This is a genomic window from Paraburkholderia caribensis (genome assembly GCF_002902945.1).
Classification (GTDB): Bacteria; Pseudomonadota; Gammaproteobacteria; order Burkholderiales; family Burkholderiaceae; genus Paraburkholderia; species Paraburkholderia caribensis.
This window is the reverse complement of record NZ_CP026103.1, coordinates 1-115,343: the sequence shown is the minus strand read 5'-3', so window position 1 is coordinate 115,343 and position 115,343 is coordinate 1. Positions and strand designations below refer to the sequence as shown.

Here is a 115,343-nt window from a genome sequence, read left to right as displayed (position 1 = left end):
TAATGAAATTCGCTTTGATTGTTGAATACTATTCCAATTCGAACTACAGTTCACCAAAAGTTCGGGGCGTCGAGAGTTTGCGAACGAATACGGAGAGGAGCGGAGAGACATGAAGGACGAACACACACAACCCATGAATCACGAAGCGCAGAGTGCGCCCGACAGCGCGGGCATGACGCGGCGCGCGTGGCTCGCCGCCGCGGGCAAGACGCTCGCGAGCGGCGCGGCCGTGCTGGCTGCGCCCGCGATCGTGCGCGCGCAAGGCGAGCAGCCGCTCAAGCTGGGGCTGCTGATGGCCAAGCAAGGCGTGTGGACCGAGCAGGGCGAAGTGATCGCGAACGGCGTGAAGATGGCGCTCGACGATGCGAACAACCAGGCACGCGGCCGCCGCGTCGATCTGGTCTGGTACGACGAGCCGAATCCGCAGTCGGCGCAGCAGAACATGCAGAAGCTGATCGAGCAGGACAAGGTCATCGCCGTGATCGGCGGCACGAATAGCGGCACGTCGCTGGCGATGTCTTCCGTCGCGAACCGCACCAAGACGCCCTATATCGCGCCGAACGCCGCCGCGCGCGAGCTGACGGGCAGCAGCTGCAATCCGTACACGTTTCGCGTGCTCAGTCCGACGCCCGTCACATGCCGCGCGCTTGCGCCGTCGCTGCTGGCGATCGGCAAGAAGTGGCACTTCCTCGTCGCGAACTACGCGTATGGGCAGGATATCCAGCGTTCCATGTCCGAGTTGCTGAAGCAGTCGGGCGGCACGATCGCGGGTGCGGATGTGACGCCGCTCAACACCACCGACTTCAGCTCGTTCATTCTGAAGATCCGCCAGTCGAAGCCCGATGTCGTGCTGCTCGGCCTGCCGGGCGGCGATCTCTCGACCTTCCTCAAGCAGTACGCGGAAATGGGCATGAAGGACAAGATTCCCGTTGCCTGTCCCATCATCGGCGATTCGGACCTGTGGTCGATCAACGTCGATGCGGCAACCGGCTACTACGGCAAGCCCTGGCACTACAGTTCGCCGGGGCATTCGCCCGAAGAGCTCGCGTTCATCAGGAAGTACACGGCGAAGTACGGCAAGCCGCCTGCCGACAAGGCGTGGATCGGCTGGTTCACGACGCGCGCCCTGCTCGCCGGCGTCAATCAGGCGAAGAGCACGTCCGGGCCGGACATCGTGCAGAGCCTCGAGACCGTGCAGTTCGGCGACAGCAGCGGGCCTGCCTATTTCCGCCCGTGGGATCACCAGATGCTGCGCCGCTGGACGGTCTTCAAGGTGAAGGACCACATCACCGACAAGTGGGACTGGCTCAACCAGGTGTCGGCCGTGCCGCAGAACCCCGCGGAGCTCGACAGCCTTTACGGCACGAAGCAGGAAATCGGTTGCACGATGGCTGCGCGATAACGCGCGGCGAACTTTGCTGCGGCATCGGCGGGCCGTTGCGTGAGCCTCATGCAGCGGCCCGATCCGTTCCGCAATGTCCTGCGGTTATCTGCATTCAGCTGGAGTACAGGCATGGCAGAAATGGTGTTGTCCCAGATCGCCAACGGGTTGGTGCTGGGCTTTCTCTACGTGTTGCTCGCGATCGGTCTGTCGATCATCTGCGGGCTGCTGGGCATCGTCAACTTTGCGCACGGCGCGCTGTTCGCGCTCGGCGCGTATTTCGCGATCGCCCTGTCGACGCAGTTCGGCTGGGCCGCCGTGATCGTCGCGCCCGTCCTCGTCGCGCTCGCGGGGGTGCTGATCGAAGTGATCTTCATCCGGCGGCTGTACGGCAAGGAGCCTCTGCTCGGACTGATCGTGACGTTCGCCCTGTCGCTGCTGCTGACGGCGCTGATCCGCCTCGTGTGGGGCGCGGGCGGCCTGCCGTTCAGTCCGCCTGCCGCGCTCAGCGGCTTCCTCGTCTACGGGCCGCTGCTGATCACGAAGTATCGTCTGTTCGTGCTTGCCGCGACGGTCGCGATTCTGCTCGCGTTGTGGTGGTTCATGAAGTTCACGCCCTATGGGCGCATCTTGCGCGCGGGCAGCCGCGACCCCGAGATGGTCGGCCTGCTCGGCATCAATCTGCCGCGCGTGCTGACGGGCGCGTTCGGTCTCGGCGCGTTGCTCGCGGGCGCGGCGGGCGTGCTCGCCGCACCGCTGCTGACCGTCACGCCCAGCATGGCGACGGCAGCCGTCATGCCCGCCTTCGTGATCGTGACGATCGGCGGTCTGGGCTCGTTTGCGGGCGCCGTCGTCGCGGGCCTGCTGGTCGGCGTGGTGACGGCGCTCGCCGTGCAGTTCTTTCCGGAAGGGTCGTCGGTGGCGATGTATGTCCTGATGGCACTCGTTCTGCTCGTGCGTCCGCGCGGGCTGTTCGGCGAACGCTGGGAGCGCTTCGAATGAATGTCAAACTGTTGACCCGGCACCCCGTCGCGCTGCTGACCACGTGCCTCCTCATCGTCTCGATCGCATTGACCGCAAGCGGCACGCCGCTGGAACGCGCGACACAGATCGCCATCTACACGCTCTACGGCATGGGCGTGAATCTTCTGGTCGCTTATGCGGGTCTGGTGCCGTTCGGCGCCTCGGTGTTCTTCGGCACCTCGACGTATCTGGTTGCGATCTCGCTGCAACGTCTGATCGGCAACGAACTCGTTGCGCTGGCCGCGAGCGTGGCCGTCACGGCCGTCATGGCCGCATTGATCGGCGCGATCGTGCTCAAGCGGCGCGGGCTGTATTTCTCGCTGCTCACGCTCGCCTGCTCGCAGATCGCATTCGAAATCGCGTTCAAATGGACCGACGTGACGGGCGGCGAGAACGGCCTGCAAAACGTGCCGCGCCCGACCTTCGCGACCACCACGGGCTTTCATGTGTTCGCGTGCGTCACGGTGATCGCCGTCGCATATGGCCTGTGGCGCCTCGTCCACGCGCCATTCGGGCGCGCGTTGCAGGCGCTGCGCGACAACGAGCAGCGCGCCGCGAGCCTCGGCTATGACACCTACCGCCTGAAGCTGTATGCGTTCGTGATCTCGGCCTCGGTGATCGGTTACGCGGGCGGGTTACTGTGCCTGATGCTGCAGGGCGCGTATGCAAACAACCTTAGCTGGGAACACGCAGGCGACAGTCTGCTGATGACAGTGCTGGGCGGCGTGCACCAGTTTCTCGGGCCGCTGTGGGGCGCGATTGCGTTCATCCTGCTCGAAGACAAGCTGAGCAGCCTTACCGAACACTGGTGGCTGATGTTCGCGCCGATCATCATTGCGTTCGCGTTCTTCTCCCCCGAAGGCATTCAGGGTCTCGCGCAGCGCCTGCTGCGCCGGCCGCGCTGGACGCTCGTGCGCGACACCATTCCCGCCCGTCCCGAAGTGATCGCGCCGTACCGCGCGAGCCGCATCGACATGAATCCGGACGCGCCGATTCTCAGCGTGCGCGGGCTGTCGAAGCAATTCGGCTCGCTGGTGACGGCCGACAAGATCGACCTCGACGTCTTTCCGTATCGGCTGCACAGTTTCATCGGGCCGAACGGCGCGGGCAAGACGACCTTCTTCAACATGCTGACGGGCGTGCTGCCGCCATCGTCGGGCACGATCACGTTCGACGGCAAGGACGTGACGAGACTGGCGATGTTCCGCCGCGTGCGGCTCGGCATGAGCCGCTCGTTCCAGATTCTCAGCGTGTTTCGCAACCTCACCGTGTTCGAGAACGTGCGCGTCGCCGTGCAGGCCGCGCAGCGCGAACGGCTCGGCTTGTGGCGCGACGCGCATACGCTCGACACGCAGAACGCGCGCGCCTGGTCGCTGCTCGCAGCCGTCGGTCTCGTCGAGCGAGCGGCGGCGTCGTGCGAGAGTCTCTCGCATGGGGAACAGCGTCTGCTCGAAATCGCGTTGTCGCTCGCGACGCAAGCCCGTCTGCTGCTGCTCGACGAACCGCTCGCGGGCCTTGCGGAAGCGGATCGCGCCAATGTCGCGCGTATCATTCGCGAACTCGCGAATCATCACGCGGTGCTGCTGATCGAACATGACATCGACCGCGTGCTGACCATCTCCGACCGCGTCAGCGTGCTGCATCGCGGCCATCTGATCGCCGACGGCTCGCCTGCCAAAGTCGCGGCGCATCCTGAAGTGATCGAAGCGTACATGGGTCACGCAAAGGGCCAGCGTCCCGTCGATGCGCGTCTCGCCGACCGTGTCGCGCACATACGCGACACCCCGGCCAACCGGCGCGTGCTTCTGCAATTGCAAAACGTGAAGGCGGGCTATGCGGGCAACACGATTCTCGACGGCATCGATCTCACGCTGCACGAAGGCGAAGTGATCGCGGTCCTCGGGCGCAACGGCGTCGGCAAGACGACCGCGCTGCGCGCGGCAACGGGTGTCGCGCAGATCAGCGCCGGTACCATCACGTTCGACGGACACGACATCACGTCGCGGCCCATGCACGAGATCAACCGGCTCGGTCTCGCGATGGTCCCCGAAGGCCGCCGCCTGTTTCCGAATCTGACCGTCTACGAAAACTTGCGGCTCGCCGCACGCAAGGGCGGCGCGAGCGTCGACGAGATTTACGCGCTTTTTCCTCGGCTCGCGAACCGCAAGGACGTACGCGCCGAACATCTGTCGGGCGGCGAACGGCAGATGGTGGCCATCGCGCGTGCGTTGATGGCGCCCGCCAAAGCGATCCTGCTCGATGAGCCGTTCGAAGGTCTTGCGCCTGCCGTCGTGCAGGAAGTGCTCGATGCCGTCGTCAAGCTGCGCGAGCGTGCAAGTGTCGTTATCGTCGAACATCAGGCCGATATGGTGTTGCCGATCGCCGACCGCGTGTATGTGCTCGTCAACGGCCGCGTCGCGTACGAAAACACGGCTGACGCGCTCGCGCAGGACAGCGCGACTCAGGCCAAACTGCTCGGCATCGTGCATGACGATGCCCGTTCTACTCCGGAGGTGAAAACAGCATGACCCAAACGACTGCAACGAACGTCGCCGTATCGCTCGACGAGGGACTCAGCGGCGCGACGCGCGTGTATTTCATTGTCGGCGATCCCATTGCGCAGGTGCGCTCGCCCAAAGGCGTGACGGCGGCAATGCGCGAAGCGGGACGCGACGCGCTGGTGGTCCCCGCGCACGTCGCGCCGGACGATCTCGCGGCATTCTTCGCTGGCGTCGCGCCAATGCGCAATGTCGACGGCGTGATCATCACCGTGCCGCACAAGTTCAGCGCCGCCGGGTTCTGCTCGAGTCTGTCCGATGAGGCCGCGTTTCTCGGCGCGGTGAACACGCTGCGGCGCACGGCCGATGGCGGCTGGCATGGCGGTATGTTCGACGGCACGGGCTTCGTCGCCGCGCTCGAAGATGCCGGCTGCGATCTGCGCGGCAAACGCGCGCTGCTGATCGGCGCGGGCGGCGCGGGCTCGGCCATCGGTCAAGCGCTCGTGAGCGCGGGCGTCGCCGCCCTCGGCGTGCGCGACAACGATACGGCGCGCACGGCTTCGCTCGTCACACGGCTCGCCGCGATGCAACGCGGCGCCGTGCACGTGGCGGCGGCCGATGTCGAAGCCGGATCGTTCGACGTAATCGTCAACGCGTCGCCGATGGGCATGCGCGCCGACGATCCGCTGCCTATCGACGTGTCGCGCCTGCCTGCCTCCACGTTTGTCGGCGACGTCGTCACGAAGCCGCCGCTCACGCCGTTCATCGAAGCGGCACGGGCGCGAGGCTGCAAGACCGTGACAGGCACGCAGATGTTCGCGCGCGTATGCGATCGCATGGTCGAGTTTCTGCTCGACGCAAAAGCATGAGCGGCATGAGCGCGGCGCAGCGAGTCGCCGTCGTCACGGGCGGCGCGGGCGGGATCGGCCGGGCAATTGCGGCGCGGCTGCAACGCGACGGCATGCGCGTCGCGCTGTGGGACCTCGATGCGCGTGCGGCGCGCGAAGCCGCCGACACGCTGTGCGCTGACGAAAACAGCGGCACGAACGGCGCAGCCATCGGCGTGCATGTGGACGTGACAAACGAAGCCTCCGTCGCCGCCGCGCTCCACACCACTCTCGAACGCTTCGGCGCGCTGCATGTGCTGATGAATGGCGCGGGCACGACGGGCCCGATCTCGACCGTCGCCGACAGCGCGCTGGACGCATGGCAGCGCTGTATCGACGTCAATCTCCGCAGCGTGTTCCTGTGCTCGCGCGCCGCCGTCCAACCCATGCTCGACGCGGGCTTTGGCCGCATCGTCAATCTCGCGTCGATTGCGGGCAAGGAAGGCAATCCGTCGATGTCCGCGTATTCGGCGGCCAAAGCGGGCGTGATTGCGTTCACGAAGTCGATGGGCAAGGAACTGGCGCTGACGCCGGTGCGCGTGAACTGCATCGCGCCTGCCGTGATCGAGACACCCTTGCTGCAGCAGATGACCCCCGACGCGCTCGCCGCAAGTCTGGCGAAGATTCCGATGCAACGCGCCGGCACGGCCGGCGAAGTCGCAAGCCTGGCCGCGTGGCTGGCATCGGATGAATGCTCGTTTTCGACGGGCGCCACCTTCGATCTGTCCGGCGGACGCGCGACTTACTGACGTCCGCTTCAAACACCATCCAGCAAGCACGGAAACGGCAGCAAGGCATCAGAGGAGACAGTGAACATGAATTCAGGCAGCAGCATCCAATGGGACGAAGAAGTCGATGTGCTCGTGTTCGGCGCGGGCGCGGCGGGCATGACGGCTGCGTTGATCGCGCATCACGAGGGCCTCGACGTTCTCCTGTGCGAAAAGACGGAGGCCGTCGGCGGCATCACATCGACGTCGGGCGGCACGACGTGGGTGCCGGGCACGCAATTGAGCGTCGATGCGGGCGTGCCCGACAGCGTCGACGACGCGCGCCGGTTCTTGCAATCGGTGGTCGGCGAGCGCGGCGGCGACGAAGCACGCGAGGCCTTCCTGCAAAGCGGCCCGCTCGCCATCGACGAATTGCAGCGCATCAGCGACGTCAAATTCGTCGCGGCGGCCGCGCATCCCGACTATGTGACGGGGCCGGGCGCGGCATTCGGCGGCCGCGCGCTCGCGCCCTTGCCTTTCGATGCCCGCGTGCTGGACAAGGACTTCTCGCGCGTGCGCCCGCCGCGCAAGGAATTCATGGGCCTGGGCGGGATGATGGTCAATCGCAGCGACCTCGGCGCGCTGCTCAGTCCGTTCGGATCGTTCGGCAATTTCAGGCGCACCGTCGAAGTGGTCGGCCGCTATGTCGTCGACCGCGTGCGTTTTGCGCGCGGCACGCAACTCGTCATGGGCAATGCGCTCGCCGCCCGGCTCTTCTACAGCTTGCGCAAGCGCGGCGTGGCAATACGCTTCGAAACGCCGCTCGTCGAACTGGTTCGCGAGCAAGGCCGCGTGACGGGCGCCGTGATCGGTTCGCGTGACGGCGAGCAACGGCGCATCGGCGCGCGTCGCGGTGTCGTGCTCGCCACGGGCGGCGTCGCGCGGCATCCGGCGCTGCGCAAACAGTTGTTTCCGGCTGCCGCACAACGGCTGTCGCTTGCTCCCGACACTCACACGGGCGACGGCGTGGGCAGCGCGCTCGCCGTCGATGCGCGACTCGAAAACGGCGGCGACAGCCCGGGCCTCTGGATGCCCTGCTCGATCCGCCGTTCGTCCGGCGGCGGCGATAGCGTGTGGCCGCATATCATCCTCGATCGCGCGAAGCCGGGACTCATTGCCGTGAATAGCCGAGGCGAGCGGTTCGTCAACGAATCCGGCTCCTATCACGACTTCGTGATGGGCATGCTGCGCGACGACGGCCATGGCCCGAGCGTGCCGGCGCATCTGATCGTCGACGCAGACTTTATCCGCGCCTATGGTCTGGGCCTGCTGATGCCGGGGCGAAGCCGCGCGCGCATTGCCGAATTCGAGCGCGCCGGGTATCTGGTCAAAGGCGACACGCTGGCCGCACTGGCGGCGAAACTGAACGTGGATGCGACAGGGCTCGCGCACACTGTCGAAACCTACAACCGCGATGCCGCATCGGGCAGCGACCCCGCCTTCGGCCGCGGCTCCAGCCCGATGAGCCGCTTCAACGGCGACGCCGCGCAGAAGCCCAATCCGTGCATCCGTGCGTTGGGCAAAGGCCCGTACTACGCCGTGACCGTGTGGCCAGCCGACCTCGCGTGCAGCGCGGGTCTGAGCGGAAATGCGAACGGCGAACTGCTCGATGTGAACGGCAACGTGATACCGGGACTCTTCGCGTGCGGCAACGATCTGGCTTCGATATTTCGCGGCACGTATCCCGGGCCCGGCACGACGTTGGGGCCGGCCATCGTGTTCGGCTGGCGCGTCGCGAAGTACATCGCGGGCAAGCTGGGTGACGGCGCTTCGAATCGACGGACTCGTGTGGATGCCTGCATGAACGAATCGCCTTAAGCCGTATCGGGACGCGGGCATCGACTGCTTCCCGAGCGTGCACCGCCGTTCGACGCTAGCCCGGCCGCGTCGATTCCGCGAGCACGGCGCGCACCATCCGGGACAGCGTTTCGGGAAGATATGGCTTGCGCAGGAGCTTGACGTCGGGCGCGAGAATATTATTTTTCGAGATGATGTCGCGCGTATGGCCAGAGGTAAAAAGCACAGGAACGGGCGGCGTTCTGCTACGCGCCCAGGCGGCGAGGTCCGCGCTCTTCACCGCGCCCGGCATCACGACATCCGTCAGCACCAGGTCGACCTTGACGCCGCTTTGCAACAGCGCCAATGCCGCGTCCCCGTTGACGGCCTCGACGACTTCATAGCCCAGTTCCCGCAGCAGTTCCGCAGAGGTCGCCCGAACGCTGGCGTCGTCTTCCACCACCAGAATGATCTCGTTGCCACCGACATGCGAGACAAGGCTGAATTCCGATAGCGTGCCCTCTGCCACGGCACTCCGAGGAAAATGCATCTGTACGGACGTGCCTCGACCGACTTCGCTGAGGATGGTCAGATGGCCGCCGCTTTGCCGCACAAAGCCGAACACCATGCTCAAACCCAGCCCGGTTCCCTGGCCTTCCCCTTTGGTGGTGAAGAACGGCTCACACGCACGTTCGAGAACCTCGGGTGACATTCCTACCCCCTCGTCCCGAACCGTAATGCGCAGATACTCTCCTGCCGCGATCTCGGCACCGGTCACGTCGCTCGCGGTCAACACCACGTTTTCTCCGATCACGCTAATCTGGCCCTCTCCGTCCAGCGCGTCGCGCGCATTGATGGCCAGATTGAGCACCGCATTTTCCAGCTGGTTCCGGTCGGCCTGTATGAACCATGGATGGGCCGACAGCGACATCTGAACAGAAATGCTCTCGCCCAAAGCCCGTTGGAGCAGGTCGCCAAGCGTATCGAAAATGCGGCCTGGATTGATGACGGTGGGCGACAAGGGCTGGCGGCGAGCGAAAGCAAGCAGTTGGGATGACAGTTTCCCGCCGCGCTCCACAGCGGATGCCGCAGCGGTGACGCGTTTCTGGACATTTTCGTTACCCTTTTCCTGCAGCGCGAGCACTTGCAGATTGCCCGAGATGGCTTGCAAGACGTTGTTGAAATCGTGCGCGACACCCCCTGTCAGTGCGCCGATCGCCTCCATTTTCTGTGACTGCCGAAGTTGCTCTTCGAGTTCTACCCGGGCCGTCACCGCATCCGCCACCCGTTGCTCCAGGTTGCGCGTCAGCTTGAGCAGCGCAGCTTCAGCCTCCTGTTGCCGCCGCTCGGCGATGACGCGCTCGGACGTCTCGATGACGACGGCGATGACGCCAGCGGGCGCGCCGTCATCCTCGACCACGGGGCTGTAGTAAAGATCCATCCAGACGTCTTCGGCGGCGCCGTTGCGGAACAGAACGAGTTCCTTGTCCTTGTAGGACAACGTGCCGCCCGCGAGGCAAGTGTCGACGACGTTGCGATTGAAATCGGCAATCTCTGGCCAGCCCTCCTCGACGGGAGACCCGAGCAGAAACGGATGGCGGCCGCCTGCGAAAACCGCATAGGCGTCGTTGTAGACCATATGTCCAGCGTGCCCCCACAACATCACGAGCGGTACGGGAGACGCGAGCACTAACTGAACAGCCGCTCGCAGACTCGATGACCAATCGTCGATGAGGCCGAGCGACGTCCTCGACCAATCGAAGTCACGGATTCGCAGGGCCATTTCGCCGCGCCATCCCGCGCATCCATGGTCTTTTCCTGACCGCAACATTCGACACCGCCTTCTGCCGGACCATGCCGGCAATCTGCGAAAACAACCAGGATCGCGCGAATTCGACGCGATGCGGACGACTGAACGTGACTATGTGAGCAAAAAACAGGCCCGGACCTAACGATCACCCAACAGGCCCGCGATTCCTCACCTGTCCGACGCGACGGCTGAATCACCGCGCCGGAAAAAGCCATCCATCGAGATCACACGGAGCCTGTCGGGCGATGCGCATTTCAGCGGCCTGTCAAAGGTAATCTCGCCGCCAGGCGATTTTCTCGCGCCCCCCGTTCCCTGCAATCGCGCTCACCGTCTCCGCCTCCAACTCTTATATAAGACATAAGACATTTGACCGCATAGGGTATTGCAATTAAAATCGGGATTAAAGCAGTGCCCGAAGCAGTTTCGACGTGCCTGAAAAGTCCTCCCCTGAAACGCAATACCAGCAGGTCTCCCATGCTTGAAAACTTTCGTGCTCATGTAGCCGCGCGCGCCGCGCTCGGCATTCCTCCGCTGCCGCTGACGGCTCAGCAGACCGCCGAGCTGGTGGAACTGCTGACCAACCCGCCCGCTGGCGAAGAGCAGACCCTGCTCGACCTGATCACCAACCGCGTGCCCGCTGGCGTGGACGAAGCCGCGCGCGTGAAGGCGGGCTTCCTGGCCGCCGTGGCCAAAGGCGAGACCGCCTGCGCGCTGATCTCGCGCACCCGCGCCGCCGAGCTGCTCGGCACGATGCTAGGCGGCTACAACATCCAGCCGCTGATCGAACTGCTGTCCGACGCCGAAGTCGGCACCGTCGCCGCTGAAGCGCTGAAGAAAACCCTGCTGATGTTCGACCAGTTCCACGACGTCAAGGAACTGGCGGACAAGGGCAACGCCAACGCCCGCGCCGTGATGCAAAGCTGGGCCGACGCCGAATGGTTCACCAGCCGTCCGGAAGTGCCGCAAAGCCTGACCATCACCGTGTTCAAGGTGACGGGCGAAACCAACACCGACGACCTGTCGCCGGCCCCGGACGCCACCACCCGCCCGGACATCCCCCTGCACGCGCTGGCAATGCTGAAGAACGCCCGCCCCGGCATCACGCCGGAAGAGGACGGCAAGCGTGGTCCCGTCAAGTTCATCGAGTCGCTGAAGGAAAAGGGCCACCTGGTCGCGTACGTGGGCGACGTGGTCGGCACCGGCTCCTCGCGCAAGTCGGCCACCAACTCGGTGCTGTGGTTCACGGGCGAAGACATCCCCTTCATCCCGAACAAGCGTTTCGGCGGCGTGTGCCTGGGCAGCAAGATCGCCCCGATCTTCTACAACACGATGGAAGATGCCGGCGCACTGCCCATCGAACTCGACGTGTCGAAGATGGAAATGGGCGACGTGGTCGAACTGCGCCCGTACGAAGGCAAGGCGCTGAAGAACGGCGAAGTGATCGCCGAGTTTCAGGTCAAGTCAGACGTGCTGTTCGACGAAGTGCGCGCCGGCGGCCGCATTCCGCTGATCATCGGTCGCGGTTTGACCGCCAAGGCGCGTGAAGCGCTGGGTCTGGCTCCGTCCACGCTGTTCCGCCTGCCGCAGCAGCCGGCCGACAGCGGCAAGGGCTTTTCGCTGGCGCAGAAGATGGTTGGCCGCGCCTGCGGCCTGCCGGAAGGCCAAGGCGTTCGCCCGGGCGCGTACTGCGAACCGCGCATGACTTCGGTCGGCTCGCAGGACACCACCGGCCCGATGACGCGCGACGAGCTGAAGGACCTGGCGTGCCTGGGCTTCTCGGCTGATCTCGTCATGCAGTCGTTCTGCCATACGGCCGCTTATCCGAAGCCGGTCGACGTGAAGACCCACCAGACGCTGCCGAACTTCATCAGCAACCGTGGCGGCATCGCGCTGCGTCCGGGCGACGGCGTGATCCACTCGTGGCTGAACCGCATGCTGCTGCCCGACACCGTGGGCACGGGCGGCGACTCGCACACCCGCTTCCCGATCGGCATCAGCTTCCCGGCCGGTTCTGGCCTGGTCGCGTTCGCCGCCGCTACGGGCACGATGCCGCTGGACATGCCGGAATCGGTGCTGGTCCGCTTCAAGGGCAAGATGCAGCCGGGCGTGACCTTGCGCGATCTCGTCAACGCCATTCCGCTCTACGCCATCAAGCAAGGCATGCTGACGGTTGCCAAGCAAGGCAAGAAGAACATCTTCTCGGGCCGCATTCTCGAAATCGAAGGCCTGCCCGATCTGAAGGTCGAGCAAGCGTTCGAATTGTCGGATGCCTCCGCCGAGCGCTCGGCCGCCGGTTGCTCGGTGCGTCTGAACAAGGAACCGATCATCGAATACCTCAACAGCAACATCACGCTGCTGAAGTGGATGATCGCCGAAGGCTATCAGGACCCGCGCAGCCTGCAGCGCCGTATCAAGGCGATGGAGCAGTGGCTGGCCGACCCGCAACTGCTGTCGCCGGACGCCGACGCTGAGTATGCAGCCGTCATCGAAATCGATCTGGCCGACATCCACGAGCCGATCGTGGCCTGCCCGAACGATCCGGACGACGTGAAGACGCTGTCGGACGTGGCCGGCGCCAAGATCGACGAAGTGTTCATCGGCTCGTGCATGACCAACATCGGCCACTTCCGTGCCGCGTCGAAGCTGCTGGAAGGCAAGCGCGACATCCCCGTCAAGCTGTGGGTCGCGCCGCCGACCAAGATGGACCAGAAGCAGCTGACGGAAGAAGGCCACTACGGCGTGTTCGGCACGGCTGGCGCGCGTACCGAAATGCCGGGCTGCTCGCTGTGCATGGGCAACCAGGCACAGGTGCGTGAAGGCGCGACGGTCATGTCGACCTCGACCCGTAACTTCCCGAACCGCCTGGGCAAGAACACGAACGTGTACCTTGGCTCGGCGGAACTGGCGGCGATCTGCTCGCGTCTGGGCAAGATCCCGACCAAGGAAGAGTACATGGCCGACATGGGCGTGCTCAACGCCAATGGCGACAAGATCTATCAGTACATGAACTTCGACCAGATCGAGGACTTCAAGCAAGTGGCCGACACCGTGGAGATGTAAGCGTGCTGTCGGGCTACGGCGTGTCGTTCTCGTCGTAGCACCACGCAATGGCGCCGCGGGCTGAATGCCCGCGGCGCTTTTTTTTGGGGGAACGGGTTCCGGAGTGACACGATTTCGCAGCCGCTAGCCAAGGAACCTCGCTGAATCGCTTCCCGCGCACGACGAGCCGACCAGCCGGCCTCGATGCCCGGCCGTCGAATCACCGCACCCTACGCATAGCGCAACCGGGCCCCCTCGAACGGTTCAGCCGCATCCCGCTCGCCTTCGTCAGCAAGCCCCTTCACGAGTTCCTCCACGCGCGCCGCCGCCGACATCACACGGTCGATCTTCCCGACGCCCTGCCCCGCATACAACGACAACTTCTGCGCCATTCTCGGTTTGTCGATCGCCCGCGCGCCGCCGCCGATATGCCGCAACAGGTTCCACTTGTCGCGATTCGGAATGACCCGGTGCGGCGTGCCGTATTTCCAGCCGAACGAATAGCCGGTGCGGTATTCGGTGTCATCGACCGTCGCATCGACGATCTTCTGCTTGTAAAGCGGATGAGCATTCGACTCGTCACACGCAACGAAAGCCGTGCCGCAGAGCACGCCGCCCGCGCCCATGTTCATCACCGTGCGGACGTCGTCGCGATTCGTGATCCCGCCTGCCGCGAGCACAGGACGCCCGCCCGCCGCAGCGATGAGCGACGGCAGCAGCGAAAGCAATCCAATCGTGCCGCGGTTCAGATGCCCGCCGCTTTCGCTGCCCTGCGCAGTGATGATATCGGCGCCCTGCGCGATAGCCTTGCGCGCGAGCTCCACGGAACCGACCTGCACCATCACCACCATTCCCGCGTCCTTTGCGCGCGAGATCATATGCGGATAGTTCTCCGCATAGAACAGCGACAGCATTTTGGGCTTTTCCTGCAACACGACCTGAAACTGCGCCTCGAATACATCCGGGCCGCCGAACGAAGGGACGAGATTGACGCCGAACGGCTTGTCAGTCAGTTCTTTCGTTTCACGGATCCATCGCCGCAGCGCGAGCGGCGGCAGACGCAAACCGCCCACCGTTCCCATCCCGCCCGCATTGGCGACGGCGGCAACGAGCTTCGGACCGGAGATCGCGGCCATGCCGGCGAGGAAGATCGGATATCTGACGCCACAGAGCTTCGTGACGGCGTTTCCACCCAACTCAAAACCTGTTGTGCTCATGATTCAAAGCTCCACGCGTTTGCCAAGCATGCGTTTCAACGCATCGTTCTTCAACACGAAATGATTCTTGCAGGCACCGAAGATATGCAGCGCCAGGCCCAGCACGAACGGCGTTGCGCCGATCCTGAAGAGCACCTCGAAGACCTGCGCGGCCTGCGGATTCGGCTGCATCGGCGATGGAATGATCCATCCGCCGGGCAATTCGACCAGCTGGCCAGCCGCCGATTTAGCCAGCCACGCGGCGACGGGGAGCAGCACCATCGCCAGCGCCAGCGCAGTCGCAACCGACCGGCTCACGATCACCTCGACCGGATTCGGCGTGCCGAGCGGCAACGGATGCCACGACGTCAGGCGCGCCCAGAACCGATAGACCGAGACCGGAAACAGAATCGCGCCGAGCAGATTCAGAACCCTCGCTAGCTCGGCATTCGGCGCCGCGACAAGCGCGATCTCGATGCCGATGATCGCGAGCACCAGCGCCGCGACGATCCAGTGCAGCGCGATCGTGACGGGCGAAAAACCCAAGCCCGTATCGCGCCACTGAAAGCGGCCGTGTACATGCGTGCTGCGCACTTGAGCATCGCGTGTGGATGACGTAGGCGAGTTCGACATTTTTTGTTCCCTATCGATTGCAGCGTTCACTAGTGACTGGCGGCGCGCGACGAACCGATGCCCGTCTGGGCGCGGACAAACTGCTCGTCGAATTGCTCGCGTTCGTTTGCCGCTCTCGCGCCCTGATCGGTGACCGATCCGATCCAGGTGAAGAAGAAAGCGATCGACATCGAAATGATCGCGGGGTAGTCGTATGGGAAGACGGGCGTCGCGTGTCCGAGCACCTTGACCCACACAGCGGGCGACAGCACGACCAGACCCACTGCGCTGACGAGCCCTGCAATGCCGCCCATCAGCGCGCCGCGTGTCGTCAGGCCTTTCCAGTAGATCGCGAGCGTGAGGATCGGAAAATTGACCGACGCGGCCACGCTGAAGGTCAGCGCCACGAGGAACGCGACGTTCTGATCCTTGAACACGATGCCGAGCACGATGGCCACGCCCGCGATCGCAATCGACGCGATTCTCGACACACGCTTTTCCTTCGCGTGGTCGGCGCGATTGCGCTTGATGACCATCGCGTACAGATCGTGCGAGATGGCCGATGTGCCTGCCATCGTCAGTCCCGCCACGACAGCGAGGATGGTTGCAAAGGCGACGGCAGACAGGAAGCCCAGCACGAGATCGCCGCCCATTGCCTTCGCCAGATGCATGACGGGCATGTTGCCGCCGCCGATCAGCTTGCCGCCGGGCACGCCGCCCTCGTAGAACGCCGGATTGCGGCCGACGATCACGATCGCGGCCGTGCCGAGCACCATGACGATCAGAAAGAAGTACCCGATAAAGCCCGTCGCGACGAACACGGACTTGCGCGCCGCCTTGGCATCCGGCACCGTGAAGAAGCGCATCAGGATATGCGGCAAGCCCGACGTGCCGAACACCAGTCCCACCGACAGCGACAGCATCGCAAACGGATCGGCGACGAGCTTGCTCGGCAGCATGATGCCGGCGCCGCTCTTATGTGTGGCGATCGCTAGCGCGAACATGTCGTCGATCGAGAAACCGAACTTGCTCAACGCGAGAACCGCAAGCAGGGTCGCGCCGAACAGCATGAGTACGGCCTTGATGATCTGCACCCAGGTTGTCGCAACCATGCCGCCGAAGGTCACGTACACCGCCATCAACGCGCCGACCACGACGACGGCATAGTTGTATTGAAGCCCGAACAGCAACTGGATCAGTTGACCCGCGCCCACCATCTGCACGACGAGATAGAAGCACACCACCGTCAGCGAGCCGAATGCCATGAGCGTGCGTATTCTTTGCTGGTCGAGTCTGAACGATGCAATGTCGGCGATCGTGACCTGCCCCAGATTTCTGATGCGCTCGGCAAACAGGAACATCAGCAACGGCCACGCGACGAAGAAGCTCACCGCGTAGAGCATGCCGTCGTAGCCGTTGAAGAAGATCATGCTCGTCACGCCGAGCAGCGCCGCCGCCGACATATAGTCGCCCGCCAGCGCGAGACCGTTCTGAAAACCGGAAATGCCACCGCCGGCGTTGTAGAAGTCCTTCATCGACCGGGTCTTCGACGCCGCCCAATACGTGATGCCGAGCGTCGCGACGACGAACGCGAGGAACATGACGATGGCCGTCGTGTTGAGCGGCTGCTTCTGTGCTTTTTCGAGCACCTCCGCTGCGGCCATTGCGTCGCAGGCGATGCAGGCGGCCAGCACGCCGCCGATGAGTTCGAAGCATCGTTTCATTGCGCGTCTCCCGCGAGGACCTGAGCGGTCAACTCGTCGAACTCGCCGTTTGCGCGGTGAATATAGATGCCCGTCAGTATCCACGTGCCGACGATCAGCGCGACGCCCAACGGCCAGCCGATCGTCATGACACTGCCGGGAAACAGCTTCAACGCGAGCACTTGCGGCGCGAAGCCTGCTGTCAGCACGAATGCGTAGTAAGGCAGCAAGGTGCCGAGCGTGAGCAATACGACGAGCCTGCGCCGCCGCGCGACGAGTCGTACGAAAGCCGGCGACAACCGGACGTTGTGAAGTGCAGTCGTTTGGACCACGATGTCTCCTGTATTTCGTTTCGAAGTGGGCGCATTTCGGGGGCTACCCGACACGCTCTTCTGCTTTCCTCAACGATAGGAGCGGCGATCGATCAAGTAAAATGATGATTGATGATGCATGACATCATCGTGAGTGAGACGTGCGGTTTTGGGTTGTTGGGTTTTGGGTTGTTGGGCTTTGCGCTGGCATCCGCGATGCGTTAGCTCACTTCACGCGTCGCCCCTGTGCGGGGCGGCACCTACTTTTCTTTGCCGCCGCAAAGAAAAGTAGGCAAAAGAAAGCGGCTCACACCGCCAATCCTTGACGTTTACCCACGGGCCCTCAACGTCCCCACACTTCGCACGGCAACGCCCTTGTTCGTGTGCGTTGCCAACGCATCGAACTGGCGCCTCACCCGCTTCAGACTCCCGTACAAAGGCCAGCGGCAGCGAATGGTATGTGCCGCCCAGGTGGCAAACTGTGTGTAGGTTGTCGCGTCGTATAGGGTGGCGCTCTTACAGGGTGGGACGCGTGCGAAATCGGTCCGGAGTGATGCGTGTGAGGTACCAGGGCCTACACACAGTTTGCCACCTGGGCGGCGGTGGGCTGTCTGGCACGGCATGCTCAAACGCAGGTGCGTGAAGCGGGTGAGGCGCTCATTCAGAGCGTTGGCAACGAACGTGGGTCACGTGATTGCCGTGTGAAGCGTAAGAACCTTTGGGGGCCCTCAGGCAAGAACTAGAATTGGCGGTGTGAGCCGCTTTCTTTTGCCTACTTTTCTTTGCGGCGGCAAAGAAAAGTAGGTGCCGCCCCGCACAGGGGCGACGTGTGAAGCGAGCTAACGCATCGCGGATGCCAGCGCAAAGCCCAACAACTCAAAACCGCAACTGCCAGCCCAAAGGCAAAAACCCTGCCCGCCCACACCCACCGCAACGACAAAAAACCAACCCGCGTCGCAGACAGCAAAAACCCATTTATTCCTCGCAATCACAACAGTTTGTCCAACCCGGGTGTTCGCAACGCCGCCGAGGAAGCCTAGATTTACGACCTAACGGCACTGTCAATTCCGACACAAGCCGAACAACAGTTCGAGGTCCATCATGAGCAATTCGGAAAAAGTAGCAATCGTCACGGGTGCATCGCAAGGCATTGGCGCCGAGATCGTCAAGGGCTTCCGCGAGCATGGTTATCGCGTCGTCGCTGTTGCGCGTTCGATCAAGCCGTCGGACGATCCGAACGTCGTGGCGATCGCTGGCGACATCGGCGACCGCGCAGTCGCGCAACGTGCCGTGTCGGAAGCGATTGCACGCTTCGGCCGTGTCGACACGCTGATCAACAACGCAGGTATTTTCATCGCCAAGCCGTTCACGCAATACACGGCCGAAGACTACGCCGCCGTGCTCAATGTGAATGTGAACGGCTTCTTCCATATCACGCAGCTCGCCATCGCCGAGATGGAAAAGAACAAGAGCGGCCACGTCCTGCAAATCTCGACGAGCCTCGTCGATCACGCAATCTCAGGCGTGCCGTCGGTTCTCGCATCGTTGACCAAGGGCGGCCTGAACGCCGCAACCAGGTCGCTCGCCATCGAATACGCGAAGTCGGGCATCCGCGCGAACGCCGTTTCGCCCGGCATCATCAAGTCGCCGATGCACGCGCCGGAAACCCACGAAGCACTGGGTGCGCTGCATCCCGTCGGCCACATGGGCGAGATGAGCGACATCGTCAATGCCGTGCTGTATCTCGATTCCGCGTCGTTCGTCACGGGCGAGATCCTGCACGTCGACGGCGGCCAGAGCGCAGGCCACTAAGCACCTCAACAAGCACGGCGAGGCGCCGGCAGCGGCGCCGGCCTCACACGACACTACGGAGATTCTGATGCCTATCGTGACTATTCAGGTTACACGCGAGGGAAACACACCCGGCACGAACGCAGTGACACCGGAAGAGAAGGCGCAACTCATCAAGGGAACGAGCGAACTGCTGCTGAAGGTGCTGAACAAGCCGCTGGAAGCGACCTTCGTCGTTATTCAGGAAGTCGAGAAGGAAAACTGGGGATGGGGTGGGTTGCCGGTTGATGAGTATCGTCGGCTGAAAGCCGAGGGGAAGGTCTGAGAGGTGAGTGGGGGTCTTCGGGTTGGGGGCCTTGGCGGCGCGGGCGTTGTTTTTGGTTTTTGGTTTTTGGTTTTTTGCGCTGGCATCCGCGATTCGTTAGCTCGCTTCAAGCGTCGCCCCTGTGCGGGGCGGCACCTACTTTTCTTTGCCGCCGCAAAGAAAAGTAGGCAAAAGAAAGCGGCTCACACCGCCAATTCTTGACGTTTACCCACGGGCCCCCAACGTCCCCACACTTCACACGCCAGCGCCCCGGTTGCTGCCCGTTGCCAACGCTTCGAATGTACGCCTCACCCGCTTCAATTACCCGCACTCGTGCAAGCGCCAGCGAATGGTATGGGCCGCCCAGGTGGCAAACTGTGTGTAGGTTGTCGCGTTGTATAGGGTGGCGCTCTTACCGGGTGGGACGCGTGCGCTATCGGTTCGGAGTGGTGCGCGTATGGCGCGAAAGCCGACACACAGTTTGCCACCTGGGCGGCCGCGGACTGTCTGGTGAGGCATGCTGAAACGCGGGGATATGAAGCGGGTGAGGCGCTCATTCAGAGCGTTGGCAACGGACGTGGGTCACGTGGTTGCCGTGTGAAGCGTAAGAACCTGTGGGGGCCCTCAGGCAAGAACTAGCGCTGGCGGTGTGAGCCGCTTTCTTTTGCCTACTTTTCTTTGCGGCGGCAAAGAAAAGTAGGTGCCGCCCCGCACAGGGGCGACGCTTGAAGCGAGCTAACAATTCGCGGATGCCAACGAAAGCGAAAGCGAAAGCGAAAGCAAAAGCAAAAGCAAAACGCAAAGGCCAGCGCAAAGGCCCGAACAACCAAACCCTTTACGGCTCCCTCCGAGCCTTCCCGCGCCGCAACTCGAGAATCCCGCTCACCGACTCCTCCCTACGCCCCGGCACGACAACAATCCGTGCACCAGCCTGAATAAACCCCGTCTGCAAGACGCTCAGATACACACCAGCAAACCCACTCAGATACATATGCTTAACAGCCTTCCTGTACCCCATCGCGGCATTGAGCTTGAAACAGGGACTGCGCGGCGCCTCCACCCGTAACCTGACCTGATCGATCACGAGCGTATCGCCAACCCAAAGGTCCGACTCCAGCAAACCCTGCGTGGTCAAATTCTCGCCCAGCATGCCGAATGCCAATGGTTCCTCCGCATCGGGCAGATCCGCTTCGATGCGCCGCTGCCGCCACCACGCGTAGTGTTCGAACGGATAGAGATAAATAGCCTTGTCGAGGCCCCCGTGAACACTAAGGTCCGCCTGCTCGTCGCCCACCAGTCCAAGCTTCTTCACTTCGACCACCGCGCCTTCGCTCACGCTGCTCACCGAACGCTTGCGGATCGCCGACTCGACGCTCAGACCGTCGGCAGCCAGTCCGACGTCGAGCGGCTCGCACACGCCAATGTTGATCGAAAGCAGCTGCGCGCTGCTGCCTGTTTCGGTATGCCTTGTCGGTTCATTCATCGGTTGGACGTTGCCTGTCTCTATGTATCAGTGCGTGTACCGCTGCAATCTGCGGATCGCTTCGACGAGTTCCGCATCGAGCCGCGCCACAAGTTCGGCAGCAGGCAGCGAACGCGCCAACGCAGCCGCCTGGCCAGCCCATTGCGCGCCGAAACCAAACTCGCCCTGCGCTTTCGCGGCGGCATGCAGCGCCTTGCCTGCATCGTAGGTGACGGGGTAATCCGGCGTCGCGGGGCGATCGGCGGCGCGGCCCAGTTCCGTGAAGCGGTTGACCATGCTGCGAGCCTGACGGCCCGAAATCGCCGACGTCATCGTCGTGTGAAGCGCAGCATCGCCGAGAATCGCGCGACGGTAGCCCTCGTCGATCGACGTCTCCGGGCACGGCACGAATGCCGTTCCAAGCTGCGCCGCCTGCGCGCCGAGCGCGAGCGCCGCGGCAATGCCCGCGCCGTCCATGATGCCGCCCGCCGCGATGACGGGCAGATCGAATTTCTCCACCAGAAGACGAGTGAGCGCGAAGGTGCCGAGGCCTTCATCGAACGCCTGCGTGTCGAACACGCCGCGATGGCCGCCCGCTTCGACGCCCTGCGCAACGATCGCATCGACGCCCGCATCGACCACCTGCCGCGCCTCGTCCAGGTTCGTCGCCGACGCCAGCAACGTGATGCCCGCGTCCTTCAGCGCCTGGATGACTTCCTTCGACGGCAGCCCGAAATGAAAGCTGACGACGGCAGGCTTTTCCTCGACGAACACGTCGAGCATCGCCTTGTCTTCGACAAAGCTCGTGTAGATCTCGGCAAGTTTTTCCGGCGCGCTCGCGCCGTACTTCGCGAACTGCGGCGCAAGCCACGTCAGCCATTCCCGCTCGACTTTCGCATTCGCCGTTGCTGGCGCGTGGCAGAAAACATTGATGTTGAACGGCGCGCTCGTCAACGCCCGCGTGTCGCGGATCGTCTTGCGCGCCGCGTCGGCTTTCATCGCGCCCACGCCCAGCGAGCCGAGGCCGCCCGCATTGGATACGGCCGCCGCCAGCGCCGGCGTGCTGACGCCCGCCATCGGCGCCTGAATGATCGGCTTGCTGATGCCCAGCAAACTCAACAGCGGCTCGCCTTCGGAACGAGTGCTCATGTCATGTCCTCATGAAAACGGTTGGCGCATGGGCGGCCCGCAACCGGAGAAAGGACAAGCGATCAAAACGCCTCGCCCCAATTGCAAACGCTCTCGCCATGCTATCTGTACCTCAGATCATCTTTTTCAGCGGACGATGGGTCAACCATCAAGCGGGCAATTCACTCTTGAGTGCCGGGAACAGGTGAAAGGCGCGGCACCCCGCCGCGTCCGTCCCGCGCATCAGCCGGGAAGCGGCTCGCTGGCGAACGCGTTCAGTTCGCGCACGAGGCTCGACGCCGCCAGCCGCACCAGTTCGCCGCCCTTTTCCGGCGACGCCTGAGCCGGGTCCGAGCCCATGCGGCCATCGGGATAGCGCGCGCGGAAATCCAGCGCTTCCCGGATCGGGCCGGACGGCGCGATCTTCGGCGAATAATCGGCGGATTTGATCGCGTCCGGGAAAGCCCACTGCGTGATCGCGATTTCGGACGGCGTAGCGTGAACGCCATGCCCTTCGGGGAACTGCTTGCGCGCGAGTTCGCCGACCCCTTCCAGATCCCACCAGTTAGCCAGCTTCATCGCAAAACCTGCGCGGCGCTTCGCGAAGCTCGCTTCGACATAGACCTCCGAAAACGCCGCCTCGATCGATGCGATGTTTCCGCCGTGGCCATTCAGAAACAGGATCTTCTCGAAGCCATGCGCCGCCAGCGAGCGAATCCAGTCGCCAATGGCAGCGATGAACGTGGACGGCCGCAGCGAAATCGTCCCCGGAAAGCCGAGATGATGCTGCGCCATGCCGATGTTGAAGGTCGGCGCGACGAGGATATCGGCCGACTTTTCCGCTTCACGCGCGATGATCTCCGGGCACAGCCAGTCGGTGCCGAGCAGGCCCGTCGGACCGTGCTGCTCGTTCGAACCGATAGGCACGACGATCGCGCGGCTTCGCTTCAGGTATTGCTCGATCTCGGTCCAGGTCGAAAGATGTAAAAGCATTGAAACTCCTGTTGTATCTGCCTTGCGCCGCACGCGGCGCAGCGCGTTGATCGTGGGGACATCCGGGACCGTTGCCGCAGACGCGAACGGCTGACCCTGATCCCACAAGCGTACAGGCAAATCGGCGCCCTCACCAACAGCAACCAGGTTCACGACTCGTTGTCCGCAAAGCAACGCGAAGGCGCGGAGGTCGGCGATGCCGTCGCGCTGCAGATCCAGCGCATGCGCGTGACGTCGCATGACACGTCGTCCGGCGTGATGCGTCGAAGGGCGCTATCACGGCGATCCGTTCGTCGCCAGGTTCTGCGCGTCGTGCGGCACCGAGCACCCGGCCAGCCAGGTGCAAGGCATCGGCCCCGGGGCGATCCGCTTCGACCATTGCGGCGCCGAGGTCAGCGCGTTCCAGTTCAAACACGGCTGAGCGCCGATCAGCGCAAGAAGGTCGCCGAACTCGGCGCGCGCTGGGGCCAGCATGACATCGAAGAAAACGGGCCCGTGACGTTTATTGGCAGCGGCGTCAACCTCCATGCCGGAATCGGCATCGGGCATCTCGTCCGGGAGAAGTATCAGTTGGCTTGAGACCTGCTATCCTCTGCGGACACGCGGCGCAGCGCCCTGCGCCGCTTCGCTTCGTGCGTCTCGACAGCGCCCGGCGCAAACCACATCCGCCGTTCACGGAAAGGACATGCAGCGTCAATTCGAAGACCTACTGCTGGGCAGCATCGAGCTGTTCTGTCTCGCCGCCGAACTGGAAAGCTTCACGGTCGCGGCGACGGCCGCGAGCGTGACGCCTGCGGCCGTGAGCCGGTCGGTTGCGCGCCTGGAGGAACGGCTCGGCGTGCGGCTTTTCGTACGCACGACACGGCAGATCAGGCTCACCGACGCGGGCCGCCGTTACTTCGAGCAATGCCGTCAGGCGCTCGCCCAACTCGCCGATGCCGAGCGCGAAGCGACGGGACAGCAGAGCACGCCGTCGGGCGTGCTGCGCATCAGCATGCCGACGCCGTACAGCCACTATCGCGTGCTGCCGCTGCTCGCGGAATTTCGCAAGCTCTATCCCGACGTCACGGTCGAAACGCACCTGAGCAACCGCAACATCGACTTCGCCGACGAAGGCTTCGACCTCGCCATCCGGGGCCGCGCGCCGGACGACTCCGGCCTGATCGCGCGCAAGCTCGAAGACGCCGAACTGGTGGTCGTCGCTTCGCCCGCCTACCTGAAGTCGGCAGCCAGGCTGGACACACCCGACGATCTTGTTCACCACGAATGCATCCAGTTCGCGCTGCCGAGCACGGGGCGCAACATTCCGTGGCTGTTCCAGCATGAAGGCGAAGAGAGCGAAATGATGACGCGCGGCGGCAACAGCACGTCGGGCGATGTGCTCGCAGGGGCCACGCTCGCGCGACACGACGCGGGGCTGTTCCAAACGTATCGGTTCGTCGTCGAAAGAGACCTGAAGGACGGCACCTTGCGCGAAGTGCTCAGGCCGTACGGCGGCCGCACGAGGCCATTCGTGCTGTTGTATCCGCATGCGCGGCATCTGTCGTCGCGCGTGCGCGCCTTCGTCGACTTCCTCGTCGACAAGCTCAGAGCCTGAGACGCTCACGCCTCACCTCCTCTCTTCCTCCCTCATGCTGCCGAACGTCGATTCGATTGCTCGCCGATCTCGCGAAGAGCGGCTGGATCGTCGATCCGGGCATCATGCCGCTGCGCGGGCTGTTCGAGCGCGAATTCAAGGAAGCGGGACTCGCCGTGCCGCCGCATCCCATTGAAACGGCATCGACGATCGCCACCGTGCTGATGTTGCAGCGACCCGACACACTTGTTTCGCTGATGCCGCGCGACATGGCGGCGCGGCTCCGTGCTTTCGCCCGCCGCGCGGCAGTTGATCGACGAACTGACGTAGCGCGCGCCGGCGGCCCGCCTTGCGTTGCCGTCGTTGCGTGACTAATATCAATTCATGGCGCGAAACCGCGCATCGTGCGCGATTGACACGCCGAGATCAGCCCGGCAGCCCGTCGCAGATGAAATCTTACGTCGTACTGCTCGCAGTATGGATGGCCGCGTTCGGCACAGCCGGGGTCTACTCGGCCTACGCGGACGGCCCGGTCATCATCGCGCTCGCCAATCCGTCTTCCAACTTCGACTCGCCCGCGTTCGAAGCCGATCATCACGACCGGCACCGCTCGGGCACGCCTTCGCCCGCCATCATCCACGGTCCGTCCTATCTTTCCGCGTTGCGCGAATACGATGTGCGTTCGCTGACGCGCAGGTTCTCATATGGCTCGCCGGTGGATTTCAAGCTGAATATCCACGGCGATTGAGCCGCGCGCTTCGTCAGCGCACCACGGGCGTTTGCCCGTCGACCTGCTGCAACGACACGCCGACGACATGCTCGTGCCAGACACCGCATTGCGCGATCACGGGCATCCACGACTGCCGGTTACGAAGGCGTGCGAACGCGCGCATCGACACGGTCGATTCGACCTGCTGCGAACCGTTGTTGCCGGAGAATAAGCCGCCGTCTTCGTTGACTTTGGCCTTCAGCACGCGACGGTCCGGTGCGAGGAACATGTCATAACGTGAGGTAGTCCGAATCCAGCGGTCGAACTCCGCGATGCAGTTGATGACGGCAGGACGGACGTGAAGACGCGTGAGATATGCGTAGTCGTCGGGCACGTCGGCCTGGGATTGCGAAAACGCGCTCGTGCAGAACCACACGAGACTGAAGACGCCCAATAGGGCAGTAATGCTTTTCATCAGGAAGCGGTGCCCGGAAGTGCAGATGTATTGCAAACGTTCAAGGCGCGAGAGTATACCCGCTTCGCCGGACGGATACCGTTTGGGTCGTCTGTGGGCTTTGCGCAGCGCTTCGCCAACGCGGCGCGATCAGAATTCGACGAGCGCGAAATCTTCCTTGCCGACATCGCACAGCGGACAACGCCAGTCTTCCGGCACATCGGCCCAGCGCGTGCCGGCCGCGATGCCTTCTTCGGGCAAACCGGCTGCTTCGTCGTAGACCCAGCCGCAGATCACGCAGACCCATTGCTTGAAGTCGTCGGCGGATGTCTGTGTCTGCGTGGCGGCATTCGAGCCGGTTGATTCAGCAACGCCCGCGCGCTTGTCCTTGTCGAGCGAGACGACGAGCGGCGCAGGCCGCCCGGCGGCCGGCGTGTCGAGATAGCGTTGCAGCGCCTGATGAAGCTCGACGGCTTCGTTGTGGTTCAGATCGATCCAGAACGGATCGCCCGCGCCATCGTTGAGGCGGTCGGGTGAAAACTGGAGTTCGACGGCAGTGGCTTTCGTGTACATGTGATGTGATAGCTGGACGAGTGCATGCGACCACTCGCCGCACAGCGGACGTATCGGCCGCCGCGCTCAGAAAAAGTGACGCAGCAGCGCGCTGCACAGCGCGGCGGCGATACCGACCAGACCGAGGGTTTCGAGAAGCGTCAGCGAACGGCGAGCGTTGGCACGATTAGGTGTCGACATGGGCTTGAACGGAAAAAATTGACCGATGGACGGAAGCGTTGCATCCGGTCCGAAAAATACGCGAGCCCGGATTTTAAACGCTCATTCGCCCGGTAGCTTTCTTTTCGCTGTCGGCTTGCGCGGATCGAGGTGTTGCATGCGGGAAGATTGACTTGTGTTGCGAGCCTGAATTATCGCTGCGTTATCGCTCGCGCGAAGGCCGTCATTCACTCTTCGTGGTTGATAGAGTCTTTCGCCGTCGGCGGGGATGGATGTCGGCGATCGACCGGGCGTTTGCATGCACTGTCCGATGACGAGAGCCTACGACGCGCCGGGCACCTGCATGGCCCACGGCGCGCTGTGCAAATCGACGGTCGATCCGCGGCAGTTGTAAGAGCGGCGCAGCCGCCGCTTCACCGATCGACAGGCGCGCAGTCGCCGCGGCTTTGGCAATTGCTTTGGCGCTTTGCTTCCTGCGGATCGTTGCCCGTATCGTGCACGCGGTAGTCGGCACGATAGTAGTCGGCGTTCTGATCGATCTTCGCGAACGAGGCCACGGGGGCGGCCAGCCCCGCCAAACCCGCGACAGCAAGAACAAACGCAAGGGTCTTCATTGTTCAACTCCTTGTTTGATCGTTGCGACAACAATCGACGGCGAGCGAGGCGCGATGGTTTGCAAACGTCGATGACGCGGGCGCGATACGATTCGTCAGTCGTTTGCGTGCGACGCACTATGCGGCCTCATCAAAAAGCATAGTCGCTGCTTCGTCCCGTTGTTAGTGTTGGTGAGGCATTGCGAACATTTACGGTGACTTCGTTTTTGCGGTGGGCGTCAACACCTGCACGAGCCCGTCCGTGTCCTTGACGATCAACGCCATCACGAGTTCGATGCCCGGCGCGAGCGTCGCGTTTGCGCCGTCCACACGCGCGTTGATCCGCTTGAGCAACGGGTCGAGCGTCGCGCGCGCGTCCTGCAACTTCGGCTTGTTCAACGGAATCGCGCCGACGGCATCGGCGAGTTGCGACAATGCGCGCGGCACCGCCGACCACGCCTGATCGAGATGCGGCGCTTCGTCGCCCGCGCATGTGTGCGCAAGCGCCTGGCCGAACACCAGCACGTCCCGATGCAAGCGGCTCAGAAACGGCGGCACCTTGTCGATCGCGTCGGAACTGCCGCGCAGGATCGGCACGAACACATGCTCGCGCCCCGCCTCTTGCAATGCGTCCGCAAGCGCCGTCTGCGCGGCGAGACTGCGTTGCTCGAGCCGCGCCATCTGCGCATCGTCCCGGGAGAACGCGAGCTTGTGCTCGATCATCTGTGCAAGCGTTTCCAGACAGTCGCGCGCGTTCCGATGCGCGCCCTTCAGCGCGCGGTTCGGCCACAGCACCGTCGCGACGAACGCAGCCGCCGCGCCGATCAGAATTTCCGCCACGCGATGCAGTGGCCGCACGAACGCCGAGCCGCCGTCGCCAGGCACGAGCACCACGATCACCAGCGTCACGCACGCGAGCCGCAAACCGGGCCGCGCGGCAGCCAGCGCCGCCAACGGCAGCAGCGCCACGGAGAACACCGTGAGCGGCTCGATGCCGCGATCCATCACGACCAGCCCGATGCCGCCCACGATCCCGCCGATACACGCGCCGATAATCTGGTCCCGTGCGATCGTAATGGCCTGCGTTAGACTGGGTTGCGTCACGACGATCATCGTCGTGATCAAGGCCCAGTAGCCTTCAGGCAACCCCGCCAGCGTCGCGGCGCCGTAGCTGAGCACGCAGCCCGTCAGCGTGCGTCCGAAGCGGCGCGCTTCGGGGGCGCGTATCAGATTCGTGAACCAGTCTTGCTGTTGAACGGTCATTCAGGTGTTTCCATCAAAACGCATGAAACGCGGGTTGGGCGAGTGCAATTTCCGCTCATTGGGGAACATGCGTTGCTGCCGTGACTCCCTTGTAATCGAAAGCCCTTACTCAGGAGCGTCATGTCGATTCAGCAAAGCCATGCCCGCCGCATTCTCTCGACTACCCTCTGTGCCGCCGCGCTGCTCGTCGTTCACATGCCGCCTGGCGCCGCGCAAACACCAGCGGCCAATCAGGCCGGCCTTGTCAGCAACGCATCGCCCGTCGTGCCCGTGCCGCCGTCCGAGCTATACGGCGCGCTGTATCGCGATGTCGAACTCGCACATCTGTACCCGGACAGCAAGACTTTCGCCGACATGGTGCCGAACGCACCGCCGCAACAGATCGTCGCCGATTATGCCAGGCAGAAGGACAACGCGCAGTTCGCACTGAAGTCGTTCGTCGCGCAGCGCTTCACACTGCCTGCACGCGAAACGAAGAACTACGTGTCCGACCCGAACCAGAGCATCACGGCGCACATCGACACGCTCTGGTCCGTGCTCAGGCGCGACCCCGATGCCAGCGCGAGCCCGTGGTCGTCGCTGCTGCCGCTGCCGTATCCATACATCGTGCCCGGCGACCGCTTCGACGAGATTTACTACTGGGACTCGTACTTCATCATGCTCGGACTGAGGCAAAGCGGCCGCGAACACCTGCTGAAGAACGAACTCGACAACTTCGCGATCTTGATCGACCGCTATGGACATATTCCGAACGGCAATCGCACGTACTATCTGAGCCGCTCGCAGCCGCCGTTCTTCGCGCAGATGGTGCGTCTCGCCGCCGATCGAGAAGGCGATCAGGTCTATCTGCGCTATCTGCCGCAGTTGCGCAAAGAATACGCGTACTGGATGGACGGCCACGACAAGGTCGCGCCTGGCACCGCCTACCGGCATCTCGTGCGCCTGCCTGACGGCACGCTGCTGAACCGCTATTGGGACGAGCGCGCCACGCCGCGCGACGAATCGTATCGGGAGGACGTCGCCACCGCGCAAGCGACGCCGCAGCGCAACGCCGAAGACCTGTGGCGCAATCTGCGCGCGGGCGGCGAAACGGGCTGGGACTTCAGTTCGCGCTGGTTCGCCGACGGCAAGACGCTTGCGACCATCGAAGTCACGTCGCTGATTCCCGTCGATCTGAACTGCCTGCTCGTCGATCTCGAAGGCACGCTGGCGAAGGCGTATCGCGTGCAGGGCGACGCTTCGCACGCGGAGAATCTCGAACAGCGCGCCGCCGCGCGCGCCGATGCGATCCGCCGCGTGCTGTGGGACCCGCAACTCAATGCATTCGGCGATTACGACTTCATCGCGCATCGGCTCACGCATCGGCTGAGCGCGGCGACGGTCTATCCGCTGTACGCGGGCGTCGCAACGAAAACGCAAGCGGCCGAGGTGGCGGCGACCATCCGCGCTCGCCTGTTGCGCCCCGGCGGCCTCGCGACCACAACGGTCGACACAGGCCAGCAATGGGACGAGCCGAACGGCTGGGCGCCGCTGCAATATCTCGCCGTGACGGGCTTGCGGCGCTATGGTCATGCCGACCTCGCGCAGCAGATCGCCACGCGCTGGATCGGCACCAACGTCGCGTATTACCAGCACACGGGCAAGCTGGTCGAGAAGTACGACGTCGATGCCAGGGCAGGGACGACGGCGGCGGGCGGCGGCGAATATCCGTTGCAGGACGGTTTCGGCTGGACCAATGGCGTGCTGCGCACCTTGATGGCGATGTATCCCGGCGCGGCAGGCCCGTCGACGCGCCCCGTCGATGTGCCCGCGGGTGCGGCGGGCGTATCGGAAGCGGCCTCGGCTGCTGCAGCCGCGCCGAAAACCACGCACCGCCTGCGCGCGACGCCTGCGCCTTCCTCTTCACCCGCGCCGTGAAGCGCCGTCTAACTGCTTGTTACGAAACTCGCACACATGTTGCACCTTCGGCATGGGCCGCCACGTACACTGCGCTCACAGTATCCAGCGCGCTCCGATACACGACGCTATTGAAATCGGGCGCACTGGCGCAACATCGGTTCGATCAAAACAAACGGGGTATCAGCATGACCGCTTTCGGGAAAGCCACACTCGCCGCCGCAACGCTGTTTCTCGCCATCAGCGGGACAGCACATGCGGCGGGTTGCATCAAGGGCGGCGTGGTCGGCGGCGTCGCGGGACACTACGCGGGCCATCACGCTGTGGTCGGCGCGGTCGGCGGTTGCATCGTCGGGCGGCATCTTGCGAAAAAGCACGCCGACGAACAGGCCGCGCAGCGCCAGGCCATTCACGCCCAGTATCAGTAATGCCGGCGAGCGTGCCTGCGTCGCTCGAAACGAGCCTTCGCGATTTAAGTCTGTCTTAATTGTCACGGCTCATTATTCGTTCGCAGGCTTGTCGTCGGAACCCTGCCAACGGGAGTTGCGCCTCGGCGCCGACTTCCGGCCCATGTAACACCAGTCATCCCCTGTAGTGCCGCCAGAGCATCGGCGGCACCTTTTTCCTGGCGACACAAGGCCCCCGCCTGCACAGGAAACGAAGAAAAGAGGTACATCACCATGTCGAACAAGTCGAGAAGCCGCAAGCAGACCCGTCACGCTCCCGCCATGTCGCCGCTGCTGCGCGCGCTGACTTTCAGCCGCGCCGCACACGAGCCGATCACGCGGGCCATGCTGTTGCAAGCCTATGCAAGTCTCGACGCGTTCCGACGCGGGCAAGGCTCGCGCGAACTGTTCACGACGCTCGGCCGGCAACTGCTCATCGCCGAAGAACTGAGCCGCATTGGCCACCTGCCGGAAGCGATCGACGATATCGCCGAAGCGCAGATCGCGATGACCGACATCGACAGCGCCAAGACGGCGCGCGGCGAGTGGACGGTGGAAGGCGACAACTACGCGTGGCTGACCATCGCGCTCGATGCGTTCGACCGCCAGCTCGCCGCTGCCTCGCTGGAAGATATCGCCAAGGCCGAAGCGCGGATGATCGAAGGGCTGATGCGCACCGAACAGGAACTCGCGCACCCCGTCGCCGCCTGAGCGCGGCGGACGCTGCTAGCGCTAGAGTTTGAGCAGCTCGGCCTGCATCCAGTCGTGCACCTGATGGCTGAGTTCCTGCGGCGAGCGCTCGGCAGGCGACAGCGTCGGACCAATCACGACGCGAATATCTCCCGCGCCCACCGGCCAGCCTTTCGCGGGCCACACCTTGCCGGCGTTGTGCACCACGGGCACGATCAGCGCGCCCGTCGCGCAGGCCAGACGCACGCCGCCTGAGGTCAGCTTGACAGGCGCGCCGTGCGGCACGCGCGTGCCTTCCGGAAAGATCACGACCATATCACCCTTCGCGAGGCGCTCGGCTGCTTCACGCGTCACGGCGACATGTGCCTGGCGCGGCGAGCCGCGGTCCAGGCTGACCATGTCGAGCCCCCTCAGCACCCAGCCGAAGAACGGAATACGCAGCAAGTCCTGCTTGAACACAAAGCTGATCCGGCGCGGAAAGAGCGCGAGAAACGCGAGCGTTTCCCACGTCGATTCGTGGCGGCACAGGACGATCGACGGTTCCTTCGGCAGATGTTCGAGACCTTCTATCGAGCAGCGGATACCGAACGCCGCGCGCATCACCGCGACGAGCGCCCGGCACCATAGCGCCGCGAGCCGGTAGCGCGCCGACCGGTTGATGAACGGATACAGCAGCAGCATCACCGTGGACCAGATCGTTCCGCTTCCCAGCAGATAGACGATGAACAGCCATTTTTTGAGCACAGCGAGCATGTTGTGTGGCATCGACGGAAAGTGAGCAGGCGCAAGCCAAACCCAGATACTACCGGCGATGAAAAAATCGCACGCAGCAAAGCTGCAGCCCGGCAGCCCGAGCGCACTGCGCGCACAAAAGAAAACGCCGGCCAAGGCCGGCGTTCATGCTGTAGTTTTGAAGGCCACGGTCGCCTGACGGCGCCGGAGGGCTAGACATTCGGCAAAGACTCGCGCCTGCGGCGCTCACACTTTGCCGACCGTTCAACCCTTCGCCATTTCTGGTTTTTCGCGTTACGCGCAAACTTCCCCCGTGCGCAAGCAGAGTATCGCCGACGGGCGCGTGCCGCTATGTGGTCAATCGAACGTTCAGACGAAACACGTTGCGCAGCCGCCTGCGTCACGACAAGCTCGGCTGCGTGCATTCTCGCGACAAGGCGTGCAGGTCCGCAGCCGGAACCGGCCGTCCGAGCAGAAAGCCTTGCAGCGAATTGCAGCCGAGCCGCGTCAGGAACTCCTTTTGCGTCGCCGTCTCGACCCCTTCCGCGACGATGTCGATACCCAACGTCTGCCCAAGCGCGACCACGGACGACACAATCGCCGCATCCTCCGCGTCATGCGCCAGCTCGCGCACGAAGCCCCGGTCGATCTTCAGCTCGCTCGCAGGCAAACGCTTCAGATACATCAGGCTCGAATAGCCGGTGCCGAAATCGTCGATGGAAATGCGCACGCCCATCTCATGCAGGCTTTGCAGAATCCGCAGGCTCGCCTCGACATCGCGCATCGCCGCCGACTCGGTCACTTCGATCGTCAGACGGCGCGGATCGACGCGATGCCGCGCCAGCGTGTCGCGCACCAGCGACGTCAGTTGCGGGTGGCCGAACTGCATGGGCGACAGGTTGACGGCGACGTTCCAGTCGCACGCGCCCGAATCGAGCCACTCGCCGATCTGGCGGCACGCTTCGTCGAGCACCCATTCGCCGATCGGCACGATCAGCCCCGTCTTCTCGGCAAGCGGGATGAATTCGTCGGGTCCGATCAGGCCGCGCTTCGGATGCGCCCAGCGCACCAGCGCCTCGACGCCCGTAATCGGCCCATCGGGCGCGGCGAATTGCGGCTGATAGTGCAGCACCAGTTGCCCGCGCTCGACGGCCGCGCGCAACTCCTGCGTCAGCTGCAACTGGCCTTGCATGTTCTCGTTCATCGACGCGTCGAAGAACGAATACGCGTTCCGGCCCAGCGACTTCGCGTGATACATCGCGGCGTCGGCGTGCGTCAGCGCCTCGTGGCCGAGCGCGCCGTCGGCGGGACACATCGCGATGCCGATGCTGGTCGAGATGCCCAGTTCGTGGCCGTCGATCTCGAACGGCGCGCCGATCACGGCCAGCAGCCGGCTGGCGATGGCCATCGCGCCCGCCTGGTCCTCGCCGGGCAGCAGCAGCACGAATTCGTCGCCGCCCACGCGCGCCACGGTGTCCCTTGCGCGAACGGCCGACGCGAGCCGCTCGGCGACCTGCTCCAGCAGCCGGTCGCCGACCTGGTGGCCGTATGCGTCGTTGACGATCTTGAAGCCGTCGAGGTCCATGAACATCAACGCGAACCGGCTGCCGTCCACACGCGATTTCGCCAGCGCTTCTTCGAGCCGCGCTTCGAGCAGCACGCGGTTCGGCAGCTTGGTCAACGCGTCATGCCAGGCGAGATAGCCGAGTTCCTGGTTGGCTTGCGCCAGCGAACGCGTGAGCGCCGCGTTCTCCGCTTCGAGCCGCAGTTCGTCGAGCACGGAAAGCGACAATGCGACGCCCGTCACCGCGAGCGTCACGATGATGATGACGACGGCGACCCATGTGGTGTTCACGCCGTCGGTTGCCGCGACGCACAGGCTGCCTGCCGGAAAGGCCGCTGCCGACATGCCCGTGTAGTGCATGCCGACGATCGCGAATCCCATCACGACGGCGGCGCCCGCGCGCAGCGGGCGCATGCGGCGCGAGTTGTGCCGCAGGCTGAACGCCGTCTTCAACGCAACGCCCGAGGCAGCGACGGCGATCACGATCGACAGCGCGAAAAGCCCGGCGTCGTACACGATGCCAGGCTCCATCTGCATGGCTACCATGCCCGTGTAGTGCATGCCCGCGACGCCGAGGCCCATCAGCAGCGCGCCGCCCGCAAGCCGCCCGGCGGGCAATGCGTCCTGGCAGACCAGCCACAGCGCGAACGCCGACGACGCAACCGCGATCGACAGCGACAGCACCGTGACGACGGGATCGTAGCCGAGCGGGATCGGCAGGCTGAACGCGAGCATGCCGATGAAGTGCATCGACCAGATGCCGAGCCCCATCGCAAACGCGCCGCCCGTGAGCCACCAACGTGCGGTCCGGCCGGTCGCCGTCGTGATGCGGCCCGCCATTTCAAGCGACGTGTACGCGGCCAGCACCGCGACAAGGAGCGAGAACAGCACGAGAAGACTGTTGTAGCTGCCCTGTAACATGAGAGCCCCCAGAATGTGCCCCTCGGCCGCTCGCAGGACTTTGCTGAATGAAGCAGTCCCTTATCCGCGAAAAGAGGCGTATGAAGTACGGTTTATCGACATCCGGCAGCAAAATGTTAAGTGTGAAATGTCAAATTCCGAGGCTCTGCTCGGTTTTACGATTGCGTTCGTAGGTGTCCCACTGGCCTGGTGGCGGAAATCGGTGTAGTGCGCTAGCCGGCCATCACGAGTATCCGCACCTTGCTCGTCAGCGACGGCATGACGAAATCCGATACCCGGCCAGCGCGCACGTCGAACATCAGTTGCTCGAGTCTTTCGAGCAACGACGGACCTTGACTGAGCGCGAACGCACCCGCGCTCGCGCCCTCGATCTCTTTCATCAACGCCCGCCGCGCCAGCACGATGCGCTCGACGGCACTCGCTCTCGATACGAAAAACTCTTCCACGTAGGCCGGATCCTTTTCGGCGCGTCCAGTGTATTGACAGCGCTTGCGCCGCATAGCCGCAAATAGTGACAGAGCCGAATGCCCGATGGTCCGACGTGAAAGAAGCGGTGAGGAAGCGGTGTTCGCTACGGCCCGCGCCTTCAATCCTGCCAGCATCGATCGTCCTTCTGATTGCCGGCGCGCCAACTTCACGCTTCGGCAAGGGCGAAATCTGGCTTTGGAACTTCCGGATTGTGACGGCCAGGCGGTGGACGCACGCTCCACTCACCCATCCGCGTCGATCGCCCTCGCATCAGAAAGGAGACACCATGCTTTCCGCTTTGGTAGAAACAGTGGGAGCGCTCGGCATTCTGGCGAGCGTCGCAGCGAAGATCGCCGAACTGCGCAAGGAGTACAGGCGCTGCAAAAAAGCGTGCGCCAATAAAAAAACCCCTCCGGAGAGGGGTCGATGAATCGCCCGCGACCGTGCCTTCCGTCCAGCCCCAAGCGTCATCAAATTCCCCGCGATGAGACCGTGAGGATCGCCGCAAGCGTTGCCGTCAAGCCAGCTTGATCGAGGTCGGGTCCGCCGTCAGATAGCCGACCGCCGCGCCGAAGCGATCCTTGTAGTTAGCGCGCACGAGCGGATCGAGCGCGGTCTGCACTTTCGCGTGCAAGCTGCTCCAGTCGCCCGCGTGCTGGAAGTTGCTCATGATGTAGGTCCAGCCGTTGATTTCATCGACGGCATGCAGGCCCGTCGACTCGGCGCCCGCCGGGCACGACAGGATGCGCGACAGCGTCTTCGTGTCGACGTGGTACGCCCACAGGAAGTTGTTGACGTGCATGCCGCTGTCTTCGCCGATGAAGAGCGTGCGCAGCTTCTCCGAGAACTTGAGGTTGTCGGGATTCGCGATCTTTTCCGGGTTCGCGGTATTGCCGAGGCTGTCCGCCGTCGCGAGGTCTTCGCCGACGAGCGCGGCGGGCGCGCTCATGTCGACGGGCACCCATTCGCTGTCGATCGCCGCGCCGCCCAGGTCACGCTGTCCGCCCTTCATGTTCAGCGCGTAGACCACGCCCGACGAGATGCCCTTGTCCAGTGCGATATCCGTCGAATGCGCGTTGCCGCGCACCATCGACGCCGTGATCTGCGACATCGCCGAGTACAGGATCTTGTCCTTCGCGTTGACCGTCGTGCCTTCGAGCTTCGTGAAGCCCATGCTCGCGCCGCGCAGCGCGGCGTAGCGATGCGTCTCCAGAAACGCGGCCGCCTTCTCCATGCCCGGCTTGATGCGAATCCAGTTGAATTTGCCGCCAAAGTGAATCTTCGTGTACGTCGGATCGCTGGGCGGGGTGGCCTCGTTGCTGACGATGTCCATGATGTCGGCGTTCGTCAGCGTGTTGGCGAGCGCTTCGATTTCGTCGCTGGTCGCGTGGCCGAGATTGAGCCACGTGAGGGTCGCCGCGCCCGCGCCCGCCGACGATGTTTGCGCCCACTTCGCCACATACAGCGTACCTGCCGACAGGTCCGCTTCCTTGTCGGCGATGAACATGAAGAGGCCGCCGTTGGTCGCGTCGTCGCCCATCAGCACGGTGCGCCTGTCGGGCATCACCTGGATCAACTCGTGCGAAATGCGCCCGAGGCAGTAGTGCTTCTTGACCGTGCCCGTGCCGTCGGGATTCACGGTGACTTCGGGCAAGTGTCCGTAGTGATAGGGCCGCGCCTTCGTCGTGTTGCCGTACAGGTTCTGGCTGTACGCCTGGAACTGCGTGTTCGTGGCGATCGTCGCGGCGTCCGGCTCGTATTCTTCGCTCGACAAATGCGTGTTCCACGGCGACAGGCTCGCGCCGCACGTGATCCACAAACCGTGCGCGCCCGACGTATCGACATTCGAATAGCTCACGAGCGCGAGCTTGCCCGTCGCCGGGTCCTGGTCGAGCGTGAGCACGGCGATGGGCGACGGCAGCTTGCCGTACATGTCGCCGGCGGCCGTTTGCGTCTGGTCGCGCGTCGCGTATTCGAACTGCACGACGGCGAACACCGGGTTGCCCTTCACGCCCTTCACCGTCGGCTTGTCGAGGCGGATCAGCGACGTGCCATCCGGACAATCGGAGAAGAACTGGCGCTCCTTGCCGGGAACCGAACGGTCGATGATCGGCTGATTGTTGATGTCGACATACCCGCCCGCGACGATCGTGCCGCCTGTCGTGTTCTGCACCGTGTCGCCCGTGATGAAGAACGGCTGATACGCGAGCTTGTAGCTGCGGCGGCTGCCGTCGGCGAACTGCGCGGTCATCGTCGATGCGACCGTGGTCGTCGCCATCGCGACGGGATCGGCGAGCGACGGCGCGGCCATGCCGCCGAACGACGCCGCCGTGAAGGCGGACGTCGAAGGCGACGGCGTGGCGCTCGCCGCGTGGTCGTTACCGCTGCCGCATGCCGCGAGCAGCGAGGCGGCGGCCGCGCTGCCGAGCGGCAGCATCGGTGCGCCGGCAATGATCTTGAGCGCCTTGCGGCGTGAGTAGTCGAGTGGCTGCGCCATGTTGTCGTGATCCGTTGGTGGGGATGGGTGGTTGGCTCAACAATCAGCCCACGCCGCAGATCAGTCGTCCATGGCGCGCCTTGATGACGCGCTAATTTAATGAATGATTATGAAATATCTTTGACAGTATTCTGTAATGTTTGAATTCAACCGGCGTCACACTCGCCCTGCGACGGGAATCAGCGCGCCTGTCACGCACTGCGCTTCCTTCGACAGCAGGAACGCGATCACGCCGCCAATCTGCTCCGGCGTCACCCAGCGCGTGAAATCGGCATCGGGCATGTCGGCGCGATTCTGCGGTGTGTCGATGATGCTCGGCAAAATCGCGTTGACGGTCGCGCCCTTGTCCTTGAGTTCTTCGGCAAGCGCTTCCGTCAGCCGCATCACGCCCGCCTTCGACGCCGCGTAGGCGCCCATCCCCATGCCCGCCTTCAACCCCGCCATCGCGCCGATGTTGACGATGCGCCCGCCTGTACGCTTCGTCAGATGATGAAGCGCCGCTTTCGTGGCATTGACCGTCGTCTTCACGTTCACGTCGAACATACGTTCCCACGTGTCCGCGCTGCCGTCCGCGACCGTCTCCCAGCTAAATCCACCCGCGACATTCACGAGCGCATTCAGCCCGCCGAGCTGGCTCGCGATCGAATCGACCGCGCGTTGCGCCGCGTCCCGTTCTGCGAGATCGACACCGCCCGCGACATACGCCTGCGCCAGCGACGCGGGCAGATTCGCCGGCGCCTTCCCTCTGCCGATCAACGCGACCTTCGCGCCGCGCTCGGTCAGTACTTGCGCCGTCACAAGACCGAGATTGCCGAAGGCGCCCGTAATGGCGACGATGGTTCCATCCAGACTGTTCATGAAGTACGCGCTCCCAACGCAGATCGATGCCCGACGAACGAACGCCCTGTCACGCGTTCATTCGCGGCACAGGGCGCACTCGAACACAGTGTTGTCGCAAGGTTCGTTCGCGTCAATCGAAGGAATCGCGAGGTACTCGCCGATACCCGCAGGACGCCCGGCAAAACGCGCCGGACGCGCGGCAAAGCCCGCACCACGAGCACAGCAAAAACGGACGATCGGACAAAGAGGCGCGACGCGAGGGCAAAGGTCTTTGCAACACCTTGCTTCATAGTGAATCCCGAGACGGCATCGAGCACCATGCATCATCTTTTGCAGCAAGCGCGTTCAAGTTCAACGACGTCAGGCAGCAAGGTCTTGTGAAGTCAGGTGTCCAGCCTTTTCCATCGCCGTGGTCGCGCGCTGCGTGACGACTATCGGCCACGAGAATCCGCGACCCTTTCCTCACAGGAGGCCTTGTCATGCGTCACCTGCCGGACTTGCAGCGAAGCCGCATCAGCGACGTTTCACAGGCTCAATTGCTCGCGCTCTTGCACAACGACGTGCTGACGCGCGAGAGCCTCGCGCTCTTGCCGCCCGTATTGCTGATCGCGGTGCTGCATCTTCATACGCATGTCGGCTGGGATGCGTGCTTCGCGATCGTGCGGCAGTTGAACAACGACCACGGCAGGCATATGCGCGAACTCAGCACTGCGCTATCGCTGTTGAGATCGCTACGCGGCACGCGGATACTCGATCCGCTCGCATGGCAAGCCGCAGCGCGCCGCATCCTGCACGCGATGGCAAACGAGCATCGGGCTCTCCATTCGATGCCAAGGCGAGCGGCCTTATTCCGTGTCGTGCGCGGCGGCTTGCCCAGGCGCAATCGCGTGACGTTCACGCTGCGGCCTGCCGGTCAGCTGCTGGAGTTGTCGCATTACTGGCTCGGCGCCAGAGCGTCGGTTCCGTTGACATGGTTATGACGCTTACGCCACGTAGCGGGCGGCTGGCCGAACTCGCGCCGGAACGCGCGGTGGAACGCCGATTCCGATTCGTAACCGACTTCCTCGGCGATCGCCGCAATCGCCTTGCTGCTGTACGACAGTTCCTGCGCCGCGACGATCAGACGCCAGCGAGCGAGGTATTGCATCGGCGGTTGGCCTAGCAGTTCGCTGAATCGCGCAGCAAATGCAGACCGCGACAGGCCGACTTTTCGCGCGAGTTCGTCGACGGTCCAGTTGTAGGCAGGCTGCGCATGCAGGATCGACAGCGCGCGGCCGACGAACCGGTCCTTCACGCCCGCGAGCCAGTTCTTGCGGTCAGCCGGCAGGTCGTCGATGCAGCGCCGCACGGCCCACACGAACAGCAGTTCGGACAAACGCGACAGCACGATAGCGCTGCCTGCGCGCCGTTGCGCCGCCTCGGTCGCGGCATAGCGCAGCGACGCCTCGATCCATGCCGAGTGCGCATCGTTGCGAACATCGACTTTGAAGAGGCGCGGCAGCGAGCCGAGCACGGGGTTGGTCAGCGCATCGTCGCAGGCGAGAAAGCCGCATAGCAGGCTGGTCCGGGCGCCGCCTCCACCGTACGAGAGATTCAATACTTCGCCCGGCATGGCAGCCAGTTGCGATTCGATGAGCGGTCCGGCGGGGACAGGCGTGAGATCGACTGCGCTACCCATGATGTGCGCCTCGCCTTGCGGCACGACGAGCAGTTCGCCGGCGCCGACGCAAATGGGGGGCTCGCTGCAGTCGGGCAGTCGCGCCCAGCACGTGCCTTCCGTGATCAGATGATAGGAGACCACACGGTCCGACTTCGGCAGATAGGCTGTGCACAACGACTGATCCGCGCGACCGATCATGCACCACGGCGCCGTCAATTCGGCATGAAGATAAACCGCGCCGCCCAGGCGCACAACGCGCAGCACGTCGGAAACAGCATCCATGAAGCACCGTCCTTCATTTTCGGCATTTTGCTGAAAGACGGCACATGTGCCGTCTTTTGCAAGTTCACCGAAAGGATACTCCGTTCGCTGCGTGCAAGTGCGCAGCGCGCATTGCGTGCATTGCACGCCCCTAAGCGTGACATAAGCTTCGACCGGTACGATCGGGCGACCGTTTGCTACCCGGGTTTCCATCCCGACGCGCCCACAGCATGAATACACTTGAAGCCTTCAATCAGGCGCTCTTTCTCACGATCAACGCAACCACCTCGACGCCACACTGGCAAATCGACATCGCGTCATTCATCGCCGACTATGTGATCTATGTCATTCCGCTGGTGCTCGCCGCACTCTGGCTCTCCGGCATCCGGAACAATCGCGCGACGGCGCTGCGCGTATGCAGCGTCGTGCTGCTCGCGCTCGGGTTCAATCAGATCATCGGTCATGTCTGGCTGCATCCGCGGCCGTTTATGATCGGGCTTGGGCATACGTTCATCGAGCATGCCCCGGATTCATCGTTTCCAAGCGATCACGGCACGGTGTTCGCCTGCGTCGCGCTGACCTTGCTGTTGGCGGGCACGCGTTGGTACGGCGAGCTAACGCTCGCTGCGGGGTTGGCCGTCGCGTGGGCGCGCGTGTTCGTCGGCGTGCACTATCCCCTCGATATGGCGGGTGCCGTTGCGATTGCGTGCGTGGCGTATGGCGTCGTCACGCCGCTTTGGTCGCTGGTGGGTGAGGCGGTGACGGACGGGATGATTGCGCTGTATCGGAAGCTGCTGGCGTGGCCGATTGCGCGCGGATGGCTTGTTCAATGAAGCCGGAACGCGCTGCCGGTCAACGACGTCGAAACGCCAGTCAAAAGACAAACCGCGACAGGCGGTCCGTCATATGACGGCGCAGGTCGCGGCGGACTCAGTCAAGCAGTTGCGCTGGCTATCGCGCCAGCGCTTTACGCATTAGTGGTGTTCGAACACAGGCACCGAGTAAGCGCTCGGGGAGAACGACGCACGTTGGCCACCTTGCGACGAACCATCTGCAACGCCGCCGACACCGCTGTTTTGCACGCCGTTGGCAGCGTCGACCTTTGCTTCTGCGGCCTGAATGTTGGCCGGGTATTGCGTGTCGCTGCTATTCGACGGGACATAACCCGCTTTTTCCAGTTGCACCAGCTCGGCGCGGACTTGGGCACGGGTCACGGGCTGGCTGGATTGAGCGAATGACACGACCGGAACAGCGAGGACAGCAGCAACTGCAAGAGCCTTGATGAGCGATTTCATGATCATTACCTCCAGATTCGTTTTCGGATGCTTCGAACTGTTTTGTTCGTCGCGTTGAAAACAGTGTAGGAGTATCGGCTCTGCAGATAAACATCTGATCAACCAACTCACAGTTTCAGGAAACGTTATAAACCGCCCGAAACTGGTGCGCGATGCAGTCGGGATCACGTCAATCGGCTGCTCGATGCAGCAGTTCGAGTTCGAAGCTCAGGCCGTGCAACTCGATCCAGCGTCGCGCCCACGTCAGCGCGCATTGCATCGCCTCGTCCGGCATGTCGAACTTCGGGCCCACCAGCCCTGAGCGCGCGACGCGCCTGCCGTCCCGCGTGATCTCGGCCCAGCCGCGAAACATCGCGTCCGGCGCTGGATCGGCCGCTATGTAGACGACATAACCTCTCTCGTCGGCCACGCGCGCGCCCTTCGCAGCGAGTCCCATCCAGAATGCGCGGCCTGGGTTGTCGGGACGCAACTCGTGCGCGGATTCCTGTTGTGCCGGCGATGCCTGCCACGACGCCTGGCTTTTCCAGATCACGCGCGGTATGCCGCGCTCTTCCATCTGGCCATCGTCGCGTTTCGGCACGGCCTTTTTGCTCACGCATGGCGCGTCGGGCACGTACGAAAAATTGCGTCCCACCTTGCTCAGGACGCGGATCATCTCGGCGATCTTGCCTTTGAGCCGCCACTCTTCGAAACGGCAGCGGCAAGTCGGTTGCGACGGATAGTGCGCGGGCAGCTTCGACCACGATTGCCCCGTGGTCAACACCCATAGCACCGCATTGGCGACGACGCGCGTCCTGATGCGCGGACGCCCACGCTTGAGGACGCCTGCATGCGGCTGCGCGCTGAGAATCGGTGCGACCAGCGACCACTCTTCGTTGGAAAGCTCCTCGAAATGCATTGCCTTCTCCAGACCTGTCTGCGCGTCCCGTCCAGCCCAAGCGAAAGTCCGATGTGTGCTATCAGCAAGCGACACACGCACGCGCGTTGACATTGACCCACGCCGCAATGTTTGATGCAGTCAGGATTGGCAACGGGTTCGACGTCGCGCCCGCTGAATCTCGCGTCAGGAAATCCCTAACGCAAAGCGAACGGGAGATGAGATGGACCAGCAACCAACCGCGCCGCGCTTCTCATCCGTCGATGCGCAAGCGCTGCCCTGGACACCGTCGGCATGTGCCAGCGGCGTACAGATCAAGAATCTCGGCAAAGCCAACGGGCGCGCGATGCAGCTCGTCCGCTTCGACGCGGGAACGGTGTTCCCGATGCACCTGCATACGGGACCGGAGTTCGTCTACATGCTCGAAGGCGAGGCCATTCAGAACGGCCAGCGTCTGTTGCCGGGATGGGTGGGCATCGCCGAAGCAGGAACGGTCGAAGATCGCTTTAGAAGCGATACGGGTTGCGTGTTTCTGTTGATCTACGATCTCGCGCAGCGCTTTTGCTGAGCGTGCATGGCGTGTCGAAACACTCGCTACAAATGCTTACAAAGCCGTTGCGGCGTTACGTGCACCGCGCCCGTTCGAGCGGCGTTATTGCAGGCACACACCAACCGTGGAGCCCACGATGAGCGCCGACGTCACAAACAGCAACAGCATTGCGCAACGCAGCCGTATTCATCCCTTGATCGCGGGCGCGGCTGTGTCCGTGATTCTCGCCAGCGTCACCGGTGTTGCAGCGATGACGGGCATTCTGCCCGTGTCCCACGCAACACCCCCGGCCAACGAGCAGGTCGCGACCAACGCGGCGCAAGCGGCAAGCATGCCGCTCGCCGCTGCCCAGCAAACGGGCGCGGTGCAGCAAACGAATGCCGTGCAACCCGCCGCGCAACCCGCCGTGCAGCCGGCCACGCAGCAAGCGGAGACTCCCGCGCCCAAGCCTGTTCATCACACGCACAAGCCGCGCGTCGCACCGGCTCCGCAATATGCGAATGGCGACTACTCGCAAGCGTCTGCGCAATCGGCAGGGACAAGGCAAGTCGCGGCAGATCCGTATGCGGGCGAAGTCGTGGCTATCAACGCTGTGCAATCGTCCGAGCCGACGACGGGTCTCGGCGCGGTCGGCGGCGCCGTTGCGGGCGGACTGATCGGCAATCAGTTCGGCGGCGGGCGCGGGCGTATTCTCGCCACCGTGGCGGGCGCTGTCGGCGGGGGAGTCGCGGGCAACGGCATCGAACACGCCGTGCGCAAGCAGACGAGCTACCAGGTGCAGGTCCGCATGCAGGACGGCAGCTATCGCAACTTCACTTACCCGACGCAGCCGCAAGTGCAGGTTGGACAACGCGTGCATGTGTCGGGCGACTCGCTCACGGCTTCCTGATGATTGCGTGACACCGCCCGCAAATGGCGGGCGGTGACGTGCGCCGGTTGTCCGGCGCCCGTTACCTGGCGTTACACACGCAACAGGGCGGAAGCAACATGAGAACGACTGCATTTCTACAATGCCGTTCACTCGCCATTGAATGGCATCCATCTGCAGACGCCCCGAACGGAGCACCACGTTGAAACACCTGACACTCATCTGCGCGGCCGGACTCTTCGGCGCATGCGCGTCCACGGCTGCATTCGCTCACGTCGATGTCGGCGTCACGTTCGGCGTGCCGGCGCCCATCTATGTCGAGCCGGCGCCTGCCGTTGTCTACGCACCGCCGCCGCCCGCCGTCTACGCGCCGGCGCCCGTCTATTACGGCGACGGCTACGGATACGGATACGGCTATCGCGACGACCGCAGGTGGCACGATCACGGCCACCATCGCGGCTGGCATCGTCATCACGACGATGACGACGATTAAGGCACGCTGATTCACCGCTATTTCCAATAAAGCATTGCCATGCGACCAGGCGCCGTGGTAGAAGCACGGCGCAAAGTTATGTCGACAGGAGCATGCGGTGAAAAGAACCGCCGATAAAAGGCTACAAGTGGTTGCGGTACGAGTGGACCCGGCGATCGAACGGAGACTGAGGCTACTGGCCGAAGTCACGGGACGCCGGCAGTCGTTTTTTCTGCAGCAGATGATCGAGAGCGGCATCGCCGCGATGGAAGAGACGTGGCTGCCGCCCGCCGTACTCGCGCAGGTCCGCGATGGCACGCTGCCGTCCATGGAGCCGGAACGTGTTCCCGCGCCGGATCTTTTTGACGATCTGTTCGCCGATCAGGACAGCTAGCGCGATCGCTTCAACACGCGCCGAACGTGTTGCGGATCGCCGCAACGAGAGCTTCCGCGAGACGCGGGTCCGATGCCAGATGACCCGCGTCGACCAACCTGCCATGTACGGCAGGCACAGCGCGCATCAGGCGGCGCAGATTATCGGGTGGACAAACGGGATCGCGAGATCCATGCACCGCGTGCACCGCGACACCCGATGCGACCGCCTGCCTGGCGAGCGCGATCAGCCGACGTTCGCCGAGCCAGCAACCGTGGGCGAGGTAGTAGGCTTGAATGCGGTACTTCGCTGTCGTCGCATCATCGTGCTTCGAGGATGTTCGCTTGTGAGCCGCAGTCTTGTGCATTAACACCGCGTTTTCATATGTGCGCCATGCGGCAGCCACGGCATCGGCACGCCCGCGCGATTGCGATCGCATCGACCGTATGCAGGCCGATGGCAGCGCAGGCGCGCGCCCGCAGCACGCTGCTCGCATCAACGCTTGCCACGCACGCGGCGCACGAAACCGCGACCTCACGAACAGGCGACGCACTTCACGTTCCGACGTGAGAAACAGCCCGCGCAACACGACGCCGCTAACGGACGCGGGATATGTTCCCGCGTATGCCAGCGCAAGCGCCGCGCCCCACGACCCGCCGACGACGCCCCAGCGCGCGATGCCCAATTGCGCGCGTATCGCTTCGAGATCGCGGATCAGATGCCGCGTGTCGTTATGGCGAAGGCTGCCACGCGGCGTCGATGCACCTGTGCCTCGCTGGTCCACCATCACGACGCGAAAACGCGTGAGGTCGAACAGACGCAACACGCCAGGCTGACTGCCGCTTCCCGGTCCGCCGTGCAGCACGACGACCGGCGCACCGTGTGGACCGCCGTGCACGGTATAGGCGATCGCGTGACCATCGCGATTGATCGTTCGATGCATCGTGTCGTGTGAACTCATGTGCGTTCCCGGCGCTGAACGCGTGTTCTGAAGGATGAATCTTCGCATGCCCGATTCCCGCCGACCGCCTCGCCAGCAACCGATCCTTTCGTCCGGCTAACAGCGTCAATAATGGCGCGCGTCTTGCTTTTCACTCCCGCGATGCCCGCACGACGACAGGCACGATACAGGAGGAGACAATGCGCGACGATGCGAAGACCACCGGATCGCTGACCAGCCGGGAAAGCGGCTGGCTCACCCCGTCGATCCAGAAAGCGCACGAGCGGTCGGAAACGTTCGGGCTGAATGCGGCGATGCGTCCCGACTACGACGTGCTGACGCACGGCGAATTGCGCATGAAGCTCGAACAGAATCTCGTGCTGTGCGCACACGCCACGCCAGTGATGGAAACGCTGCGCGAGCAGATCGCGAACACGCAAAGCATGATCGTGCTCACTGATGCGCAAGGGCTGATTCTGCATTCGATCGGCGACGACGATTTTCTGCAGCGCGCCGAGAAGGTCGCGCTCAAGGCGGGCGCCAACTGGGCCGAGGAACGGCAAGGCACGAATGCGATCGGCACGGCCATCGCCGAGCGCACGGCCACCGTCGTGCACGGCGATCAGCACTATCTCGCCGCTAACCGCTTCCTGACCTGTTCCAGCGTGCCGATCCTCGATCCGTACGGCGATCTGGTCGGCGTGCTCGACGTGACGGGCGACCATCGCAGCTACCATCAGCACACCATGGCACTCGCGAAGATGTCTGTGCAGATGATCGAAAACCATCTGTTCGCGAACACCTTCCGCAACACGCTGCAAATCGCGTTTCATGGCCGCCCCGAGTTTCTCGGCACGCTGATGGAAGGCATCATGGCCTTCACGTGCGACGGGCGCTTTCTGTCCGCGAATCGCAGCGCGCAGTTCCAGGTCGGGCTGCCGCTCGCGGCGATGCGCGCGCACACGCTGTCGTCGCTGTTCGGGCTCACCACGCCGGAGTTGATCGACCGCCTGCGCGCGAGCCACGGTCATCACATCACGCTCGATCTGAACAATGGCACGGTTGTGTGCGCGAACGTCGAGTTTCGCCGCCCGACGCTCGGCAGCGAGACCACATGGCCCGCCGACGCTGCCGCCAGCGCGCGGCCCGCCGCTGCGCGCGCGCCGCAGACCAAAGCCGCCTCGCCCGCCAACGCGCCGTCGCGGCTCGACTCGCTCGACACGGGCGATCCGCAGGTTCGCGCCGTCGTCGCGAAGGTGCGCAAGGTGCTGGGCAAGGACATTCCCATCCTGATCACGGGCGAAACGGGCACCGGCAAGGAACTGCTCGCCCAGGCCATCCATAACGATTCACCGCGCCGCGCGGGCCCGTTCGTCGCCGTCAATTGCGCATCGATACCCGAAAACCTGATCGAGTCGGAGCTGTTCGGCTACGAGGACGGCGCATTCACGGGCGCGCGGCGCAAAGGCGCGGTCGGCAAGCTGCTGCAGGCCAACGGCGGCACGCTGTTTCTCGACGAGATCGGCGACATGCCGTATCCGTTGCAAGTGCGTTTGCTGCGCGTGCTGCAGGAACGCGTCGTCGATCCGCTCGGCTCCAGCAAGTCGATTCCCGTCGACATCGCGATCATCTGCGCGACGCACCGCAATCTGCGCGAAATGATCGTGCAGAACCGGTTCCGCGAGGACCTGTACTACCGTTTGAACGGTCTCGTCGTCAGACTGCCGCCATTGCGCGAACGCACCGATCTCGCCATCGTCATCGAGCGGATGCTGCAATCGGTGCCGTCCGATGAAATCGCAGGCGCGCCGCTCAGCGTCGCGGACGACGTGAAGACGCTGTTCGAGAAATGCGCATGGCCGGGCAATTTCCGCCAACTCGGCAATCTGCTGCGCACGGCAGCCGCGATGGTCGAGGACGACGGGCAAATCCGCCGCGAACATCTGCCCGACGATTTCTTCGACGATCTGCGCGGCAGTTCGGCACTGGCGGCGCGTGCGGCAGACTATCCGTTGCCGCTGCACGACGCCCGCATGCAGGACGTGCAGGCCTGCGCGATAGCCGCGGCTGTCGCGCGGCATAACGGCAACGTCTCAGCGGCGGCGCGCGCGCTCGGCATTTCGCGCAACACGGTGTATCGCAAGATGCCGTCCCTGTGCGCCGCCGATCCGCCAAACAGCGGCGCGAGCGAAAACTAGCACGGTCGTCCGCTGTTGCAGGCTGTTGATTTTTGCAACACCTGTGCTCCGAATATGGACAGCGTGTTCACTGAGAATTTCTCGCACATCGCGCGAATGCCCTTCGGCATGGAGCTTGCGTTCAACAGCCCCGACCGCGGCTCAACCACGGTTCTTCGTCAAACCCATCCAGGAGACAGCCATGCAATGGACTACGCCCGCCTACACGGATCTGCGTTTCGGCTTTGAGATCACGATGTATATCGCCAACCGCTGACGTCGCGCCGATGCGCCGCCGCGCATCGCGTGCGGCGCTTCGCCTGCCTTCGCGAACGCTTCAGCCTGCTTTGTGACCGGCGCCCGACGCCATTGATCAAGACCCGACGCCATGATGCCGATGCCTGCGAACACCGGTGCGAGCGAGCGCCCAAGGCTCCGTGAAGTTTTCCGACTGCAATGGGAGCCGGTCCAGGACGCATATGTCCTGCTGTATCCCGAAGGCCTCGTGAAACTCAATCCGAGTGCGGGCGAAATTCTCTCGCGCTGCGACGGTACGCGCGATCTCGATGGCATCATCGGCGAGCTCGAAGCGCTCTTCAATGCCTCCGGTCTGGCGACGGACGTGTATCAGTTCATCGATCATGCGCGGCAACGCGGCTGGCTCGATTGACATGCGCGCGCAACCACGGATGAACCCGAGGGCAGCGTCATGTCCGATCTGATGATGTTTCTGATCGTCGGTGGTTCGCTCGGCGTGCTGGCGTTGCTGTCGGCCGTCATCTGGATACTGATCCTGCACAAGTCGCACACGGAATGGCGGCTTGCCGCCGACAACTATCGCTTTACGTCGTCGGCGTGGAACGGGACATCCGCGGATACCCCATCACAACCGGCGCGCTAGCAGGCGGAAACACACGCCACATGCCGTCGCGATGTCGAAAGAAATGAATCGCGACATCGCCTTCAGGACGATGCACGTAGACACGCACATGACAGCGCCGCCCGCTGCTGTCGCATCCGAATCTGGCAAAGCTGACTGTGGACGGCGGCATGTGCGCAAGCCATCGCTCGACCATCGCCCGCAAACTGTTCATGACATGGCACCCGCTGTTTGACGATACGACGCAGCGGCCCGATACCTCAACTCCGCTCATCGTCGCACATGCAGTGTGCGAGAAGCATGCCATCAGGCACGCGGCATTCGTCGCGAACAGCGGGCATACGGCGCACGTGTGCTGTCACATACGGCAACAGGTGAACTGTCCGCTGCTCCACGATGCAACACACCGCGCGCCACTTCCCCATGCGCGATAACCAGACGCGCACGCGTATCGATACACCACGCGCCAATTCTCAAGGATAGCCAACCAATGGCATGCGACTTGCCTTTACGACCTCGCAGCCGCCACGCAAGCCAACAATGCTTTGCTGACAGGCGTCGCACGATAACTCACCCACAACGATGTTGGATAGGAGACAACGATGAAGACAAGTACGGCTTCGGCCACACGGCTCGCGATGCTCGTCACGGGCATCGTGGCGGCAATCAGTATGAGGCCCGCAACAGCAGCCGCGGACGACTATCCCGCCGTGACCTACGAGCGGCTCACGTCGGCGCAAAGCGATCCCGGCTGGCTCACGTACTACCGCACCTATAACGGCCAGGCGCATTCGCCGCTCAAGCAGATCGACACGTCGAACGTGAAGAACCTGAAGCAGACGTGGGCCTACAAGTTTCCTGCGGAGCTTCAGCAAGGCTTCGAAGCGACGCCCATCATCAACGGCCGCTACCTGTTCGTGACGACGCCCAAGGACAACGTCTACGCATTCGATGCCGCCACCGGCAAGCAGTTGTGGAAGTACGAACCGAAGCTCGGCGCGGAAGCGTTCAAGAACGCGTGTTGCGATGTCGTGAACCGGGGCGTCGCGCTGTACGGCAAGAACGTGTACGTCGCGATGCTCAACGGCGAAGTAGTCGCGCTCGATGCGCAAAGCGGCGCGCTGGTCTGGAAGAAGCAGATGTTCGAGCCGGCCACCGGCTATGCATTCTCGCTCGCGCCGCTGGCGCTCGACGGCTCGGTCGTGGTGGGGAGTTCGGGCGGCGAGTATGGCGCGCGCGGGTTCATTGCGGCGCTCGATCCCGGCAACGGCAACGTGCAATGGAAGCGCTACACCGTGCCCGGCGCGAAGGAGCCGGGCGGCAACACGTGGCCAGACGGCACACAGGAGCATGGCGGCGCGCCCGCGTGGCTGACGGGCACGTTCGATCCCGCCAGCAAGACGCTCTATTGGGGCGTCGGCAATCCGGGGCCGTGGCTCGCGGATCTTCGCCCGGGCGACAACCTCTATTCGGACTCGCTGCTCGCGCTCGATCCGAAAACGGGGAACCTCAAATGGCATTACCAGTACACGCGTCATGACACGTGGGACTACGACGGCGTCAACACCCCCGTGCTCGCCGACATCAAATACGAAGGCAAGGACTATGACGCGATCATCCATGCCGACCGCAACGGCTTCTTCCATGCGATAGACCGCAGCAACGGCAAGCTGATCTACGCGCGCCCGTTCGTGAAGGCGACCTCGGTCACCGGCTACACCGCCGACGGCAAACCTGTGCAGGACGAGTCGAAGTATCCGAAAGCGGGCACGACGATCGAAACCTGCCCGAGCTTCCTCGGCGGCAAGAACTGGTGGTCGGTTTCCTACGACGCCGACAAGCACATCGCGATCATTCCGGCGCTGCATGCGTGCATGTCGCTGTCCGGCAAGTCGGTGACGTACATGGAGGGCTTGCCGTACCTCGGCGAAGGCTTCGAGATCAAGCCCGAGCCTGGCAGCAAGGGATACGGCGAGTTGCAGGCCATCGACGTGAATACGGGCAAGAAGCTCTGGAGCCACTGGAGCAAGCTGCCCTGGAACGGCGGCGTGGCCACCACGGCAAGCGGCCTCGCGTTCAGCGGCTCGCTAGACGGACACCTCTACGCGTTCGACGTCACGAACGGCAAAGTGCTGTGGCAAAGCCCGAAGCTCGCGAGCGGCATCATCGCGCAGCCGTCCGTGTTCGAGATCGACGGCAAGGAGTATGTCGCGGTGCTGGCGGGCTACGGCGGCGCCAATCCGATCTGGGGCGGCCCGATGGCCAAGGCCGCCGACAAGGTGCCGCGCGGCGGAACGCTGTACGTGTTCGCGCTCAACCACTCGTGATCTTTCCGGAAGTCCAGACATGAACCGTTCTCTCAATCGTATTCCGGCAGCGAGCGTGCTCGCTGCCTGTCTCGCCCTCACGTCGATTCACTCGATGGCGGCGGTGAAGGTTTGCACGTTTCCCGGCAGTCCGTCGGCGGCGCTGGACGAAGCCGTGGCGCGCAATGCCTTTGCGCAGGCTGGCATCGCGGCGACCCTCGTCAGGCACGGCATCGGCGAAGGCGACGACGACGGTGTCTCGCTTCGCGAACTCGACAAGACGCTTGCTCGCGGCTGTGACGTGATCGCAGGCTTTCCTCGCTCGGATGTGGCCGATGCTTCGAGCAGCAAGCTGCAGTTCTCGCACGGCTACCTGCGCGCGGGCTATGTCAGCATCGAAGCACCCGACGCCAATCCGCAAGGCGCGGCGAAGAACACGGTCGCGGCGACGTATGCGAGTCCCGCGCAACTGATCGCCGTGCAACAGCCGAGCGTCACGCTCGATCTGGAGAACACGTCGGCATTGACCGTCGAAGCCGTGGCGAAAGGACAGGCCCAACGCGCGATCGTATGGTATCCGGCTGTCGTCGCGTACCGGCTTGCGCATCCGCAACGGCGCTTCACGGTCGCCGCCGCCCGCTCGCCCTATGCGGACTGGCAACTGGTGTTCGCATTCGGGCCGCGCACGGCGGCGCTGCGCGAGCGGATCGATGCGGCGCTCGACAGGATGTCGGGCAATGGACAGCTCGCCGGCTTGACGCACGACTGGACGATGCCCGCGCACGCGCTCGACGCCACCGCGCTCGACGACGAGGCGCGCTTTCGCGACGGTCCGTCTGCGTCGCGTGCGTCCGCGCGACGCGCGCTGCTGGCGTCGGCGAATGCGGACAGCGCGGGCCGCTTCGTCAAGATCGCCGCCGACGCGGCGGGCGCAACACCCGCGTTCGACCAGGCGCAAGCGACACACGGCAAGATGCTCTATTCGGCGGCGTGCGCGAAATGCCACGGCGCGCAGTTGCAGGGCGTGACAGCGCCCGCGCTGCAAGGGCCGGCGTTCGCACCGGCGTCGAATTCGCATCTGACGATTGGCGGCGTGTTCACCTACATGTCGACCAACATGCCCGCTGACAAGCCCGGCAAGATGAAGGATCAGGATTACGCGGACATCATGGCGTTCCTGCTCTATTCGAACGGTTATCGGGCCAGCGGTGCAAAAATGACGGCCGACAATGCGCGCGCGCTGGCGACGCCGCTCAATGCCGGAGCCGGAAAGTGAGGCTGTGGTGATTGCCTGATGCTAACGCGTGGGCTTGGGGCGTGACGATCTTCGTCGTCACGCATCTCGTCCGCGCCTCGCCACGAGCATTACGCAACCGCTTCTTAACATCGCGTCTGTTGCTTCGACGATGCGCATGTTGGCGGCAGACACGCCGACGATTTGCCTCAGGGCACGCAGGGATGTCCTAACATCATATTGAGTCGGCGCCACGTAGCAAGAATAGTCGTTTCCCGTTTTCCGTCATCACGACAGGCGCCATCGATTCGCAACCCTGTCATCCCGATGAGACGGTCAGCTTTTCTCCTCGCACCCATCGCTGGGTTGACGGCCGCGACGCTGGTCAGCGCGGCGATCCGTCACGACCCGGATTCCGCGCCGCCGCTTGTCGCGCCAGGCTCGGCCGCGACTGCGAGCCTCGCAGAACCCGGACACCGCGACCTCGATCAGCTGTTGCGCAGCCACGGCATCGATCCCGCTTCGAACAAGGCGCGCATCATCCTCGCGTGGGTGGAGAAGATCCAGCACGACCCCGTCATCGCGTCGGATGCTCGCGGCGGCGCACGGCACGTCGGGCAGATCTTCCTCGACTCCAGAACGCGCGAGGAATTCATGTCGAACGGGCTTGCGCACCTCACGCCCTCGGATCGTCTTCAGTACGTGAAGCTGTTGACCAAATTCCTCGACGAGCTGGTTCCCGTCAACTGCTTCGGCCTCGACGATATGCGCGCGGTGATGAACCGCGTCTCGCTGCGCGACATGCCGGATACGGACGTCGATCAGTATTTCAGCCTGCTTTTCAAGGTGCTGATCAACGACGCTTCGAATGCGCCCTTGCCTGCGCCGACGCCGCAGCAGTATGCGGCGGCGGAGCGTCAACTCACGCGGACACTGATCGCCGAGTTGCACGGCGATCAGGTGAATATCGAGCGCTTCGCGTTCTATGCGTCCAACCCGACGCTCGCAACACCGTCCGACGTGTGCTGGACGACGCGCGTGACCTTGCACGCGATCATCGCGATGCCCGAACCGGAGCGCGATGTCGTGCTGCTTCGGACGATGGCGCCGCGCAAGCGGCAAGACCCGTCGCCGCCAGGACGCCTCGGCACACCGGCGACGGCGTTTCCGCCGCCGGCATCGTCGGCGCCTGGCGGTGTCCCCGCGCCATAGCGACACTCGAAGCACGCGTTGCCTCTCGTGCGGAAAGCGGCCATTTGGTATCTTTGCGAATGCCACCAACCGTCGAGCGTTGTATGAAGCCAGTGAAACCGTCCGAGGCGCAGCGATGCGCGTAGGCAAACCCGTCAAGGCGCTGCCGCAGCCGCTGTGTGATTACTGCGGCGCGAAAGCCGTGCTCGCGCGCGCGGGCGAGGAAAGCTATCCGTATCGCGACGATCACGGTCCCGTCTGGGTCTGCACGCCATGTCAGGCGTGGATCGGCATTCATGCGCGCAGCACGCGGCATGTGCCGCTCGGACGCCTCGCCGACGCCGCATTGCGCGACGCCAAAAGCCGCTTGCACGACGCGCTCGAACCGCTCGTCGCCGGCAAGGTGCGGCGCGACGGCGTCAATGCGTTCGAAGCGCGCGCGAAAGCGATTCGCTGGGTTTCGACCGAGCTGGGTTTCGATCCGCTGCCCAATTCGATTCACACGCTTTCGCCCGATCAGTGCGAACAGGCGCTGCGCTATGTCGAGGCGTTCATGGCTGCGCGGCGCGCTAGCTGAGCCCCGCCGCAATCGGCGCGTCGATCACTCGCGCGGCCAGACGCCCGACGTGCCACGTCGATGACTATCGACGAGATGCGTGTCCACGATGCCCGTCGCTTCCATCAGCGCATGCATGGTCGTCGGTCCGACGAATACGAAGCCGCGCTTGCGCAACGCCTTGCTCAACGCGAGGGATTCGGCCGAGGTGGTCGGAATCTCGGCGATCGTTCGCGGCGCGGGTGTCGCGTGCGGCTGGAACGACCAGATCAGCGCGGCGAGACCGCCCGCATCGCGCAAGCGGATCGTCGCGGCAGCGTTGGTGATCGTCGCGAGGATCTTTGCCCGGTTGCGTACGATGCGCTCATCGTTCATCAGGCGTTCGATGTCCTTTTCGCCGAACCGTGCGACCACGTCGGGATCGAAGTTGGCGAATGCTTCGCGGAACGCATCGCGCTTGCGCAGGATGGTCGCCCACGACAGTCCCGACTGAAACGCCTCCAGGCTCAACCGTTCGAACAGGCCCCGCTCGTCGCGCACGGGCATGCCCCATTCGGTATCGTAGTAATGCTTGAGCAGCGGATCGACGGATGCCCAGGGCGGACGCGCGAGACCATCGGCGCCAATGACCGCGTCGAGCGGTTGCGGCTTTTTCGGACGCGCCGCTTTCCTTGCAGCGGCGTGCGCCTTTTTTGCGGCGGGCTTCGGGGGGGAAGTTGTTTTCTTCATCGTCGGTGCCCATATGGGGCGTAGAGTCGGCGGCATGGTTCCTGAAGCGCGCCTATTGTCGTCTTGCTCGCCGCTCATTCGCAAGCGTCGGCGAATCATTCAGCAAATACATCAATCGCAGCGCACGCACCCGCGGCCCACCTGGCGCGCGCCATGCAAGCTGCGGGACATTTGCGTATGCTTGTGCGTATCCACAGTGCCCATATATAGGAGTGCCCGTCGCCGGCAACGCTGGAAACGGGCCGTCAGACTCGTGTGGCAAGCGTCAGCGCTGGCCGCGCCTATCAAGGAGAGATTCACACATGCCCGCGTACGAAAAAACACCGGAAGCAGTCGCCCGACTCACCGCCGAACAGCGTCGCGTGACGCAGGAAAGCGGGACGGAACGCCCTTTCTACAACGAGTTCTGGGACAGTAAGGATGCCGGCTTGTATGTCGACGTCGTTTCCGGCGAGCCGCTTTTCACGTCGATGGACAAGTTCGACAGCGGCTGCGGCTGGCCGAGCTTCACCAAGCCCCTCGAAGACGAGCATGTCGTCGAACTGCGCGACATGAGCCACGGCATGATCCGAACCGAAGTGCGCTCGAAACATGGCGACAGTCATCTCGGTCACGTGTTTCCCGACGGGCCGCGCGAAACAGGCGGGCTGCGGTATTGCATCAATTCGGCGTCGCTGCGCTTCATTCCCGTGTCGCGGCTGGAAGAAGAAGGTTACGGGCAATACCGGAACCTCTTCGAAGTCGCGAAGAAATAGGCCGATGCGCGACGTACATTGGCGTATTGCGCCTTAGCACGTCGCGTCTGGCGAGATCGGACGCGCTAGCTCACAACGGGCAGCGCTTCGATCACGTCGCCGAGTCCGATCGTGCCGCCTTTCACGACGCGTGCCGTAATGCCGCCGAAGCCACGCACTGCGTTGTAGCCGCCCACGCCCAGCACTTCTTCCATACGCGAACACGGGTGGCATTCGCCCGTCGTTTGCAGCACGGCATCGCCGATGCGAAATTGCCGGTCTTTCAACGCCATCAGATTGATGCCTTGCGTCACGATGTTGCGTCGCACGTCGATTGCGGCAACGTCGCTGCGTCCCAGATGACTGGCGATACTGCGCAGGCTTTCAGCCTGAATCAGCGTCACCTGGCGTGCGCCCGCGCGGCTCGCGTAGTGATCGCCGACAAGTCCCGCGTCAACGTCGATCTGCGCCGTCTCGACCGCCGACATCGCGACTTTTCGCCGCGGCCGCAAGCCTATCCAGACCACCTTGCCGGGATGGATCGGACCGTTGATCAAGCGCGCGAGCGGCGACGAGGGGTTGAGCGGCATAGACGTCCTGCAGTTGGGTTTGCGGTGGATTGAGCGCCTGGGCTGGGTGGCAGCGGCGCCCGTCTTTATACTATCGCCCATCTGACAACAGGAACCGGAAATGAAACGAGCAGTAGCCGCGGCGGCGCTCGCCGTCTGCCTCGCGCAACCGTCGACGCCGACGTTCGCGCAGACGGTCGCCGACCAGTGTTTCGCGATCGGCGATATCGCGGGCCAGGTCGCCTCCTGGCGCCGTCACAAGAAAACGAAGCAGCAGGCGTTGACGCAGGCGCAGACGTATTACAAGGATGCTTCGGACCGTCAGGCGATCACGGCCGTCATCGACAGGATTTACAGCGGCGAAGCCATGACGCCGGACCAGGCGAGCATGCTTTTCACGCAGGAATGCGCCCAGCAAAAAAAACCGGCGGCTACGCAATAAGTGTGTCTGCGCTCGCGCCGCGCTACCAGAGGTGAACGCGCACGAGCGCGAAAATCTGCGAGCTTGCATAAAGCAGCAGACCGATACATCCGCCGACCAACGTTCCGTTGATGCGGATGTATTGCAGGTCTTTGCCGATGTTCAACTCGATCTGCCGCGACATGTCGCGCGAATCCCAGTTCTTGACCGTGTCGCTGATGTGGCGCGTCAGATAGCCTGCAAAATCCGGCGCCATCGCGCGCGCCGCTTCTTCCATATGAGCGTTCAACGAGCGGCGCAGCGATTCGTCCCGCGCCAGTTCGCGTCCGACCCACTGCCCCATGGCGGCCACCTTCGCGTGCAGCACGGAATCGTCGCGCTCGAGATCGCGCCGCAACCAGTCGCGCAACTGGCTCCACAGATCTTTCACGTATAGCGCGAGATTCTCACTTTCCTTCACGTAGCGTTTGATCTCTTCTCCCTTCTGCAGAAATGCGGGATCGGACTTCAGCTTGACGACGAGACGCGCGACCGCTTCGTCGAACTTGTGGCGCAGCTTGTGATCGCGGTCCTCGCTCACGCGCAACAGCATGTTGTTCACCGCGTCCGCGACGACGTTTGCGCCGCTCTCGCCAAGCCATTCGGACGGCATCAGTTTCTGCAGCGTCGGATATTCGCGCTTGAGCCAGTCGACAATCTGCTCGGCAATGAATTCGCGGACGCCCGGTTCGCGCAGCAACGCCATCAGATGCTCGATCCCTTCGTCGAGCAGTTGCTGGTGACGGCCGTCGTGCGTCAACGTGTCGAGGATCGCGCCCGTCGCTTTCGACAGGTCGATCTTGTCGAGCATTGCGTCAAGCGCATCCTTGATGAAGGCCTGAATACGCGCGTCGTCGAGCAATTCGAGGATGCCGCCCGTCAGCTTGACCACATAGCCGCCCAGCCGCTGTGTATTCTCTTCGACGCACAGCCAGTTCGTGATGCTTTGCGCGGGATCGTGCTTGCGGATCAGGCCGACTATCGACGTATCGTCGAGGAACTTCTCGCGCACGAACAGCGCGAGATTGTCGGCGATCTTGTCCTTGTTATGCGGAATGATCGCGGTGTGCGCGGCGACGCCGGGAATCGGCACGCGGCGAAACAGCGCGACGACAGCGAACCAGTCGGCGAGCGCGCCGACCATCGCAGCTTCCGCAACGGCCTTGATCCCGTCGATCCACAGGCTGCGGTGCATGAAGGCCGTCGCGATGAAAATGCCGGTGGCGATCAGCAGCAGGAGCGTCGCGCGACGCTTGGCGCGTTTGAGTTCGAGTTCCTTGTTCATTGAGCAGGTTCGTGTCGGGTTGGAGCGGTTCGGCTCGTTCGGCTCGTTCGATCCGTTCGATCCGTTCGATTCGCGTTCGGGATGCACGGCGTGTTGCTGCGATGCTTTTGGCTCGCATGCGGTCAGTCGTACCGTGAATCGCGCCATGTCCAGTTCAAGCGAACGATACGGGTGCGGTTTTCAGCGAGCAACCGGTTGTCGTATGCGGGTGTGCAGAAGCGGAGTCTGCCGCCTTGACGCTGAAATGGCCACCATGTACTACTCGTTCATCTTGAATTGGGTCGACGGCCCTGCCAACCTGCCCGCCACGGGTGACCCGTCGACCCTCTCCGCAGCCGGAGGGTTTTTTGTTTTCCGAATCGCAGATTCCTCGCGCGACGATCCAGGCTTATCTGGAAACGCACTATCACGTTCACGGTTTCTCGCCGACCTTGCTGAAGATCGGCGAAGGCAATGCGACGCTCGCTGCGATTCACCGTTCGAACGGCGTGGAGGCCAGCGCGTTCGTGACGGCGTGCAATCCATTCAGCGAACCGCTCGACGATGCCGCGAACGCTGAAAGGCAGAAGATACTCGCTGTCGAACTGGCACAGCGTGGGTTGACGTTCATCGAGGGCGTCGGCCAGCACCCTTCGAATGATTGGGCGGGTGAAGCCAGTTTTCTGGTGCTGGGGGTGTCGGTTGAAGAGGCTAAGGAGCTTGGCGCGCGGTTTGGGCAGAATGCGATCGTTTGGGCTGGAAGCGATGCGGTGCCGAAATTGGTGCTTTTGCGTTAGCGCTATTTCGGGTTTTGATGCCTGACTGTCGGCCGAGCGGGGTTTTGCTGTATTGAATGCAACAGAGTATGTATTGGATGTTACGGTTTGAGCGTTTTCGTTTTTCGACTCCACGTGGACCAGGCACCCGAGGTCTTCAATGCGTTCTAACGCTCGGGCGCGCTTGTATTCGGCGGCGGTCACGTCGTGCCACCGCTTCTTCAGCAGCAAGCCGTTGAGGCCGGCCCGGTCTCGTCGAACGTTTTTCTCACAGGCTACGGCGCTGCACAGGCCGTCCCGGGCCCCTTGCTACTGCGCGGGCACCGGCACAATCGACGCAATGCGCCAGCCGTCGACGGTTCGCACCGCTGTTTCATACACGAGAAACGACGCGGTTTTCGCCGTGGCCTCCGAAGCGCCAGCCGTGACCCGAGTGGGTGCGTACAGTTGCGCGACGTCGGCACTCAGCGGAACAACGCGGATCCTCGCGACGTCGGGCTCGAACTTCCACACGCCCTTGAAGGTTTCCTTGAAATGCTCGATCAGCGCCGGCTTGCCCCAGAACTGATACGAACGGGCGAGGAGTACGATCGGGTCGGGTTCGCCGGCCGGCGCCGAGGCGAGTACGCCGGCGAACGCATCGATGTCGTGCGCGGTCGCAGCCTCCGCCTGCCGGATGAAAACTGCTTCGACCGCTTGCCGGTCTTCATCGGTAAAGCGATGCGGCGCTTCAGCATGCGCGGCGCTCATCACCGCGACCGCGGCGCAGCAGGCCAGCAAGGTTTGAATGCTCATGTGCGTCTCCCTTTATTGCGCCGGCACGGGAATCACCGCTGCAACCTTCCAGCCGGACGGGCTGCGGATCATAAACTCGTTGATCAGAAACGTCGCAGTCTTCTCAGGTTGCCCCGGCGCGCCGATGGTCACCCTGGTTGGCGCGTACACCTGTACCGTATCCTGGTTCAGCGGAATGATGCGCAGCGCACTCTGATCCGGCTCGACCCGCCATGTCCCGGCGAAGGTCTGCCTGAAATGCTCGAGCACCTCGTTCCTGCCCCAAAAACGATATGCGCGAGCCACGAACGACACGGGATCCGGCTGTCCCGGTGCGGTAGAAGCGAACATGCCGCTTAGCGCGTCGAGATCATGTGCTGTCTCGGCGGCCGTCTGCTGTAGAAACAGCGCGCGAATCGTCTGAGTATCGGCGGGCGTAACATCGGCTGCTTGCGCGAGGCCTGCGCCCGTCAGCAAGGAAAGCAACACAAGAACCGGCAGGCTGCGCCGCACACTCAATGATCGATTAGTCATGGTTCGTCTCGTAAGGCCGTATTTGCGCTGGAGAACGGCAAGACGACGGGAACCTCCAGCCGTTGCAACCCGACTGCAAACCGCCGCATTCTCACCGCCAGAGCGCACTCCGGCGTGAACGCTGATACGTGTCACTGGAAGAGGGTGATGTTTTCGCGCAGCCACTCCGACAATGAACGCGGAGGTTTGCCCGTCAATTTCTCGAAAGTCGTCGTGGTCTCCGCGAGTGCAGATTCACGAAAAAGCCTGTCCAGGCCAAGAAGCAGGTCAACGACCAGCGGCGGCTGGCCACTCGCGAGCAAGGCCTCGCGATGCTCCGTGGGCGACCGGTCGTTGTAGACGACACGGCGTCCGAGCAGTCGGGACAACTCCTCAGCAACCTGCTGCATCGTCCAGTTCCGCGGCCCGCTCAGGTGATACGCCCGCTGCGATCCGTCGGAAACCTCTTCGAGCAAAGCAATACGCGCCGCTTCAGCAACATCTCGCGTATCGATGAAGTTGACGGCTCCATGTCCCGCTGCACCGGCCCAATTGCCCGCTGCAACCGGCGCGCCGGCGCGCTTGAGCACGTCGGCGAAGGTCGTCGGTCTGAGCGCGGTCGAGGCCACCGGCTGGCGAGCCAGATGTGCTTCGATCTTCATGTGCCAGGCGAATGGGTTGAGATGCGTTGCGGGTCCCATGGCGGACAGCTTGACGATGTGGCGTACGCCCGCAGCGACGGCAGCATCAATGAGCGCTATTTCATTCTCCACCTGCGTGGCGGATGTGCCGTGCGCCACGAAGACCTTGTCGACCCCGGCAAGTGCGCCGGTGAGCGTGGCAGGTTGGTCGAAGTCCACCGTCGCGACGGTGACGTTCGGCGCAAACTGCGCGGTAGTGCTTTGTCGAGTGAGGGCGACGACATCGACGGGATCGGTGCCCAATCGGTCGATCAGCGTATTGCCGACGCGGCCGGTCGCGCCTGCCACGGCTATGCGCATAGGGCGCGATGAATGGGCTGTCTGATTGAGCATGTCGACTCCTCGATGTATGATGGAACGATCAGTCCAAGAATGATGGAACAATCGTTCCAGCTTGTCAACGGGAAGATTTATGAGTGGGAAACCCCAATACGACGAGGCCGCCGTCATCGCTGCAGCAATCGACGTTTTCTGGCGTCACGGCTATGCGACGGCGTCCATCAATGACCTCACGGAAGCCACCGGCCTGTCGCGCTCCAGCCTGTACCAGCGGTTCGGCGACAAGGACGGCCTGTTCCGCGATGCGCTGGCCGTCTACACCGAGCGCGTGCTACGGCGGATGAGCGCAGCCCGCGCGGACTCAGCGCGGGGAAGCGTGGCAGCCATACTGAGGGAATTCTTGCCAACGCCGGCAGCGTCGCGACGGCCGGCCGGCTGCCTGTTGTCGCGAAGCACTGCCGAACTGCTGGATCTTGCAGCGGCAGGAAAGACGACAACACTTGCTGGCGTCGCGCGGCAGCGCGAGATCTTCGCGGATCTCCTGCGGGCAGGCGTGGCGAACGGCGAGGTTGCACCGGAGACCGATGTGGACGCCTTTGCCTGGTACTATCTCGGCGTCTTGCAGGCCGTTTTGAATCTTCCACAGGCGGGCGCATCGGGCGAAGCGCTTGGCAGCATCATCGACATTGCCATGTCCGCGTGGCCAGCGCGGACAGACGCGGATCGCGCGACAATGGAAATGCGGAAATGCTCGGACGGTGAACTGTCCAGCGAGAACTAGTCATTCGGCTAAGTCTCAGCGACTGCCTATCGCCGAGCCTGCGATGAAACCGCGATGCCTGGAGTGGATCTTGATGAACGCTGCAATCACTCATCCCTCCATCATTGATACGCAGTGCAGCCATTCACGTGCAATAACTGCCCGTTATCACGGCATCACGCTCGCGACGACAGGTCATCGGACCGGTGCCGACCCCGAAGTCGACGATGGACCCGGCAGCGCATATCCGGCAGTTTCCAAACTGCAGCGGCCGCGCGGGTCATCGGCGAAAGTGGCCGCGGCCGAACTGGCCGCGAGTTGCGGCTGACATCCGCTCCTAACCCGCAATCATCGATGCTCGCCCGAAAGGAGAACAACCGATGAGCCGGCCGGATTTCATCAAACATTGAACTGAACTCGAAGAGCCGGATGCGCCTTCCTATCACGCGGATACCGAGCCAATGGGCGCTAGCGTCCAGATGCAAAACGGCGCAGCGTGCATCACCTTCACGCTGCTCCTCGTCTCGAAGGTCGAACCGTGGCTTGACCTAGGTCAGCAAGCCGCCGTCGACCGTCAGTATTGTGCCAGTGACATGCCGTGCCGCCGGGCTTGCAAGGAACGTGACGGCTGCGGCGATGTCTGCCTTGATCGCCGCAGCTCGGCGGCCGAGGTTCCTGATCGAAGCGACCACCGCCTGCGCCCGATCGGCTGAATGTTGAAAAGTGAGCGCAACGTCCGCACCATTTTCCGCGAGCGCGAGTGCGATAGCAGCGCCGATGCCCCTTGAGCCTCCCGTGACCAATGCGCGTTTTCCCAGCCCGCTCGATCCACGAATGCTGCTTATTCCTTGATGATGCACCAGGAACAATCGGACACCGGACAAAAGACTGAGCCAGCTCGCTGGTGAACTCGCCATCGCGTCTATGCATGACGTTCATTAGGCATCCGATCGGCCGCTGGTATGGCCGCGGTACCGCTGAAAACAAGGGGCAGCATACGATCAATCTCGCCGCACTCGCGCAGGTGCTACGCGCGCGGATTCGATCGTCGGATCGAGCGAGCGCCCGTTTCCGAAGCAGCGATGTTCCCGCATGGAGCGCCGGACCACGTACATCATCCCCGCAGTGGTGCATGGCTGGCGTGACAAGGAGACAACACAGATTTTATTGAAGTTTCGTTCGATGATGTCGATAACAGATTCAGCGTTTCCACACTTTTGCCGGCATCCGTATGCCAACATCCAGCGCCTGGAGGAGCAAGCGTGAATGCACCAGCTGAACTACCCATCCAGCAATCCAGACGAGGCGGGATGGCTGAACTGATGCAGTCGGTCCGCAGGATCTCAGGCGACAAGATCGCAGACATCGATCTCATCAACCGCGAGGCCACCTACCTCGCGATCAACGCGCTGATCGAGGCGGCCCGCGCCGGCGAAGCCGGCCGCGGCTTCGCGGTCGTCGCAAAGCAGGTGAAGGATGTGTCGGGCCGGATCAGCGCGCTGACGGGCGAACTCGGCAAGGAATTGGCCGCCATCAGCCAACGGATGGTCACCGAGTTCGAGCGGCAAAGGGGACAGCGACTGGCCGATCTGGCGCTCAACATGATCGACGTGATCGATCGCAACCTCTACGAGCGCTCGTGCGACGTCCGGTGGTGGGCAACCGACGCGGCGGTTGTCGACTGCGCCGCGACGCCTTCGGCGGAAAGCGCCGGTTACGCGGCACAGCGCCTCGCCGTGATTCTTGCAAGCTACACCGTCTACCTCGACATCTGGGTGCTCGACACGGCCGGGAACATCCTCGCGAACGGCCGTTCCGGCACCTACCAGGTTGCCGGCTCGTCCGATGCCGCGAATGCCGGCTGGTTTCGGGCGGCGATGGCCACGCGCTCCGGCGAGGAGTATGTGACCGCAGACGTCGCCGTCTCCGGACAGCTTGCCGGCGCTGAAGTCGCGACCTATGCGACAGCGATTCGCGAAGCCGGGCGCTCCGACGGACGGGTGGTGGGCGTGCTCGCCGTGTTCTTCGACTGGGCCCGGCAGGCGGGCACGGTCGTCCGGAACGTGCGGCTTACCGACGATGAACGAAGCCGCACGCGGTGCATGATCGTCGACGCAAACGGGCGCGTGCTGGCCGATTCGTCCGGCGACAGCCGCAAGGACGGCCACTTCGCGCTTCCGCAGGATCGACATGCGACGGGCACGTTCAAGAGCACGGGCGGCGCGCTCGTGGGCTACGCATTGACGCCCGGCTACGAGAGCTATGAGGGAATGGGCTGGTATGGCGTGATCGAGCAACAGGCCGTCGCCGGACACGACCGTTGAACAAGTCGACATACGTCGCCTTGGACGTATCGCTACTCGACAACGAATTCTGAACAGCGTGATCGAGCAGGACCATCGTCACATCCAAGCAAGGGCAGTTCGATATCTCGAAGCTCGGCCTCGAGGGTGCGGCTGCGCCCGCCGTATGGAATACCGTCCAGTCTTATCGATAAGGTTAGACGGCGTGACGCCACACTGCGTTCGGATTTTTCGAACAAGTTTGCAACTTTGAGTTAGCCACAAGCAGGCCGGGTAGCGGCACACTCCTGCTACACCCGTCGGACTGCGAGGTAGCCGCCGGTCCTGCGACGCCTCCCTTGTTCCGCAACTCCTTTATCAGTTGCAGCGAAACCCTCCAGTGACTACACCACATCCATCACGAAACACGTTCGATACTGTCATGGCCCCCGTCTATGCGCCTGCACCGTTGATACCCGTGCGCGCGCAAGGCTCTCTCGTCTGGGACGAAGAGGGCCGGGACTACGTCGACCTGACGAGCGGCATCGCCGTTTGCGCTCTCGGTCATGCGCATCCGACGCTGGTCGAAACGCTAACCAGACAGGCTGAACAGCTATGGCATGTGAGCAACGTCTTCACGAACATCCCCGCGCTCAAACTTGCATTGCGTCTGACCGAGGCGACTTTCGCGGAAAACGCCTTCTTCGCGAATTCCGGTGCAGAAGCAAACGAGGCTGCGCTCAAGCTTGCCCGACGCGTGGCAATCGACCGGTTTGGAACGGAGGCGAGGAAGACCAGGATTATTTCCTTCGAGCAATCGTTCCACGGGCGCACGCTATTTACCGTCAGCGTCGGCGGCCAGCCGAAATACTCGGACGGATTCGGCCCGCTGCCCGGCGACATCTCGCATATCCGATTTAACGATATCGACGCAGCGCTGGTTGCAATTGACGATCGGACCTGCGCGGTGATCGTGGAGCCGGTCCAGGGCGAAGGCGGCGTCATTCCGGCGACGCCCGACTTCCTGCGATGCCTGCGCGATGCCTGCACCAGGCACAACGCGCTTCTCATCTTCGATGAAGTGCAGACGGGCATTGGACGCACCGGCTCGCTCTTCGCGTATATGGACGCCGGTGTGACGCCGGATATCCTCACGGCAGCCAAAGCCCTCGGCAACGGTTTCCCGATCGGCGCGGTGCTCACCACCTCGGAGATCGGCAAGCACTTCTCCGTGGGAACGCACGGCTCGACGTATGGCGGAAATCCTTTGGCTACCGCCGTTGCGGACCGTGTTGTCGAACTCATCAACACCCCACAGGTTCTCGACGGCGTGTGCCAACGTAGCGCTCACATCTTTGCGAGCCTGCGCTCGATCAATTCCCGCACCGGCGTGTTCCGCGAGCTTCGAGGCGCCGGATTACTGATCGGCGCGGAATTGAGCGACGCGTATCAGGGACGCTCGAAAGACATCATGACAGCCGCGCTCGAACACGGCGTCATGATTCTGAATGCGGGTCCGAACGTCTTGCGATTCGCGCCGGCGCTCAACATTCCGTACGAATGTCTTGACGAAGGGTTGGCACGTTTGGAGCGCGCAATCGACTCGTTCAGTTCCGAGTGACTTGCAACAGACTTTGCGAGGCTAGGCTCTGCGTTCAGAGCCCTTATCGCCTGCTATGGCACTGGCTCACGCGCGTTTCAAAAACCTCTCCACGAGTCGCACGAAGTAAGTCGACCCCACGGGAAGCAACCGGTCGTTGAAGTCATAACTCGCGTTGTGTAACAGGCACGGCCCTGCTCCATGCCCCACGCTGCGATGGTCGCCGACGCCATTTCCGATAAACGCGTAGCAACCCGGCTTTGCACGCAGCATGAACGAGAAGTCTTCGGCAGCCATCGTGGGTTGAATCGCCGCGTCGACGGCCTCATCACCGACGACTTCACGCATGACTTCGACTGCCAGCGCGGTTTGTTCAGGATCGTTGACGGTCGGCGGGTAGTTCCGGTTGAATTCGATCTCACTGCGACAGCCAAGACCAGACGCAATCGCCGCGACGATGGCCCGCATGCGGCTCTCGATGAGGTCAAGCGTCTCTTCCGAAAACGTGCGCACCGTGCCGCCCAGCCACGCGTCGGTCGGCACAACGTTCTGCGCTTCACCCGCGTGAATCTGCGTCACCGACAAGGCTGCCGCATCGACAGGATTCTTGTTGCGAGTCAGGATGCTCTGCAATGCGCTGACAATCTGCGCCACCGCAAACACCGGGTCTTCACCAAGATGTGGCATCGCGCCGTGGCATCCCGCGCCCGTCACCGTAATCCTGAAGAGACTCGTCGATGCCATGATCGCACCAGGGCGCACACCGAAGTGTCCCTCCGGAATGCCCGGCCAGTTGTGCACGCCGAAAACGGCATCGACAGGAAAGCGCTCGAACAGACCGTCGTCGATCATCGCCTGCGCGCCTGCGCCTTCTTCCTCGGCAGGCTGAAAAATGAAATGCACGGTGCCGTCGAAATCGACCGACTTCGCGAGATATCTTGCGGCGCCAAGCAGCATGGTCGTGTGACCGTCGTGCCCGCATGCATGCATTGCGCCCTGCACGGTGGAGCGATGCGCGAACTCGTTGGTTTCCTGCATGGGCAGCGCGTCCATGTCCGCGCGAAGTCCGATTGCGCGAGTGCTGTTCCCACGCTTCAGCGTCGCAACGAGGCCCGTTTTGCCAACTCCGCGAACAACAGGCAAGCCCCACTCTTCCAGCTTGCTGGCGACGAGATCCGCCGTCCGGTTCACGTTGTATCCCAGTTCCGGGTGCGCATGGATGTCACGACGGACGGCAGTCATCTCCTCCGAGAATGCCTGGATTTCGGCAATAGCGTTCATAGTCACTTGATAGGAGTTTCTTGCTGGCAATCGACGCCGCCGTCAGATTGCACAGCTCATAGCGCGCGTTGCACCGCTGCGTTTGCGCAGGCGGTGCCGGTCGCCTAGATGTGGAATAGTTGCGCGACGACGGTCGCACCGAGGAACGTGCCTGCATTGGCAACGAACGAAACAAGGACGATGCGCCACCCCAACCGGCGGAAAGCGGGCAAGTCTTTTGCAATCGAGAGACCCGCGAAGGCCAGCATCGGCGTGGTCACGCCAAGAAAATCGTTCCGCGCGCTCAGCTCAGCCAACTGTGCGCCCCAAGGGCACCAGGGAGACGTCGCGTACATCGCCGCAAACGAGACCCAGCACACCGCAGGGATCTTGCGGCCAGTCAGCGTGGAAAGCGCGTCGCCCACGACGACAGCCAGCAGCATGAGCAACATCCCGGGCAGCCCCGCCAGCGGCGTCGTACCGTGCGCCATCCAGTCGCATACCAGTGCAAACACGGCGGTGACGACCCATGCCAGCACTTTGCCGCCATAGCTGAGATGCGGCGCTTCCGTTTGCACATCGCCCAGTTTCGGTCCGCTGGCTTCTGCCGCTTCGGGCGCGTTCGAGGCACTGGTCGTGCGGCCAATCAGCGGCTCGAGAATGCGGTAGCCGAACAATGCCATCGGCAGCGAAATGAATAACGTGAAGTACGTGCCCACCGTCGTCGTAATCAGATTGCTCGCAGCCGCAAACGTCAGCACCGATTTGGCGACCTCAGGCGTCTGCTGCGCAGCGATAGCGCCCGATGCCGCTGCCATCATGCTGCCCGAGCCGACGCCCGAACCCATCGCGAGTGCAAGCGGGTCGAAAATATTCAGACTCGCGACGAAGCCCGCAAATATGGCGATAAAGACCGCGCCGAAGATGGTTCCAGTGAGGTATTCCGCCAGCACGCCACGCCCTTCGGCCGAGTCCATCCCGTACTTCTCGCCGATGATGGCGAGACTAGGCTCACGGCCGACCGAGAAGGTGGCGCCGATGGCTTCGCGCTTGATACCGAGCAGAAGTGCGAGCGGCAAGCCAAGCAGGATCGTGCCGACAAAATGCCCCAGCTCCTGGAAGGCGAGCGCCCAACCCGCAGACGCCAGCTTGGGTAGCGCGCTCCCAATCATCAACCCCAGTTTCGCAATGAACAGCAGCAACGCAGGCTGCAGGATGGCCGCGGCGTAAAACTGCGTTTTCACGTCGAGGCGCGCGGCACTGTTCGATCGCGCACTGGCCACGCCGATTGCCGCACCGAGCAGAAGCGCCCAGATCATCGGCAAGAGGACCACCTTGCCCGGGCCGATCTTGAACGTGAAAGATCCGATCAGCTCGGCAAGCAGAATCACGCCCGCAGCGAAGACAAGTAGCTTGGCCGTGCGCATGCCTTGGCCGTCGGATGAGTGCATTGCTATGCTATTCATTTGGTCAGGTCTCCCCAGAGTGACGATCCTCCCCGAAAGAACGGGGAGGATACCTTGCCGATTAAAGGTAGCCGAAGGCCGTGGGCGGTTCCTTCGCGGTTTCGACCCAGACGCTCTTCGTCTGCGTGTATTCGTAGAGCGCTTCGACGCCGCTCGAACGACCGTAACCACTCAAACCGAAGCCGCCGAACGGCGACGCCACGTTGATGGTCTTGTAGCCATTCACCCAGAAAGTGCCGGCATTGACTTGCGCCGCCACGCGATGCGAGCGCGCGACGTCGGTGGTCCACACTGCGCCGGCCAGGCCGAACTCGGTATCGTTGGCAATCGCGATGGCTTCGTCTTCCGTGTCGAACGGAATCGCTGCCACCACCGGCCCGAAGATTTCTTCACGGGCAACGGCCATATCGTTGGTGACGTTCGACAGCACCGTCGGCGAAACAAAGTAGCCCGCGTTCGAGCGCTCCTGCGAACCCGACGCGAGCGTCGCGCCTGCCGCCACGCCCTTGTCGATCATCGACATGACATGCTCGTACTGCCTGCGGTTATTGATCGGGCCCACCTCGGTGCTGTCGTCGAGCGGCTGGCCCACTTTGATTTTCCTGGCGCCCGTGGCGACCATCGCGACGAAGTCGTCGTAGACGCTACGTTGCACCAGCAGACGCGAGCCCGCCACGCAGCTTTGACCAGCACCGGCGAAGATGGCTGCCTGCGCGGTCAGTGCCGCGCGCTTCAGGTCCGCGTCGCCGAAGATGATGTTGGCCGACTTGCCGCCCAGTTCGAGCACGCACGGCAGCACACGCTTCGCGGCCGCCTCGGCGATCCGTGCGCCCGTCGCCGGCGAGCCGACGAACACCACTTTCTTGATCGCCTTGTGCGCGATAGCCGACTGCGCGACCGTCTGTCCGAGACCTGCGAGCACGTTCACGAGGCCCTTCGGCGCACCCGCGCGCTCGCACAGCAGGCCGATGACGATAGAGCTGGTCGGCGTGAGTTCGGACGGCTTGAGCAGCACCGCGTTACCCATCGAAATGGCGGGTGCGACCTGCCAGCCGCACGTGAACACGGGCGCATTCCACGGCGTGATCTGCAGCACGGTGCCAGCCGGCTCGCGGCGCGTGTAGTTCAGATGCGAGGTCGGCACGGGAATCACTTCGCCGTAGAACTTGTCGGCCCAGCCGCCGTAGTACTCGAACATCTCGGCGACTTTCGCGACTTCGCCGCGGCAATCGCGGATCGGCTTGCCCGAACCGAGTGACTCGAGCCGCGCGAGGGCTTCCGCTTCCGCGCGCACCTGGCGGGCGATCTCGAACATCACGCGGCCGCGCGCCGCATGCGTCAGCGCCCACCACTGTTTCTGCGCGCGCACGGCTGCGGCGGCAGCCTGTTCGACCACGGCCGCGCCGCCATCTTTGTAGGCGATGCTCTTCTCGCCTGTCGCGGCATCGAAGAGTTGAATCGTCTCACCCGCGCCTTCCACCAGCTCGCCACCGACATACGAACCGATGGTCTTTGCTTGCGGGAAGAAATGCTGAAACGCTACGAGAAGGTCTTCTGCGTTATTGCTCATCTGAAAATGGCTCCGGATATCTGGCGATTACTGTTTGTCGATGAACTGGACGATGCGGTTGAAGTCTTCCGCATCGCCGATGCTGTCCGCGCTCGCCGCCCACAAGCGGCCCGCTTCCTTCGCGATCGGCGCGGTAGCGTCCGCGCTATCGAGTAGCGCCATCGCAAGGCGCACGTCCTTTCTCATCAGCTTCATCGTGAATCCGGAGTCGAACTTGCCGTTGAAGATCCATGTCGGATAGTTCGTCAGCGTTGCACTGTTCTTGCCCGAGCCGCCGTTGAGCGCCTCCACCAGCTTTTGCGGGTCGACGCCGTTCGCTTCGGCGGCGCGCACGGCTTCGCTCGCGGCCAGAAGGTGAACGCCCGTCAACATGTTGTTGATGATCTTGGTCACGTGACCCGCGCCGACCGGGCCGACGTGGACGCGTTTCGCGCTCATCACGGCGAGGATCGGCTCGACGGCTGCGACGTCTGCGTCGGAGCCGCCCAGAACCATCGTCATTGTGGCCGTCGCGGCACCTTTAGGTCCACCGCTGACGGGACCGTCGACGAACCCCACCTTGCGTTCAGCAAGCGCCGCTGCCACCTTGCGCGTGCTGCCCGGCTCCGCGGTAGTCGTGTCCACAACGATCAGGCCCGGCTTCGCGCTCGCGGCGACGCCGCCTTCACCGAGCACGACCTGCTCGACGATATCGGATGTCGGCAGGGACAGAATCAGCACGTCGGCATCACGGGTGATATCAGAGATGGAAGCACGCGCCTGAACGCCTTCTTCCTGCAACTTGTCGGCAACGCCGGGCGCGGCGTCGAAGCCGAGCACGTTGAAACCGCCGCGCTTGAGCGAGAGCGCCATCCCGCGCCCCATATTGCCCAGACCGATTACACCAACCGTCTTCATGTTTCTAGCTCCAGGTCTCTTGATTTCGCAGTTCATATCGTGGCTGCCGCTCCACGTTTTCGACTGCCTGGGTTCCATACTGGACTTTCGAAAACCTATAATCAATAAACGCCAATTTGCAAAGCGTTCTAATAATTCGAACGGTGATTTCTCATGGCAGAGGGTCTGACGGAGAGCAGGATTGTCTATTTCTACGAAGCCGTACGATTCGGCAGCATTCGCGCGGCGGCCGACTGGCTGAACGTCGCGCCGTCGGCGGTGAGCAGACAGATCGGGTTACTGGAGCGTGAACTCGATGCCGCGCTGGTCGAGCGGCATGCGCGCGGGGTGAAACCGACGGAGGCCGGGCAGTACGTGATCGAGTACTACCGCGAGCAGATGGCGCACAAGGAAGACCTCATCAGCCGCTTGCAGGAACTGCGCGGCTTGCGCACGGGGCATGTCAACGTCGTGCTCGGCGAGGGCTTTGTGTCCGACATGCTGGGGGGCCCGATGCAGCAGTTTTGCAAACAGTATCCGGGCATCAAGGTCAATCTCGACCTCGCCGGAACGAACGAGGTCATGCGCAAGATCACCGAGGACGAGGGTGATATCGGGCTAGTCTATAACCCGCCGCCCGAGCCCAAGATCGTCGCGCGCGCATCGCGCATGCAACCACTGATGGCGATCGTTGGCCCCGGCTTTCCTCGCGCGCAACGTGGAAAGGCCATGACGGTGCGAGAGCTGGCGTCTTTCCCGCTGGCGGCAGCGCATCCCTCCTTCGGTACCAGGCAGATGCTAGAGGCCGTGGAGTTTGCCGAAAAGATACGCCTGGATCCGATCGTCACGACCAACTCGATATCCATCCTCAAGCAGTTCGTCAAATCGGGGCTGGGCATTGCGTGTTTGCCGGCGTTTTCCGTCTCGACTGAGCTGGACGCGGGGGAACTCTTCGCGATTCCGATTGATCATCCGTTGCTTATCAACGCGGAGGCGCAGCTCGTGACACGCGTCGGCCGAAAGCTGTCCGTCGCCTCGAACCGACTACTCCAGCTGATGCATTCGCAAATGCGCGCATTTCGTTAGACAACAAGTTCTCACGTTTGAAGTGCAATACCCTGATTGATATGAGGTGTTGCCGTGAAATAGCGCTGTCAACAACTCCAGCCTGAAGAGCGACTAACGATTGTCAGCCAGCATCTGCAGGGGCGCTACGCTTCAGTGCCGGCCCCGGCACCGGAGGTAAGCGCGGCGCATCGTCCTCACGCTGCTGGACTGGAAATGGTCGCCTCAGCAGATATCCCGTAGCCTTGGAAAGTCCAACGTATGCTTGGCGGCCGAACATGTCCCCACCCTGTCCCAAGAGGCCGTTCGTCGCGCTGAAGCCGTTCTCCACAACAAATATTGCTTTCAGGCCACCACCGAGGTCCTCGGTACCACAAAGTCCCCAGCGGCTTCCACCGGACGGTTGCTTGCTATTTCTTGCCGTCCGCCCAAGACCACGCAGGCCGGTCGAGCAAGTGCTGACCAGGAATCGTGGTTTCAGAGAACACTTTCTCCAAGATAATCGGGTTGCAGTCCTCGTCCTCCTCAAGAGCTGCGGCAAGGCGCGTCGAGTGCGAGACTACCCACAGCTGCGAGTTCCGAGCCGCCCGTCGAATCAATCGTCCCAGCGCCATGGTAAGGTCCGGATGAAGGCTCGCCTCGGGTTCGTTGAGAACCATAAGTTCTGGGGGACGCGGCGTAAGCAACGCTGCACACAACAGCAGATATCGCAACGTTCCATCGGAAAGCTCAGCTGCCCCGAGGGGCCGCAAAAGCCCCTCCTGATGAAACCGTAAATAGAAAAAGCCGCCAGGCTGAGACTCGATTTCGACCCACGCGCCCGGAAAAGCATCATTCACGGCTTCGTCGAGTGCCTCACGGTCTCCAATTTCACGAATCGTCTGCCATGCTGCGGCGAGGTCGCGTCCATCGTGGTCGAGGACAAGCGTTCGAGTGCCAATTTGCTGCTGCCGCGCGAGAGAATCGGCGTCCACGCGAAAGTGGTCATAGAATCTCCATCCGCGTATGGCCTCGCGAACCGAAAAAACTTCCGGACTGAGCTTGTCTCTTCCGACTTCAGAAAACAGGCTTTCATACCGAGGCAGTTGGTGCGTCAAGACATCCCAACCTTGGTCGAGTCTGCGGCGAACCACGCTACCGTCTCGGTCGACAAGAAGGCTTGCTGGCCGCAAGACCGGGCCCGCCCAGATGGACTCCCGCTTGAACTCCGGGTCAAGTGCGAAAGATGAAGGCGTATCACGGTCTTCGTTTCCAGCGGGTGTGACCAATCCCATACTGACCGCGTAACCGAACTCCTCACCGGCAAAGCCGAGCTTGAGACGCGATGCCGGGGTCCCTTTTGCTCGATGCTGCACCGGTATTTCCCCCCGGCGCATGCGGCCAGAACGGTCTTCGGGGCCGGCCCATACCACAGAGTTCAGACCGCCCTCGCGCGCAAGCGGAGCAATGATGCCGTCCTGCGCCGTGCTGGCCAGAAGACGTAGCGCTCGATATATGTTCGACTTTCCGCTGCCGTTCGGGCCAGTGATGAGGTTGAGTCTCGTCAACGGGATGACCAACTCTCTTATCGAACGATAGTTGTTGATTGCAAGTGTGTTCAACATATGACGTTAGCGCGTTGTGAATGTTACCGTCTGTGGAGCCTCCCTGCCTTGAGCAATGTCCTTGCACGTGGTTTGCATCGGCACCGCCAGGAACACGGGGCGACGGCGGCGCAAGTGCGCAGCAACATTGTCATCCCGACCGTCAACCTGTCGCGCGTCAGCTGCATCCGCCGTTGTCGTGATGGTCCGCTCCTTCATCTAGCGTTGGCAATCGGAGATGGCAAACGTACCACTGCCGAACTCCTGGAAAACATCAGGCGAGCGCCTTATGGATGATTTCTACAACGTCGCGCGACTTGACTTGCTCAGCGACCGCGGTAAGCGCCTTGCGCATCGGCTCGCGCAGCGAAGGCATGTATGCACGCCATCTTTCGAGCACGCGAGTCAGTCGTGCGGCAACCTGCGGGTTCAACGCATCAAGTGCCACAACCTGTTCTGCCCAGAAGGCATAGCCAGAGCCGTCGGCAGCATGGAACTGTGCGGGATTAGCACCGCAGAAGCTGAAGATGAGCGCACGGACACGATTGGGGTTCCTGATGTTGAACGCCGGATGGCTCATTAGAGCGCGCACAATCTCGACAGTTGGACGCTGCGACGTGCCACGCTGCATTGCCTGGAATGCAAACCACTTGTCGACGACCAGTGGGTCGCCCTCAAACCGACCATAGAAGTCGTCAAGCGCATGTTCCCCGAAATCGAGGCCTGCACTAGCCGATGCATTCAGCAGCGCCACGAGGGCTGCCGAACGGTCCGTCATGTTGTTCGCGCCTCGATATTGGGCGCTAGCCAGACGCACGGCATCAGCTGGGTCGTCGAGCTCTGCGAGGTAGCTGAGGGAAAGATTCTTCAAGCCACGCCGCCCGGAGGCATTCGGCGTCGGCTCATATGCGCCCGGCGTCAGATTGTCCTCGTACGTCGCAAGCCACTCTTCCTTAAGCGCAGTCGCCAGTTGCTTCCTCAGGAACTGTCGGGCAGCATGCACGGCCGCCGGGTCCGCATCCGTCATCAGTTCGGCCAGATACGTTTCAGTGGGCAGCACGAGCATGAGCTCACGGAAGCCCGGCGAGAGCGTGGCATCGGTCAGAACACGGCGATACGAGCTGATAAGCGCGTCATTCGCTTCCAGGTGTTGGCTTGCAGCGGCGCGCGCCGCGAGAGAAAGAAGCTCGCGGGTTGCCAGGCACTGACCTGCTTCCCAGCGGTTAAACGGGTCACTGTCGTGGGCGAGCAGAACGGCGAGCTCGTCGACGCTGTAGTCGTACTCCACGATAACCGGCGCTGAGAAATTGCGAAGCAGCGACGGCAACGGCTTTGCCGTCACGTCGACAAATGTGAAGGTCTGCTGCGTCTCCGTCAGCTCAAGTACGCGTGTTGTCTCTCGAGCAGCACTCTCGCCCTCAAGGCGAAGACGCATATCCACACCGAGCGGGCCGAGAAGCCCAATCGCGAACGGAATGTGCAGCGGCCCCATCTGGGTCGGCCGGGCTGCCACCGACACGTGGCCATAGCTCTGCGTTAACGTCACGCTGTAGCGCTGAGCTGCCGCATCATACCGAGTCGTTACCGTCACGCGCGGCGTGCCGGCCTGGCTGTACCAGCGCTCGAACTGCGAAAAATCGCGACCGTTGGCGTCGGCCATTGCGGCACGAAAATCGTCGCACGTAGCGGCAGAACCGTCATGACGCTGGAAATACAGGTCCATGCCCTTGCGGAAACCATCGCGTCCGAGGAGCGTCTGATACATCCGCACAACTTCGGCGCCCTTGCGATACACCGTCGCGGTATAGAAGTTGCTGATTTCCGCATAGCTTTCCGGACGAATGGGATGCGCCATCGGACCACTATCCTCGCCGAATTGCATCTGGCGCAATACGCGGACGTCCTCGATGCGTTTGATAGCGCGAGCGGCCGCGTTCTCGTCCCCGCCCATCATCGCTGCTGTGAATTCCTGGTCCCGGAAAACGGTGAGCCCCTCTTTCAAGCTCAGTTGGAACCAGTCGCGGCATGTCACGCGGTTTCCGGTCCAGTTGTGGAAGTATTCGTGACCCACGATGGCCTGGATGTTCGCATAGTCCACGTCCGAAGCCGTCTCAGCATTCGCGAGAATGAACTTCGTATTGAAGATATTGAGACCCTTGTTCTCCATTGCGCCCATGTTGAAGTCGCTCACGGCGACAATCATGAAGCGGTCCACGTCCAGCTCGAGGCCAAAGCGCGCCTCGTCCCAGCGGATGGACTGAATGAGCGAATCCATCGCGTGACGGGTCTTGTCCAGGTCGTTCGGCTCGACCCACACTTGCAACAGCTTCTCTGCGCCAGAACTGGTCCTGACGCGCTCTTCGAGTGCTTCGAGTTTCCCGGCGACAAGCGCAAACAGATAGGCAGGTTTGCGAAACGGGTCTTCCCATTTCGCGTAATGGCGACCATCCGCCAATTCGCCCTGGTCAACCAGATTGCCGTTCGACAGAAGGACGGGGTAGCTTACCTTGTCAGCGCGTAGCGTGACCGTATAAGTGGACATGACGTCCGGACGGTCCAGGAACCAGGTGATGCGACGAAACCCCTCCGCTTCGCACTGCGTGAAAAAGTTGCCGCGAGAAACATAGAGCCCCATCATCGTTGTGTTTGCAGACGGTGCACACACGCCTGTGAGCGTCAGTTCGACCGAGTCAGGAACGTCTTTGACCGTAAGACTACCTTCCCCGACCACCACGTCCGCTGGCGCACCATCAGCAACTGCAGATATGAATGTCAACTTTTCGCCAACAAGCTCAAGACTGCTCTCGCGCACGGCTTCCGGGTTACGTCGAACACGCATGGTGTTGCGCACTGTGGTTTGCTCTGGCGCCAGATCGAATTCGAGGCTGACCGAATCAATCAGGAACGAGGGCGGGGTATAGTCCGTGCGACGCACGATCGGCGGCGTTTCGTTAGAAGGCATGGGCTTGTTCGTTGTTCGTGAAAGCGGCCTCGCGATGAACGCGGATTACCGACTGGTGGTCTAACTGTGCGACAGGTCAGTTCGGGAGACGAGACGGATAGTCCGCCGCTGACGGCCCGGTGACAAACAAAAGCTCCCGCTTTTAAGGCCGCCAAGGCCAAAGCTACCTGCCTTACTTCACTTTCAAAGCCCCGCTGCAACCGACTCGCGACACTGCCTGACAACCGCCCTTACACATGCAATCGCGTGGTCAACATCCTCCTGCGTCGTATATCGGCCAAGGCTTAGTCGTACTGTCCGGCTGGCCGCATCCTCATCCAGTCCAATTGCCGTCAAGACGTGCGACGGCGCGCCCGCAGCGGAACTACACGCAGACGTCGAAGAAATCGCCAGTTCGTCCGAAAGCATGAAAGGAAAGAAACCCGGCAGGTCGAGAGTCAGGCTCAACGTGTGCGGAATGCGCCTCGCGTGGGCTGCGTTCTGAACAACAACTCCGAGGTCCGCAACAGCGTCCATGAACCGTTGATGGAGGCGCGAAATGCGGTCGTTGTCGACCATCATTTCGGCCGCGGCCAGTTCGCAAGCAACACCCATCCCGACAATCTGGTGTGTCGGAAGAGTGCCGGAACGTAGCCCGCGCTCATGTCCACCTCCGTGCATCTGAGCCGCAATCCTCTTCGCGACATTTTCGCTGACATATAGAGCGCCGATGCCCTTGGGACCGTAGAGCTTGTGCGCTGAAATCGACATCAGGTCGATGCCCATGGTCTCGACGTCGATGGGCGTCTTTCCCAGCGCCTGCGCCGCATCGACGTGAAGAATGGCGCCTGCGGCGTGCACGATACGAGACATTTCGGGGATGTTAGTTAGCGTGCCGATTTCATTGTTCACCAACATTAGCGAAACGATTCCGGTATCGGAGCGCAATGCCGCCTTGACAGCTTCCGGTGCAATTTCACCGCTTCCATCCGGCCGAACGTACGTCACCGGATGGCCGCGCTTCTCGAGGCTCGCCATCGTATCCAGAATTGCTTTGTGTTCAATCTGGCTGGTCACGAGGTGACAATGGCCATGTGCGTTCTCGGCGTACCCCTTGAGCGCGAGGTTGTTCGATTCCGTCGCACCTGAGGTCCAGACGATTTCGTCGGGCCTGGCCTTGATAAGGTCTGCCACTTGCGCGCGAGCACGCTCGACCCTTTCCCTTGCGCTGAGCCCGGCCGCGTGAGAACTGGACGCGGGATTGCCAAAGATGCCGCCGATACCCATGCATCCGAACATCGCCTCGCTTACTCGCTCATCCACCGGCGTAGTCGCCGCGTAGTCAAAATAACGCAAGTTGCTACCTTCGCTCATGATATTTCCGTCCAACCAGGATAAAGCGATGCTACGCGCGTCCAACAAGAAAGTGCTTCCAAAATAAAGCCGACTATTGGGTATAAACGGGATGGTTTTCCGACACGACAGCGAACGGCGGAATTGTCTTTCCGCGATGCCGCGTCGCTGGAAACAATTTCGAGGATTCAGAGCCCTCAACGATGGCAAAGCCAACAGAACGGAGACTCCCGAATGCCAGACGAACGAACGGCAGTCTCATCAGTAGAAACACATCCCTTCCCCGTCAAATCAAAGCTCATCGACCTCCACTATTTCCCTACTTTCGCGCTAATCAACGACTGCTTCAGTTCGGCCCCTCGAGGCGCCTGGCAATCTGGTCGATGATACGAACCGGTGCCACTTCCAGTTGGGCGTCGTGCTCGGTAAGTAGCGTGGCAAATTTCTTTACCGTTGCAACGCTGAAGGCATAGCTACCTTCATGTCCGATGGCAAAGGCGTCACTTGCCTCGCTTTCATAGTCCGCAACTGTTCGACCTGCTGCATTCCCGTACCCAAATTCACGGAGCATCGTCGTAGCCATCGCAACCCGAAGAAGCGTCCGAAGAGCCATGAGTGAACCGGCACCGGCTCGCATAGCCTCCAATTGCAAGTGATACTCCAGCGATAGGACATCGCGAATACGCTGTGGCAGTGGCAACAACTCCGTCTTCATCGACTTTTGGCTGACGCTAGCCTGCCTCAGGCGGGCGGACCAGTTCCTCATCTTTTCAACACTCCGTAACTCGACGTGCCGTCAGTTTCCGCACCGGGCTATGACCGGCAAAGGGCTTCGCGGGGGACGCACGGAGCTGCTCGGTAGAGAGAGTATCCACGTTACAAACTCGTTCAATTGCCGTTTAGTCTGTCATTCCGCTCACGGGTTTCGATGGTCGGCTGCCCTGAGAACCTCCAACAGCGCAGCGATGGACGGAGCGGCGCCTAGTCACTGGCGCGTAGAGAAACCGCTTTACGCTGTGCCGCCGACCGTCATGTCGTCTACGCGCAGGGTCGGCTGTCCAACTCCCACGGGTACGCTCTGGCCGGCTTTACCACACACCGCTTTACCGGAATCAAGCTCGAGGTCGTTACCGACGAGGCTAATCTTCTTGATCGTCTCAGGTCCGTTTCCGGTGATAGTCGCGCCCTTGATGGGCGCAGTTATCTTCCCGTTTTCAATGAGGAATGCTTCGGACGCCTCGAACACGAACTGGCCACTCGTTATGTCCACCTGCCCACCCTCCAGCCCCGCAACATAAATGCCGTTCGCCACAGATGCGATGATTTCTTCCGGTTCGTGGTTGCCGTTGAGCATAAAGGTGTTGGTCATTCTCGGCATTGGGAGGCAGGTATAGTCCTCCCTGCGACCATTACCAGTTTGCGGCACCCCCATTAGCCGGGCGCTCAGCGAGTCCTGCATGAATCCCCGCAACACGCCATCTTCAATGAGAACGGTGCGCCCGGTCCGATGACCTTCATCATCCACATTCAGTGAGCCGCGGCGACCCAACATAGAGCCGTCATCGACAATGGTTACGCCTCGTTGCGCGACAGTTTGACCAACGCGACCAGCGAACACAGATGTTCCGCGCCGAATACCGTCTGCCTCAAGACCGTGCCCCACTGCCTCATGCAGAAGAACGCCGTTCCAGCCAGGACCAACCACAACACTCATCGGGCCAGCGGGCGCGGGGCGCGCATCGAGCTTGATGATTGCTGCATCTACGAGATTTTTGACGAAGGATGCGACAACATCATCCGACCATTCGCTAAACGAATATCGGCCACCCATTCCGCTGCGCGCATGCTCCATACGCGAGCCCGATTTTACTCGCACGCTCACCGAAAGGTTCAGCAATGGCCGCACATCACCCGCACTCATGCCGTCGTGGCGGGTCACCCAAACGCTCTCATATACCGCTTGGAGCGAAGCGCCAACTTCGACAACCCGGGCATCGTGATTTCTCGCCAGCTGGTCGACTTTTTGAAGGAGCGCGATTTTGTCCAAGGCATCGACCGATGCAAGCGGCGCCAAGCCCATATACAACGAGAAGCGGCCTTGCGCACCGTCATTGCTCGCGGTGGCTGTAGTTGTCGCGGCGCGCTCTCCGCTCGTGCGCAACTGGGATGCAACACGCGTAAGCGCAGACGCGTCTATTCGTTGCGAACACGCGAACGTCGTCTCTTCGCCTTTCATGACTCGAAGACCAAACCCAGAGTCGCGGCGATAAGAACCACCTCGAACGGCGCCGCCTTCCATGGACCATGCTTCCCTGACCGAGTCGCTCAAGAAGAGGTCCGCAAAGTCCCCGCCGGTTCCCATAGCGAGCGATAAGGCAGAGTCGACCTGGACCTCGTCGACGCCATTGCGCTCAAGCAAGCACTCCCGCGCAGCATTGCGTATTTCAGCCAACGTAGGCAACGGGTTCTGAAATTTCAAAATGTCATTCATACAATCTGGCTTCTGTTGATTGGTGTCTGAGCGACGCGAAGTGCGCCTATAACGTATCTAGCTGAACCGGTGGGTAGCCTCGGTTCCTTGGCACGCAAAGGGAGCGCTGCGCCCCAACGGAAACCCATTAGCCGAACACCGGCTATCCACGAATTCGTCAGAGCCCGCCAACCTTCATTTCGTCAATGAGCCACGAGCCCGTGGTGATTCCCCCACGCGCTAGCCTATCGCCACCAATCGCGCGCAACCCTCTGAACATGTCGAAGAGGTTCGACGCGAGAGTCACCCCGGAGACAGCAAACTGAATCTCGCCGCCCTCAACCCAGAATCCCCTTGCAGCACGCGAGAGATCGCCGTTCAGTCGGTTCACGCCGCCACCGACTAAATCGGTAACAAATAGGCCACGGCCAAGCTTTGAGAGCATCGAACGCAGGTCGTCCGCTGTACTCGAGCGCTCGCTCCGAACCTCGAGGTTATGCGGCCCATAGCCGCTGCCGGTCGGCTCCATCTTGAGACGCCTCGCAGCGTAAAGTCCCAAAAAGTAGCCCCGGAGCACGCCTCTGTCGATGACAGCACGCCGAGAGACGGAAATGCCATCGCCGTCGAAACATCGACTGGACATCCCGCGCTTCACGAAGGGGTCCTCGATTACGGAAATATCTTCAGGGAAGAGAGAGGTGCCTACACGGTCCTTCAAGAAGGAGCCTGTCCGATACAACGCATCGCCCGAAGCCGCTGCGACAAACTCTCGCAAAAGACCCATTGCGGCCATCGGCTCGAAAAGCACTGGGCATGTTTGCGTCGGAACCGAACGTGAATTCAGTGCGCCAAGCGCTCTCGAAGCGGCCGTCTTGCCGATTTCATCCGGGCTCGGCAGGCTTTCGTAGACTCTAGCGGCATCGCTCCAAAAACCAATCTGCCGCTCACGCTCCCCTGCTGCTACTGCAGTCGCTGAAATGGCGTTCATCGACCAGGGCGTACTTCCCATAAAGCCTCGCGACGTTGCAAGTAGCGAGACTCCGTGCGCCACATGGACACTAGCTCCGTTGGTTGCAGCAATCGCCTTGTCGACCGCATAGGCTGCCGCTTCCGCTCTGCGTGCCGACTCCACCATGTCATCCAGTGCGACATCCGCTGGATGACACAGGTCGAGGTCATGGATATCCGAAGCCAGGTGCTTTTCGTCAGCAGGTCCAGCCGCCTCGTCGCGCGCAGTGACAGCCGCGATGCTCAACGCAGCAACTATGGCAGCGTCCAGTCCGCTACGCGAAAGGTCCGACGTCGCCGTGGAGGCTCTTCGACCGTCGCGGAAAACCGTAATCGTCACCTCCGAAACCAGCTGAAACTTTCGCTCTGCGGGCACGCCGTTGCGCACCGTAACGGAACGACTCTCAGTCCGGGAGATTTCTACTTTCGCATCTTCCGCGCCATTTGCCTTGGTCAGTTCGAGCGCCTGGGCGGCGATGTCTCCTACCTCGGCGTCCGGTGCGGTCGTCTCGACTGCGCTTGTCTGCATCTCATTACTCCGTTTCTTACCTTCAACTGAGTCAATCAACTTTGCTTCCAGATGGGTGCGCGAATTTATTCCGGCTGCACATTCTTTCTCACCCGGTAGATTAGAGTGACCAACTCTTCATGCGAGTCAACCTTACAACTAGTCACGGCTCGTGGTGGCTCGACGAACCAAAAGGATGGGCTCTATTCCGACGAATTCGGCAATGTTGAGTGAAGTTCTTTTGCCAAAAATCGCATCAAATCCAGCGATTCCAGAAATTCGTTTTAACGTACGCGACTAAAATCAGAGTGCAATTCCAAGCGACACGGATATCGAAAACGTTTTACTTGTGGAAAAGCCGTCGTCGACTTTCACGGTTATGACACGGCTTATAGGAATCCAAAATTAACGTACCACCAGTGCATCTTCGAAAAGCCGAACACGCACCAGACTTCGGCCCCGAGGGAATTGTTTTCCCTACGTCTTGTCAGAGGCCGCCTCTGTAGCCCCCGTGACTAAAATAGAACGCAATCCGTTTTGCTTACCGGCTCTCGCTCGTGAGCTCGACCATCATCTCGCCAACCAGCTTGCCATACGTACGCGTGGCTTCCTCGCCAGCAAAATAGAACGAACGAAAGCGGGAGATGATCTGCGGCTCGATCTCTGCGATGCGTTCTAACATCTGTTCTCCGTACGGCGGCTTCTCGCCCGCTTGCTTCGCTGCTGCTCCAATCTGGTTTGCGAGAGTGGCCATGGTGGATTCGTCATCCGCGCTCCAACTATTCAGATGTTGCAGCTCATTACGTCGCAGGGACGCCACGCGGAAAACGAAGTTGGCCACTGCGTGCGAGTCAGAGTCGGGCCTGCACGCAATGGACGAAAGCACAGTTCCGATAGCACGTCGACGCCATCTTGAAGTTGCGGAGCCTTGCTCGTCACATGCTTCCCTCGCCGCCCTCCACTCCGCTTCAGTCGGCGCTTTCCCTTGGACGTTCGCAAGATGCAGGTAAACAAGGCGGTCGCGAAGAGACTGGAGCGCCGGGTCTCCGGCAATGTAATCTTCAAGCGTCTTCTCTTTGAGCACGCGTACCACGAGGCTGCTCGAAACAGGCTGCAGATTGGCGCCAACGGGCACACTATCGAGCCACTTTGCAACAAACCCCGCGGCTTCAAGGTGCGTGCCGCGATATGTAGAAAGCATTTCCGCAGTCACCGCGACTTCGTCAGGAATTCCGAGTTTTGTTACGCACTTTTCCATGTCTGCCTCGCCCACGGCAACTTGTAGCGGACCGATAAGCGGGTCGTCCCACATGGCCTCCTGGGGCTTCTCCGCCTTTGCGGATATATGCGCTCGCAGGTTGGCCAAAACTGCCTCCTTGAACGAGACATTACCGCCAAAGGCACTGAATGTTGTGGGAGTTTGCGCGGAGATATTGCTTTCGATGCCAAGCTGGGCGTCGACGAAACGAGCGAGCTGTGTCGCCGACTTTGGGCCGACAGAACGCGCAACTTCGCGACCTTCCTTGAAAAGAATCAATGTCGGAATTCCTCGCACCGAGAATTTGTTTTGCACCGAAGCGTTCTCATCCACGTTAACCTTCATAAAATCCACTTTGCCTGCATACTCGCGACTGACTTTCTCGAGAGTTGGCATGAGGGATTTACATGGACCGCACCACTCGGCCCAAAAGTCGAGAAGAACAGGAAGCTTGTTAGAAATAATGTCTTCTTCAAAGCTGACTTCCGTGACACTCTTCAGGTTGCTCATTGGATTCCTTTGTCTGTTAGGTGTTAGCAATATTTGTCGAAAACGTATTCGCGTTGCTTACTCCGCGCCCTAGCAAGGCATTTTTTCGAGACCTCGCCTGTCTTCAAATGGGAGATGCGGAGCCTTCCCGTTCTGGTCCGGCTCACTGGGTTCCGAAGTGGAACCGCTGCTGAAGTCGATGGCCATCTCGTGCAGCTCGGCGAGTTCCCGCCGATGGGCTACACTAAGAATTGTTGCGTCTGGCAAACTGGATAGAAGGAGCGTATATAGCTCCCTTTCGCTCTGCGAATCCAGCGCCGACGTGCATTCATCAAGAAACAGAACATTCGGTTTAGCCAACAATACTCGCGCAAACGCAATACGTTGCTGCTCTCCCCCCGAGAACCGTCCGTCCCATCTGTCGACGACATTCAGCGAATCTACGTACGCGGAAAGGCCGCAGGCACGAAGAACCTCGACGCACTCTTCGTCCCGGAAGGCGCTTTCGTCTTCGGGATACGTAACGACTGCCTTCAAAGTACCCGACGGCATATAGCTGCGCTGCGGCACAAAAAACATGCCACTCGACGGAATCGTAATCGTCCCCTGACCATGAGGCCAGAGACCTGCCAATGCCCGAAGCAGCGTGCTCTTCCCGGAACCGGAGCGGCCACGAACAATGCAACGCGAACCTGGTGAAACTGTGAAGTCGGGAACACGTGCCAGTTCCAGTCCGTCAGCGTTTGTCAGCAGAAGGCCGCACCCGCTAACAATGTGCCTCTCGCCACGCTCCACAACGAACCCTACGTTCTCCGTGACAACTTCCACTGCCAGGAACTCGCGAAGCCGGTTTGCCTCAGCGCGCCACGAAGCGAAACCGAGGTAAACCTGCGGAAAGAATGATAGAGCGCCCGTCAACGAGCCAAACGCACTGTTGGACTGCATCAAACCGCCGAGGGTGAGGTTCCCGCCCATCAAGCGGGGAAGCACCAATAGCGTGGGAACAATAGAGCCAAGGTGCCCGACCGTATTGGTGAAGAAAGCGACTCTGGTCGTAATCCAGAGGGTCGAAAACAGGTTGGAGATAACCTTGTTGAGTGAATTCGAAAGATTCTGGCGCTCCGTTTGTTCGCCACGAAGAAATGCAATCTGTTCAGCAAATTCGCGCACACGGACCATCCTCACCCGGAAATCACCCTCCAGACGATTCTGTTTTGCATTCAACGTAATTGCGCGTCGCCCCAGGAGATGGGTGAAGAGAAAAATGGTCCCTTGATAGACCACAGCAGCAAAGACGAGATAACCAGCAATCGTATAGGTCGAACCTCCGAGGGTTACCTTCATCCCGCCACCAATATTCCAGAGCACAATCGCGAACGTGATTATCCTGACAGGGACGTCGAGAACGCCCATAGTCAGAAGCAGCGAGTCGTGCACGAAAAGCCTTACATCGTCGGCCACACGCTGGTCTATGTTCTCGAGCGCACCATCGCGCTCGATACGATAATAAAGTCGCCGCTCAAGCCACTTTTCCGTCATCCAGTTCGTGAGCCACTTGCGCCACCGAAATTCGACAACCGACTGGAGTGCTACAGCGAGCATCATCTGGGCAGCGTTCAACACGGCCACGACGATGAAGGATGTCAAAAGTGCGGGCAGCAAAACAAACTTTTGCGCGCCGATAGCGTCGTAGAAGGTCCCGGTCCAGCGATTTAGCCAAAGAGATACATACGTCCCCACCCAACCGCCGACGAGAACGCACGCCAACATCGCGAGTGACTGTAGACCCTGCTTTGTTTTCCAGTACGGAAGAATGAGGAGCCAAACGGATGGAAAACGCCGGCGAGCCTCCTTATCCTCGGCGCGGTCTTTCGGGAACGCGCGATTGGCGCTCACTTCTCCACCTTCGGAGGTTGCATAACGAAATTGAGCTTGTTGAGGCCCCCGCCCTGGAGTGCGGCCATCACAGTGGCGACCCTGCCGTACGGCACGTTCTCATCGGCATCGACGTTCACCGCGGGCGGGTCAGGCTGCTTTGCCGCCGATGCGATACGCTGCTTCAACGCATCGTCATCAACTGGTTCTTTGTCCCACAGGACCGACTTGTCTGCCGTAATCGAAATGTCGATGTCATGCGCCTTCGACTCCGCAGGCTGCGCCGCCGCGGTCGGAAGCTGAACCTTCACCGCTTTGTTGATGACCGGAAGCGTGACGATAAAAATGATGAGCAGCACCAGCATGACGTCAATCAGCGGCGTCATGTTGATATCGTTCATGACCCCTTCGTCATTGCCGCTATCGAGCAGGATTGACATGGCTAACCCCGACTTACGCTGCGACGTTGACGTTCTGCGCCTTGGCGGCACTCGTGCCCGACAGTGCACGCTGCATTTCGTTACGCGCCTTCGCGCCCGTGACGAAATAAACGTGCAGTTCGTGCATGAAGCGGTGCAAGCGTTGGCGAACACGGGTGTTGCCGCGATTCACATAGTTGAATCCAAGGACGGCCGGAATGGCAACGAAAAGGCCGAACGCGGTCATAACCAGCGATTCGCCGACCGGGCCTGCGACGTGGTCGAGACTTGCCTCGCCAGAGAGACCAATTGCCATTAGTGCGTGGTAAATGCCCCACACGGTACCAAACAGCCCGACGAACGGTGCCGTACTGCCGATTGACCCCAGGACTGCAAGACCGTTTTGCAGACGCGCGGCCTCCTCATCGAATGCGTTTCGCAAGCCGCGCGCGACCCACTCTCCAGAACCCAGGCTCCCTTGCATCACCGAGTGACTCGCTCCCTGCTGTTCGTTTGCTTCGCGACCGGCGACGACGAGCGCCCGGTAGGGGTTGTCGGCAGACGTTCCAAGCGCGTCCAGACCTTCATTCAGGTTTTGCGTCGCCCAGAACCTGGTTTGCACACGCTTGCCAATCGCCTCGAGACGGCGATTGCCGATGGCCTTCGTCAGAAGCACTGCCCACGACGCGACGGACATTGCGAGCAACGCGACGAAGATGAATCGCGTGACGATGTCACCCGTCTGCCATACGTTTGCGATACCGTACTGTTCCATTTGCCACTCCGATTTTTCGAGTTCAGTTATTCAAATTAAACGCAACAGGCTGCGTCGCCTGAACTGCTTGCGCGACTCCTGCGGTCGTGTAGGGCCGGCAACGTCCGGCCCGAATCGACGCGAGGGCGGCGGCGTCCAGTGAATCAAAACCACTGCTTCGTGCAACGCGGGCTGCCGTCACTTGCCCATCGGTGCCAATCGTCAGTTTGATGACGACCGTTCCTTCCTGTTGAAGACGTTTTGCCTTTGAGGGGTACTCCGGGGCCGGGATCTGACAACCCAATTGCTTGAGTTCCCCTTCGTTAATCTCCTTCGGCTTGTCCAGGAGGTTTGGGCCCGGAGCGGTAACCGTCGGAGCGACTGGTGCAGCAGGCGTCGCGGGTTCCGCTTGTTGTTGCACCGGCGGCGCATTTTTTTCGACCTTCGGCATGTTGTGCGGAGCCGCGTCAACAGTACGGGGGCTAGGAGCCGTTGAAGAAAGGACCGACGCCTTCTTAGGCTTCACCACCACAGGCTTGACCACCGGCTTTGGTTGCGGCTTCGGTTCGGGTGGCTTGACAGGTTGCGGTGTCGGGGCGGCGACTAGCGTCACCTGCACCGTGCCCGCCGGCTTCCCCTCAGAAGTGAGAATCACGGAGGTATGGTGAATTGCGAAATACAGTCCAATCCCGTGAGCCACCACGACGGCCGCAGTGACCAAACTGCTGCGTATCTTCCGGGACCGCACGTTCGCCCCCTGCTCTCGTGTGGAGTCCTTGTCGTTCGGCCAAGACTGCAGATTGATTGATTCAGTTGTCATACGCACTGCCCGGCAAGATGGTCGGCTATTTCCCCAATACACTGAGGCTCGTACGCCTAAACGGCGGGGAACAGGTCGAAGATTTTTGAAGCTCGTGATCGCTGAATCAACACTGGAGCAATCAATTTTCCGACGAACCCGCGCAGGAACTGTTGTTCAGTGTATCCATCCGTTCTGGAATGTTTTTTTGAAACAATTCTCTCCGCACACGATTGTTGGAATCTGTTTCTAATACCGTCGGCGTGAACGGGCATACCATTCCTCACGACCATCAAGCGAGGGTTTACCATGGCGTGTGTGTCGTCCATTCCAGCGTCTCCTTTCGGGATGAGCCGACGGTTTCCCGCTCCCTTGTTAACGTTGTGCAACGAGCAGAGAAAAGTGACACCGCTGGAACGCTAATATTTGCGCGGGCACCTGCACGGGGTGCCTGCGCATCCAATTACGGACTGCCTTTCGCCAGACCCGCGCACGGCATCAGAAAACTTGAGCTCGCGTTGAGGGTTGCATCGCGGAAGAAGTTCGATTCATGAAGCGCATGCCTGCGCACGGAAATGCTTCGCCCGTGCCAGTCTTTACCTTCATTCGGTAGCCACCGCCGCCGAGCGCTCAGCCTCCGGAGGTGGAGTCCCGGACGCTACCGCCTAAATGAATCGGACTTCCATGGCCATTTCCTTCACGCTGAAAGCACACTCTGCCAACTCGACTGGTCACACCAAGACCGGACTGCCTCATATCCAGAATAATCAAGCAGCAAACCCAGGCGACGCCGCGCTTGAGGTCGACCGTGCAACAAAGAGCCTGATTACGCAACTGTCGAACGGTGGGGACATACGTGTGAATGCGGACAGACCGTCATGCGGGGCGCGATGCATCGTAGGTGGTTCGCACAGCAGTGCAGACACTGCGTGACGCTAGCTTCCGCCTGACAATAACGTCAGCAGCAAGCGATGCGAGACCTCGTATGCTCAAGCACCTGGTTGCCGCCGTCGCAGACAAAGACGCGTGCCACGTGACGGCTAAACTGGCGACCGCGCTTGATAACGGCATCAACCTTGCGCGTGACTTCGGCTCTCAGTATAGAAATATCCGTACACCAGTTTTTTCGACTAGCGCCTCAGAACAACGCAGCCGCGAAAATATCGCAGACGCTCTTCACCGTACCTGAGCGACGCTATACACGAAGCAGAACTGCAGCCCAGTGTGGGGTGAAGGCGCACTCGCTTGTAGAAAGCGACTATGTACTGGTTGATATCGCGCCGAGCCTCATCGTGGTTGGAGTACTGACGCTGCCACGCGCGCTCCATTTTGAGGTTCAGGAAGGGTCTCTCCATCACAGCATGGCCCCAGCAATTAGCTCTGCGCCGTGCGAATGCAGGTGAGCGGTAGGCTTAACACACTCTACGCATATTTACAGGATTTCCATACATAGCACCAAAGATGACGGCGGCGGCTCTTCTAAACGTGAAAAACGTTCCGTAGTTTCGGAAGTGGCACTCGCGTCTTCAGGCAGAGAGACTCGCATACAACTGCGGTCGATGGATAGTCGACGTCTTGAAGGTTCAATTAGACCAGACACCGTACACGCAAAAAAATCGCTCCTTGTCGTGTGTTCGGACAAGGAGCGAGAAACCCTCTGGCATACGGACTAGAGCTTCGACATCGCCGCTTCAGCCGGCAGCCAACGGGCTCACGCTTGATTCATGAACGTAAGCGTGGCGATGACCACATCAGAAGTCGAATGTGCTGGTCAGCAGAACAGTGCGCGTTGTCCCCATTGGAATGAAGGTAGACGTAGTGCTGCTGTAGTACAGGTTGCGATTGAACAGATTCTTGACAGCAAGGTTCAGACCGAAATTTTTGTGACGATAGAAGATTGAGGCGTCAGTCTCGAGTTGACTTCCTATAGGGTATTTGCTGTTCGTACCCACTTCCTGTGAACTTGCGAAGGTAAATCCGAGACCGACTCCGAGGCCCTGAAGTGCCGCAGTCTGGAAGTTGTAGGTCGTCCAGAGATTCGCAGAATGTTTCGGCAGATTGACAGCGAGCGTCGGGCTATACGGCCTTACGTAATCGTCGTACGTATATTGGCCGATAAGATTCAGCCCAGGGAGAATCTGGCCTTGCACTTCCAGTTCGAAGCCGCGACTGACCGCGCCGCCGGCAGCAATATAGAACCCCCGATGGATGGGGTCCGAGATATTCTGGTTCGTGTAGGAAATTCGATAGGCTGCAACCGTGACGGACAGCTTGTCATCCAGGAAGTTTCCCTTTAGACCAACTTCCTCCTGTTTGCTTCTCTGCGGCGGCAGCGTCCCTCCCCCGAAGGTCGTCGCAGCCGAAGGCTGGAAGCCCGCCTGATAGTTCGCGTACGCGGATACATCCTCGGTCAACTGGTAAAGCAGTCCGAGGTTAGGCGTCCACGCGCTTTGGTGTTCCCCTTTTGGACTGTCCGTCAGTTCACCAGCGGAGGTGATGGTCTCATTTACGCCGCCTTGCCAATATTGATTGTTCCGGATGGAGCCCAGCACGTGCAGGCGTTGCCAGTTGGCTTGTTCCTGAAGGAAAAACCCGGACTGGCTTTGCATTTCACGAATCGCATAACTCAGGCCGCTTCCGTTGCTGGTAAGTTGCGGAAACGTCGGCGGATTGAAGATATTTTTCACAGAAACGATTTTCCCGCCGTCGTTCCATTCAAACTCGTTGAAATGCCCGGTCGTGTAGTCCCAGCCAAATAAGGTCGTCGTTTTCACCGCACCGAAATCATATTTCGCACGGAGATAATTTTCGAACGTCCAGTTGTACGTCTCTGACGTTGTATCGAAAGACATAAAAGGTGCGCCGTTCGTCGCTGATAGCGCCGTCACCGGCTGCCAACCACGTTGTAGCTCCTGCGTTTCCGTATAGTTCGCCTTGCTCACAAATGTGAAGTGCGAGCCAAGTTTTTGCTCGAACTTGTAGAAGAAGTCATCCTGACGCATCGAGAAGCCGTCACTGGGGTTTCCCAGTGGATGGTCAATTCGGGTACTGAGTATCCCGCCAGAACTCTTACCTATCGCGTACTGCGGCATCGGGTTATATGACACAGTGCGGTCATATCCGACGGTAATATCGGTGGTGCTATCTTTCCACTCGAGCGTCGGCGCAAAATAGAAGTTGGTAGGACCATCATAGCCCATCGAATTTTGACCACCACCCTGATCCGATAGGACAAAGCGGTACATCAGCTTTTTGTCTGGAGTGATGGCGCCGGTGCTGTCGAACGAACCCGTGAGATTGCCGTACTTGCCATAGCTAAATTGTACTTCGTGAAACGGGTCGGCTTGGGGCGCCTTCTTCGTGATGTTAATCACGCCTCCGGCCGGTGCATCGCCAGCCAGGATTGCCGCGGGCCCTTTCAGGACTTCCACGCTCGAAATAGCAATGGTCGGGGTGAGGTTTGCTGCTGAACCCAGGCCACCCGCCTGTGAAGTAGGCATGCCATCGGTCAGCACTGCAGCATTCTGAAAGCCGCGCACCGCGTAACTCGGCAGTCCGAGCCCGCTCGGATAGGTAGTGACACCGGCCACATTTTTGAGAACATCGGTCAGCGTCTGTGCGTTTTGACTCGAAATTACCGCGGCGTTCACCGACGAAACGGAGGTGGGAGTCTGACTGAGCGGGGTATCCGTACGCGTGAATGTACTGGACGACTCCGTTACAAAGCCAGTGCCGCCCGAGTCGCGCTGCGCGGCTACGCTGATGAGCGGCAACGTCGTATCGACGCTAGCTGCGACTGCCGCCGCTGGAGCCGACGCACCTGACGCCGGCGCAGCGGCTGTCGCGGCAGTTACCGTTCCGCCAACGTTCGCACTCGCCGCTGCATTTTCTTTGGTGATGGTGAGGGTTCCGGTCGGCGTACTTTCAAGCTTGAGCCCCGTGCCGGAAAGCGCGTGACGAATAGCTTCTTCCGGGGTATACGTACCGTCCACCGGAGCCGATTTGAGCGATTGGACGAGGGAAGCGTCATAGCTCAGTCGGACCTTGGAGGACTGTGCAATTTCTACCAACGTCCGGTCCAGCGGACCGCTCGCGATGTGGTAGGTGTGCTCTACGCCAGTCTGCGCGCACGCAACAGCACTGAAGAAGACCTGGGCAACTGCCATCGCGATGGCGATGCCTGAGACATTACTTTTAATACTGCGCACGCCAAGCTTGTTCTTCACGATTTCCTTCCCCAATGTGAGGGACTTCCCTTATTGATTAGTTATCCTATTTACAACACGACTGTCGCTGTCCCGATTCCTCATCCCTGAGGCGTTCCCACAATTCTCGCTACCCCAACCGCCGCCATCTCGCCAACGAGGCGTTTCCAGCCTACCTAAGCACCGACATCAACCGTTTCACCGACAGAGAAAAGTCTAACAACCCGTTCTGAAACGTTTTTTCGAAACAATTCGCCGCCTCTTCGAATTCTGAAATCGATTTCCACCGCGGCACCCCGGCGAGGAATCCTGTCCCCACAGCGTGATTGTCGTGACGAGATTCGCTCATGAGACATAGTTCAGCGGAAGGATGGTCGTGTGCTTGATTGTTTCCATGGAAAAGCTCGAACTCACGTCGAAAATGTCCACTTCGCTAATCAAGCGTTTGTAGACGCCGTCGTACGCGGCAATATCAGGAACGACGACCTTCAACATGTAGTCGATATGCCCACTCATGCGGTATACCTCCACCACTTCTGGAATATCGGCGACCACTTCACAGAACCGCTTGAGCCATTTGGCCGTATGCTCGGCAGTCTTGATTTCCACTAGTACCGTAACGCCGAGGTTGAGCTTCTCCGCGTTGAGCAACACGGCACGGCGTGCAATGACACCGTCTTGCTCAAGCTTTTGAATCCGGCGCCAGCACGGGGTCGTTGACAGATTCACACGGTCTGCAATGTCAGCCACAGAGAGCGTGCTGTCCTGTTGTAGGACCGATAGGATTGCCTTGTCGATGTGGTCAATCACGTTTCCTCCGTTCGTCGCACACTGGCTTCGGGAGAGAAAATCGCCTCCCCTTATCTGCGTTGTGCATCCAGCGAAGAAAAGTGACACCGGTCGGCAAGTTTTTTTTGCCGGTGGAAGATGCGGTCAGTCGCGCATCGCCTCAGGTGGCGATTGCAAGGGCCTTCCCGTAGAAGCTCAGACTAAGCCCTAGTCCTTCAGCGAGTTGCCTTAGGGAGGCTTCGATGTCGTCGAGCGGAAAGACGCCACTGACTCGTCGGCTCAATGCAGCACTGGGAAAACGGACATAGCCCTTGAAGTACCGTCCGAGCGTTTCCACGACATCGGGAACCGCGCGGTCAAGAACGACCAAGGTGCCTGTTGTCCACGCGAAAATGTCCGACGACGTCTCTGGCATCCGCTGAATTCGATGCGAGGAAAGCGACCACGCCGTTCCGTCGATGGCCTTCACACGCCCTCCATTGCGGTCAGTAAGGATAGCGTCCCCGCCTTGCACGGCCACAACCGTATGCGTTCGCAGGGCATCCACGCTCAGCTTGGCGGTACTGGTCTGGACCATGCCGTCGCGCGTCCTGACGGCTATCAGGCTACTGGTCTCAGTGCGAGCCCCGGTAGCAATCTGTCCAGAGGCGACGAAAATGTCGCCCTGTGGGCCCTTGGCCGGCACGTAGACACGTGTGGACGCACCCAACGTAAGCCGCACGCCGTCGTCGAGCGCCACGTTTTCCGGAGCCGCATCGCCGTTGTGTAAGTCCGCATCAAGTGCAAAAGCTTTAATCAGTTCTTTCGTGCCGACACCCGCGAGCACACCAGTGGCTACGCCTGCGCCAATCTTCAGCAGTCGCCGCCGCGTGTGCGATGGTTCATCTACGGCTCGCCGAACCGCGGCACTTGAGGCACCCTCGAGTGCAGAAAACTTTTTAAGCCGGGCTTGGAGCTTCGCCCAAGCGGCATCGTGGGACGGGTCTGCAAGCCGCCAGTTCTCGAATCTGGCACGCTCATCAGATGAAACGTCGCCGGCACGCAAGGCCACCTCCCACTCGATTGCCTCTTGGATGGCGACATCATGCGTAGGAACGTCATCGGACGCAGTTAACTTATCAGGTAGCATCGTGTGAGCGCTTGGGCGATGTATTTGCGGACCATACTGGACGATACGCCCAGAATCGAGGCTATCTCTGCGTAGGTCAATCCATCCACCTGACTATATATGAAGGCGCTTTTTGCTTTGGGCGATAGTCCATCAAGCGCCCGGTCGATGAGCGCGAGTGCCTGGGAAATCTCTGAGATGGATTCGGCGGACGGCGCAACGGGCTCATCACTGTGTGCCAGCGACTCCAAGTACGCTCGTTCGAGGTCCCGTCGCCGCCACAACTCGTAAGTCAGCCGTTGAGCGATGACCGTCAGAAGTGCGCGCGGCTCGCGGACAGAGGCAAGGTCTTCAACCCCCGCAAGCTCGACAAACGAGGATGAAGCGAGGTCTTCAGCATCAGCGGCCGAACCGAGGCGACGATGCAGCTTCGATTTCAACCATCCGTAGCTTGACCGAAATTCATTTGCGAGCCATGCCGCGCGCGAACGAGCAGGTTCTTCGCCCATAACTAGCTTCGCCGCCGGTCGTATTAGATCTGAAACCTTGCTCATCTGGCACCGTGTACGAGTCCGCGGCGCCTGCGGCATTCCGGCGCTTCGCGTCCGCAGAACGTTCTATCTGAAAAGCGCCCTAGCCTTAGTATGCCATTTCAATATTCCGATGTCGTCGTGCAATTTGCAACCAACGCGCCACTTACTGGAGTCAATTCAGGACTTTACTCGCGCCGTAGTACCGAAACAACAATTTTTCCGTTGGTGTTCGCCAGGGACTGTTCGCACCAGGTGGCGCTTAGGGAATTGACCTAAACGGTCATCGTTCCGCGCAACTTGACAGTCACACCGCCGCTTCATCGAGGTCGACTGGCGCGGCACTCCTCTGTGCCACATGGTCCACCTGTGCTTTTGCGTGAACAAGATGCGTCCGCACGCTCTACTCAAAAAGAACGGCATCGAGCGTCAAAACGAAGCGCCGCTCTGCGAAGGGATGATGTATTGCACCCTTCTCGCGATCGGATCTTTCAGATAGCTAAGTGCTCGGCTCCGTTCCAGGTCAACTGACCATCTTTTAAGTTTATTCTAAGTATCCACACTTAGACTGCGATGCAATATCGACGTGAACATGAGTGAAGACATGGCGCGTAATAAACAATCTAATGAACTTGACGGGTTGAAGCTTCGTGGATGCCGAATTTCATTGGAAATTCGCCATCCCTTTGGCCATGCGTACCGGATCGTCGAGTGGCTGGATCGTACAGGCTGCGTCGTTCGACAAGCAGTCGGCCCTCACACGACGGCGACGGCCGTGATAGCGTTGATTCAGTCTGCGCCGTCTGGATCCCGACACCGGCTACGCGATGATGGGCCGGAGCCCCCAGCAAGTTTGCGCCGTCGTGGCAAGCCATCGCTATCGACGTGACAAGCAAACCAGCGTCTGATTTCACACGGGCGAGTGCCCGAGTTTGAATACGCTGACCGCCTGCCGAAGCGATGTCGCCTGATGCGCCATCGCCTGCGCAGCAGCCGACGCCTGCTCAACCAGCGCGGCATTTTGCTGCGTCACCGAGTCCATCTGTCCCACCGCCACGTTCACCTGCTCGATGCCCGTTCCCTGTTCGTCCGACGCCGACGCGATTTCCCCCATGATGTCCGTCAATTGCCTCACCGACTGAACGATGTCGGACATGGTCGCACCCGCTCTCTCCACCTGCTCTGAGCCCTTTGCCACGCTTTCCACTGAACTGGTGATGAGTTCCTTGACCTCCTTGGCCGCGCTGGCACTGCGCTGGGCTAGCGTGCGCACTTCGCCTGCCACAACTGCAAAGCCACGGCCCTGTTCGCCCGCCCTGGCTGCCTCGACCGCGGCGTTCAGCGCAAGGATATTGGTCTGGAAAGCAATGCCTTCGATCACGGTGATGATGTCGGCCACCTTGCCCGAACTGGCCGATATTGCGCGCATGGAATCGACCACCTCATTCACCGCTTCGCCACCACGCGTCGCCACCTCGCATGCCTTTCCGGCAAGGGCGTTTGCCTGCTTCGCGTTTTCGGCGTTCTGACGTACGGTGGATGTCAACTCCTCCATGCTAGCTGCGGTTTCCTGCAGCGACGCCGCCTGTTCTTCCGTGCGCTGCGACAAGTCCAGGTTGCCTTGCGCGATCTCGCCCGCCGAGTTCGTAATGGTTTCTGCCGTGGAATGGATATCCGAAACGATACCGCGCAGCTGCTGCCGCATTGATTCGACCGACGCCATCACGCTCGCCCGGTCATTCGGCGCAAGCGTAACGCGCGCATCCAGATCACCTTCCGCAACCCGTTGCACTGCTTTGGCAGCCTCAGCCGGCTCACCCCCCAACGCGCGCATGATACCCCGGGTGATGAAGACACCGAGCACGATGGAAATGACAACTGTAAGCGAGCCCGAGACGGCGAGCGCCAGCTTTGTCGACACCGTCATGCTGCTGACTTCGCCCGAACGCTGATCAAGCAAAGACTGTTCGGCGTTGCTCAGTTCTGCCGAAATGGCACGATAGCGGTCCATGAACTGCTTGTCGTTGCCCTGCTTAAAGTAGTCGATCAGACGGTCGAGAGGCTGCCTGCCGGCGTCGACATCCCGCCGCATCGCGATCAGCTTCTCGTCGATGTCTGCGACCTTCTGATGCATGTCGCGCAACGTTTCGAGGCGCTGCTGCTGCGCAGCGTTGTCTGCGGTCAGGCTGCGGGCGACGTCGAACGAGTTCGCGAACTGCTTACGGCCGGCAGCATAGGGTTCGAGGAACCGCTCTTCGCCTGACACAACGAAGCCACGCACACCGGTTTCCATGTTCACCAGGTTCGTCAACATGTCGTCGTTGGCTCGCAGCACCTGATAGCTGTGAACATTCCATCCGTTTGCCTGATTAAGCTTTAGAAAATTAACTAACGATATCGCACTGCCGACTAACGATATGAGTACGACGAGGCCAAATGCCAAGCCGAGTTTTTTACTGACAGTCATGGATTTCATGCTTCGCTTTCGCCAAGTGGGGGGATATTACGTATGTCGGCACGCATCCAGTTCCCTTAAAGTTTTCTGCTCACGCCTGTCTTCAACGGTTCCCGCGAACGTTTGAACTTCCGGAAAAGGCTGCTCCCGGAGAATTCAATCAAGAACAAATTTCTTTCGCAAACGATAAGAAAAGTTAATCGTATTTTTTTCGGTTTCCTGAAAAAGCTAGCCGATATACGTTGCGAAAGCACGCAGAAAACATTTACTTTCAGTACATTTTAAATCTCGACATTCTTCATCGGTTTCGTGAAACCGATCTGTGCTGGCATACGCGCAGCGCCATTAAGACGCGGCTGCCCCTTCCAACTCCTCGTCGAGTTTGCGATTCTTCATGGGCTTGCACTTTCGATAACATGCGATCGCGGGCAAGAGACATAAGCGATGAACGAAAGGGCGCAACCTGCGAAAGATGTTCGCGCTTCCCTGACCCGTGCCGTTCGCACCGTTAAATTTGGTGTAGGTAGCAGTGGCGTTTCGGAACGGCTGGAGTAAGCACTATCGAACACGCGCGTGCGCGGAAACCAGATCGGTACATCATCGTCGATGCCGTCCTGCATGCACCGCACGCGGTCGGCGATCTGCAGAAGATGCCTATAGACGATGCTGAAGAAATAGGTGTCTGGGAACTCGGCAGTCGTCGGCGTCGCTGAATAGCGCGCCAATTCAGGAACCTAATCGACGATCGAACTCACCACGGCGAACTGAGCCGGCGCAGGTTTTTTGGCAGCGACGGAGGACGTTGCCATCGCGAGTCGACTCTGCAGAGAGTGGAGGGTGAGACAAGGACTCTCGGAATCTACTCTGGCGCTCGATGCGCATCGTTCGACTCACAAGGCCTTTGCACTACTGGATGATCCTGGCGTGTACGAGCCTATCAAAGGCGAACTGCATACCTTGTGGCGTCGGTTCAGAAAGCGCTCGACCGGAACATCACCGCAGATAACGGCCTGAATCTAAGCGCTAAGACATAGCAGCGGTGCAACGGTCGCAATGTCATGGTTACGACCGCCGCTCCACGCCACGATTGCCACTCAGATACCTGCGAGGCCTTGCAGGCTTATCTTTGACTGGGTGTTTGCCGGTTGCTCTCCAAGCTTCGCAAGTGAACCATTGCCGCCAATCGAGTACGCGACAATCTTGTCGTCGCCCGCATAGTCCTGGTACAGGAACTTCCCGTCGGGGCTTATCCAGGAGTCGTTTGCGAATGCAGACGTCTGGCCCGCTACCGGTGTCTCCGTCGCCGCGACGGCATTCACGAGGCTCAGCTTGCCGGTGCCGTCAAGCGCGAACAGTGAAACAGCCCCACTGCCATTTCCCACATAAGCGAAGTGATTATCGGGTGTGAGAGAAATCCAGCACGGTGCCTGCTGCCCCGTAACTGTCACTGGTCCGCTAAGGACACTGAAAGCGCCAGCAGACGAGAAAGAGTATGAACTCGCTGTGCCACCTGCAGCTTCCGTCACCGCAAAGACAGACGACAACGGGCCCGACGCGAAGCGACCGCCAAACGGACCAACACCTGCCGAAGCGCTCGACACTGGCATTCCGAGGGAACCATCGCTGTTGATCGGGTACGCAAGGAGCATGTTAAGCGGCGTCACCGGAGATACAGACTTAAGAAAGCCATTCACGACGACAAATTTTCCGTCGGGGCTGATCGCGACCTGTGTCGGAAGCGCATCCTGATTCGCGACCACATACTGCGCAATCTGCGTCAACTTCCCGTCTTGTCCCACGCGATATGCGCCTAGCTCCTGCGCGCCCTGCTGATGGGTAACATAGAGCACGCCATTTGAAAATGCCAGCGAAGTTGGGCGTACACCACCTGTCGGCGATACAGCCTGCACCGTGAGGTCACCGGTCGCACCAATCGCGAACGTGGTGACGGAATTGTCGCCCGCATTCGCTACAAATAAGCGCGACTTGTCGGGCGACACAATGACGCTGTTGTTACTGGTCAATGCATCAGGAGCAGTAATGTTGCCCATGAAGTAATTGACGCCGTTTGTGCCCTTGCCGCCCGTCAGCACACTACCCTTTGCGACCAGGGTTCCGTCCTGATTTCGGGTGAAGTGGACCACGGCGTTGTTTGTATCATTTGTCTGTGCGAAGAGTTGCGCAACAGTCGTAGTGGGTTTGCTGTTATCCGATCCGCCACATGCCGCGAGGAAGACAGACATAGTTGCCGCCGCTGCCAGCCTGAGTTTCATTCTTCACCTATTTCTGGAGTTAGATGTTCGTCACCGGGGGAGTCGCCGTCTTTCGACAACCGACAAACACCTACTTCGTTCGCCAGAGGTGATTGGTTACACTCGAACAAAGAATGATCAATCATGCTCGCCGTATGCGGAGGTTCTCACGATAACGGCAACTGCGTCATTGTGAGCCTGGATGGATCCCGCCTTTTCGTTGCGAACGCAGGCAACAATTCCGTCAGCGTGTTTTCCATCGATCGCAACGGCGGCAACCCAACACCCCTCGCGACATCGACAACGGGGGTGTTCTGCCAACGTCACTCGCGTTTGCAAACGGCGTGCTGTACATGACTAATCAGCACGGTTCGCAGCAGCTCGACGCCTATCGAGTCGGTTCGGACGGTAAGCTGACGGAGATCGGCCAGCACAGGACAATTCAGCCAAGCGTGCTCCCGACGCAGGTTGCACTGTCTCCCGACGGCAAGTATGTCGTTGTTGATGTACGAAGTCTCGCGACCGGCGGAACCGTTGCACCCTTCCGGACGTTTGATCGAAAATCGTCAAAGGGATCTCGGTCTGTAACCTTTTATCTTCTGGGTGCGAATTAACCGGCAGGCCCTCCGCGTCGCCTGTCTGATGCGGAGTTGCCTTGCCACCTGCGCGCATCGCACGATAAGTACATGCATCCCTGAGGATTCGTCTCCTGCCTCGCAGAGACGCATGAGGCCAGATTGAAAACAGACACGCTAATCTCCCTACTGGTATCAGATCTGGACCCGGTGGACCAGGTGGTCCCCTGGAGCCGCTTCTGGCCGTCGATAGCGTATGCAGTTGGCGCATCCTGTATCTTCATGGTGCTGCTCTACGGTCTTCATCCTGATCTTGAAGAGATGCTCTTTGCTCCCGTCTTCTGGGCGAAGTTAGCACTTCCCGTATCTCTCGCCGGCATCGTGGCGATGGTCACGATGCGCCTCTCCTATCCGGGCGTCCCGATTGGTGTTCCAGCCGTCTGCTGGATGCTCCCCATCCTGTGCGTCGCTTGCTGGGGAGCCTATCTGCTGGTGAACACGTCGACAGGCGAGCGCGCTTCGCTCATTCTCGGCCGCACATGGCGCACGTGCTCACTGAACATAACGCTCCTTTCCATCCCGGCCTTTATCGCAATCACCCGAACCCTGCGGAGCCTCGCGCCAACACGATTGAGAGTTGCCGGCGCTGCGGCAGGGCTATTATCAGGTGCGCTCGGCGCAACGGTCTACTGCGCTCATTGCCCGGAAATGAGTCCCGTTTTCTGGGCGACCTGGTACGTGCCAGGCATGTGCGTTCCTGCAGTAGCAGGCGCATTGCTCGGACCTCGCTTGCTCCGATGGTAACTCGGCAATTTCGACAACACTTCAACCGTTCAATGATGATCTCTCGACTCGCCAACTACTTCCTCGGAAAAAATGAGGTGGCGCCGCCTTCTGACTACCGTCTCCTGACGAGTCTGTTATCGCTCGCGTGGGTCGTAGAGGCGCGCGACCCTTACACGGGTGGTCATCTATGGAGGGTCTCGAGATTTGCGAATATGCTGGCGCGCAAGGCAGGACTTTCCGATAAGGACGCGTGGGTCGTATCCATCGGTGGGTTCCTTCACGATCTGGGCAAAATTGCAGTCCCCGATGCGGTATTGAAGAAAGCCGACAGGCTTACGGATGAGGAGTTCGCCGCAATCAAGACACATCCAGACGTCGGCCGGACGCTGCTCGCGCAGCACCCTCTGGGCGCGGTTGTTCTCGACGCCGTGTATTCGCATCATGAGCGTCCCGATAGCAAGGGCTACCCTCAGGGCCTTTCCGGCAGCGCCATCCCTCGAGCTTCGGCGATCATCGGTATCTGCGACGCGTTCGACGCGATGACGAGCAATCGCCCGTATCGCAAAGGGATGCCCGTTGAGCAAGCGCTATCGATTATCGCCAAGAATCTTGGCACGCAGTTCGACCGGGAATTTGGCGAAGCATTCCTGCAACTGGGCAGGGCTGAAAATCTTTACCACATTGTCGAACATAGCGACGAAGGCATTCCGCTTCAGCGTTGTTTTGGATGTGGCCCGACCATGGTGGTCAAACGAGAAACCACTGTCGGCGCATCTATTTTCTGCCCCGTCTGTCACGGTGGCTACACCTTCACCGGACTTCTGGCTGTGCCCGAGCCGTCGGGCGAGCTGGCGAACGCTGCGGATATCCAGGCACATCCGGACGAAGAGCTGATCGCACGAATCGTCGGCAAGGCGTGGGATACGTACCTCGCGCCCCTGGCGCGGTAGCAAAGCCGTGGCTTCAGACCTGTAAGCCCAGCAATGCGTGCACGGGGCGCAGTAATCCTGTGAGAAGCGCACGCTCGGGCCGGGCGCGTGCAAGCACCCGTATTCCGAGCAACGTACTCAAAAGAATGCGCGCAAGGTCATCAGCGGACTGGTCGTCGGAGATATGGCCGCTGCGCTGACCTGCGGATACGCAACGTCGAAAAAAATCTTCAACCTCTACGAGGACACCAGCGATCGTTTCCTGGAACTCGGGATCGTGAGGCGCGACCTCAAGCGCTGAGTTAATCAGGAGGCACCCCTTTCGGTCTTCGTCAGAAATCGAGCGATCGACGATTTCGTCAAAAAACGCGACGATTGCATCTCGCGGCGGCAGTTGCTCAAAGCGCGATACCCGGTCGCCGAAGCTCTTTGCAACGTAATGTGCCAGTGCCTTTCGGAACAGGGAGCGCTTGTCTCCGAATGCGTTGTATAGGCTGGCGCCCGTCATTCCCATGCTCTGTGCAAGGTCTCGCACCGACGTCGCTTCGTAACCGTAAAGCCAGAACTGGTGGACGGCCGCGTCTAGCACCGCTGTTTCGTCAAACTCCCTCGGTCGAGCCATAGATTCCTCTTTCCATTAACCGATGCTACCGGGGCGTGATGTTGCATGCAATTTTCCGTTCGGCTATTCTAAAGCAATCGTTCTAAAACTACCCAATGTGAATCGATTTTCTGCGCTGTCGTGCGCCGCGCCCGTATCCCGGGTGGATCAACGCATCGCAGCGGGGAATGCCACAGCCTGTTTTCATGCTCATCCCTCGCTTCCTAGGTGGCAGCGAATCTGCTTTCGACTGGGCGTGTAATCGCACTCACGTTCATCCAACGACCCGTCTCACATAGAACATCAGAGCTATGGAAATACAGCAAAAGCGCGTCTTGATAACTGGGGGTTCGAGCGGAATCGGACTTGCACTGGCGCACTCGCTCGGCTCGGCTGGAGCCCGCATCGTAATCACCGGCAGACGGGCCGCCGTTCTCGATGACGCGGTGAAACAGCTGGCTGCAGCTGGCATCGCGGCGAGCGCAGTCGTCGCGGATGCGTCAACAGATTCCGGCCGTGCGGCAACGTTGAATGGCGCTCTTGACGCGCTCGGAGGCCTGGACGTTTTGGTCAATAACGCCGGCGGCGTACGGGCAGGACGGCTGGAAGACACGACGGAAGCGGAAATCCGCGCGATGATCGACGTCGACCTGCTGGCTCCGATTCTGTTGACCCAGGCTGCCTTGTCGAAGCTGCGCGAGAGCGGTGAAGGGCTCGTGATCAATGTTGCATCCGGCATCGCGCTGATCGGTATGCCCTTTTACACAACTTATGCGGCAGTAAAGGCTGGGCTCTCCCAGTTCGGCGAGGCGTTGCGCCGCGAACTCGTGGATGAAGGTGTACATGTCATGACCGTGTATCCAGGGGCAACCGATACACCGATGATGCAGACGTCGAAAGCTGGCCCAGACCTGGGATTTGTGCGCGAACCGGCGTCAGCGGTGGCCGAGGCAATCCTGGATGGCATCCGTACCAACGCTTTCGAGGTCATCCGGGGCGGCCAGGCACGAGCAGAGATGATTGCCCGCAACAGAGAAGAGCCAGCAGCCCTGGACCGGCGGTTCGCCGGTCTCAAATCGCAACTCGCGGAGGCGGTTCGCGATCATTCGGCGCTGTGAAGCTGGGGAAAGCTCTTGTACAACGCCGAAACCAGTCTGAAAGCGTCTTTCCGGTCGGGACTTGAAGGAAACGCCAGTGCGTATCGCAACTTCCTCGCAGATCTGACCCGCCACCTTCGCGGCTATTTGCGTAAGCGTCTGCCCCACATGCAGGATGACGTCGAAGACCTGATACAGGAAATCCTTCTGGCCGTACATAATGCTCGCCACACCTATCGACCTGACGAACCGCTGACGGCCTGGATACATGCAATAGCCCGGTATAAACTCACGGACTATTTCCGGACCCGAGCGCGCAAAGACGCCTTGACTGATTCTATCGACGACCAGGACGATATTTTTGCATCGACGGACGATGAGCCCGCCGATGCGCGCCGGGATATCGGCAAGTTGCTGGCGAGTCTGCCGGCCAAGCAGAAAATGTCGATCCTGCATGTCAAGCTGGAAGGACGATCCGTTGCTGAGACTGCGCATCTGACCGGATTGTCCGAAGCTTCCGTCAAGGTCAGTGTTCACCGGGGACTGAAAGCACTTGCCGCCTTGGTAAGAGGCACAGCATGAAAACAGAAGAACTTGTCGACCTGCTCGCGACCGGGGCAGAGCCAGTGAGCCGCGATACAGCAGCGCGTCGCTTTACTTTGGCGTTGCTCGTTGCCGCCCTTGGCGCACTGTTGCTAGTGCAGTGGAAATTCGGACTGCGCCCGGATTTGGCATCCGTCGCATACACTGGATTGTTCCTCGCGAAGATTGCTCTTCCCACGTGTATTGCGATTGGCGCCCTTATTGCCACTACTCGCCTTTCACGACCGGGAGCGAAAATCGGCAGAGCGCAGTTGCTGGTGGGTATGCCGATAGCTTTGGTCTGGTTAGCGGGCGCGATATTTGTCTGCATGGCAGAACCGCAAGACCGCCCTCTTCTTCTGTTCGGGATGTCCTGGCGAACCTGCCCATTCAACATTCTGATGCTCTCGATTCCGGGCTTTATCGCTGTGTTCGTCGCGGTGAGGAGCCTCGCACCAACGAATCTTAGACTGGCTGGCGCGTCGGCAGGATTGCTATCCAGTTCCATCGCCACCATCGCGTACTGCCTTCATTGCCCGGAAATGAGCCCGGCTTTCTGGAGCATCTGGTATGTGCTGGGGATGGTCCTCGTTGCTGGCTTGGGTGCTGCACTCGGGCCAAAGCTGCTGCGCTGGTAATCCTCTCCAGTACTTAGCGACGTGTGCGCATCAGAAAGCCAGATACTGCATGGTCCGGCTAGATGATGCGGTTTCATGTGCATAAACGTGCGCACCTATTTCCAGAAGTGTGTCGCGAGTGCTGGTATTGTTCGTAACGAACTGCCAGTTCGCTGGTTCCACACCCGCTCCAGCGTCTCTATCGATGCGAGCTAGCGCGTCAGTCATCACGTCACGCTCTATCGAATGGATGACGAAGCCTTCGTTCGCAAGCGATGCGACTCCGATTCCAAGCTCATCACAAAGCCGCGCCCTGATCCCGGCGTCGTGATAGTCATTGAGACGAAATCGCTCGGCAGCAATCACCCTTGCAGAATTCACCAACCGGCCGCCCTGCAAGAATGTTGGCTGGTCTGCTGCCCAGGCTTCCGATGGACACGACTTGGAAGCAGGAACCAACTCAATGAACGGATTTACTTCAGCGGGATAGATACGGCATGCAAGCGGTCGTGCTTCGTATGCCCCGCATCGCATGTCCGGCAGCAGATTCGGACACGGCCCATCGAACGAAGCAACAACGCTCACGACAACGCGAATTGGCAGGTCTCCGCTCAACGCCGCGAAAGACCTGCGTCGTTTGTGGCGTGCCTGCAGATTGCTTTCTTCGGGTTCAACAGGCCATGGAATTGCTTCGCAGAACAGTTGCACGTCTCCTCCGCGTCGAAGCCACTCTCCGGCTTCGCTGAGACTCAGAGGAAGCCGTAGGCCGTGGCAACACTTGCCGCACATCGTGCACGAGAAATGGACCGTCATGTCTTTGGATCCGACCGGTTGTGGATTGTGAATCGCCTTATGCCCATCTCGCCCTGTTCGCGAGAAGCTGGTCTATCGAAATCTTGCCCGGCCCCCACGCTGCGATCGCGAGCGCCATCGCGGCCCAGGTGATGTGGATCGGCCATCCGTCAGGAACGGTGATTTCGATAATGCACGTCATGAGAAACAGGCCTACTGCTGCAAAACGCGTACCGAATCCAAGCACGAGCAGCACGGGAAACATGACTTCGCCGCAGCCAGATAAAAACGCAAACACCGCCGGCATCGGGTAATGGTACGGCCCTCCCGGCAAATGCAACTGGAATTCATCAGTGAAGAGGGTGATAGCTGTATCGTTCAATTTCAGAAAGCCATGCCACTTGAGCATGCCTGATTTCCAGAACGGCACCGAAAGCGCTAACCGTAGCACGAGCTGTGTCAACGAGGTTTGTGCCAGCGTCTGGATGAACCGGCTCGCGTTGCCGATGAGAGTGGCCACATTCGCACCATCGGTTCGGTCGTTCGATTGTCTTTGAGAAATCATCATGAATCTCCGAATTTGATCCCGGTAAACGCTCCGGACTCGATCATTCCTGCCAGGTTGCCCCGCAGGTCAAAGGAAGACGTCTCTTCGAACGCCGCTGATACGGCCTCGCCGAGAGACGCGCCATCAATCAGGGCTTTGAGGAACACCGCACCACCTGGTGGAAGCCTGGACACAAGAACATCCTGATCTGGCCTCGTCACCAGAGCGTCCTCGCTTTCAGCCGAGCAGATGGGAGTGACCGGTTCATCACGACGGTTCATCGCGAAAATGGAGACGGCCGGGTAGTTAGAGCGCGTCACGCGCGCAGATGGATGAGGCGTGAAGCACAGCGACCCGATGCGGTCAGAGGCGACCGCCGAGAACACCTCCTGACTCATGGCCTGCCCATCCGCTGCGTGATACGCATCGAGCCACACGCGCTCGATACGAGCGACATCGGCAAGCCACGGCATTTCCCGCGCGTGTTCGTAGCTTTCTATGAAAGCCGGGAAGTCGCGACCGTACTCAAACAGCAAAGGCGAAGCCGGCGGCGTCACACGAACATGAAAACGCGCCATCGCCCTAAAGAATTCAGTTCCTGTTATGCGTCGCACGGCAGGATACACGGCAGCAAGTGCATCAATCAGGCTTACAGTAACGTTGTTTCGATACACGTTGTAACGCAACGCCACGCCCTTCCCGTCTCTCGCAACCACGTCGTCCGGCGGCGGCGCCATTGGATCAAGTAGCCCGGAGACGAATAAGGCGGCATAACTCGGGTCGGCTACATCGCCGTGCAGTTCAGAGATCACGGACTGCCTCCTCCGTTCTATTTGCGCTGGTTCTCATCATCCGCATGCGGGCCTGCATGACCTGATTCCAGAGCACTTTCCATTCGGGCAGGTCACTGTCCCATTCAATCAGCGTAGGCATCGGGCCGCGCTGTTCAATGACGTGCTCATAGAGACTCCATACCGCGTCAGAGACAGCCCGGTCGTGGCTGTCTATCAGTAGCCGATCACCTTCGTCATCGAGTTGCTCGGCGTGCCCGGCGAGATGAATCTCTCCAACAACATCCAGCGGAAACTGTTCCAGATAAGTGCGCGCGTCGTAGCCGTGATTCGTCGCGGACACGAACACGTTGTTCAGGTCGAGCAAAAGACCACAGCCCGTCCGATCTGCCACTGTCTTCAGGAACTCAGATTCCGTCATCGTTGACGACGCAAAGCGAACGTAGGTAGATGGATTCTCAAGCAGGAGCGGACGACGAATTACGTCCTGAATCTGGTCAACATGAGCGCAAACCAGTGCGAGCGTTTCTCGTGTGTATGGCAGCGGCAGCAAATCGTTAAAGAAAGCGCCACCATGACTTGACCACGCAAGATGTTCAGAGACTAGTGTCGGCTCGTACCGTAAGCACACGTCGCGAAATCGCTTCAGGTGTGCGGAGTCGAGCGGTCGAGGGCCGCCAATCGACATGCACACACCGTGAACCGACAATGGATGTTCGCGCCGCAAGCTTTCCAATGCACGATGCGGAGGTCCGCCAGCGCCCATATAGTTTTCGGCGTGAACTTCGAAGAACGTTTCCTGAGGTCGCGCATCAAGAATGTCGGCAAGATGCTCGTGCTTAAAACTGGTGCCGATCCGTCTCGAGTCGTTCGAAGCTGGGAATCGAAGACGTTGATGAACGGCAACGACATCTGCGTGGGCCATCGTTCTCATCGCGAGTCTCCGATTCCAGCCGACGACGTTAGGACTTCATGGGCGTCAGCGAGCCGTGACCACCGCCGGGAACCGAGATGCTGGTGCACGTGCCGCCTTGAACGAACTTCCATGAATTGCCCTGGAAATCGACCGACGACGTACCCTGACAGGTGGTGCCCGGACCCGCAGCGCAGTCGTTTTGGCCTTTCAGTGCTACCCCGTAGCACTTTTCCTTGTGCGCTGCCGTAGCCGCCGAAACTTCGGCGTTTGTGAGAGGCGCAGCATTGGCAACGGACGACAGCAGGCTGGCAACCGCGCCTGCAAGCAACGCTGCGTTCACAACTGTCTTTGCGGACATGTTTCTCTCCAGTAGTTTGTTGGTGGTACCCAATGCGAGTACCTAAGTAAATTCGCGTCTGGAGAGATTCGGTTACATCGATATGGAAATCTTTTTAAGCCTGCGCCAGCGAACAGTCCGAAGAAAGCTCAGCCTGCCACGTCGTCGGCTCACTGCCTGGCGCACGAGCGAGTGGTACCGCGCGAACGAATTCGCATGTTCATGCTTTCCGAGCAATGGGACTGGCAGAACGACGCCTGTTTTGTCGGGTTCCGTTGTCACGATATTTAGCTGACGCAACGTCAGGCGAAGAAGGCTTCACTGGGGCTACCTGCTAACGATCTCTTTGCATCGCGTACCCGCCGTAGACTTGACGGTCCCCGAAAACGCGACTCCTTCGGTCGCCGATATGCCCGTTTTTAATATCCACTTTGCGATGTAACCGGCTGCGTGTCGAGAACGAATTAGCTTGACGGTGATGACACTAGCTGCAGTGAAGTGCGCAGGAGAAGCTTCGACGCACAGAATGGTTGGTCAACAACTATGTACGTGATGAAGACCGCCCAGCGTCGTCGCCATAACAATGTGCAAACGGGGCGAACATGAAATTTCCAACTCAAAGCCTGCGAGTAACGGTGATCACCGGGTTTGGTGTCGTGATCGTCGCACTCGTTACCTTAGCCGCAGTTTCCATCGCTCAGGTCCAAAGTATTCGGGAACGGCTCGACGATGTTATCGATCTGAACGGGGTCAAGGAACGATACGCGATCAATTTTCGAGGAAGCGTACACGACCGCTCGATCGCCTTGCGTGACGTGACCTTGGTGGGGAAGGACGAACTACCATCTGTCGTTCAGAACATCAGAAAGCTGCAGCATGACTATGACCAGTCATCGGAGCCGCTCGAAAAGATTTTTCTGAATGGGTCGCACGTCAACGATGAAGAGAAATCAATTTACGCCGGAATCAAGGCGGCGCAGACACGCGCACTGCCCCTGATTGACCAGGTCGTCGACCTGCAGTCAAAAGGTGATTCGGACGAAGCTCGAAGGGTTCTGCTAGACAGTGCGAGACCCGCACTCGTCGCATGGCTTGCTTCCGTCAATACCATGATTGACTATGAAGAATCTCTCAGCGCCACCGAAGGTGACGAAGCACGGGAAATCAGTGTCAAGTTCGGGATCTTGATGGCCGGCCTGGCCGCCGCCGCGAGCATCCTGAGCTTCAGTGTCGTCTGGTATGTAACTCGCAAGATTTCCCGGACCCTTGGCGCCGACCCGCGTGCAATGATCGCATTCGCAAACGCGATTCGAGATGGCGACCTCTCACGACCGTCTCCCGCGCGACCTGACGATGCCAGCAGCGTCATGGCAACGGTCGCAGCGATGCGCGACAGTCTCACAAACATCGTCGACCAGGTCCGCGTAGCCGCTGGCGGTGTCGTGCAAGCCAGCCGCGAGATCGCAGATGGAACTAATGATCTTGGTGCGCGCACGAGCAGGCAGGCCGCAGCACTGGAGCAGGCCACAAACGCATTGGGCGAATTCGATTCGAGCGTTTCAGCAAATGCAGCGAACTCGAATCAGGCGGATGAGCTGGCGAACAAGGCATCTCTCACTGCAGGCAACGGAGGAGACGCAGTCGGGCGTGTCGTAGAAACCATGCATGGAATCGACGCGTCGTCCCGACGCATTGGAGAGATCGTCTCGGCCATTGACGCCATTGCTTTTCAGACGAACATTCTCGCCCTGAACGCTGCCGTCGAAGCGGCGAAGGCCGGCGGTCACGGAAAGGGGTTTGCAGTGGTCGCCGGCGAGGTGCGGATACTTGCCCAGAGAAGCGCCGAGGCTGCAAAGGAAATTAAATCGCTCGTCAAAGAGAGCGACGCACGCGTCAGCGAAGGCGGCAGGATGGTTCAGATTGCAGGGCAAACTATCGAAGAAGTGATTGTTGCCTCGAGAAACGTGACTTCCATAATGGGCGAGATCAACGACGCCTGTCGGCTGCAAACCCAACAAATTGGAGAGGTCCGCAGCATGATTGAACATCTTGAAGGCACTACACAGCAAAACGTGGCCTTGGTCGAACAGTCCGGGACCGCGACCGAAATGCTCATCGCTCAAGCCGAGAGGTTGTTGGACACCGTCAGTGTCTTCAAGACTTCGGCCCGCAAGGAACAGCATGGCTAATGATTGAGCGGAGTCGGCATGCGTTGGACGTAGTCGCTATAGAGACTGGATTCCGCGACGTTCGCGATAACTTGGGACTCGCCTCAATCGGAACCACAAGTCTGTATCTGCACTCGGAGGACGACGAGCGTCGCAAGTCAACGAATGCGCGTCACCGGCTTTCATGCTGAGGTAAATGGACAACGCCCCACCTACCCCCGAGTCGTCTTCCGGCCCAGGATGTTTCGTTTACATGCGTGTCCCCGCATGGATCCGTTCCCTGTTGGCGTGCGTCTATTGGTGAATCGACCGTACAACCGCGGTTATTGCACCGATTTGGGTATCGATCACGACAAGTTACGTAACAAATACTACTAATTCACCCAAATCAGGGTAACGATGCACGAAACCTGCCGAAACGGGCAATAACACTAGGCTTAGGTCAATTATCGTGAAACGTTACCTCAAGTTGAACAGGTAAGTGTTTGTATCAAAACAAGAAAAACGTCTTCGCTTTCTTCGCTCGATTGTTTCACAGGTATGCATAAACAGATCGGAGCGCATTAAGCCGCATGAACAGAAACAACAGATGACAGGCCTTTGGCATTAGCGCGCAGTCGTCCATTGCACGGCTCGACCTTCTGAGGAGGGTCGTACGCGGGGACTCGCTTGCCTGGTGGAGGAAGGAATCCTGCCATGGAAGGTGAATGTCGTTATAAATCAATTATTTATCAAATTTGAGGCGGCATGGCTTTTACCTCGTCGGACGGATTTCTTGACCTGCATGGTTTTCTTGAGGTTGTTTCACGTTTCTGCTGCAAGTCTTTGCCGGGATATGCTTTTTGCGCGCGGGGTGAACGCGGACACCGTTTGAGACCGTTTGAGGGGTCGTAGGCGGGTTTGGCTTTGGCCTGTTGGTATGCCGCGTCTCCTGGAAGTTGCGGGCGCCTGTAGAGGCATTCTGTCGGAAGACAGGCTAGTTGCTCCGGGGTTGTCCATTTATGCGTTGCCACGGATTTTCATTCAGTAACGCTTATTAATTTTGAGATAAGGCCGTGCGGCCCGGGGTGGCGATGCCACCGAAGCGCGGCTTGCAGACAGACGGAGCAGTGTCTGCATATCCGCGCCAGCGGGTCTCACTGCAACTCGTGGTTAAGTACACGATGTCGAGCGGTCGAACGCTTTCGCCACTCGTAGCCATCTTGCGGATATTCCTGCTCCTGCTCCTGCTCCTGCTCCTGCTCCTGCTCCTGCTCCTGCTCCTGCTCCTGCTCCTGCTCCTGCTCCTGCTCCTGCTCCTGCTCCTGCTCCTGCTCCTGCTCCTGCTCCTGCTCCTGCTCCTGCTCGTGTCGCTGTCGCTGTCGCTGTCGCTGTCGCTGTCGCTGTCGCTGTCGCTGTCGCTGTCGCTGTCGCTGTCGCTGTCGCTGTCGCTGTCGCTGTCGCTGTCGCTGTCGCTGTCGCTGTCGCTGTCGCTGTCGCTGTCGCTGTCGCTGTCGCTGTCGCTGTCGCTGTCGCTGCAACGCGCGAGAGGCTCATTCGCCCGAGAGGCTTGGATACGGCCGCTACCGCAGTTCATCTCGCCTCGGCTCCAAAGATCCGAAAAGGCACCGATCTTCAAAAGTTGGGCTCGTCGCAGCTGCCGCATCCACTCGATCGGCGTCCCACGTCATCGTCCACTGCCCGACCCGGGCATTATTAATGCCGTGGACTGACCATACACATGGAACGACGAAACTGCATTCGATCACCACAAGACAGCGGTCGTTGGTCTAGCACGTGACACGCTGAGAGCCATGGTGTCACTGGGGGAGCACGTCCTCATTGCTTGTCCAAGACAGGGCGACTGTCCGCGTTTTTGAAGGATACGGCTGACGTGCTCGATGCGCTTTTCGTGGCTACGGTCCCGTCACGATTTTCCGAGGCGATTGACGCTGCGCTCGCGGAGTACGTGGACTGGTAACGCACGGTTCACTCGAGATGCCGGTTTTTCTTGCGCCACATCCGGACGAAGAATCTCGGTCGCCGACCAGAGTCCTCAGCTTCCAAAGGCGCGATGTAGTCGATCGACCAGCCTACGACGGCCATTGCACCTGCACAATCGCGCGCGGATATGGCTCGGCGAGGTGCATCGATAACCCACCGTCGCGACAAGGTCGCGCTCGATCAATCGGCGCCCAAGTACCTGTCCTCGACCTTGGGGAACGTGTGGGAGTCTGCCACCCTCGATACGCTCGGAGCATGACTACTCGCCTACGCGCAGCAACGCCTCACCGGAACCGGCCAAAGTCCATTTGTCATTTCCGCGAGCCGTCGGCCAGCTATTTACGGTAAATACCTTTCAGACGCGATGATTAGTGCGCTCACCGCTTCAACCAGTGCGGGTTATTTACGGTAAATAGCCCCCACTGTCCGACCTCCGTTAAGCCGATCACCGAAACCGGCAAACTTCTCGTGCGCACTTTCCCGCGCGGCGACGCGAAGGATTGCGCGAGAGCACACACGCGGCCACCTGCACAGCCCTATTTACCGTAAATAACCCACCACAGAATTTCCGCGCCGCCCTAAAACAGCCACCGGCACCGCACACACTGAACACGGTCACACAGAAACTGGGTTCGCCTACAACGCGTGATGGACCCGATCCTGAGAATCCCGTCCCGGTGCCCCGAACGATCACCAGAGCCTGAAGCCAGCCCACGCGCGCCGCCACACAAAAATACCCCAGCCGCCAGAAGCGCAGTGCCAGAAAAATCGCGGAGAGTGGGGAGAGAGACTGGTCGAATGACCAAAAAGAAAAGCGGCGTCACAAGAAACGAACGCCGCCTGGGGGAAGACACTCAACTACCAAACACGAACAAATCACATTACACCGGGTGCCCACCGTCCACCAGACGGGCACCCGCGCAAACCTCAATCAGCCGCCGACTGCACATCCTCAAGAAATCCAGTAATCAACTGCCGCAACTCTTCCACGCGATCTTGCGGCACACCGCTCGCGCGCAAACGAATCACCAACAGTTCTCCCTTCCGCTCGATCCCAACCTCCTCTTCCTTCCGGACAGGAGCCGCGGGCCGAGCCGCCGCCAGCAACGCAGCCAGCACCTCAGGAGCCGTACGCGACGAATCCTCAGCAAGCTCGACCGCCCGCTGGACGACCTCGTCGGCAGCTTTCTTGAGCGCGACCGACAACTTCCGCGCAGCCTGAAACTGGATATCGTGCGGGGATGGGAACGCACCAACCACCTCGGCCGGAAGCTCGGCCACGAGCAGCGCGCTAGAGATATTCCCCTGCGACAGACCGCACGCCTTCGCCATCGCGTTCTGCGACGGCCACAACTTGTCGTCGAGCGCACGCTTGTACCAGACCCCCTGTTCCCAAGGACTCAGGTTTTTCCGCGCGCGGTTCTCCTGATCCATCTGGACAAACTGACCTTGCTCCGTGATCTCGCCATCGACGATCGCGTTCACCGGCAAATCGAGTTCCATGCACGCGCGATGCCGACGATGCCCGAACACAATTTCGTATCCTTCACCGTCGCCCGAAGGACGTACCTTGATCGGTTGCGTGTTGCCGCCCGCCTCGGCGATCAACGACTTCAGCTCGGCAAAACTCTCGTCACCGAAATCCTGGCGGTTCGCCCATTTTGACGCCCGGATAGTCTTCGGATCGAGCGCACGGATCGCGACGGCGCCGTCGTATTCCTTAAGCTGCGCTTCCAGTTGCGAGACGCGATCCGAGCTTTCGCGCATCGCGCTGCGAAACGCCAGCATCTGCCCGGGCGCGGTACGCGGCGATGCACTACGCCCCGCGTCCTGGGACGGAGCAGGAACCATCAAGTCACCCGTCTTCTTTGCAAGCCTGTCCTTGATCGACATTTACTCCTCCCCTTATTCTGACTTCGCCCAGAAGGCCACAATGGATTGCTCGACGATTTCCGTCACCCGGTCATAGGCTTCGCGCGCCCTTCGGTACGTCTTCGCGTTGCCGTCGTATCGGGAAATGTCGTATACGGTGCCGAACTCAGCCGAACTTGCCGCCGTCACCGCCGTCTTCGGAATTTCGACGGGCAGAACCTTTTCCGCATAAGTAGCCGAGATCCATTCCCGCACAACGCCCGCGGCAGCATCGGCAGGGTCCACACGCGAAAGCAGCACGTGAATGAACTCGAACGACTTGTCCGTGTTCGTTTCTGCCGTGAGGTTCGACGCGAGATCGCTGAAGAGCGTCCAGAATTGCGCCGAGCTGGCAAAGTCGAGTGCATTCGGCGGCGTCGGGACGATCAGGCCATCGGCGGCCATGAACGCGTTGACGGTGCCGTAGCTCAGCGCGGGCGGCGTGTCGATGATGATCACGTCATAGTTGCTGCGCGCCTGTTCGAGGCTCGTGTTCAACACGTTCCAGAATTCGAAGTCCGGTTCCTTCATTTGCCGGCTCGGCAGGATGAACTCGACGTTGAAGAGCGAAGACGAGGCAGGCACGAGATCGATGCCATCCCAATACGTCTCGCGGATTGCGTATTCGATACTCGTTTGATCTCCTGTCGCCAAGGCCGTGATCGTCGAATCTTCCTCGACCTCGGTATCGGGAAGAATGCCGAACAACGTGGTCAACGAGCCTTGCGGATCGGTGTCGATCACCAGCACGCGATGACCGCGCAAACTCAAGCCTTGGGCTAGCGTCATCGCCGTAGTCGTCTTGCTGACGCCACCCTTGAAGTTACCGATGGCGACCGTCATGGCCGGTGCATTCGCCGGTCGCAGCGCGTTGCCGCGGTAGGCGCGTACCCATTCGCGGGCTTCCAGCAAGGAGAATTCGCGCCGCGAGCCCGTCGCGTTGACGGTTCCCGGGGGAAGGTCCCCTTTCGACGTGCGGTAAGTGATTTGACTCTTGTCGACTTCACACAGCGCAGCAAGCTGGGAAGCGTTGAAAACGGGAGGGTTTTTGCGGGCGTTGGGAGCCAGCATGCGACCCCGAACCTGCGAGACGATGTCAGTCGCGCGCGCGGCCTGATCGACGATGTCTTGAATAGTGATGTTCATTAGCTGATCCGCAAAAGACGATGCAGTCAGCTTATATCAGATGGCTCGACAGAAAGCCATTTATTCAACGGAAAACCGCGATTTTTATGAATTCCGTTGCAACGAAACTTCCTGGTGATTCTCAGAAAGCCAACCGTCGAACTTTGTCGCGTCGAATTCCGGACGCACGCGGTTTCTCAGCCACGACGCGAAATTCACACGCCCCACCGAGCCGGAAAACAGCCCCGGGCTATCGGGACGGAACTCGCGCGCATATTTGGCTCCGTCGCCTTCGACGAACTGACGGGCAAACGCGCGCTTCTCATCCTGTGTCAGCGCCTTCACGGCTGCAGCGCACTGGAGGCGATCGAAGTCGATCCGCAATTCCTGCATGCGGGCGTCGAGGGTGCGCGTGCGCACGGCCGCCGCCTGCTTCTGAGCCTTTTCGCGTTTCTCTTTTTCGTATTCCGGCTCAGACACATCGGCCTTGTTCTCGATCAGCGTCCGAATGAACCCGGCCGTAGAACGCTTGATCTGACCTTTGCGGTCTTTCTCTTCCGCCAGCTGCACGACCAGACGGGCTCGCTCCTCATCCTCGATGACGAAACTGAGCGCCAGCTTGTCGCCAATCCCGTGAGCCCGGAGCTTCCGATAAATTTCACTGTCGCGGACGTGCGCGAACTCGTCTTCTGTCTCGGGCGTAAGAAGCGACTGTTGCGCGCCTTGCCGGATCAGAAACTTCACACCCGTGACCGAACGACCGAGCCGCTGATACTCGACGTCGACGTTGATGTCTGAGACGTCGTTGATCTCCTTGACGGCCTTCTGAATCACCTTGCTATTCAGGCGGCGAAAGTCGTCGTAATACTCCTGGGTCGCTCCCAGCAGTTTCCGAAGGACGGGCAATTCGATCCAGCCGGTCGAGCCAACCTTCTGAAAACGCAGGCAATTCTCATAGAGTGTCAACGCATGCGACTTCGAAAATTTGCGCTGCACGCCGAGATTCACGGTAGCGTAAATGGACGGATCGTAAAGCTTCTCGGCCAACGCCTCGTCGTAGCGGTACGAGCAGACGCCCGCGCGAATTTCCGCGAAAGAGAGTATCGGCATGACGCTCCAACGTTCACGTCCGTCATCCATGACGTTGAACTCGACGGCCGTGGTGGCAAGCTGCCTGAGCGCTTCTCGAAGCTTTTCGGTGTTTTCGCTTTCGGTCCAGCCGAGTACGAGCATGAGCGTTCGCACCGGTAGACGGTGCGTTCTCGTGTTCAGAAGGTTGTCGTATGAATGCAGTAGCAGCACGTTGGAAAGCTTCCGCTCCAGCAGCGAAAGCTCGCCGCTCGTGTGGATGGCCGCCACGTGCTTTTTGACGCTTTCAGTACGAACCTCAGTCGGCGAAGATCTGGGCAT

At 60.9% G+C, this 115,343-nt stretch carries 104 protein-coding genes and 6 pseudogenes; 48 read left to right on the top strand and 62 right to left on the bottom strand.

Going from position 1 to position 115,343, the window contains the following annotated elements; translation table 11 throughout:
- Positions 1–109 precede the first annotated feature (109 nt).
- From C2L66_RS30030 to C2L66_RS30005, 6 genes are all read left to right on the top strand, one after another.
- Positions 110–1,402: an ABC transporter substrate-binding protein gene (locus C2L66_RS30030; RefSeq protein ID WP_060609734.1), complete on the top strand. Its 1,293-nt coding sequence runs from the start codon at positions 110–112 to the stop codon at positions 1,400–1,402.
- A 111-nt stretch (positions 1,403–1,513) separates the two neighbouring features.
- Positions 1,514–2,383, top strand: a complete 870-nt coding sequence (locus tag C2L66_RS30025; protein WP_035992123.1) for a branched-chain amino acid ABC transporter permease — start codon at positions 1,514–1,516, stop codon at positions 2,381–2,383.
- Entirely contained in the window at positions 2,380–4,932 is a 2,553-nt protein-coding gene (locus tag C2L66_RS30020; protein ID WP_060609731.1) for a branched-chain amino acid ABC transporter ATP-binding protein/permease, read from the top strand. Before C2L66_RS30025 ends, C2L66_RS30020 begins: the two co-directional genes overlap by 4 nt.
- Positions 4,929–5,771: a shikimate dehydrogenase family protein gene (locus C2L66_RS30015; RefSeq protein ID WP_060609728.1), complete on the top strand. Its 843-nt coding sequence runs from the start codon at positions 4,929–4,931 to the stop codon at positions 5,769–5,771. Before C2L66_RS30020 ends, C2L66_RS30015 begins: the two co-directional genes overlap by 4 nt.
- A 5-nt stretch (positions 5,772–5,776) precedes the next feature.
- Positions 5,777–6,538: an SDR family oxidoreductase gene (locus C2L66_RS30010; RefSeq protein ID WP_082670573.1), complete on the top strand. Its 762-nt coding sequence runs from the start codon at positions 5,777–5,779 to the stop codon at positions 6,536–6,538.
- Between the two features lie 66 nt (positions 6,539–6,604).
- Positions 6,605–8,374: an FAD-binding protein gene (locus tag C2L66_RS30005; protein ID WP_060609723.1), complete on the top strand. Its 1,770-nt coding sequence runs from the start codon at positions 6,605–6,607 to the stop codon at positions 8,372–8,374.
- A 55-nt stretch (positions 8,375–8,429) separates the two neighbouring features.
- On the opposite strand, the gene C2L66_RS30000 is transcribed toward C2L66_RS30005, so the two are convergent.
- On the bottom strand, positions 8,430–10,115 hold the full coding sequence (locus C2L66_RS30000) for an ATP-binding protein (protein WP_060609720.1): 1,686 nt from the start codon (positions 10,113–10,115) through the stop codon (positions 8,430–8,432).
- Positions 10,116–10,616: 501 nt separating this feature from the next.
- Here C2L66_RS30000 and acnB point away from each other — a divergent pair.
- On the top strand, positions 10,617–13,202 hold the full coding sequence (acnB, locus tag C2L66_RS29995; RefSeq protein WP_060609717.1) for a bifunctional aconitate hydratase 2/2-methylisocitrate dehydratase: 2,586 nt from the start codon (positions 10,617–10,619) through the stop codon (positions 13,200–13,202).
- Positions 13,203–13,411: 209 nt separating this feature from the next.
- Here the strand turns inward: acnB and C2L66_RS29990 are convergent, their stop codons facing one another.
- The 4 genes from C2L66_RS29990 to C2L66_RS29975 are packed head-to-tail and all read right to left on the bottom strand — an operon-like array spanning position 13,412 to position 17,024.
- Entirely contained in the window at positions 13,412–14,398 is a 987-nt protein-coding gene (locus C2L66_RS29990) for an NAD(P)H-dependent flavin oxidoreductase (protein WP_054931468.1), read from the bottom strand.
- 3 nt (positions 14,399–14,401) lie between these two features.
- Complete coding sequence (locus C2L66_RS29985) at positions 14,402–15,010, bottom strand: cytochrome b (protein ID WP_082670534.1); 609 nt, start codon at positions 15,008–15,010, stop codon at positions 14,402–14,404.
- Between the two features lie 29 nt (positions 15,011–15,039).
- A complete protein-coding gene (locus C2L66_RS29980; protein WP_060609714.1) occupies positions 15,040–16,713 on the bottom strand; it encodes a cation acetate symporter in 1,674 nt (557 codons plus the stop codon).
- Positions 16,710–17,024, bottom strand: a complete 315-nt coding sequence (locus tag C2L66_RS29975) for a DUF485 domain-containing protein (RefSeq protein ID WP_054931466.1) — start codon at positions 17,022–17,024, stop codon at positions 16,710–16,712. The genes C2L66_RS29980 and C2L66_RS29975 overlap by 4 nt, the downstream gene beginning before the upstream one ends.
- A gap of 1,080 nt (positions 17,025–18,104) precedes the next feature.
- On the opposite strand from C2L66_RS29975, the gene C2L66_RS29970 reads away from it, so the two are divergent.
- Together C2L66_RS29970 and C2L66_RS29965 are read left to right on the top strand one after the other, a co-directional pair.
- Positions 18,105–18,815, top strand: a complete 711-nt coding sequence (locus tag C2L66_RS29970; RefSeq protein WP_054931465.1) for an SDR family NAD(P)-dependent oxidoreductase — start codon at positions 18,105–18,107, stop codon at positions 18,813–18,815.
- A gap of 67 nt (positions 18,816–18,882) precedes the next feature.
- Positions 18,883–19,119 carry a tautomerase family protein gene (locus C2L66_RS29965; RefSeq protein ID WP_054931464.1) on the top strand — a complete coding sequence of 79 codons (237 nt, stop codon included), beginning with the start codon at positions 18,883–18,885 and terminating at the stop codon, positions 19,117–19,119.
- Between the two features lie 814 nt (positions 19,120–19,933).
- Here the strand turns inward: C2L66_RS29965 and C2L66_RS29960 are convergent.
- From C2L66_RS29960 to C2L66_RS41490, 4 genes are all read right to left on the bottom strand, one after another.
- Positions 19,934–20,581, bottom strand: coding sequence for an MOSC domain-containing protein (locus tag C2L66_RS29960; protein ID WP_060609712.1), 648 nt, complete (start codon positions 20,579–20,581; stop codon positions 19,934–19,936).
- A 27-nt stretch (positions 20,582–20,608) separates the two neighbouring features.
- On the bottom strand, positions 20,609–21,709 hold the full coding sequence (locus C2L66_RS29955) for an NAD(P)H-dependent flavin oxidoreductase (protein ID WP_060609709.1): 1,101 nt from the start codon (positions 21,707–21,709) through the stop codon (positions 20,609–20,611).
- 222 nt (positions 21,710–21,931) lie between these two features.
- Positions 21,932–22,681, bottom strand: coding sequence for a creatininase family protein (locus C2L66_RS29950; RefSeq protein WP_054931463.1), 750 nt, complete (start codon positions 22,679–22,681; stop codon positions 21,932–21,934).
- Between the two features lie 276 nt (positions 22,682–22,957).
- Entirely contained in the window at positions 22,958–23,230 is a 273-nt protein-coding gene (locus C2L66_RS41490) for a hypothetical protein (protein WP_060609706.1), read from the bottom strand.
- A gap of 136 nt (positions 23,231–23,366) precedes the next feature.
- Here C2L66_RS41490 and C2L66_RS29935 point away from each other — a divergent pair, with 136 nt between their 5' ends.
- The 3 genes from C2L66_RS29935 (at position 23,367) to C2L66_RS29925 (ending at position 25,005) form a co-directional block, all read left to right on the top strand.
- On the top strand, positions 23,367–24,278 hold the full coding sequence (locus C2L66_RS29935) for a LysR family transcriptional regulator (protein WP_060609703.1): 912 nt from the start codon (positions 23,367–23,369) through the stop codon (positions 24,276–24,278).
- Between the two features lie 56 nt (positions 24,279–24,334).
- Complete coding sequence (locus C2L66_RS29930) at positions 24,335–24,628, top strand: type 2 periplasmic-binding domain-containing protein (RefSeq protein WP_060609701.1); 294 nt, start codon at positions 24,335–24,337, stop codon at positions 24,626–24,628.
- Positions 24,629–24,705: 77 nt separating this feature from the next.
- Positions 24,706–25,005, top strand: a complete 300-nt coding sequence (locus C2L66_RS29925) for a hypothetical protein (protein ID WP_060609698.1) — start codon at positions 24,706–24,708, stop codon at positions 25,003–25,005.
- A gap of 13 nt (positions 25,006–25,018) precedes the next feature.
- Here C2L66_RS29925 and C2L66_RS29920 read toward each other — a convergent pair whose 3' ends face one another.
- From C2L66_RS29920 to C2L66_RS29905, 4 genes are all read right to left on the bottom strand, one after another.
- A complete protein-coding gene (locus C2L66_RS29920) occupies positions 25,019–25,441 on the bottom strand; it encodes a BspC domain-containing protein (protein WP_060609695.1) in 423 nt (140 codons plus the stop codon).
- A 129-nt stretch (positions 25,442–25,570) separates the two neighbouring features.
- On the bottom strand, positions 25,571–25,993 hold the full coding sequence (locus C2L66_RS42305; RefSeq protein WP_082433846.1) for a rubredoxin: 423 nt from the start codon (positions 25,991–25,993) through the stop codon (positions 25,571–25,573).
- A gap of 572 nt (positions 25,994–26,565) precedes the next feature.
- Positions 26,566–26,766 carry a hypothetical protein gene (locus C2L66_RS29910; protein WP_035992183.1) on the bottom strand — a complete coding sequence of 67 codons (201 nt, stop codon included), beginning with the start codon at positions 26,764–26,766 and terminating at the stop codon, positions 26,566–26,568.
- A 189-nt stretch (positions 26,767–26,955) separates the two neighbouring features.
- Positions 26,956–28,008, bottom strand: a complete 1,053-nt coding sequence (locus C2L66_RS29905; RefSeq protein ID WP_054931444.1) for an FUSC family protein — start codon at positions 28,006–28,008, stop codon at positions 26,956–26,958.
- Positions 28,009–28,128: 120 nt separating this feature from the next.
- Here C2L66_RS29905 and treF point away from each other — a divergent pair, with 120 nt between their 5' ends.
- The 3 genes from treF to C2L66_RS29890 all read left to right on the top strand — a co-directional run bounded on the left by treF (position 28,129) and on the right by C2L66_RS29890 (position 31,061).
- The gene (gene treF / locus C2L66_RS29900; RefSeq protein WP_060609691.1) at positions 28,129–29,925 is read left to right on the top strand and encodes an alpha,alpha-trehalase TreF; all 1,797 of its coding nucleotides are present in this window, start codon (positions 28,129–28,131) and stop codon (positions 29,923–29,925) included.
- 167 nt (positions 29,926–30,092) lie between these two features.
- A complete protein-coding gene (locus C2L66_RS29895) occupies positions 30,093–30,332 on the top strand; it encodes a hypothetical protein (protein ID WP_060610666.1) in 240 nt (79 codons plus the stop codon).
- Between the two features lie 252 nt (positions 30,333–30,584).
- Positions 30,585–31,061 (top strand): hypothetical protein, encoded by a 477-nt coding sequence (locus C2L66_RS29890; RefSeq protein WP_060609688.1) that lies wholly within the window; start codon positions 30,585–30,587, stop codon positions 31,059–31,061.
- A 21-nt stretch (positions 31,062–31,082) separates the two neighbouring features.
- On the opposite strand, the gene C2L66_RS29885 is transcribed toward C2L66_RS29890, so the two are convergent.
- The 3 genes from C2L66_RS29885 to C2L66_RS29875 form a co-directional block, all read right to left on the bottom strand.
- The gene (locus C2L66_RS29885) at positions 31,083–31,793 is read right to left on the bottom strand and encodes a lysophospholipid acyltransferase family protein (RefSeq protein ID WP_054931461.1); all 711 of its coding nucleotides are present in this window, start codon (positions 31,791–31,793) and stop codon (positions 31,083–31,085) included.
- Between the two features lie 379 nt (positions 31,794–32,172).
- On the bottom strand, positions 32,173–34,257 hold the full coding sequence (locus C2L66_RS29880; RefSeq protein ID WP_054931441.1) for a putative bifunctional diguanylate cyclase/phosphodiesterase: 2,085 nt from the start codon (positions 34,255–34,257) through the stop codon (positions 32,173–32,175).
- A gap of 212 nt (positions 34,258–34,469) precedes the next feature.
- Complete coding sequence (locus tag C2L66_RS29875) at positions 34,470–34,703, bottom strand: hypothetical protein (RefSeq protein WP_054931460.1); 234 nt, start codon at positions 34,701–34,703, stop codon at positions 34,470–34,472.
- Positions 34,704–35,011: 308 nt separating this feature from the next.
- Between C2L66_RS29875 and C2L66_RS41370 the strand changes: the two genes are divergently transcribed.
- Positions 35,012–35,155, top strand: coding sequence for a hypothetical protein (locus C2L66_RS41370; protein ID WP_167352385.1), 144 nt, complete (start codon positions 35,012–35,014; stop codon positions 35,153–35,155).
- 87 nt (positions 35,156–35,242) lie between these two features.
- Here C2L66_RS41370 and C2L66_RS29870 read toward each other — a convergent pair whose 3' ends face one another.
- A complete protein-coding gene (locus C2L66_RS29870; protein ID WP_060609685.1) occupies positions 35,243–37,222 on the bottom strand; it encodes a PhoX family protein in 1,980 nt (659 codons plus the stop codon).
- A gap of 156 nt (positions 37,223–37,378) precedes the next feature.
- The gene (locus C2L66_RS29865; protein ID WP_054931439.1) at positions 37,379–38,080 is read right to left on the bottom strand and encodes an SDR family NAD(P)-dependent oxidoreductase; all 702 of its coding nucleotides are present in this window, start codon (positions 38,078–38,080) and stop codon (positions 37,379–37,381) included.
- A gap of 461 nt (positions 38,081–38,541) precedes the next feature.
- On the opposite strand from C2L66_RS29865, the gene C2L66_RS29860 reads away from it, so the two are divergent.
- Positions 38,542–39,042 carry a hypothetical protein gene (locus C2L66_RS29860; protein WP_060609682.1) on the top strand — a complete coding sequence of 167 codons (501 nt, stop codon included), beginning with the start codon at positions 38,542–38,544 and terminating at the stop codon, positions 39,040–39,042.
- Here the strand turns inward: C2L66_RS29860 and C2L66_RS29855 are convergent.
- A complete protein-coding gene (locus tag C2L66_RS29855) occupies positions 38,997–40,004 on the bottom strand; it encodes an AraC family transcriptional regulator (protein ID WP_060610663.1) in 1,008 nt (335 codons plus the stop codon). The two genes, C2L66_RS29860 and C2L66_RS29855, sit on opposite strands and share 46 nt — an antisense overlap.
- 209 nt (positions 40,005–40,213) lie before the next feature.
- Between C2L66_RS29855 and C2L66_RS29850 the strand changes: the two genes are divergently transcribed.
- Positions 40,214–40,816 (top strand): phosphatase PAP2 family protein, encoded by a 603-nt coding sequence (locus C2L66_RS29850; RefSeq protein WP_060609679.1) that lies wholly within the window; start codon positions 40,214–40,216, stop codon positions 40,814–40,816.
- 141 nt (positions 40,817–40,957) lie between these two features.
- Here the strand turns inward: C2L66_RS29850 and C2L66_RS29845 are convergent, their stop codons facing one another.
- Together C2L66_RS29845 and C2L66_RS29840 are read right to left on the bottom strand one after the other, a co-directional pair.
- On the bottom strand, positions 40,958–41,278 hold the full coding sequence (locus C2L66_RS29845) for a DUF4148 domain-containing protein (protein WP_035995964.1): 321 nt from the start codon (positions 41,276–41,278) through the stop codon (positions 40,958–40,960).
- 169 nt (positions 41,279–41,447) lie between these two features.
- Entirely contained in the window at positions 41,448–42,176 is a 729-nt protein-coding gene (locus tag C2L66_RS29840) for a transposase (protein ID WP_060610660.1), read from the bottom strand.
- 202 nt (positions 42,177–42,378) lie between these two features.
- Here C2L66_RS29840 and C2L66_RS29835 point away from each other — a divergent pair, with 202 nt between their 5' ends.
- From C2L66_RS29835 to C2L66_RS29820, 4 genes are all read left to right on the top strand, one after another.
- Positions 42,379–42,723 (top strand): cupin domain-containing protein, encoded by a 345-nt coding sequence (locus tag C2L66_RS29835; protein WP_060609676.1) that lies wholly within the window; start codon positions 42,379–42,381, stop codon positions 42,721–42,723.
- A gap of 118 nt (positions 42,724–42,841) precedes the next feature.
- Entirely contained in the window at positions 42,842–43,594 is a 753-nt protein-coding gene (locus C2L66_RS29830) for a glycine zipper 2TM domain-containing protein (RefSeq protein WP_060609671.1), read from the top strand.
- Positions 43,595–43,775: 181 nt separating this feature from the next.
- Positions 43,776–44,066: a hypothetical protein gene (locus C2L66_RS29825; RefSeq protein WP_054931458.1), complete on the top strand. Its 291-nt coding sequence runs from the start codon at positions 43,776–43,778 to the stop codon at positions 44,064–44,066.
- Between the two features lie 97 nt (positions 44,067–44,163).
- A complete protein-coding gene (locus tag C2L66_RS29820) occupies positions 44,164–44,439 on the top strand; it encodes a hypothetical protein (protein ID WP_060609668.1) in 276 nt (91 codons plus the stop codon).
- A 10-nt stretch (positions 44,440–44,449) separates the two neighbouring features.
- On the opposite strand, the gene C2L66_RS29815 is transcribed toward C2L66_RS29820, so the two are convergent.
- Positions 44,450–45,379 (bottom strand): alpha/beta fold hydrolase, encoded by a 930-nt coding sequence (locus C2L66_RS29815; protein ID WP_060609665.1) that lies wholly within the window; start codon positions 45,377–45,379, stop codon positions 44,450–44,452.
- A 179-nt stretch (positions 45,380–45,558) separates the two neighbouring features.
- Here C2L66_RS29815 and C2L66_RS29810 point away from each other — a divergent pair, with 179 nt between their 5' ends.
- The 8 genes from C2L66_RS29810 to C2L66_RS29770 all read left to right on the top strand — a co-directional run bounded on the left by C2L66_RS29810 (position 45,559) and on the right by C2L66_RS29770 (position 53,723).
- Entirely contained in the window at positions 45,559–47,556 is a 1,998-nt protein-coding gene (locus C2L66_RS29810; RefSeq protein WP_060609664.1) for a sigma-54-dependent Fis family transcriptional regulator, read from the top strand.
- A gap of 181 nt (positions 47,557–47,737) precedes the next feature.
- The gene (gene pqqA, locus C2L66_RS29805) at positions 47,738–47,812 is read left to right on the top strand and encodes a pyrroloquinoline quinone precursor peptide PqqA (protein WP_006410019.1); all 75 of its coding nucleotides are present in this window, start codon (positions 47,738–47,740) and stop codon (positions 47,810–47,812) included.
- Between the two features lie 111 nt (positions 47,813–47,923).
- Positions 47,924–48,205, top strand: coding sequence for a pyrroloquinoline quinone biosynthesis peptide chaperone PqqD (gene pqqD / locus C2L66_RS29800; RefSeq protein WP_054931431.1), 282 nt, complete (start codon positions 47,924–47,926; stop codon positions 48,203–48,205).
- A 39-nt stretch (positions 48,206–48,244) separates the two neighbouring features.
- Positions 48,245–48,436, top strand: a complete 192-nt coding sequence (locus C2L66_RS29795; protein WP_054931430.1) for a hypothetical protein — start codon at positions 48,245–48,247, stop codon at positions 48,434–48,436.
- A 581-nt stretch (positions 48,437–49,017) separates the two neighbouring features.
- The gene (locus C2L66_RS29785) at positions 49,018–50,742 is read left to right on the top strand and encodes a methanol/ethanol family PQQ-dependent dehydrogenase (protein ID WP_060609658.1); all 1,725 of its coding nucleotides are present in this window, start codon (positions 49,018–49,020) and stop codon (positions 50,740–50,742) included.
- Positions 50,743–50,761: 19 nt separating this feature from the next.
- Positions 50,762–51,997 carry a c-type cytochrome gene (locus tag C2L66_RS29780; protein ID WP_060609654.1) on the top strand — a complete coding sequence of 412 codons (1,236 nt, stop codon included), beginning with the start codon at positions 50,762–50,764 and terminating at the stop codon, positions 51,995–51,997.
- Between the two features lie 285 nt (positions 51,998–52,282).
- Positions 52,283–53,167 (top strand): hypothetical protein, encoded by an 885-nt coding sequence (locus tag C2L66_RS29775; protein ID WP_060609651.1) that lies wholly within the window; start codon positions 52,283–52,285, stop codon positions 53,165–53,167.
- A 115-nt stretch (positions 53,168–53,282) separates the two neighbouring features.
- A complete protein-coding gene (locus tag C2L66_RS29770; RefSeq protein WP_060609648.1) occupies positions 53,283–53,723 on the top strand; it encodes a zinc-finger-containing protein in 441 nt (146 codons plus the stop codon).
- Positions 53,724–53,747: 24 nt separating this feature from the next.
- Here the strand turns inward: C2L66_RS29770 and C2L66_RS29765 are convergent, their stop codons facing one another.
- Positions 53,748–54,431 (bottom strand): DNA-3-methyladenine glycosylase I, encoded by a 684-nt coding sequence (locus C2L66_RS29765; RefSeq protein WP_060609645.1) that lies wholly within the window; start codon positions 54,429–54,431, stop codon positions 53,748–53,750.
- 302 nt (positions 54,432–54,733) lie between these two features.
- On the opposite strand from C2L66_RS29765, the gene msrB reads away from it, so the two are divergent.
- Positions 54,734–55,186, top strand: coding sequence for a peptide-methionine (R)-S-oxide reductase MsrB (msrB, locus tag C2L66_RS29760; RefSeq protein WP_054931424.1), 453 nt, complete (start codon positions 54,734–54,736; stop codon positions 55,184–55,186).
- A 65-nt stretch (positions 55,187–55,251) separates the two neighbouring features.
- Here the strand turns inward: msrB and C2L66_RS29755 are convergent, their stop codons facing one another.
- Positions 55,252–55,755: an MOSC domain-containing protein gene (locus C2L66_RS29755; RefSeq protein ID WP_060609643.1), complete on the bottom strand. Its 504-nt coding sequence runs from the start codon at positions 55,753–55,755 to the stop codon at positions 55,252–55,254.
- A gap of 100 nt (positions 55,756–55,855) precedes the next feature.
- Between C2L66_RS29755 and C2L66_RS29750 the strand changes: the two genes are divergently transcribed.
- On the top strand, positions 55,856–56,176 hold the full coding sequence (locus C2L66_RS29750; protein WP_054931422.1) for a hypothetical protein: 321 nt from the start codon (positions 55,856–55,858) through the stop codon (positions 56,174–56,176).
- 22 nt (positions 56,177–56,198) lie between these two features.
- On the opposite strand, the gene C2L66_RS29745 is transcribed toward C2L66_RS29750, so the two are convergent.
- On the bottom strand, positions 56,199–57,479 hold the full coding sequence (locus tag C2L66_RS29745) for a DUF445 domain-containing protein (protein ID WP_060610657.1): 1,281 nt from the start codon (positions 57,477–57,479) through the stop codon (positions 56,199–56,201).
- A 347-nt stretch (positions 57,480–57,826) separates the two neighbouring features.
- On the opposite strand from C2L66_RS29745, the gene C2L66_RS29740 reads away from it, so the two are divergent.
- The gene (locus C2L66_RS29740; RefSeq protein WP_060609640.1) at positions 57,827–58,255 is read left to right on the top strand and encodes a DUF3293 domain-containing protein; all 429 of its coding nucleotides are present in this window, start codon (positions 57,827–57,829) and stop codon (positions 58,253–58,255) included.
- 132 nt (positions 58,256–58,387) lie between these two features.
- Positions 58,388–58,543 (top strand): annotated as a pseudogene (locus C2L66_RS29735) (chromate transporter); the annotation flags it as partial.
- On the opposite strand, the gene C2L66_RS29730 reads toward C2L66_RS29735, so the two are convergent.
- The 3 genes from C2L66_RS29730 to C2L66_RS29720 all read right to left on the bottom strand — a co-directional run bounded on the left by C2L66_RS29730 (position 58,544) and on the right by C2L66_RS29720 (position 60,555).
- Positions 58,544–59,029 carry a YybH family protein gene (locus C2L66_RS29730; protein WP_060609638.1) on the bottom strand — a complete coding sequence of 162 codons (486 nt, stop codon included), beginning with the start codon at positions 59,027–59,029 and terminating at the stop codon, positions 58,544–58,546.
- Positions 59,030–59,041: 12 nt separating this feature from the next.
- Complete coding sequence (locus tag C2L66_RS29725) at positions 59,042–59,542, bottom strand: YybH family protein (protein ID WP_060609635.1); 501 nt, start codon at positions 59,540–59,542, stop codon at positions 59,042–59,044.
- A 131-nt stretch (positions 59,543–59,673) separates the two neighbouring features.
- Complete coding sequence (locus C2L66_RS29720; protein ID WP_060609632.1) at positions 59,674–60,555, bottom strand: NmrA family NAD(P)-binding protein; 882 nt, start codon at positions 60,553–60,555, stop codon at positions 59,674–59,676.
- A 79-nt stretch (positions 60,556–60,634) separates the two neighbouring features.
- Between C2L66_RS29720 and C2L66_RS29715 the strand changes: the two genes are divergently transcribed.
- Entirely contained in the window at positions 60,635–61,282 is a 648-nt protein-coding gene (locus tag C2L66_RS29715) for a TetR/AcrR family transcriptional regulator (protein WP_103323729.1), read from the top strand.
- A 73-nt stretch (positions 61,283–61,355) separates the two neighbouring features.
- Complete coding sequence (locus C2L66_RS40885) at positions 61,356–61,589, top strand: hypothetical protein (protein ID WP_148654653.1); 234 nt, start codon at positions 61,356–61,358, stop codon at positions 61,587–61,589.
- A gap of 238 nt (positions 61,590–61,827) precedes the next feature.
- Here C2L66_RS40885 and C2L66_RS41885 read toward each other — a convergent pair.
- Positions 61,828–62,079 (bottom strand): annotated as a pseudogene (locus tag C2L66_RS41885) (SDR family NAD(P)-dependent oxidoreductase); the annotation flags it as partial.
- A gap of 444 nt (positions 62,080–62,523) precedes the next feature.
- Here C2L66_RS41885 and C2L66_RS42185 point away from each other — a divergent pair.
- Both C2L66_RS42185 and C2L66_RS29695 read left to right on the top strand, forming a co-directional pair.
- Positions 62,524–63,585: a cache domain-containing protein gene (locus C2L66_RS42185; RefSeq protein WP_409372660.1), complete on the top strand. Its 1,062-nt coding sequence runs from the start codon at positions 62,524–62,526 to the stop codon at positions 63,583–63,585.
- A gap of 358 nt (positions 63,586–63,943) precedes the next feature.
- A complete protein-coding gene (locus tag C2L66_RS29695; RefSeq protein WP_060609626.1) occupies positions 63,944–65,164 on the top strand; it encodes an acetylornithine/succinyldiaminopimelate transaminase in 1,221 nt (406 codons plus the stop codon).
- A gap of 66 nt (positions 65,165–65,230) precedes the next feature.
- On the opposite strand, the gene C2L66_RS29690 is transcribed toward C2L66_RS29695, so the two are convergent.
- From C2L66_RS29690 to C2L66_RS29675, 4 genes are all read right to left on the bottom strand, one after another.
- Positions 65,231–66,424 (bottom strand): M20 aminoacylase family protein, encoded by a 1,194-nt coding sequence (locus C2L66_RS29690; protein WP_060609623.1) that lies wholly within the window; start codon positions 66,422–66,424, stop codon positions 65,231–65,233.
- A 104-nt stretch (positions 66,425–66,528) separates the two neighbouring features.
- Positions 66,529–67,854, bottom strand: coding sequence for a DUF3100 domain-containing protein (locus C2L66_RS29685; protein WP_224101322.1), 1,326 nt, complete (start codon positions 67,852–67,854; stop codon positions 66,529–66,531).
- Positions 67,855–67,930: 76 nt separating this feature from the next.
- Positions 67,931–69,439 carry an aldehyde dehydrogenase family protein gene (locus tag C2L66_RS29680; RefSeq protein WP_060609620.1) on the bottom strand — a complete coding sequence of 503 codons (1,509 nt, stop codon included), beginning with the start codon at positions 69,437–69,439 and terminating at the stop codon, positions 67,931–67,933.
- 27 nt (positions 69,440–69,466) lie between these two features.
- A complete protein-coding gene (locus tag C2L66_RS29675; protein WP_054931411.1) occupies positions 69,467–70,336 on the bottom strand; it encodes an NAD(P)-dependent oxidoreductase in 870 nt (289 codons plus the stop codon).
- 153 nt (positions 70,337–70,489) lie between these two features.
- On the opposite strand from C2L66_RS29675, the gene C2L66_RS29670 reads away from it, so the two are divergent.
- Positions 70,490–71,401 (top strand): LysR family transcriptional regulator, encoded by a 912-nt coding sequence (locus C2L66_RS29670; protein ID WP_060609619.1) that lies wholly within the window; start codon positions 70,490–70,492, stop codon positions 71,399–71,401.
- A gap of 220 nt (positions 71,402–71,621) precedes the next feature.
- Here C2L66_RS29670 and C2L66_RS41875 read toward each other — a convergent pair.
- The 13 genes and pseudogenes from C2L66_RS41875 to C2L66_RS40880 form a co-directional block, all read right to left on the bottom strand.
- Positions 71,622–71,774, bottom strand: a pseudogene (locus C2L66_RS41875) (porin); the annotation flags it as partial.
- Between the two features lie 16 nt (positions 71,775–71,790).
- Positions 71,791–72,984 carry an AAA family ATPase gene (locus C2L66_RS29660; RefSeq protein ID WP_060609616.1) on the bottom strand — a complete coding sequence of 398 codons (1,194 nt, stop codon included), beginning with the start codon at positions 72,982–72,984 and terminating at the stop codon, positions 71,791–71,793.
- A 253-nt stretch (positions 72,985–73,237) separates the two neighbouring features.
- On the bottom strand, positions 73,238–75,925 hold the full coding sequence (gene pepN / locus C2L66_RS29650; RefSeq protein ID WP_060609613.1) for an aminopeptidase N: 2,688 nt from the start codon (positions 75,923–75,925) through the stop codon (positions 73,238–73,240).
- 189 nt (positions 75,926–76,114) lie between these two features.
- Positions 76,115–77,278, bottom strand: a pseudogene (locus tag C2L66_RS29645) (cysteine desulfurase family protein); the annotation flags it as partial.
- 325 nt (positions 77,279–77,603) lie between these two features.
- A complete protein-coding gene (locus C2L66_RS29640) occupies positions 77,604–77,972 on the bottom strand; it encodes a Fis family transcriptional regulator (protein WP_319636782.1) in 369 nt (122 codons plus the stop codon).
- Positions 77,973–78,266: 294 nt separating this feature from the next.
- A complete protein-coding gene (gene tldD / locus C2L66_RS29635) occupies positions 78,267–79,748 on the bottom strand; it encodes a metalloprotease TldD (protein WP_060609605.1) in 1,482 nt (493 codons plus the stop codon).
- A gap of 157 nt (positions 79,749–79,905) precedes the next feature.
- Positions 79,906–81,303, bottom strand: coding sequence for a TldD/PmbA family protein (locus tag C2L66_RS29630; protein WP_233445076.1), 1,398 nt, complete (start codon positions 81,301–81,303; stop codon positions 79,906–79,908).
- Between the two features lie 1,387 nt (positions 81,304–82,690).
- Positions 82,691–83,011: pseudogene (gene trxA / locus C2L66_RS41870) on the bottom strand (thioredoxin); the annotation flags it as partial.
- A gap of 69 nt (positions 83,012–83,080) precedes the next feature.
- A complete protein-coding gene (locus C2L66_RS29620; protein ID WP_060609601.1) occupies positions 83,081–84,886 on the bottom strand; it encodes an ABC transporter ATP-binding protein/permease in 1,806 nt (601 codons plus the stop codon).
- Positions 84,883–85,305, bottom strand: coding sequence for an ExbD/TolR family protein (locus tag C2L66_RS29615; RefSeq protein ID WP_054931403.1), 423 nt, complete (start codon positions 85,303–85,305; stop codon positions 84,883–84,885). The genes C2L66_RS29620 and C2L66_RS29615 overlap by 4 nt, the downstream gene beginning before the upstream one ends.
- Positions 85,306–85,318: 13 nt before the next feature.
- A complete protein-coding gene (locus tag C2L66_RS29610; RefSeq protein ID WP_054931456.1) occupies positions 85,319–86,059 on the bottom strand; it encodes a MotA/TolQ/ExbB proton channel family protein in 741 nt (246 codons plus the stop codon).
- A 22-nt stretch (positions 86,060–86,081) separates the two neighbouring features.
- A complete protein-coding gene (locus tag C2L66_RS29605; RefSeq protein WP_060609598.1) occupies positions 86,082–86,858 on the bottom strand; it encodes an energy transducer TonB in 777 nt (258 codons plus the stop codon).
- A gap of 56 nt (positions 86,859–86,914) precedes the next feature.
- Entirely contained in the window at positions 86,915–87,166 is a 252-nt protein-coding gene (locus C2L66_RS40880; RefSeq protein ID WP_148654652.1) for a hypothetical protein, read from the bottom strand.
- A gap of 656 nt (positions 87,167–87,822) precedes the next feature.
- On the opposite strand from C2L66_RS40880, the gene C2L66_RS40875 reads away from it, so the two are divergent.
- Positions 87,823–88,026 (top strand): hypothetical protein, encoded by a 204-nt coding sequence (locus C2L66_RS40875; RefSeq protein WP_146174416.1) that lies wholly within the window; start codon positions 87,823–87,825, stop codon positions 88,024–88,026.
- On the opposite strand, the pseudogene C2L66_RS41865 reads toward C2L66_RS40875, so the two are convergent.
- From C2L66_RS41865 to C2L66_RS29580, 5 genes and pseudogenes are all read right to left on the bottom strand, one after another.
- Positions 87,968–88,222, bottom strand: a pseudogene (locus tag C2L66_RS41865) (hypothetical protein); the annotation flags it as partial. The gene C2L66_RS40875 and the pseudogene C2L66_RS41865 overlap by 59 nt on opposite strands.
- Before the next feature lie 366 nt (positions 88,223–88,588).
- On the bottom strand, positions 88,589–91,063 hold the full coding sequence (locus tag C2L66_RS29595) for a TonB-dependent siderophore receptor (protein ID WP_060610654.1): 2,475 nt from the start codon (positions 91,061–91,063) through the stop codon (positions 88,589–88,591).
- 324 nt (positions 91,064–91,387) lie between these two features.
- A complete protein-coding gene (locus tag C2L66_RS29590) occupies positions 91,388–91,852 on the bottom strand; it encodes an Lrp/AsnC family transcriptional regulator (protein WP_054931400.1) in 465 nt (154 codons plus the stop codon).
- 139 nt (positions 91,853–91,991) lie between these two features.
- Positions 91,992–92,960, bottom strand: a complete 969-nt coding sequence (locus C2L66_RS29585) for a DUF4880 domain-containing protein (RefSeq protein WP_060609594.1) — start codon at positions 92,958–92,960, stop codon at positions 91,992–91,994.
- Complete coding sequence (locus tag C2L66_RS29580) at positions 92,942–93,493, bottom strand: sigma-70 family RNA polymerase sigma factor (protein ID WP_082433849.1); 552 nt, start codon at positions 93,491–93,493, stop codon at positions 92,942–92,944. The genes C2L66_RS29585 and C2L66_RS29580 overlap by 19 nt, the downstream gene beginning before the upstream one ends.
- A 568-nt stretch (positions 93,494–94,061) precedes the next feature.
- Here C2L66_RS29580 and C2L66_RS42420 point away from each other — a divergent pair.
- Positions 94,062–94,358, top strand: a complete 297-nt coding sequence (locus C2L66_RS42420) for a DUF2866 domain-containing protein (protein ID WP_107202511.1) — start codon at positions 94,062–94,064, stop codon at positions 94,356–94,358.
- A gap of 21 nt (positions 94,359–94,379) precedes the next feature.
- On the opposite strand, the gene C2L66_RS29575 is transcribed toward C2L66_RS42420, so the two are convergent.
- Positions 94,380–95,945, bottom strand: coding sequence for a methyl-accepting chemotaxis protein (locus C2L66_RS29575; RefSeq protein WP_060609591.1), 1,566 nt, complete (start codon positions 95,943–95,945; stop codon positions 94,380–94,382).
- Between the two features lie 1,073 nt (positions 95,946–97,018).
- Positions 97,019–98,197, bottom strand: a complete 1,179-nt coding sequence (locus C2L66_RS29570; protein ID WP_060609588.1) for a lactonase family protein — start codon at positions 98,195–98,197, stop codon at positions 97,019–97,021.
- 716 nt (positions 98,198–98,913) lie between these two features.
- On the opposite strand from C2L66_RS29570, the gene C2L66_RS29565 reads away from it, so the two are divergent.
- Entirely contained in the window at positions 98,914–99,555 is a 642-nt protein-coding gene (locus C2L66_RS29565) for a DUF1109 domain-containing protein (RefSeq protein WP_060609585.1), read from the top strand.
- Positions 99,549–100,487, top strand: a complete 939-nt coding sequence (locus tag C2L66_RS29560) for an HD-GYP domain-containing protein (protein WP_322789563.1) — start codon at positions 99,549–99,551, stop codon at positions 100,485–100,487. Before C2L66_RS29565 ends, C2L66_RS29560 begins: the two co-directional genes overlap by 7 nt.
- 13 nt (positions 100,488–100,500) lie before the next feature.
- Here C2L66_RS29560 and C2L66_RS29555 read toward each other — a convergent pair whose 3' ends face one another.
- Positions 100,501–101,088 carry a TetR/AcrR family transcriptional regulator gene (locus C2L66_RS29555; RefSeq protein WP_060609582.1) on the bottom strand — a complete coding sequence of 196 codons (588 nt, stop codon included), beginning with the start codon at positions 101,086–101,088 and terminating at the stop codon, positions 100,501–100,503.
- Positions 101,089–101,378: 290 nt separating this feature from the next.
- Between C2L66_RS29555 and C2L66_RS29550 the strand changes: the two genes are divergently transcribed.
- The 3 genes from C2L66_RS29550 to C2L66_RS29540 are packed head-to-tail and all read left to right on the top strand — an operon-like array spanning position 101,379 to position 103,384.
- Positions 101,379–102,185 carry an SDR family NAD(P)-dependent oxidoreductase gene (locus C2L66_RS29550; RefSeq protein WP_060609579.1) on the top strand — a complete coding sequence of 269 codons (807 nt, stop codon included), beginning with the start codon at positions 101,379–101,381 and terminating at the stop codon, positions 102,183–102,185.
- A gap of 15 nt (positions 102,186–102,200) precedes the next feature.
- On the top strand, positions 102,201–102,746 hold the full coding sequence (locus C2L66_RS29545; protein ID WP_082670530.1) for a sigma-70 family RNA polymerase sigma factor: 546 nt from the start codon (positions 102,201–102,203) through the stop codon (positions 102,744–102,746).
- Positions 102,743–103,384 (top strand): DUF1109 domain-containing protein, encoded by a 642-nt coding sequence (locus C2L66_RS29540; protein WP_060609570.1) that lies wholly within the window; start codon positions 102,743–102,745, stop codon positions 103,382–103,384. The genes C2L66_RS29545 and C2L66_RS29540 overlap by 4 nt, the downstream gene beginning before the upstream one ends.
- A 30-nt stretch (positions 103,385–103,414) precedes the next feature.
- Here C2L66_RS29540 and C2L66_RS29535 read toward each other — a convergent pair whose 3' ends face one another.
- From C2L66_RS29535 to C2L66_RS29515, 5 genes are all read right to left on the bottom strand, one after another.
- Complete coding sequence (locus C2L66_RS29535; protein ID WP_233445109.1) at positions 103,415–104,152, bottom strand: YkgJ family cysteine cluster protein; 738 nt, start codon at positions 104,150–104,152, stop codon at positions 103,415–103,417.
- 61 nt (positions 104,153–104,213) lie between these two features.
- Complete coding sequence (locus C2L66_RS29530) at positions 104,214–104,720, bottom strand: DoxX family protein (RefSeq protein WP_060609564.1); 507 nt, start codon at positions 104,718–104,720, stop codon at positions 104,214–104,216.
- Positions 104,720–105,502, bottom strand: a complete 783-nt coding sequence (locus tag C2L66_RS29525) for an HvfC/BufC N-terminal domain-containing protein (RefSeq protein ID WP_060610646.1) — start codon at positions 105,500–105,502, stop codon at positions 104,720–104,722. Before C2L66_RS29525 ends, C2L66_RS29530 begins: the two co-directional genes overlap by 1 nt.
- Position 105,503: 1 nt before the next feature.
- The gene (gene bufB / locus C2L66_RS29520) at positions 105,504–106,427 is read right to left on the bottom strand and encodes an MNIO family bufferin maturase (protein WP_082670528.1); all 924 of its coding nucleotides are present in this window, start codon (positions 106,425–106,427) and stop codon (positions 105,504–105,506) included.
- A 28-nt stretch (positions 106,428–106,455) separates the two neighbouring features.
- Positions 106,456–106,767, bottom strand: coding sequence for a BufA1 family periplasmic bufferin-type metallophore (locus C2L66_RS29515; RefSeq protein ID WP_054931389.1), 312 nt, complete (start codon positions 106,765–106,767; stop codon positions 106,456–106,458).
- Between the two features lie 581 nt (positions 106,768–107,348).
- Between C2L66_RS29515 and C2L66_RS29510 the strand changes: the two genes are divergently transcribed.
- The gene (locus tag C2L66_RS29510; protein ID WP_060609561.1) at positions 107,349–108,935 is read left to right on the top strand and encodes a methyl-accepting chemotaxis protein; all 1,587 of its coding nucleotides are present in this window, start codon (positions 107,349–107,351) and stop codon (positions 108,933–108,935) included.
- A gap of 1,181 nt (positions 108,936–110,116) precedes the next feature.
- The gene (locus C2L66_RS41485) at positions 110,117–110,626 is read left to right on the top strand and encodes a hypothetical protein (RefSeq protein WP_211301921.1); all 510 of its coding nucleotides are present in this window, start codon (positions 110,117–110,119) and stop codon (positions 110,624–110,626) included.
- A gap of 1,198 nt (positions 110,627–111,824) precedes the next feature.
- Here C2L66_RS41485 and C2L66_RS29500 read toward each other — a convergent pair.
- From C2L66_RS29500 to C2L66_RS29490, 3 genes are all read right to left on the bottom strand, one after another.
- Positions 111,825–112,790, bottom strand: coding sequence for a ParB/RepB/Spo0J family partition protein (locus tag C2L66_RS29500; RefSeq protein ID WP_054931360.1), 966 nt, complete (start codon positions 112,788–112,790; stop codon positions 111,825–111,827).
- A 12-nt stretch (positions 112,791–112,802) separates the two neighbouring features.
- On the bottom strand, positions 112,803–113,954 hold the full coding sequence (locus C2L66_RS29495) for a ParA family protein (RefSeq protein ID WP_035992259.1): 1,152 nt from the start codon (positions 113,952–113,954) through the stop codon (positions 112,803–112,805).
- 84 nt (positions 113,955–114,038) lie between these two features.
- Entirely contained in the window at positions 114,039–115,343 is a 1,305-nt protein-coding gene (locus C2L66_RS29490) for a replication initiation protein (protein ID WP_060609558.1), read from the bottom strand.

Bases quoted from the DNA above. Each gene is read 5' to 3' on its own strand.
- C2L66_RS30030 (WP_060609734.1), top strand. From the start codon at position 110: ATGAAGGACGAACACACACAACCCATGAATCACGAAGCGCAGAGTGCG.
- C2L66_RS30025 (WP_035992123.1), top strand. From the start codon at position 1,514: ATGGCAGAAATGGTGTTGTCCCAGATCGCCAACGGGTTGGTGCTGGGC.
- C2L66_RS30020 (WP_060609731.1), top strand. From the start codon at position 2,380: ATGAATGTCAAACTGTTGACCCGGCACCCCGTCGCGCTGCTGACCACG.
- C2L66_RS30015 (WP_060609728.1), top strand. From the start codon at position 4,929: ATGACCCAAACGACTGCAACGAACGTCGCCGTATCGCTCGACGAGGGA.
- C2L66_RS30010 (WP_082670573.1), top strand. From the start codon at position 5,777: ATGAGCGCGGCGCAGCGAGTCGCCGTCGTCACGGGCGGCGCGGGCGGG.
- C2L66_RS30005 (WP_060609723.1), top strand. From the start codon at position 6,605: ATGAATTCAGGCAGCAGCATCCAATGGGACGAAGAAGTCGATGTGCTC.
- C2L66_RS30000 (WP_060609720.1), bottom strand. From the start codon at position 10,115: ATGGCCCTGCGAATCCGTGACTTCGATTGGTCGAGGACGTCGCTCGGC.
- acnB (WP_060609717.1), top strand. From the start codon at position 10,617: ATGCTTGAAAACTTTCGTGCTCATGTAGCCGCGCGCGCCGCGCTCGGC.
- C2L66_RS29990 (WP_054931468.1), bottom strand. From the start codon at position 14,398: ATGAGCACAACAGGTTTTGAGTTGGGTGGAAACGCCGTCACGAAGCTC.
- C2L66_RS29985 (WP_082670534.1), bottom strand. From the start codon at position 15,010: ATGTCGAACTCGCCTACGTCATCCACACGCGATGCTCAAGTGCGCAGC.
- C2L66_RS29980 (WP_060609714.1), bottom strand. From the start codon at position 16,713: ATGAAACGATGCTTCGAACTCATCGGCGGCGTGCTGGCCGCCTGCATC.
- C2L66_RS29970 (WP_054931465.1), top strand. From the start codon at position 18,105: ATGAGCAATTCGGAAAAAGTAGCAATCGTCACGGGTGCATCGCAAGGC.
- C2L66_RS29965 (WP_054931464.1), top strand. From the start codon at position 18,883: ATGCCTATCGTGACTATTCAGGTTACACGCGAGGGAAACACACCCGGC.
- C2L66_RS29960 (WP_060609712.1), bottom strand. From the start codon at position 20,581: ATGAATGAACCGACAAGGCATACCGAAACAGGCAGCAGCGCGCAGCTG.
- C2L66_RS29955 (WP_060609709.1), bottom strand. From the start codon at position 21,709: ATGAGCACTCGTTCCGAAGGCGAGCCGCTGTTGAGTTTGCTGGGCATC.
- C2L66_RS29950 (WP_054931463.1), bottom strand. From the start codon at position 22,681: ATGCTTTTACATCTTTCGACCTGGACCGAGATCGAGCAATACCTGAAG.
- C2L66_RS41490 (WP_060609706.1), bottom strand. From the start codon at position 23,230: ATGCCCGATGCCGATTCCGGCATGGAGGTTGACGCCGCTGCCAATAAA.
- C2L66_RS29935 (WP_060609703.1), top strand. From the start codon at position 23,367: ATGCAGCGTCAATTCGAAGACCTACTGCTGGGCAGCATCGAGCTGTTC.
- C2L66_RS29925 (WP_060609698.1), top strand. From the start codon at position 24,706: ATGAAATCTTACGTCGTACTGCTCGCAGTATGGATGGCCGCGTTCGGC.
- C2L66_RS29920 (WP_060609695.1), bottom strand. From the start codon at position 25,441: ATGAAAAGCATTACTGCCCTATTGGGCGTCTTCAGTCTCGTGTGGTTC.
- C2L66_RS42305 (WP_082433846.1), bottom strand. From the start codon at position 25,993: ATGTACACGAAAGCCACTGCCGTCGAACTCCAGTTTTCACCCGACCGC.
- C2L66_RS29910 (WP_035992183.1), bottom strand. From the start codon at position 26,766: ATGAAGACCCTTGCGTTTGTTCTTGCTGTCGCGGGTTTGGCGGGGCTG.
- C2L66_RS29905 (WP_054931444.1), bottom strand. From the start codon at position 28,008: ATGACCGTTCAACAGCAAGACTGGTTCACGAATCTGATACGCGCCCCC.
- treF (WP_060609691.1), top strand. From the start codon at position 28,129: ATGTCGATTCAGCAAAGCCATGCCCGCCGCATTCTCTCGACTACCCTC.
- C2L66_RS29895 (WP_060610666.1), top strand. From the start codon at position 30,093: ATGACCGCTTTCGGGAAAGCCACACTCGCCGCCGCAACGCTGTTTCTC.
- C2L66_RS29890 (WP_060609688.1), top strand. From the start codon at position 30,585: ATGTCGAACAAGTCGAGAAGCCGCAAGCAGACCCGTCACGCTCCCGCC.
- C2L66_RS29885 (WP_054931461.1), bottom strand. From the start codon at position 31,793: ATGCTCGCTGTGCTCAAAAAATGGCTGTTCATCGTCTATCTGCTGGGA.
- C2L66_RS29880 (WP_054931441.1), bottom strand. From the start codon at position 34,257: ATGTTACAGGGCAGCTACAACAGTCTTCTCGTGCTGTTCTCGCTCCTT.
- C2L66_RS41370 (WP_167352385.1), top strand. From the start codon at position 35,012: ATGCTTTCCGCTTTGGTAGAAACAGTGGGAGCGCTCGGCATTCTGGCG.
- C2L66_RS29870 (WP_060609685.1), bottom strand. From the start codon at position 37,222: ATGGCGCAGCCACTCGACTACTCACGCCGCAAGGCGCTCAAGATCATT.
- C2L66_RS29865 (WP_054931439.1), bottom strand. From the start codon at position 38,080: ATGAACAGTCTGGATGGAACCATCGTCGCCATTACGGGCGCCTTCGGC.
- C2L66_RS29860 (WP_060609682.1), top strand. From the start codon at position 38,542: ATGCGTCACCTGCCGGACTTGCAGCGAAGCCGCATCAGCGACGTTTCA.
- C2L66_RS29855 (WP_060610663.1), bottom strand. From the start codon at position 40,004: ATGGATGCTGTTTCCGACGTGCTGCGCGTTGTGCGCCTGGGCGGCGCG.
- C2L66_RS29850 (WP_060609679.1), top strand. From the start codon at position 40,214: ATGAATACACTTGAAGCCTTCAATCAGGCGCTCTTTCTCACGATCAAC.
- C2L66_RS29845 (WP_035995964.1), bottom strand. From the start codon at position 41,278: ATGAAATCGCTCATCAAGGCTCTTGCAGTTGCTGCTGTCCTCGCTGTT.
- C2L66_RS29840 (WP_060610660.1), bottom strand. From the start codon at position 42,176: ATGCATTTCGAGGAGCTTTCCAACGAAGAGTGGTCGCTGGTCGCACCG.
- C2L66_RS29835 (WP_060609676.1), top strand. From the start codon at position 42,379: ATGGACCAGCAACCAACCGCGCCGCGCTTCTCATCCGTCGATGCGCAA.
- C2L66_RS29830 (WP_060609671.1), top strand. From the start codon at position 42,842: ATGAGCGCCGACGTCACAAACAGCAACAGCATTGCGCAACGCAGCCGT.
- C2L66_RS29815 (WP_060609665.1), bottom strand. From the start codon at position 45,379: ATGAGTTCACACGACACGATGCATCGAACGATCAATCGCGATGGTCAC.
- C2L66_RS29810 (WP_060609664.1), top strand. From the start codon at position 45,559: ATGCGCGACGATGCGAAGACCACCGGATCGCTGACCAGCCGGGAAAGC.
- pqqD (WP_054931431.1), top strand. From the start codon at position 47,924: ATGATGCCGATGCCTGCGAACACCGGTGCGAGCGAGCGCCCAAGGCTC.
- C2L66_RS29795 (WP_054931430.1), top strand. From the start codon at position 48,245: ATGTCCGATCTGATGATGTTTCTGATCGTCGGTGGTTCGCTCGGCGTG.
- C2L66_RS29785 (WP_060609658.1), top strand. From the start codon at position 49,018: ATGAAGACAAGTACGGCTTCGGCCACACGGCTCGCGATGCTCGTCACG.
- C2L66_RS29780 (WP_060609654.1), top strand. From the start codon at position 50,762: ATGAACCGTTCTCTCAATCGTATTCCGGCAGCGAGCGTGCTCGCTGCC.
- C2L66_RS29775 (WP_060609651.1), top strand. From the start codon at position 52,283: ATGAGACGGTCAGCTTTTCTCCTCGCACCCATCGCTGGGTTGACGGCC.
- C2L66_RS29770 (WP_060609648.1), top strand. From the start codon at position 53,283: ATGCGCGTAGGCAAACCCGTCAAGGCGCTGCCGCAGCCGCTGTGTGAT.
- C2L66_RS29765 (WP_060609645.1), bottom strand. From the start codon at position 54,431: ATGAAGAAAACAACTTCCCCCCCGAAGCCCGCCGCAAAAAAGGCGCAC.
- msrB (WP_054931424.1), top strand. From the start codon at position 54,734: ATGCCCGCGTACGAAAAAACACCGGAAGCAGTCGCCCGACTCACCGCC.
- C2L66_RS29755 (WP_060609643.1), bottom strand. From the start codon at position 55,755: ATGCCGCTCAACCCCTCGTCGCCGCTCGCGCGCTTGATCAACGGTCCG.
- C2L66_RS29750 (WP_054931422.1), top strand. From the start codon at position 55,856: ATGAAACGAGCAGTAGCCGCGGCGGCGCTCGCCGTCTGCCTCGCGCAA.
- C2L66_RS29745 (WP_060610657.1), bottom strand. From the start codon at position 57,479: ATGAACAAGGAACTCGAACTCAAACGCGCCAAGCGTCGCGCGACGCTC.
- C2L66_RS29730 (WP_060609638.1), bottom strand. From the start codon at position 59,029: ATGAGCATTCAAACCTTGCTGGCCTGCTGCGCCGCGGTCGCGGTGATG.
- C2L66_RS29725 (WP_060609635.1), bottom strand. From the start codon at position 59,542: ATGACTAATCGATCATTGAGTGTGCGGCGCAGCCTGCCGGTTCTTGTG.
- C2L66_RS29720 (WP_060609632.1), bottom strand. From the start codon at position 60,555: ATGCTCAATCAGACAGCCCATTCATCGCGCCCTATGCGCATAGCCGTG.
- C2L66_RS29715 (WP_103323729.1), top strand. From the start codon at position 60,635: ATGAGTGGGAAACCCCAATACGACGAGGCCGCCGTCATCGCTGCAGCA.
- C2L66_RS40885 (WP_148654653.1), top strand. From the start codon at position 61,356: ATGAACGCTGCAATCACTCATCCCTCCATCATTGATACGCAGTGCAGC.
- C2L66_RS29690 (WP_060609623.1), bottom strand. From the start codon at position 66,424: ATGAACGCTATTGCCGAAATCCAGGCATTCTCGGAGGAGATGACTGCC.
- C2L66_RS29685 (WP_224101322.1), bottom strand. From the start codon at position 67,854: ATGCACTCATCCGACGGCCAAGGCATGCGCACGGCCAAGCTACTTGTC.
- C2L66_RS29680 (WP_060609620.1), bottom strand. From the start codon at position 69,439: ATGAGCAATAACGCAGAAGACCTTCTCGTAGCGTTTCAGCATTTCTTC.
- C2L66_RS29675 (WP_054931411.1), bottom strand. From the start codon at position 70,336: ATGAAGACGGTTGGTGTAATCGGTCTGGGCAATATGGGGCGCGGGATG.
- C2L66_RS29670 (WP_060609619.1), top strand. From the start codon at position 70,490: ATGGCAGAGGGTCTGACGGAGAGCAGGATTGTCTATTTCTACGAAGCC.
- C2L66_RS29660 (WP_060609616.1), bottom strand. From the start codon at position 72,984: ATGTTGAACACACTTGCAATCAACAACTATCGTTCGATAAGAGAGTTG.
- pepN (WP_060609613.1), bottom strand. From the start codon at position 75,925: ATGCCTTCTAACGAAACGCCGCCGATCGTGCGTCGCACGGACTATACC.
- C2L66_RS29640 (WP_319636782.1), bottom strand. From the start codon at position 77,972: ATGAAGACGGAGTTGTTGCCACTGCCACAGCGTATTCGCGATGTCCTA.
- tldD (WP_060609605.1), bottom strand. From the start codon at position 79,748: ATGAATGACATTTTGAAATTTCAGAACCCGTTGCCTACGTTGGCTGAA.
- C2L66_RS29615 (WP_054931403.1), bottom strand. From the start codon at position 85,305: ATGTCAATCCTGCTCGATAGCGGCAATGACGAAGGGGTCATGAACGAT.
- C2L66_RS29610 (WP_054931456.1), bottom strand. From the start codon at position 86,059: ATGGAACAGTACGGTATCGCAAACGTATGGCAGACGGGTGACATCGTC.
- C2L66_RS29605 (WP_060609598.1), bottom strand. From the start codon at position 86,858: ATGACAACTGAATCAATCAATCTGCAGTCTTGGCCGAACGACAAGGAC.
- C2L66_RS40880 (WP_148654652.1), bottom strand. From the start codon at position 87,166: ATGGACGACACACACGCCATGGTAAACCCTCGCTTGATGGTCGTGAGG.
- C2L66_RS40875 (WP_146174416.1), top strand. From the start codon at position 87,823: ATGCTCAAGCACCTGGTTGCCGCCGTCGCAGACAAAGACGCGTGCCAC.
- C2L66_RS29585 (WP_060609594.1), bottom strand. From the start codon at position 92,960: ATGCTACCTGATAAGTTAACTGCGTCCGATGACGTTCCTACGCATGAT.
- C2L66_RS29580 (WP_082433849.1), bottom strand. From the start codon at position 93,493: ATGAGCAAGGTTTCAGATCTAATACGACCGGCGGCGAAGCTAGTTATG.
- C2L66_RS42420 (WP_107202511.1), top strand. From the start codon at position 94,062: ATGAGTGAAGACATGGCGCGTAATAAACAATCTAATGAACTTGACGGG.
- C2L66_RS29575 (WP_060609591.1), bottom strand. From the start codon at position 95,945: ATGAAATCCATGACTGTCAGTAAAAAACTCGGCTTGGCATTTGGCCTC.
- C2L66_RS29570 (WP_060609588.1), bottom strand. From the start codon at position 98,197: ATGAAACTCAGGCTGGCAGCGGCGGCAACTATGTCTGTCTTCCTCGCG.
- C2L66_RS29560 (WP_322789563.1), top strand. From the start codon at position 99,549: ATGGTAACTCGGCAATTTCGACAACACTTCAACCGTTCAATGATGATC.
- C2L66_RS29555 (WP_060609582.1), bottom strand. From the start codon at position 101,088: ATGGCTCGACCGAGGGAGTTTGACGAAACAGCGGTGCTAGACGCGGCC.
- C2L66_RS29550 (WP_060609579.1), top strand. From the start codon at position 101,379: ATGGAAATACAGCAAAAGCGCGTCTTGATAACTGGGGGTTCGAGCGGA.
- C2L66_RS29540 (WP_060609570.1), top strand. From the start codon at position 102,743: ATGAAAACAGAAGAACTTGTCGACCTGCTCGCGACCGGGGCAGAGCCA.
- C2L66_RS29535 (WP_233445109.1), bottom strand. From the start codon at position 104,152: ATGTGCGGCAAGTGTTGCCACGGCCTACGGCTTCCTCTGAGTCTCAGC.
- C2L66_RS29530 (WP_060609564.1), bottom strand. From the start codon at position 104,720: ATGATTTCTCAAAGACAATCGAACGACCGAACCGATGGTGCGAATGTG.
- bufB (WP_082670528.1), bottom strand. From the start codon at position 106,427: ATGAGAACGATGGCCCACGCAGATGTCGTTGCCGTTCATCAACGTCTT.
- C2L66_RS29515 (WP_054931389.1), bottom strand. From the start codon at position 106,767: ATGTCCGCAAAGACAGTTGTGAACGCAGCGTTGCTTGCAGGCGCGGTT.
- C2L66_RS29510 (WP_060609561.1), top strand. From the start codon at position 107,349: ATGAAATTTCCAACTCAAAGCCTGCGAGTAACGGTGATCACCGGGTTT.
- C2L66_RS29500 (WP_054931360.1), bottom strand. From the start codon at position 112,790: ATGTCGATCAAGGACAGGCTTGCAAAGAAGACGGGTGACTTGATGGTT.
- C2L66_RS29495 (WP_035992259.1), bottom strand. From the start codon at position 113,954: ATGAACATCACTATTCAAGACATCGTCGATCAGGCCGCGCGCGCGACT.
- C2L66_RS29490 (WP_060609558.1), bottom strand. From the start codon at position 115,343: ATGCCCAGATCTTCGCCGACTGAGGTTCGTACTGAAAGCGTCAAAAAG.